General features: G+C 64.9%; 92 protein-coding genes, 1 tRNA gene and 2 pseudogenes (2 of these 95 cut by a window edge). 49 read left to right on the forward strand and 46 right to left on the reverse strand.

What is annotated here, in order from left to right; genetic code table 11:
- From QX126_RS06485 to QX126_RS06510, 6 genes are all read right to left on the reverse strand, one after another.
- On the reverse strand, window positions 1–265 hold the 5' portion of the coding sequence (locus QX126_RS06485) for a lipid-A-disaccharide synthase N-terminal domain-containing protein (RefSeq protein ID WP_172109779.1). 74 nt of this gene lie to the left of the window's left edge; the window shows 265 of its 339 coding nt (coding positions 1–265); it begins with the start codon at window positions 263–265; its stop codon lies off the left edge, out of view.
- Window positions 265–1002: a glycosyltransferase family 2 protein gene (locus QX126_RS06490; protein WP_315780016.1), complete on the reverse strand. Its 738-nt coding sequence runs from the start codon at window positions 1000–1002 to the stop codon at window positions 265–267. Before QX126_RS06490 ends, QX126_RS06485 begins: the two co-directional genes overlap by 1 nt.
- 97 nt (window positions 1003–1099) lie before the next feature.
- The gene (locus tag QX126_RS06495) at window positions 1100–1891 is read right to left on the reverse strand and encodes a phosphatase PAP2 family protein (RefSeq protein WP_315780017.1); all 792 of its coding nucleotides are present in this window, start codon (window positions 1889–1891) and stop codon (window positions 1100–1102) included.
- Entirely contained in the window at window positions 1892–3634 is a 1743-nt protein-coding gene (locus QX126_RS06500; protein ID WP_315757541.1) for a glycosyltransferase family 39 protein, read from the reverse strand.
- A 51-nt stretch (window positions 3635–3685) separates the two neighbouring features.
- Window positions 3686–5923: a penicillin-binding protein 1C gene (pbpC, locus tag QX126_RS06505; protein ID WP_315780019.1), complete on the reverse strand. Its 2238-nt coding sequence runs from the start codon at window positions 5921–5923 to the stop codon at window positions 3686–3688.
- Entirely contained in the window at window positions 5920–11139 is a 5220-nt protein-coding gene (locus tag QX126_RS06510) for an alpha-2-macroglobulin (RefSeq protein ID WP_315780021.1), read from the reverse strand. The genes pbpC and QX126_RS06510 overlap by 4 nt, the downstream gene beginning before the upstream one ends.
- 485 nt (window positions 11140–11624) lie before the next feature.
- Between QX126_RS06510 and QX126_RS06515 the strand changes: the two genes are divergently transcribed.
- The 3 genes from QX126_RS06515 to QX126_RS06525 all read left to right on the forward strand — a co-directional run bounded on the left by QX126_RS06515 (window position 11625) and on the right by QX126_RS06525 (window position 13204).
- Window positions 11625–11701: transfer RNA gene (locus tag QX126_RS06515), tRNA-Arg, on the forward strand.
- 131 nt (window positions 11702–11832) lie between these two features.
- On the forward strand, window positions 11833–12570 hold the full coding sequence (locus QX126_RS06520; protein ID WP_315780023.1) for an FkbM family methyltransferase: 738 nt from the start codon (window positions 11833–11835) through the stop codon (window positions 12568–12570).
- Window positions 12571–13042: 472 nt separating this feature from the next.
- Window positions 13043–13204: a hypothetical protein gene (locus QX126_RS06525; protein ID WP_315774898.1), complete on the forward strand. Its 162-nt coding sequence runs from the start codon at window positions 13043–13045 to the stop codon at window positions 13202–13204.
- Between the two features lie 82 nt (window positions 13205–13286).
- On the opposite strand, the gene QX126_RS06530 is transcribed toward QX126_RS06525, so the two are convergent.
- The 3 genes from QX126_RS06530 to QX126_RS06540 all read right to left on the reverse strand — a co-directional run bounded on the left by QX126_RS06530 (window position 13287) and on the right by QX126_RS06540 (window position 16281).
- Window positions 13287–13499 (reverse strand): hypothetical protein, encoded by a 213-nt coding sequence (locus tag QX126_RS06530; RefSeq protein WP_315738059.1) that lies wholly within the window; start codon window positions 13497–13499, stop codon window positions 13287–13289.
- Between the two features lie 122 nt (window positions 13500–13621).
- A complete protein-coding gene (locus QX126_RS06535) occupies window positions 13622–14095 on the reverse strand; it encodes a hypothetical protein (protein ID WP_315759349.1) in 474 nt (157 codons plus the stop codon).
- A gap of 149 nt (window positions 14096–14244) precedes the next feature.
- The gene (locus QX126_RS06540) at window positions 14245–16281 is read right to left on the reverse strand and encodes an acyltransferase family protein (RefSeq protein ID WP_315780025.1); all 2037 of its coding nucleotides are present in this window, start codon (window positions 16279–16281) and stop codon (window positions 14245–14247) included.
- Window positions 16282–17411: 1130 nt separating this feature from the next.
- Between QX126_RS06540 and QX126_RS06545 the strand changes: the two genes are divergently transcribed.
- Complete coding sequence (locus QX126_RS06545; protein WP_315738062.1) at window positions 17412–17567, forward strand: hypothetical protein; 156 nt, start codon at window positions 17412–17414, stop codon at window positions 17565–17567.
- Between the two features lie 265 nt (window positions 17568–17832).
- Window positions 17833–18108, forward strand: coding sequence for a hypothetical protein (locus QX126_RS06550; protein ID WP_315780027.1), 276 nt, complete (start codon window positions 17833–17835; stop codon window positions 18106–18108).
- Window positions 18109–18193: 85 nt separating this feature from the next.
- Here the strand turns inward: QX126_RS06550 and QX126_RS06555 are convergent, their stop codons facing one another.
- Window positions 18194–18562: a PRC-barrel domain-containing protein gene (locus QX126_RS06555; RefSeq protein ID WP_315738064.1), complete on the reverse strand. Its 369-nt coding sequence runs from the start codon at window positions 18560–18562 to the stop codon at window positions 18194–18196.
- A 72-nt stretch (window positions 18563–18634) separates the two neighbouring features.
- Entirely contained in the window at window positions 18635–18799 is a 165-nt protein-coding gene (locus tag QX126_RS06560) for a hypothetical protein (protein ID WP_315738065.1), read from the reverse strand.
- A 211-nt stretch (window positions 18800–19010) separates the two neighbouring features.
- Between QX126_RS06560 and QX126_RS06565 the strand changes: the two are divergent.
- Window positions 19011–19438, forward strand: a pseudogene (locus QX126_RS06565) (SDR family oxidoreductase); the annotation flags it as partial.
- A 98-nt stretch (window positions 19439–19536) separates the two neighbouring features.
- Here QX126_RS06565 and QX126_RS06570 read toward each other — a convergent pair.
- Complete coding sequence (locus tag QX126_RS06570) at window positions 19537–19743, reverse strand: hypothetical protein (RefSeq protein WP_315780030.1); 207 nt, start codon at window positions 19741–19743, stop codon at window positions 19537–19539.
- A gap of 650 nt (window positions 19744–20393) precedes the next feature.
- Between QX126_RS06570 and QX126_RS06575 the strand changes: the two genes are divergently transcribed.
- Together QX126_RS06575 and QX126_RS06580 are read left to right on the forward strand one after the other, a co-directional pair.
- A complete protein-coding gene (locus tag QX126_RS06575) occupies window positions 20394–26573 on the forward strand; it encodes a HAMP domain-containing protein (protein WP_315770875.1) in 6180 nt (2059 codons plus the stop codon).
- Window positions 26574–26586: 13 nt separating this feature from the next.
- Window positions 26587–28080, forward strand: coding sequence for an HWE histidine kinase domain-containing protein (locus QX126_RS06580; RefSeq protein ID WP_315780032.1), 1494 nt, complete (start codon window positions 26587–26589; stop codon window positions 28078–28080).
- A gap of 14 nt (window positions 28081–28094) precedes the next feature.
- On the opposite strand, the gene QX126_RS06585 is transcribed toward QX126_RS06580, so the two are convergent.
- On the reverse strand, window positions 28095–30383 hold the full coding sequence (locus QX126_RS06585) for an FdhF/YdeP family oxidoreductase (RefSeq protein WP_315780034.1): 2289 nt from the start codon (window positions 30381–30383) through the stop codon (window positions 28095–28097).
- Between the two features lie 303 nt (window positions 30384–30686).
- Window positions 30687–31247 (reverse strand): type 1 glutamine amidotransferase domain-containing protein, encoded by a 561-nt coding sequence (locus QX126_RS06590; RefSeq protein WP_315780036.1) that lies wholly within the window; start codon window positions 31245–31247, stop codon window positions 30687–30689.
- Between QX126_RS06590 and QX126_RS06595 the strand changes: the two genes are divergently transcribed.
- A complete protein-coding gene (locus tag QX126_RS06595) occupies window positions 31240–31824 on the forward strand; it encodes a hypothetical protein (protein ID WP_315780038.1) in 585 nt (194 codons plus the stop codon). The two genes, QX126_RS06590 and QX126_RS06595, sit on opposite strands and share 8 nt — an antisense overlap.
- Before the next feature lie 103 nt (window positions 31825–31927).
- Here QX126_RS06595 and QX126_RS06600 read toward each other — a convergent pair whose 3' ends face one another.
- Entirely contained in the window at window positions 31928–32122 is a 195-nt protein-coding gene (locus QX126_RS06600) for a hypothetical protein (RefSeq protein WP_315774906.1), read from the reverse strand.
- A 289-nt stretch (window positions 32123–32411) separates the two neighbouring features.
- Between QX126_RS06600 and QX126_RS06605 the strand changes: the two genes are divergently transcribed.
- Complete coding sequence (locus QX126_RS06605) at window positions 32412–32699, forward strand: hypothetical protein (RefSeq protein ID WP_315780040.1); 288 nt, start codon at window positions 32412–32414, stop codon at window positions 32697–32699.
- A 20-nt stretch (window positions 32700–32719) separates the two neighbouring features.
- Here the strand turns inward: QX126_RS06605 and QX126_RS06610 are convergent, their stop codons facing one another.
- Window positions 32720–34081 carry a glycoside hydrolase family 3 N-terminal domain-containing protein gene (locus QX126_RS06610; protein ID WP_315780042.1) on the reverse strand — a complete coding sequence of 454 codons (1362 nt, stop codon included), beginning with the start codon at window positions 34079–34081 and terminating at the stop codon, window positions 32720–32722.
- A 211-nt stretch (window positions 34082–34292) separates the two neighbouring features.
- On the opposite strand from QX126_RS06610, the gene QX126_RS06615 reads away from it, so the two are divergent.
- From QX126_RS06615 to QX126_RS06645, 7 genes are all read left to right on the forward strand, one after another.
- A complete protein-coding gene (locus tag QX126_RS06615; protein ID WP_315780043.1) occupies window positions 34293–35768 on the forward strand; it encodes a DUF4173 domain-containing protein in 1476 nt (491 codons plus the stop codon).
- Between the two features lie 23 nt (window positions 35769–35791).
- On the forward strand, window positions 35792–36493 hold the full coding sequence (locus QX126_RS06620; RefSeq protein ID WP_315738076.1) for a response regulator transcription factor: 702 nt from the start codon (window positions 35792–35794) through the stop codon (window positions 36491–36493).
- Window positions 36490–38100, forward strand: a complete 1611-nt coding sequence (locus tag QX126_RS06625) for an ATP-binding protein (protein WP_315780045.1) — start codon at window positions 36490–36492, stop codon at window positions 38098–38100. Before QX126_RS06620 ends, QX126_RS06625 begins: the two co-directional genes overlap by 4 nt.
- A gap of 276 nt (window positions 38101–38376) precedes the next feature.
- Window positions 38377–39993, forward strand: coding sequence for an ABC transporter substrate-binding protein (locus QX126_RS06630; RefSeq protein WP_315780048.1), 1617 nt, complete (start codon window positions 38377–38379; stop codon window positions 39991–39993).
- Window positions 39994–40017: 24 nt separating this feature from the next.
- Window positions 40018–40995 carry an ABC transporter permease gene (locus QX126_RS06635; RefSeq protein ID WP_315756600.1) on the forward strand — a complete coding sequence of 326 codons (978 nt, stop codon included), beginning with the start codon at window positions 40018–40020 and terminating at the stop codon, window positions 40993–40995.
- Window positions 40996–40997: 2 nt separating this feature from the next.
- Entirely contained in the window at window positions 40998–41828 is an 831-nt protein-coding gene (locus QX126_RS06640; protein ID WP_315780050.1) for an ABC transporter permease, read from the forward strand.
- Window positions 41825–43453 (forward strand): ABC transporter ATP-binding protein, encoded by a 1629-nt coding sequence (locus tag QX126_RS06645; RefSeq protein WP_315780052.1) that lies wholly within the window; start codon window positions 41825–41827, stop codon window positions 43451–43453. Before QX126_RS06640 ends, QX126_RS06645 begins: the two co-directional genes overlap by 4 nt.
- Here the strand turns inward: QX126_RS06645 and QX126_RS06650 are convergent.
- Window positions 43450–44760: an NAD(P)/FAD-dependent oxidoreductase gene (locus QX126_RS06650; protein ID WP_315780054.1), complete on the reverse strand. Its 1311-nt coding sequence runs from the start codon at window positions 44758–44760 to the stop codon at window positions 43450–43452. The two genes, QX126_RS06645 and QX126_RS06650, sit on opposite strands and share 4 nt — an antisense overlap.
- 150 nt (window positions 44761–44910) lie before the next feature.
- Between QX126_RS06650 and QX126_RS06655 the strand changes: the two genes are divergently transcribed.
- Entirely contained in the window at window positions 44911–45768 is an 858-nt protein-coding gene (locus QX126_RS06655) for a VOC family protein (protein ID WP_315738083.1), read from the forward strand.
- Window positions 45769–45808: 40 nt separating this feature from the next.
- On the opposite strand, the gene QX126_RS06660 is transcribed toward QX126_RS06655, so the two are convergent.
- The 3 genes from QX126_RS06660 to QX126_RS06670 are packed head-to-tail and all read right to left on the reverse strand — an operon-like array spanning window position 45809 to window position 48953.
- Window positions 45809–46843 carry a 2Fe-2S iron-sulfur cluster-binding protein gene (locus QX126_RS06660; RefSeq protein WP_315780056.1) on the reverse strand — a complete coding sequence of 345 codons (1035 nt, stop codon included), beginning with the start codon at window positions 46841–46843 and terminating at the stop codon, window positions 45809–45811.
- Complete coding sequence (locus QX126_RS06665; RefSeq protein ID WP_315738085.1) at window positions 46843–48774, reverse strand: ethylbenzene dehydrogenase-related protein; 1932 nt, start codon at window positions 48772–48774, stop codon at window positions 46843–46845. Before QX126_RS06665 ends, QX126_RS06660 begins: the two co-directional genes overlap by 1 nt.
- A complete protein-coding gene (locus QX126_RS06670; RefSeq protein WP_315738086.1) occupies window positions 48771–48953 on the reverse strand; it encodes a hypothetical protein in 183 nt (60 codons plus the stop codon). Before QX126_RS06670 ends, QX126_RS06665 begins: the two co-directional genes overlap by 4 nt.
- Window positions 48954–49730: 777 nt before the next feature.
- Here QX126_RS06670 and QX126_RS06675 point away from each other — a divergent pair.
- The 9 genes from QX126_RS06675 (at window position 49731) to QX126_RS06715 (ending at window position 68862) form a co-directional block, all read left to right on the forward strand.
- The gene (locus tag QX126_RS06675) at window positions 49731–51593 is read left to right on the forward strand and encodes a type I secretion system permease/ATPase (RefSeq protein WP_315738087.1); all 1863 of its coding nucleotides are present in this window, start codon (window positions 49731–49733) and stop codon (window positions 51591–51593) included.
- Window positions 51594–51596: 3 nt separating this feature from the next.
- A complete protein-coding gene (locus QX126_RS06680; protein ID WP_315738088.1) occupies window positions 51597–53552 on the forward strand; it encodes an HlyD family type I secretion periplasmic adaptor subunit in 1956 nt (651 codons plus the stop codon).
- Window positions 53553–53620: 68 nt separating this feature from the next.
- A complete protein-coding gene (locus QX126_RS06685) occupies window positions 53621–55753 on the forward strand; it encodes an autotransporter strand-loop-strand O-heptosyltransferase (RefSeq protein WP_315780058.1) in 2133 nt (710 codons plus the stop codon).
- A gap of 552 nt (window positions 55754–56305) precedes the next feature.
- Window positions 56306–59572 carry a hypothetical protein gene (locus tag QX126_RS06690; protein ID WP_315780060.1) on the forward strand — a complete coding sequence of 1089 codons (3267 nt, stop codon included), beginning with the start codon at window positions 56306–56308 and terminating at the stop codon, window positions 59570–59572.
- Window positions 59573–60138: 566 nt separating this feature from the next.
- A complete protein-coding gene (locus QX126_RS06695) occupies window positions 60139–61953 on the forward strand; it encodes a hypothetical protein (protein ID WP_315738091.1) in 1815 nt (604 codons plus the stop codon).
- A gap of 252 nt (window positions 61954–62205) precedes the next feature.
- Window positions 62206–66432: a sulfotransferase gene (locus QX126_RS06700; RefSeq protein WP_315780062.1), complete on the forward strand. Its 4227-nt coding sequence runs from the start codon at window positions 62206–62208 to the stop codon at window positions 66430–66432.
- A gap of 699 nt (window positions 66433–67131) precedes the next feature.
- Window positions 67132–67725, forward strand: coding sequence for a formyltransferase family protein (locus QX126_RS06705; protein WP_315756612.1), 594 nt, complete (start codon window positions 67132–67134; stop codon window positions 67723–67725).
- A 293-nt stretch (window positions 67726–68018) separates the two neighbouring features.
- Window positions 68019–68369 (forward strand): hypothetical protein, encoded by a 351-nt coding sequence (locus tag QX126_RS06710; protein ID WP_315738094.1) that lies wholly within the window; start codon window positions 68019–68021, stop codon window positions 68367–68369.
- Window positions 68370–68394: 25 nt separating this feature from the next.
- Entirely contained in the window at window positions 68395–68862 is a 468-nt protein-coding gene (locus QX126_RS06715; protein ID WP_315738095.1) for a hypothetical protein, read from the forward strand.
- Between the two features lie 6 nt (window positions 68863–68868).
- Here the strand turns inward: QX126_RS06715 and QX126_RS06720 are convergent, their stop codons facing one another.
- Window positions 68869–69099 carry a hypothetical protein gene (locus QX126_RS06720; protein WP_315738096.1) on the reverse strand — a complete coding sequence of 77 codons (231 nt, stop codon included), beginning with the start codon at window positions 69097–69099 and terminating at the stop codon, window positions 68869–68871.
- Between the two features lie 223 nt (window positions 69100–69322).
- On the opposite strand from QX126_RS06720, the gene QX126_RS06725 reads away from it, so the two are divergent.
- The gene (locus QX126_RS06725) at window positions 69323–70213 is read left to right on the forward strand and encodes a DMT family transporter (RefSeq protein ID WP_315770779.1); all 891 of its coding nucleotides are present in this window, start codon (window positions 69323–69325) and stop codon (window positions 70211–70213) included.
- Between the two features lie 208 nt (window positions 70214–70421).
- A complete protein-coding gene (locus QX126_RS06730) occupies window positions 70422–71882 on the forward strand; it encodes a caspase family protein (protein WP_315738098.1) in 1461 nt (486 codons plus the stop codon).
- Window positions 71883–71958: 76 nt separating this feature from the next.
- Here QX126_RS06730 and QX126_RS06735 read toward each other — a convergent pair whose 3' ends face one another.
- Together QX126_RS06735 and cysK are read right to left on the reverse strand one after the other, a co-directional pair.
- On the reverse strand, window positions 71959–72198 hold the full coding sequence (locus tag QX126_RS06735; protein WP_315711784.1) for a BrnA antitoxin family protein: 240 nt from the start codon (window positions 72196–72198) through the stop codon (window positions 71959–71961).
- A gap of 2 nt (window positions 72199–72200) precedes the next feature.
- Window positions 72201–73163, reverse strand: coding sequence for a cysteine synthase A (gene cysK / locus QX126_RS06740; RefSeq protein ID WP_315738099.1), 963 nt, complete (start codon window positions 73161–73163; stop codon window positions 72201–72203).
- Window positions 73164–73651: 488 nt separating this feature from the next.
- Between cysK and QX126_RS06745 the strand changes: the two genes are divergently transcribed.
- Window positions 73652–73870 (forward strand): hypothetical protein, encoded by a 219-nt coding sequence (locus tag QX126_RS06745; protein WP_315775303.1) that lies wholly within the window; start codon window positions 73652–73654, stop codon window positions 73868–73870.
- Window positions 73871–74044: 174 nt separating this feature from the next.
- Here the strand turns inward: QX126_RS06745 and tgt are convergent, their stop codons facing one another.
- The gene (tgt, locus tag QX126_RS06750; RefSeq protein WP_315774922.1) at window positions 74045–75199 is read right to left on the reverse strand and encodes a tRNA guanosine(34) transglycosylase Tgt; all 1155 of its coding nucleotides are present in this window, start codon (window positions 75197–75199) and stop codon (window positions 74045–74047) included.
- Between the two features lie 271 nt (window positions 75200–75470).
- Between tgt and QX126_RS06755 the strand changes: the two genes are divergently transcribed.
- A complete protein-coding gene (locus QX126_RS06755; RefSeq protein ID WP_315738101.1) occupies window positions 75471–76496 on the forward strand; it encodes an aspartate-semialdehyde dehydrogenase in 1026 nt (341 codons plus the stop codon).
- A gap of 39 nt (window positions 76497–76535) precedes the next feature.
- On the opposite strand, the gene queA is transcribed toward QX126_RS06755, so the two are convergent.
- The 4 genes from queA to coaD form a co-directional block, all read right to left on the reverse strand.
- Window positions 76536–77630 carry a tRNA preQ1(34) S-adenosylmethionine ribosyltransferase-isomerase QueA gene (queA, locus tag QX126_RS06760; RefSeq protein ID WP_315780064.1) on the reverse strand — a complete coding sequence of 365 codons (1095 nt, stop codon included), beginning with the start codon at window positions 77628–77630 and terminating at the stop codon, window positions 76536–76538.
- Between the two features lie 139 nt (window positions 77631–77769).
- The gene (locus QX126_RS06765) at window positions 77770–78234 is read right to left on the reverse strand and encodes a peptidylprolyl isomerase (protein WP_315770783.1); all 465 of its coding nucleotides are present in this window, start codon (window positions 78232–78234) and stop codon (window positions 77770–77772) included.
- Window positions 78235–78525: 291 nt separating this feature from the next.
- Window positions 78526–79089, reverse strand: coding sequence for a peptidylprolyl isomerase (locus tag QX126_RS06770; RefSeq protein WP_315711771.1), 564 nt, complete (start codon window positions 79087–79089; stop codon window positions 78526–78528).
- A gap of 68 nt (window positions 79090–79157) precedes the next feature.
- Window positions 79158–79652 carry a pantetheine-phosphate adenylyltransferase gene (gene coaD, locus QX126_RS06775; RefSeq protein WP_315738104.1) on the reverse strand — a complete coding sequence of 165 codons (495 nt, stop codon included), beginning with the start codon at window positions 79650–79652 and terminating at the stop codon, window positions 79158–79160.
- A gap of 290 nt (window positions 79653–79942) precedes the next feature.
- Between coaD and QX126_RS06780 the strand changes: the two genes are divergently transcribed.
- Window positions 79943–80200 carry a hypothetical protein gene (locus tag QX126_RS06780; RefSeq protein WP_315738105.1) on the forward strand — a complete coding sequence of 86 codons (258 nt, stop codon included), beginning with the start codon at window positions 79943–79945 and terminating at the stop codon, window positions 80198–80200.
- Between the two features lie 84 nt (window positions 80201–80284).
- On the opposite strand, the gene gyrA is transcribed toward QX126_RS06780, so the two are convergent.
- The 3 genes from gyrA to QX126_RS06795 all read right to left on the reverse strand — a co-directional run bounded on the left by gyrA (window position 80285) and on the right by QX126_RS06795 (window position 84163).
- The gene (gene gyrA, locus QX126_RS06785; protein WP_315780066.1) at window positions 80285–83035 is read right to left on the reverse strand and encodes a DNA gyrase subunit A; all 2751 of its coding nucleotides are present in this window, start codon (window positions 83033–83035) and stop codon (window positions 80285–80287) included.
- A 170-nt stretch (window positions 83036–83205) separates the two neighbouring features.
- Window positions 83206–83604 carry a DUF2306 domain-containing protein gene (locus QX126_RS06790; protein WP_315780068.1) on the reverse strand — a complete coding sequence of 133 codons (399 nt, stop codon included), beginning with the start codon at window positions 83602–83604 and terminating at the stop codon, window positions 83206–83208.
- Between the two features lie 58 nt (window positions 83605–83662).
- Complete coding sequence (locus tag QX126_RS06795) at window positions 83663–84163, reverse strand: single-stranded DNA-binding protein (RefSeq protein WP_315738108.1); 501 nt, start codon at window positions 84161–84163, stop codon at window positions 83663–83665.
- A 461-nt stretch (window positions 84164–84624) separates the two neighbouring features.
- Between QX126_RS06795 and QX126_RS06800 the strand changes: the two genes are divergently transcribed.
- The 6 genes from QX126_RS06800 (at window position 84625) to uvrA (ending at window position 92534) form a co-directional block, all read left to right on the forward strand.
- On the forward strand, window positions 84625–85380 hold the full coding sequence (locus QX126_RS06800) for an outer membrane protein (protein WP_315780069.1): 756 nt from the start codon (window positions 84625–84627) through the stop codon (window positions 85378–85380).
- Between the two features lie 192 nt (window positions 85381–85572).
- Window positions 85573–86328, forward strand: coding sequence for an outer membrane protein (locus tag QX126_RS06805; protein ID WP_315774929.1), 756 nt, complete (start codon window positions 85573–85575; stop codon window positions 86326–86328).
- 273 nt (window positions 86329–86601) lie between these two features.
- Entirely contained in the window at window positions 86602–87387 is a 786-nt protein-coding gene (locus QX126_RS06810) for an outer membrane protein (RefSeq protein WP_315780071.1), read from the forward strand.
- A 212-nt stretch (window positions 87388–87599) separates the two neighbouring features.
- Window positions 87600–88328 (forward strand): outer membrane protein, encoded by a 729-nt coding sequence (locus QX126_RS06815; RefSeq protein WP_315780073.1) that lies wholly within the window; start codon window positions 87600–87602, stop codon window positions 88326–88328.
- A gap of 288 nt (window positions 88329–88616) precedes the next feature.
- The gene (locus tag QX126_RS06820) at window positions 88617–89255 is read left to right on the forward strand and encodes a porin family protein (RefSeq protein WP_315774932.1); all 639 of its coding nucleotides are present in this window, start codon (window positions 88617–88619) and stop codon (window positions 89253–89255) included.
- A 291-nt stretch (window positions 89256–89546) separates the two neighbouring features.
- Entirely contained in the window at window positions 89547–92534 is a 2988-nt protein-coding gene (uvrA, locus tag QX126_RS06825; RefSeq protein WP_315780075.1) for an excinuclease ABC subunit UvrA, read from the forward strand.
- Window positions 92535–92720: 186 nt separating this feature from the next.
- On the opposite strand, the gene QX126_RS06830 is transcribed toward uvrA, so the two are convergent.
- From QX126_RS06830 to QX126_RS06840, 3 genes are all read right to left on the reverse strand, one after another.
- Window positions 92721–93050 (reverse strand): hypothetical protein, encoded by a 330-nt coding sequence (locus tag QX126_RS06830; protein WP_315774934.1) that lies wholly within the window; start codon window positions 93048–93050, stop codon window positions 92721–92723.
- Window positions 93051–93286: 236 nt separating this feature from the next.
- Window positions 93287–93604: a hypothetical protein gene (locus QX126_RS06835; protein ID WP_315780077.1), complete on the reverse strand. Its 318-nt coding sequence runs from the start codon at window positions 93602–93604 to the stop codon at window positions 93287–93289.
- Window positions 93605–93798: 194 nt separating this feature from the next.
- Window positions 93799–94791, reverse strand: coding sequence for a lipase family protein (locus QX126_RS06840; protein ID WP_315780079.1), 993 nt, complete (start codon window positions 94789–94791; stop codon window positions 93799–93801).
- Between the two features lie 274 nt (window positions 94792–95065).
- Here QX126_RS06840 and QX126_RS06845 point away from each other — a divergent pair, with 274 nt between their 5' ends.
- Window positions 95066–95710 carry an HAD hydrolase-like protein gene (locus QX126_RS06845; protein WP_315780081.1) on the forward strand — a complete coding sequence of 215 codons (645 nt, stop codon included), beginning with the start codon at window positions 95066–95068 and terminating at the stop codon, window positions 95708–95710.
- 128 nt (window positions 95711–95838) lie between these two features.
- Here QX126_RS06845 and QX126_RS06850 read toward each other — a convergent pair whose 3' ends face one another.
- The 6 genes from QX126_RS06850 to QX126_RS06875 all read right to left on the reverse strand — a co-directional run bounded on the left by QX126_RS06850 (window position 95839) and on the right by QX126_RS06875 (window position 102513).
- Window positions 95839–96771: a cytochrome D1 domain-containing protein gene (locus QX126_RS06850; protein WP_315780311.1), complete on the reverse strand. Its 933-nt coding sequence runs from the start codon at window positions 96769–96771 to the stop codon at window positions 95839–95841.
- Between the two features lie 276 nt (window positions 96772–97047).
- Window positions 97048–97602, reverse strand: a complete 555-nt coding sequence (locus QX126_RS06855) for an SRPBCC family protein (protein ID WP_315774936.1) — start codon at window positions 97600–97602, stop codon at window positions 97048–97050.
- A 114-nt stretch (window positions 97603–97716) separates the two neighbouring features.
- Window positions 97717–98508 carry a UPF0149 family protein gene (locus tag QX126_RS06860; RefSeq protein WP_315780083.1) on the reverse strand — a complete coding sequence of 264 codons (792 nt, stop codon included), beginning with the start codon at window positions 98506–98508 and terminating at the stop codon, window positions 97717–97719.
- 693 nt (window positions 98509–99201) lie between these two features.
- The gene (locus QX126_RS06865; protein ID WP_315780085.1) at window positions 99202–99972 is read right to left on the reverse strand and encodes an AAA family ATPase; all 771 of its coding nucleotides are present in this window, start codon (window positions 99970–99972) and stop codon (window positions 99202–99204) included.
- Window positions 99973–100047: 75 nt separating this feature from the next.
- The gene (locus QX126_RS06870; protein WP_315738122.1) at window positions 100048–100905 is read right to left on the reverse strand and encodes a PCC domain-containing protein; all 858 of its coding nucleotides are present in this window, start codon (window positions 100903–100905) and stop codon (window positions 100048–100050) included.
- Window positions 100906–100911: 6 nt separating this feature from the next.
- Window positions 100912–102513, reverse strand: coding sequence for an acyl-CoA synthetase (locus QX126_RS06875; protein ID WP_315780087.1), 1602 nt, complete (start codon window positions 102511–102513; stop codon window positions 100912–100914).
- Between the two features lie 255 nt (window positions 102514–102768).
- On the opposite strand from QX126_RS06875, the pseudogene QX126_RS06880 reads away from it, so the two are divergent.
- The 3 genes and pseudogenes from QX126_RS06880 to QX126_RS06890 all read left to right on the forward strand — a co-directional run bounded on the left by QX126_RS06880 (window position 102769) and on the right by QX126_RS06890 (window position 103871).
- Window positions 102769–103312: pseudogene (locus QX126_RS06880) on the forward strand (DUF3828 domain-containing protein).
- Window positions 103313–103318: 6 nt separating this feature from the next.
- A complete protein-coding gene (locus tag QX126_RS06885) occupies window positions 103319–103591 on the forward strand; it encodes a GNAT family N-acetyltransferase (RefSeq protein WP_315738125.1) in 273 nt (90 codons plus the stop codon).
- A 115-nt stretch (window positions 103592–103706) separates the two neighbouring features.
- Complete coding sequence (locus tag QX126_RS06890; RefSeq protein ID WP_315780089.1) at window positions 103707–103871, forward strand: DUF1127 domain-containing protein; 165 nt, start codon at window positions 103707–103709, stop codon at window positions 103869–103871.
- Between the two features lie 91 nt (window positions 103872–103962).
- On the opposite strand, the gene QX126_RS06895 is transcribed toward QX126_RS06890, so the two are convergent.
- The gene (locus tag QX126_RS06895) at window positions 103963–104367 is read right to left on the reverse strand and encodes a DUF3597 domain-containing protein (protein ID WP_315738127.1); all 405 of its coding nucleotides are present in this window, start codon (window positions 104365–104367) and stop codon (window positions 103963–103965) included.
- Window positions 104368–104760: 393 nt separating this feature from the next.
- On the opposite strand from QX126_RS06895, the gene QX126_RS06900 reads away from it, so the two are divergent.
- Together QX126_RS06900 and QX126_RS06905 are read left to right on the forward strand one after the other, a co-directional pair.
- Window positions 104761–105672, forward strand: a complete 912-nt coding sequence (locus tag QX126_RS06900) for a DUF2189 domain-containing protein (protein ID WP_315780091.1) — start codon at window positions 104761–104763, stop codon at window positions 105670–105672.
- Between the two features lie 193 nt (window positions 105673–105865).
- Window positions 105866–106687, forward strand: a complete 822-nt coding sequence (locus tag QX126_RS06905; protein ID WP_315780093.1) for a lytic murein transglycosylase — start codon at window positions 105866–105868, stop codon at window positions 106685–106687.
- A gap of 72 nt (window positions 106688–106759) precedes the next feature.
- Here the strand turns inward: QX126_RS06905 and QX126_RS06910 are convergent, their stop codons facing one another.
- Window positions 106760–107023, reverse strand: a complete 264-nt coding sequence (locus QX126_RS06910; RefSeq protein WP_315738130.1) for a hypothetical protein — start codon at window positions 107021–107023, stop codon at window positions 106760–106762.
- A gap of 474 nt (window positions 107024–107497) precedes the next feature.
- On the opposite strand from QX126_RS06910, the gene QX126_RS06915 reads away from it, so the two are divergent.
- The 5 genes from QX126_RS06915 to QX126_RS06935 all read left to right on the forward strand — a co-directional run bounded on the left by QX126_RS06915 (window position 107498) and on the right by QX126_RS06935 (window position 112243).
- Window positions 107498–107650, forward strand: a complete 153-nt coding sequence (locus QX126_RS06915) for a DUF1127 domain-containing protein (protein WP_006614327.1) — start codon at window positions 107498–107500, stop codon at window positions 107648–107650.
- 156 nt (window positions 107651–107806) lie between these two features.
- The gene (gene trmFO / locus QX126_RS06920; RefSeq protein WP_315774949.1) at window positions 107807–109240 is read left to right on the forward strand and encodes a methylenetetrahydrofolate--tRNA-(uracil(54)-C(5))-methyltransferase (FADH(2)-oxidizing) TrmFO; all 1434 of its coding nucleotides are present in this window, start codon (window positions 107807–107809) and stop codon (window positions 109238–109240) included.
- Window positions 109241–109247: 7 nt separating this feature from the next.
- On the forward strand, window positions 109248–110348 hold the full coding sequence (locus tag QX126_RS06925) for a serine/threonine protein kinase (RefSeq protein WP_315756645.1): 1101 nt from the start codon (window positions 109248–109250) through the stop codon (window positions 110346–110348).
- Between the two features lie 67 nt (window positions 110349–110415).
- Window positions 110416–111306 (forward strand): TauD/TfdA family dioxygenase, encoded by an 891-nt coding sequence (locus QX126_RS06930; protein WP_315774950.1) that lies wholly within the window; start codon window positions 110416–110418, stop codon window positions 111304–111306.
- Window positions 111307–111550: 244 nt separating this feature from the next.
- Window positions 111551–112243: a TauD/TfdA family dioxygenase gene (locus QX126_RS06935; protein WP_315774952.1), complete on the forward strand. Its 693-nt coding sequence runs from the start codon at window positions 111551–111553 to the stop codon at window positions 112241–112243.
- Between the two features lie 13 nt (window positions 112244–112256).
- Here QX126_RS06935 and QX126_RS06940 read toward each other — a convergent pair whose 3' ends face one another.
- The 4 genes in view from QX126_RS06940 to secD are tightly spaced (at most 50 nt apart) and all read right to left on the reverse strand, a layout consistent with a single transcriptional unit that may run on beyond the window.
- On the reverse strand, window positions 112257–113120 hold the full coding sequence (locus tag QX126_RS06940) for a phytoene/squalene synthase family protein (RefSeq protein ID WP_315780095.1): 864 nt from the start codon (window positions 113118–113120) through the stop codon (window positions 112257–112259).
- Window positions 113117–113494: an Mth938-like domain-containing protein gene (locus tag QX126_RS06945; protein ID WP_315738136.1), complete on the reverse strand. Its 378-nt coding sequence runs from the start codon at window positions 113492–113494 to the stop codon at window positions 113117–113119. The genes QX126_RS06940 and QX126_RS06945 overlap by 4 nt, the downstream gene beginning before the upstream one ends.
- Window positions 113495–113544: 50 nt before the next feature.
- On the reverse strand, window positions 113545–114552 hold the full coding sequence (gene secF, locus QX126_RS06950) for a protein translocase subunit SecF (protein ID WP_315738137.1): 1008 nt from the start codon (window positions 114550–114552) through the stop codon (window positions 113545–113547).
- A gap of 8 nt (window positions 114553–114560) precedes the next feature.
- A protein-coding gene (gene secD, locus QX126_RS06955; RefSeq protein ID WP_315738138.1) for a protein translocase subunit SecD crosses the window boundary here: on the reverse strand, window positions 114561–115343 show its 3' end. 819 nt of this gene lie beyond the right edge of the window; 783 of the gene's 1602 nt are visible here — the last part of the coding sequence; its start codon lies off the right edge, out of view; the stop codon is at window positions 114561–114563.

The raw sequence follows: 115343 nt of genomic DNA on the forward strand, positions 1-115343 counted from the left end.
TCGACAACAACTGGCCGAAGATGATGACCGGCTCGCGCTTCACGAGACCATAGATCAGCGTCATCAGCCCTCCCCCGATCGAGAAGAACCAGAATGCGAGCGGCACGACGCTCTTGCCCGCGCGCTCGCTGGCGATCCACTGCACCAGGAAGCGCGCAGCGAAGGCCAGTTGTGCCGCAAGGCCGAACACCAGCCAGAAATCGAACTTGGCGATGAAGATGTCGTAGAGATAGTTGCTGAACGCCTGCCCGAATTGAATCAGCATTACTTCACCTCGATCGCAACCGGCGTCGGCTTCTTGCGGCGGATCAGCCACCACACGCCGGCGAGATCCATGATCCCGATCCAGAGCCGGTCGAAGAACCCGTAGTTCGAGACACCGGAGTGCCGAGGCCGGTCGATCACGTCGACATAGGCGATGTCATAGCCCTCGCGCCGCACCAGCGCCGGCAGGAAGCGGTGCAGACCATCGAAATACGGCATCATCAGGAACACGTCGCGGCGAACCGCCTTGAGGCCGCAGCCGGTGTCACGCGTTCCATCGTGCAGCACCGCATTGCGGATCTTGTTGGCGAGCCGTGACTGCAGTTTCTTAAAGCCAGTATCCTTGCGGCCGACCCGCTGCCCGGCGACGAGGCCGACATGCGCACCGCCCTTTTCGAGCGCGGCGATGAGCTCGGGCAGAAAAGCAGGGTTGTTCTGCCCGTCCCCGTCGAGCGTCGCGACGACAGCGCCGTGGGCGGCGCGGATGCCGCTCCTGACAGCCGCCGATTGGCCGGAAGACGTCTCATGCCGCAGGACGCGCAGGTTCGGCCGCCGTGCCATTTCCTCGGCGAGCCGCTGCGCGGTCTCGTCGGTCGAGCCGTCATTGACGTAGATGATCTCGTACGGCCACAGACCATCGAGCGCGGTCGCGATCTCGCTGATCAGCGGCGTGATGTTGCCGGCCTCGTTGCGCACGGGAACGACGATGGAGACGGCAACGGGGGATTCGGTCGACAAGAGTTTGAGACTCGTAAGGGCGTGATCGGGCCGGTTCCTGCCCCGGGGCGCTCCGGCGGAGGCTTCTTATGGGGCTTGGGGCCCGCTATCAACCCCTTTAGCGCGGTACGATTTGGCCGTCCTTGCCGAGACGAAAGCCGAGCCGACGAGCTGCGAACCAGTAGCGGACGAGCATGGCGCAGGCCAATCCCACCACGGCGCCGGCGACCACGTCGCTCGGATGATGCGCCAGCAGCACCAGCCGACTCAAGGCGATCACGACGGCATAGATGAACATGGGAACGCGCAACCGCGGCCAGATGGCGGACATTGCAAAGGCCAGCGCGAATGCCGTCACCGCATGCGCGGACGGCATACTGAAATAGGCCGGCGTGCCGTTGAACGGGTCGAAATTGAAGGCATTCGCCTTGCCGCCGACGAAGGGGCGGCCGCGGCCGATGATGTATTTCAGCACTTGGGCAGCAAGTACCGCGCTCAGCACCGCGAAGAAGGCGTATTGAACGTGGGTCGCGAAATTGAGCAGACGGCTGCGGCTGGCTTCCGGCCACAGCGGCGCAATCAGGATCGTCGCGACGACGCTCACGGCCAACAGTCCCAGCACGTATTCATCCTGACCGAACTCGGTGATGATCCGCACCGGCCAAAGGCTCGGTGTTCCTCGCGCCGGCACCAGCCCGATCTCGTAAGCATCGAACGCGAACATCAGCATCAGGATCACACTCAGGCCGATGGCGCCGAGCAGGAGAAGCTCGCGCCCAAGGCGTTGCCGGCTCGCGGCCTCCGGCGCCGTTTGCGGCTGGCGGACCAGCCGGCCGAGCGAGAATTTGCCGACCAGCGCGAGCTGGGCGAAATAGCCTGACGATCGCGCGGGGCTGTCGGGCGCCGACATCTATTCGGTGCCCTCCGAGCGATAGATCGCGATCGAGACCGGACGGCCCTGCGAGATGTTGTAGCCGTCGATGCGCTTGGCGACGTTGTAGCGCAGCCCGATCGCTTCGGCCCGTTGCACGAAGGCGCGCTCGGTGCGCTGCTCGACCAAAGCAAAGCGGCAGGTGCCCTGGCTGAGGAAGTCGGCAGCGCCGGAGCCGTCGGTGAGCTGCGTCGACGACCCCGTCATGAAGACGAGGCTCGGCTCGTGGAAGCCTGCCGCCGCCGCCTTCGGCCCGACGCAGACCACGTTGCGGAGAGCGCGCGCAATCTCCGCGCTGGGAAACAGCGGCGTCAGCGCCGGCAGCACGGCGCCGTACACCACGAACGCCAGGAACATCGCCGCCACGCCGGCATTCAAGAGCGAGCGCTCGGCACGGCCGTCGTCATAGAGCCACCAGGCGAACAGGCCGAAGATCAGCGACGCCGCGACGAACGGCCAGGCCAGGAACACCGGCTGGTGCGTGACGATGATGGCGCCGATCACGGCCACCACCGAGGTGATGGCGGGAATCGCAAACCACCAGGCCGCGCCGCGCCGCAGCCAGTTGCGCGCCAGCACCCGCCGCTCCAGCGCGCCCACCGTGAGGATCGCGATCGCCGGATACAGCGGCAGCACATAATGCGGCAGCTTGGTCAGCACCGCCTCGAACACGATCCAGGACGGAAGCAGCCAGGCCAGCAAGAACTGCGCCCCCGGCTCGCGCCGCGCGCGCCACACCGCAGGCGCCGCCATCGCGGCCAGCGGCGCGCCGGGCCAGAAGGTGATGAACAACAGCAGCAGATAGAGGCCCGGCGGCGCGCCATGCGACTCCTGGGCGCCGATCTTGCTCAGCATGTCGCCGCCGACGGAGTCGGCGAAGAAGGTGTCGCCGGCGCGCAGGAAGATCAGCACGAACCAGGGCAGCACCAGCACCAGCATCCACATCAGTCCCCACAGAGGGCGCAGACGCGATAGCCAGCCGGCGCCGCGATCCATGATCGCCAGGGCCACGATCGTCAGTCCCGCGAACATCAGGATCAGCGGGCCCTTGATCAGGATGCCGCCGGCGAGCGCCGTCCAGAAGATCGCAGGCGGTCCCCAGGGCGGATGCACCGGATCCTCGCCGCGCTGCCACGACAGATAGACGCGCGCCAGCGCACCCATGGCAGCCACCACGGTGAACAGCAGCATCGCGTCGGTCTTGGCGAGCCGGGCTTCCACGCCGAGCAGCACCGAGCAGCACATCAGCAAGGCGGCGAACACGGCGCCGCGCCGTGTCACGAAGGAGAGCGCGGTCCAATAGGTCAGCAGCACCGCGCCGATCGCGCCGATCAGCGAGGGAATGCGGTAGACCCAGATGCGCAGTTGCGCACGCGGCAGACCGATCGCCGACGCCGTCTCGACCGCGGCCGATTGCAACCAGTAGATGCCGACCGGCTTCTTGTAGCGCACGTCGTCCTGGAAGCGGATGTCGACGTAATCGCCGCTCTCGACCATCTGCTTGGTCGCCTGGGCGAAGCGCGCCTCGTCGCGATCGATCGGCGGGATCGTGAAGAAGCCCGGCAGGAACAACAGCAGCCCGCAGACGAGCAGGAACGCCGCCGCCCTGGTGTGGCTCACGGTGACGGCATCGATCATCCGCACCAGCCGATTGCCTGGATTGACCAGGTTCTTCGGCTCGCGCGGCTCTCCAAAACGGGGGCGGGCATAGGTCTCGACCATGGGGTTCCGAATACGCTGAAACCGCCATGCCGACAACCGCTTAGCGAACCCTCACTGGATTCTGACCACAACTGTGTCCGCAGCGCCCGTGGCATCGATCACGGTGAGGCGGGCAAAGCCCGGCCCGGGCGGATCGATCAGGCGCTGGCGGCGGCTATCGATCTCGCCGACGGCCAGTCCATTGACCAGCATGGTCAGCGGCAGCACGCCGCCCGACACTTTCACCGGCATCACCGATGCCTCGCGTCCCGCGGATCGGTCGACATCGATGCGCGAGCCGTTCAGCGGGAACTGGATGTGCGGCGCCTGTTCGGCGCCGGTCCGCACCAATTCGCCGATCGGCCGGAACCGGCGCAGCGGCAGCGGCAACTTTGAATTGCTGGCGACCAGTGCCCCCTTGGGCGGCTTCGGCAATGTTGCTGGCAGCTTGCCGCTGCGGGCAAAAGCGTCGAACAGGATCGGCGCCGCGGCGACGCGACCGATCAGGCCGGGCACCGGCGCGCCATCAGGCCGGCCGACCCAGACGCCGATCGTGACGCGGCCGTCGAAGCCGACCGACCAAGCGTCGCGATAGCCGTAGCTGGTACCGGTCTTGAAGGCGATCCGGTTGCGGGCTGCGTTTTCCGGCGGCGGCGTCCCCAGCAGCACGTTGCCGACCTGCCAGGCGGCCGCCGAATCCATCAGCCGCATCGGCTCGCGCGCGTTATCCTGCGCGCCGTCAGTCGTCATGATCTCGCGTAACGGCTTGGTGGTGCCGAGCCGCGGAAAGCCCGTATAGAGCTGGGCGAGGTCCTGCAAGGTCACGCCGACGCCGCCGAGGCCCATGGCGAGGCCCGGCGCCTCGTCCTTCGGCAGCACCAGATTGCCGCCGGCCTGCTTCAGTCGCGACGACAGCCGGCTGGCGCCGACACGATCGAGCAGCACGATCGCGGGCACGTTCAGGGACAGTTGCAGCGCCTTGCGCACCGGCACCGTGCCCTGGAACGTCATGTCGAAATTCTCCGGCGCATAAGAGCCGAATCGCACCGGGCGATCCTCGATCAGGCTTTCCGGATGGACGAAGCCGTCCTCGAAGGCGAGCCCATAGATGAAGGGCTTCAGGGTCGAGCCGGGCGAGCGCACCGCGCGGGTCATGTCGACCTGCCCTGCCCGCTTCTCGTCGAAATAATCCGCCGAGCCGACATGGGCGAGCACGTCGCCGCTGTCATTGTCGACCACGATGATGCCGACCGAGATGTTCGGTCCCAATGCGATGGCGCGATCGCGCGCCAGCGGCTCCAGCACTTTCTGCAGCGACGCATCGAGCGTCAGGCGGATGATCGGCTGATCCTTGACGGCCGCCGAGGCCTGGTCGGCGGCATGCGGCGCCAGGATCGGCATCGGCTTGCGGAAGGCCGGAACGACTTGCGCCTTTGCCTGCGCCGCGTCCTCGGCGGAGATCACGTTCTCCGACACCACGCGGTCGAGCACGCGGTCGCGGCCGCGTCGAGCGGCCTCGGGTTGCCGGTCGAGCCGCCGCGTCTCCGGTGACTGCGGCAGCGCCACCAAGAGGGCCGCTTCCGCCAGTGACAGCCGCTTCGGCTCCTTGCCGAAATATGCAATCGAGGCGGCGCGAATGCCTTCGAGATTGCCGCCATAGGGCGCCAGCGTCAGGTAGAGATCGAGGATCTCGTCCTTGCTCAGCTTTCGCTCGAGCTCGAGCGCGCGCACGATCTGCCGGAGCTTGGCATGCAGCGAGCGCTGCCGCCTGGGCTCGAGCAGCCGCGCCAATTGCATCGTGATGGTCGAGCCGCCGGACACGATGTGGCCGTGCGAGCCGAGCTGAATCGCCGCGCGCGCCAGCGCGCGCGGATCGACGCCGTGATGGTCGAAGAAGCGCTGGTCCTCATAGGCCAGCAGCAGCTTCAGATAGGTTGGATCGACGTCCTTCTTCGCGCTGACCGGCAGCCGCCAGCGCCCATCCGCCATCGCATAGGCACGCAGCAGCTTGCCGTGGCGGTCGACCACGGTGGTGGAGACCGCCTTAGCTTCCTGCAGCGGCAGCGGGCCGAGGGAGATGGTCCAGGCGGTGATGGCGACGGAGACCGACGCGACCAATGCGAGCGCAATGGCGAACAGCCGTTTGACGCCCCGCCCTCTCCTGCCGTCATGGCCGGGCTTGTCCCGGCCATCCACGTCGTTCGGAGTGCGCGGAGAGAGCGTGGATGCCCGGGTCAAACCCGGGCATGACGGAGTGTGTAGGTCCGTCTTGCCACCCAACTCACGATCGCTCGTCCCCCCCTCGCTCATTTCGCCGCGCGGACCTCCACCGAGCCGGTGCCCGTCCGGCCATAGCGCGAGGGATTGTACATGTCCTCGACATAGGCCTGCGGCAGCACGTATTTGCCGGGCGACACCGCACGCACGACATAGGCGACCGTGAACACCGCCTTCGAATCCGCGGCGCGGTCGAGCGCGGCGGTAAAGCGGTCATCGCGAAACTCGGTGTTGACCGGTTCCTGGCCGTCCTCGATCCAGTCCAAGGTGCCGCTGTCACCCGACGACACCAGGTGCGGATTGTCGATCTCAAGCCCCGCCGGCAGATAGTCCGACACCATGATGTGGCCGTACTCCGGCTTGGCCTCGGTGACCTTCAGCACGACAGCGAAACGGTCGTTCTGCTTCGCGGTTCTGATATCGGTCGGCTTGCCGTCGAGCGTGTAGTAGACGCGCTCGATCTTGAAGCCGTTCGACGCGGCCGGCTCCGGCGTCAGCGGCGAGCCGGAGACCGAGACCACTGCCTGCACCGGCGCATCACCGGTGTTGGTGATCTTCAGCGGCTGACCTGAGAGCTCCGCCGCCTTGTAGCTGCGGTACATCGCCTGCTTTACGGCCTGGCCGTTGACGTCGATCGTCAACGTCTCCTTGGCGAGCGCGCGCGCCGCCAGCACCATCCACGCATTCTCCTGCGTCGAGGTGTACGGCGTCAGCCCGCGCGCGGCCTCGACGCGGGCCACCGCCTGCGTCAGCGTCGCGCGCGGCGCATTGCCCTCGCCCGCCAGCGACACCAGCGCTGCCGCATCGCGCAGATCGGAGCCGTAATCGGTGCGGCCGAACACCAAGACCGGCTTCGGCGCGAGGCTGTCGGCCGCGGCGGCATAGACCCGCTCGGCACGGGCGCGGTCGCCGACCAGCGCCAGCGCCGCGGCAAGCTGCGCCTTGGCGATCGGGGTGGCGAGATTGCCGAGCTTGGTGTCGGCGAGATAGCGCAGGTCGCCGATCGGCGCCGCGCCATTGCGCGCCAGCACGTAGAGGCCATAAGCGAGATCGCGGCCGCCCGTCTTCTCCGGCTCCTCGGCATTCACCACCGAGTTCCTGACGCGGTCGAGCGCGCTCTTGAACAGCACGTCCGGCACCGCAAAGCCCTTCTCGCGGGCGCGGGTCAGGAAGTCCGTCACATAGGCATCGAGCCAGGGATCATCGCCGCCTGCCGACCACAGCCCGAACGAGCCGTTGGATCCCTGCCGCGCCAGCAGCCGGTCGATCGAGTCGCGGATGCGCTGGTCGACCTCGGTGTCCATCGCGAGATGCGCGCCGGCCGCGAGTTCGTTGACATAGAGCAGCGGCATCGCGCGGCTCGTGATCTGCTCCGAGCAGCCATAGGGGTAGCGGTCGAGCGCCTTGAGGATGGTCGCCGCATCGAGCGCGGTCGAGAGCCCCGCCGACAGCGACACCGTGCCGGTGCCCGCCACGAGATCGGAGAACATGTCCGATGTCAGCGTCAGGCTTTCACCCTTCGCGAGTGTGCGGATCGAGCGACGCGCCAGCACCTGGGTCGCCGGCTTCACGTCGAACTGATAGTGCCGCGCCAGCGCCAGCCCATTGGGGCCCTTGATGTCGACATCCAGCTGCGCCTGCCCGGTGCCACTGGCGTCCAGCGACAGGGTCGCCGACGCCCGCTGCTTGGCCGCAAGCTTCATCGTGACGTTGGCATTGCCGGACACCTTGACCGGACCGCCCGCCTTCACGCTGACGACGTAGTCGCCGGGCGCACCTTCGACATTGTCGACATCGAACGACAGCGTGCCGCGATCGCCTGACAGGAGGAAGCGCGGCAGGGTCGCGGTCAGCACCACGGGATCGCGCACGGTGACGTCGACATTGGCGCGGCCAACTTTGGTGGCGCTCCACGCCACCGCCATCACCCGCGCTGTGCCGGCGAACTCCGGAATGTCGAAGCTGACCTCGGCAGTTCCGTCGGGCCCGACGGTGACGATGCCCGAATACAGCGCCAGCGGCTTCTGCGTCGGTGGCGAGCCCTGCAGCTCGGCGCCGCCAGAGTCACCGCCAGAGCGGATCTGGCCGCGCGTGCCCTGCATCCCGTCGATCAACTGGCCATAGAGATCGCGGATCTCGGCCGAGAGCTGGCGCTGGCCGAGATAATAGTCGTCCGGCGCCGGCGGCTTGTAGTTGGTGAGGTTGAGAATGCCGACATCGACTGCGGCGATCACGACCTTGGCGTCCTCGCCGGGATTGAGCCCGCCGATCTTGACCGGAATCTTCAAGGCCGAGCCCGGACGCACCAGCGCCGGGGGCGTCAGCGCGACATTGAGCGTGCGCGCCGACTTGTCGATACCGAACCAGGCGACGCCGAGCGCTCGGCCCGGCATGCGCTGCGCGGCCGTATCGAGCGGACGGCGCAGCGTCGTCACGACATAGGCGCCAGTGCCCCAGTCCTTGCCGACTGCAAGCTTGACCTGGTTGGTGCCCTCCTTGACCTCGGTGGTCTGCGTCGTCAGCAGCCGGTCGCCGAGCACATTGACCGTCAGCTTGCCGGCGGTGCGCGCATTGAGCGTCACGACCATGCTGTCGCCCGACTGGTATTGCGGCTTGTCGAGCGAGGTCTCCAAGAGATCCGGCGTATCGGCGCTGCCGTCGGTGTACCAGCCGACGTCGAACTGCAGCGACGTCACCGGACCGTCGGCATCCGCCGACTTGACGTCGAGGCGATAGCGCCCGGCCTCCGGCAGGAAGCTCAGCCGCGCCGGCTTGTTGGCGGCGATCGTGACGTCGCCATCGCCGATCCGGCGCGTCGACTTCACCGGCTCGTACTCCCAATAAGCGTTCTGCCGGTACCACTGATAGCGCGACTCGATCTTGAGCAGCTCATAACGCAGCCCATTGCGCGCCAGCGTCTTGCCCTCGGGCGAGACGAACACGACGTCGAACTCGGCCTTCTCGCCCTCGCCGACGCTCTTGCCGGAAAACGACGGCTTGATGCCGATCTGCGCGGCCTTGGGCGCCACGGGGAGCACCAGCTTGCGCTCGACGGCCCGGCCGCCGGTCTCAGCCATCCGCACATAGATCTGCGCCTCCTGCGGCCGGCTGGAGGACGGCGGCTTGGACAGGCTCACGGGGAACGTCGCCGCGCCCTTCTCATCCGTTTCCGGCATGCCTTCGATCGGGGTGCGCTCGTTGGAGGCGCTCTCCTCGTCGGCGACGCCGAACTGGTAGCCCGGGAAGCCCGGCCGCTCGGAGGCGGTCGTCACCAGCAGGTCGCCCTCGAGCTGCAGGCCGGAGGCCGGCGCGCCGTAGAGGAAATGGCCGTCGACCTTCACCTCCACAGGAGTCTCAGCCTTGATCTGCTTGTCCTTGGACGACAAGTCGAATTCCAGCCGCTCGGGGACGTAGTCCTCGACCATGAAGGTGGTCTCGCCGACGGACGCCCCCTTGGGATCGGTGAAGGCGCGCACGCGGTAGGTGCCGGTCGGCACCGCCGAATTCAGCGCCACACTGAACGACCGCCCGCCGGCACCCTGGTCAGGCAGCACGGCGCGGCGGAACTCGACTCCATCCGGGCGCTCGACCACCAGCGTCAGCGGCGTGCCGGTCATGGCGTTGCCCTTGCCGTCGCGCAGCAGCGCCGTGAGGTAGACGGTCTCGCTGGACCGGTAGACGCCGCGCTCGGAATACACGAAGGCGTCCGGCCCGGCCGGCGCCTCGCGGCCGGACACGCCACGGTCGGAGAGATCGAAGGCGGTCGTCTTCAGGCTGAGGAAGGCGTAGTCGGCTTTCTCGCCGACCACCGTGAGCATCGCCGGCGACAGCCCGCCCTCGCCCCGCGCCAGCCCCGTCTCGAAAAGCGCGTGCCCGGCCTCATCGGTCCTGCGGGTCGCCAGGATCTCGTTGTTGCGCGCCACCAGCCTCACCTCGGCGCGCGCCACCGGATCGGTGGACGCCAGCGAATTGACGAACACATGGATCCCGTCATTGCCGGAAAACGCGGCGACACCGAGATCGGACACGATGAACCATTGCGTGGCGAGCTGGCCGCCGCTGTCCTCGTCATTGCCGCTGGTCGGGCCCTTCGGCGCGGCCGTCATCACATAGACGCCCGGCTGCATGTCGCTGAGCGCCTGATCCACCGGAAAGGCGGTGGTGACGTCCTGGTTCAGGGTCATCGCGGTCGAGAGCTCGCCGCTCCACACCTTCATGCCGCGCTGGTCGCCGAGATCGGTGAGCTGGTAGCTCGACAGCGGCCGCTGGAAGTCGCTGTCGATGACGGTGTTGATCAGGTTGCGGTCGCCGATCCGGAAGACGTTGATGTTGACGGCGGGCGTGTTGACGCTGACCAGCGGAATGCCCTTCTGGCCGGTGCGCGGCAGCACATAGGCCTTGCCGGTGAAGCGCACGAACGGCTTGCGGTCGCGGACATAGATGTTGAACTCGGCCGATTTCGGCAGGCTTTCCTTCACGCCTGACGGCAACCCGGCACGCAGGTTGATGTTGTAGCGCTCGCCATGCTTGAGGCCCTCGACGCAGAGCTGCTTGTCCTCCGCGGTCAGCGCCGGCTTGTCGGTGCCGGCCTGGGCCACGAACGGCGAGAAGTCGGTGCGCTTGGCGAGATCCTCGGAGAACTGGAAGCAGGCCCGCGGGCTCGCCGAGTCCGAGTCAACGGTATAGTCGAGCAGCTTGAAGCCGTGCTCGTCGCGCATCCGCTCATACTGTCCTCGGACGTCGGCGATCTCGCGCAGCTCGAGCGACATCCTGAGTGTATCGAGCGCCGGCCGCCACAGCTTGCGCTCGGCCATGGTCTTGCCGAGCACGGCGAGCGCGTCCGCCTCCTCGCCGGCATTGCCGGCGCGCTGGTAGGCGATGTAGGCCGCCGTCGAGGCGCGCTCCAGCAGGAAGGTCTGCTCCGACGAGTTGATCGGCTTGATCTGGTTGAGCACGGTGCGCGCCAGCCGCAGCCAATTACCGGAATCATCCGGGGCCACTGTGGCGATCTGTCCGAGGATTTGCAGACCCGTTCGGAGGTCGTTGCGGCGCAGCGCAGCATCGGCGTCGGTGCGCAAGGTCGCGAGCGGCTTGTTGACCGCCCCCGCCTCGCTCTTGATCTGCGCCTCCAGCTTGATGGCGGCGTCGGCCAAGTCGTCGCGCTTGAACGCCTTGTCGGCGGCATGGGCGGACACGAGGCCGAGCGCCATGATGGCGCAGAGGGCGGCGGCGCGAACCAGACCGATCATGGGACAGCTCCTTGGACGGCTCTTTGAAAGTTCTCTGGAAAGATTTCCGGACAGGTCCTGGCGGTGCACGGATCGACGCCCGTGTTTGGCCGATTGGTGGCGAGAATGGACGCGAAATGGTGACGGACTGATGGCAAGAGTTGTAGGGGCCAAGATAGCGACCCGTGGCCTTGGCTGCCATCGGCAGGCGGCCGCGGCCGGGAAAATCTGTTCATCAACGGCAATTCAAAGGACATGTTCACAGGACATGGCATACCGGCAAAGACCGCGGCAGCCGTTTGACCAGCGCCGCTGACGCGCGAACGGCCCTTGATGACCCTCCTCCGCCTCCGCTTGGTCGCCGCCGGCCCGTATCCGGTTCGGACGGTCTTGGCGAAACGGAAGATTTTTCATATGACCCATGCTATGGGATGGCCGTACCGGCGGGGCTTCGCCTCGGGGAGTCATCCCGCGACGTCCGCCCGTGCCGTTCACGTCGCGACGACGGTCCCATAGCTCAACTGGATAGAGTAGCGGATTTCTACTCCGCGGGTTGCAGGTTCGAGTCCTGCTGGGATCGCCAATCGCCACGCCAGCGCCATCGTGGCGCCCCGCCGCTCGTCCATTTCGAAACATTGCCGTGAACGACAGGGCGTGCGCACCCAAGCTTGCCTTCGTTTGGCGGATGCGTAGCCATGGCATTGGGGGGCTCGGTTGGCGAAACATGAGGCATCCCGGTTTCTGGTGAGAATTTTGCGGTCCAGATTCCGCGACCACAAGACGGAGCTTTCCGAGCTGCGGCGTCACATCCGGCGCGGCGACGTCGTCTGCGACATCGGCGCCAACAAGGGCAGTTTTCTCTACTGGCTGGCGCGGTGGTCGGCGCCGGGGCGGGTCGTCGCCTTCGAGCCCCAGCCGGACCTGGCCGAAAGATTGGCGCGGCTCTGCAAGCGGTTCTCGCTCGACAACGTCGTGGTCGAACCACGCGCCGTCTATTCGTGCTCCAGCAAGAAGACCCTGTTCGTGCCCGAGGGGCACCAGCCCGGGGCCTCGCTGCTCCGCCCCGCCGAGACCTCGAAGGCCATCCAGGTGCAGACGACGTCGTTGGACGACTATCTCCCCGATACGGGAAACGTGTCTGCGATCAAGATCGACGTCGAGGGTGCCGAACTCGACGTGCTGCGCGGCGCCGAGCGCACCTTGCGCCGATGCCGGCCGTTGATCGTGGTCGAGTGCGACCACCGCCTGGCGACGCTCGACAGGGTGAAGGAGACGTTCTTGCTCCTGCGGGGTCTTGGCTATCGAGGCCAATTCCTGAGCCGCGGGAGATTGCTTCCGTTGTCCGCCTTCGACCCGGAGATCCACCAGCGCGCCGATGGCGAATGGTTCTGGAAGCGAAAGGACTACTGCAACAACTTCATCTTCAGGAGCTTGCACGCGCCCACGTCCTGAACTGCGGATGAGCCGGGCTGGTCGATGATGACGTCACAGTCGCTGATCAATCGCCCCTCCCCCGCGCAGGACGAAACATTCCTCGAGCCGATCGAAACCATTTCGCCGCGCCTACGAAGTCGTCGTGAAACAGACCCCCGGCATGTTGCCGAACATCAAATCGACCGTAGGGGTTACCGATGTCCGCGTTGCTGAGCTTCATTTTCGAATCCTATTGCCTGAGCTGCCGGGCGATGTTTCCAGAGCTCAATACCGATCAGTCGACCGTCGCGGAGTAGCTCGCGGCCGAGTGGCCGGAATTTCGATCCGAGATTGAGCCGCGCGGGCGCCGCCGACCCACTTTGGCTGTCTGCTTGCAGACTGCTCGTCCGGAAAACCAACGCGCATCAAGCTTTGCTCTTCAGCTTAATGGCGGCTTCCATTTGACGCCGACGCCCTTCATCCGCCACGTCTTGGGCGATGGAGTTGAACCATGTTTGAACTAGCCATGTTTGCCGCAATCTGTTTCATCGCCGCTGTCGCCCTCACGATCATTTACCAGCGGCGTCAGGACGTCCTCTACGGCCCCTATATCGCGGATGTCTCGTGGCCGACGGCGCTGCCCGACGACCGCATCGAAGCGTCGTCACCCTGAACCTGGATGTGCTCCCGGGAGGCACCGGGCAGGCCGTCGCGATCACGCCAGCGATGATTGCCGATCTGCATGACGCCCGGCTTCACAAGCCGATGCGCCCGCCGGAATCGTTGAGCAGCGCATCGAGCCGGTCTGGGCTCATCCTCTGTCCACCCGGCGTCTCTATGCTGACGCAGGCAGCGCCGAGACGCAGATAGGCGTTTGCCGTGAGCAGCGCATCCTGCGCGCTGCGGCACCTGATGGTGGCGATCGCGCTGGCGCTTTCGGCCCGGACGGTGAAGGACGCGGCGGCCATGAGGGGCGGGCTCGTCTGTAAGCGGCGGCTGAAATGAAGCCGAAGTTTATGCGACGGAGCCCGACGGTATCATTGAGGCGGATCAAAGCCGCCGGTCCCAGGCTTCGCTATGGGCGTCCCGCTCAGCTCCGATTCAGCGACAGGCTGATGCGGGTGACGATGCCGTCCCAATCGCGCTCCCAGGCCCGGGGGTAGTTGATCAGCACGCAGTGGACATAGCCCCCAACGAAGTTGCAGCGATTATACCAGACGTAGTCGCCCTTGTAGCTCGACACCGCGAAGAAGCGCGAGGTGATCCGCTTGTACTGGATGTTCGGCGGCGGGTTCTTCTGGGCGAGGAATCGCGCCGGCGACTCCCGGGTGTCATTGGGCATCGACTGCACGGTCAGATTGGCGCGACCGTCCGCGGTCTGGAAGCGCTGGCCATAGCCCCCGGGTTGGCCCGCCGTGTCGCTGAAGATCGAGACGGGAATGTCGACCGACGTGCCGGTCTCCGGGATCCTATAGGTGTTCCAGCGCACCGATTCGGCCGGCGCGGCGTTGCTCCAGCACGCGGCGCATGCAAGCACAGCCATGGCCTTGATGATCGGATTCATGTCTGTCGTCCCCAACGGCTTGAGAAAACATGACGTTGAACCACCTTCGCGGCTCAGCGAAGGCAGCGTCCGCCATCAGCGGCAGGCGAACGCGCGACCCCAGTCGAAGGTTCATGGCTCCCGCAGGTCCCGTGCTCGATCGCTCCTCATCATTGAACCTGGGATGGAGCGACGTTCCGGGTTGCCGTCGGGCCGTCACCCGCCATGAGTTCGTGCGTTCCGGTCTCGGCGGGCTGCTCAAGTCTCCGCAAGAACGCATCCAGTTGCGGCGCGAGTTGCGAAAGGACAAACCTCAACCCTTCCGGGGTGAAATGGATGGTGTCCCAAACAATCGGCGTTTCCGCGTCGATCGTCAGCGGGCAACGCCTCTTGCTGCAAATCGTGTCGAGAATGGAAACGTATTGAACGAGCGGATACGCGCTGGCGATCTCCTTCAAACGGTCGTCCGCCTTGAACGCCCCCTCTCTCGGCAAGAGCGAATTGCCGATTGGGACGTGCGTCTGCTCATGGTTGAACAACGTCGAAGCCAAGGGAGCGGGGAACTCGATCGAAGGACCGAGGAGCAGAACTGGAACGCCGGCTTCCTGAGCTGCCGCCAGCAGCGCGTTCAAATACCGATCGACGCGCCGTGCAGGAGGCTGGCCGTAGGTTTCGAGATAGGCGCGCCAATTGCCGGAAAGAACGACGCCGTCAAAGCCGTGGGCCCTGATCTGATCGCGTAGCAGCTGATTGACGTCGTTGCAGTTTCGCGAGGTGCTCAGCTTGAGCTCGACGAACGGGGGACAGGCCGCTGACGTAAGCTGCAGAAGATGATAGGCATCGGAGGATAGGTAGCTGCGCAATCCCCAGGCATAATGTGCGGCGAGACTGTCGCCGGCGAGCAGAATGTTGCGCTTGTTTGCGGCCGGCTTCAGGCACGCATCAAAGTCGTAGGCCGATGGCGGCTCATCGGGCTGCAAGAAGCAGCTGTGCGCACGATAGAACGGCTCCATCGTCCGGGAATCGTACCGGAGCATTCGTGCCTGGGATTGCGGGAAGCGATCGGCGTAGCCGTCATGAGCGATGCCGTGAACTCCGACCGCGATCAGGACGACGGCAATGCCCGCGATCACCGGGGAGCCACGCACGCCAACCCACTCCGTTCGCGCGCGTGCCGGCCGCTCGACGATGACGTAAGAGAGATAGGCCAGCAGCAGCGAGCACAGCAGGAGCCCGGCGGTAGCAAACGCCGAGGTCGCGACATCGAGCGGCAGCGCGGCCCTGCCGAGGACGAACACCGGCCAATGCCAAAGATAGAGCGAATAGGACAGACGGCCGAGGAAGGCTCCGGTCTCGCGGAACGGCAGCCGGGGCCTGCCCTGCTCCTGATTGAAGGCGACAATATAGAACGCAGTACCGAGACAGGGAATCAGCGCATGCAACCCGGGGAATCGTGTCTCCGCGCGGAAGATGACCACGGGAATCAGCATGGAGCCCATGCCGGCTGTCGCAAGGATGAGACGCGCCTCGCTTCTGACCGGTGACCATCGATGCAGAAAGAACGCGATGCTTCCGATCAAAAACTCCCAGGCCCGCAGCGGGGCGATGTAGAAGGCGGCAGAGGGCGATTGCTTGATCCAAAGCTCATCGAGAACACACAGCGCAACCGTTCCGGTGACGACCAGTCCGAGCGACAGCTTCGACGTTGGGTCGGGAAACAGCCTGCTCCAGAGCCAAGTCACAACCGGAAACAGGAAGTAGAACTGCTCCTCCACCGACAATGACCAGGTGTGGATGAGAACCTTCCCGATCGTTGGAAGATCGAAATAGCCGGTCTGCGACCAGAAGAAGATGTTCGACGAAAACAGAAGCGTCGAGACCGCGCTTCCGAAAAACATTCGGTAGTCGCCAGGAGGCGCAAAGAACCACGCGACTATCCCGGTGACGACAATCATCAGGTAGAGCGCCGGAAGCAGGCGCCGCGCCCTTCGTTCGTAGAAGGCGATGAACGAAAACGAATTGGATTGAATGCCGGTCCAGATGAGCCGGGAGATCACATAACCGGAGATGACGAAGAAGATATCGACGCCGACAAACCCGCCGCCAAAGCCTGGCAACTCGAAATGAAATCCAATGACCGAAATCACGGCTACGGCGCGCAGCCAATCGATGTCCGGCCGGTACTCCAAATCCTTTGTGCGCGTCATGCTGGTAGCCTGGGCGGGCCGTTCGCCCTAACGAGTTACCTGCTGACATGTCCGCAAATGGATTGCAACGTTCCGAAACACACGGAAATACCGTTCTTGGTTGGTGTATCCGAATTGCCGCACTATCCCACGGTCCCGCCGCGTGGGGACGCCGACGGATCGCAGGCCCAGCGGGAGGCCATTCGCCTGCGGGGGTGCATCCCGCGAGCATCAAGAGAACTCGCACTCGGTCCCGATCCCGGTGCTGACTTCGAGGCGGTGATTGGAAGCCCGACGCGCCAGAGAGAATGGCAGCACCGTCAAGGCCAACATGCCGGCAAGCCGGATCATTCACTGCGCCAGCGCGCCCCCGCCCGACGCAGCTTTCGACACAAGGACCGCTTGTGTGTCCGTGACTGACCAGCCCTCCGCCTTGATTGCCCCGGCCTAGCAACGCGCTGTCGTCACGCGGGCAGACGTGCCGCGCGTACTCCCGCGATCATCATCCACGAAACGCCTGCCACGCTGACGCCTCAACTAGGCTCGACGCGAGACGCACGCGGGATCCACGCTCGATGATTGTGCGGCTGTTGTTTGATGAGCACACCCACCCGCGAGATTTCAGCGACCGCCTTCCGTCGTCACCACTCACATGATACCAGTCATGCCAAAGAAGCCGGCGAGCGAGTGGCGACATCGCCATAGCCGTTAACACCTCGCCACAAATCGGCCGAGGTCGAGGTGGGCTGCCTCTATACTTCGAGTTGCTTTTGCAACCGCATTGGCGTCGTACCTCGGACAGTGCTTATCGGCACCGGCCCGCGCAGGCTGAGCGCGCCTAAACCGCTTCCCTGAAGGAATTTGGCTTAAAAACGTGCGACGCCGCGTCTCCGCAACCTGGCAGCTTCTTTCAACAGCCAAAACGTGCAACAATACTGCACGCAACTAATATCAACCTCAGATTTAATTTACTGATCATTTACTTTCCGCAACTTTGCCCCAAAAACTGCACGATGCTGGGTTCCTCTTTCACAATTAGAACTCTTCTGGGGCCCTACAAAAACCACCTCCCCAGAAACGGGATCTAACAACCTCGGATATACTTTTCAAAACTCACTCTCCGTCTTCGTTTCGCGTACAGAGGTCCCACAATGACAACACTCATCAAGGCTCTCCCGACCCATCTCGAAGAGACTCGTATCGACTCCGAGAAGCTGCGCACGATCCTGATGCTCTGCGGCGCCACTGCGTTTGGCTTCATTCTCCACGCCACCTACGGTCTCGATCTCAGCTACGCCTTCTTCTGATTTGATCAGTCTGCCGGTCGAGGCTGGCGGCTCTTCATTGCCGGACGCAATCGGCGTCGGTCCGGGCTCGCGGGGTTGTTGAACGGCCCCGCGCGTCGCCTTTTCGAAGTGATACGCGCCACGCGAAGAATATGGCAGATGCCGTCCATTGCAGGCTTGATCGTGCTTTTGCACAGCTTGGCCGCGCCGCTCCCACAATTCCGCCGCGACGACGCGACACGCTGAGGGTGTTGAGGATTGCGGTTGCTTGAGGACGAGTAGCGTCATGCGTTCACCAGTATATGATCTCTATCAGATGAAGCAGGATCGCTTGCCGAAAGGAGCTCGTTCGGCATGGCTGAGGACGAGGCCGAATGAGCCGCCGCCCGCCGCCGACGACTGGGTCTTCGTCGGCAAGGAACGGCATCCGAGCCGGTGGACGGTCGCGGAGATGAATGAAAAAGGCACCTGCTACCGCGAGATCCCGATCTGGCTGTCGAGCCGCCGCGGCATGATGGCTGGATCGGCGGCCGAAAGCGGCGCTCAGCCGCCGGCCGCCTGAGATTCATCGGAGATCGCTGACGATGGCCGCTACGCGCCACGTTCGTCAGCAATCCTCGCCAGGGCAATGAACGGGATCGGCGGTCCTACGCGAGTTGGACGCCGTAATAGTCGTCGACCTTGCGCCCCGCCCCGGCATCCCCCCAGTCCCACTCACGCTCGTCGGAATATTTCGGCGCGCCTCGCAGTTGGTTCTCGGTCACGCCGGTAACGTAGCCGCCGAGTCGCGTGTCGTACTTCAGGGATTGCCAGGGCAACGGGTAGTGATCATTCCCAAGCCCGAGGAAACCGCCGAAGCCCAGGACGGCATACGAGACCCGCCCGCTCAGCTTGTCGATCATCACGCGTTCGATGGTGCCGATCTTGGTGTCGTCGGCGCCATAAACGGCCGTGCCTTCGACCTTGTCGCTTCCAATCAGGTTGCCATATTCGCGTTCATCGAGCATCGACGTCATGTGGTCCTCCCGGTGCGAGTGGATCGATAACGTTCGGCCGTCACCGGCCGTTCCCAAGAGCCTGAAGCGCTCTCAGTCGGCCTCCGACGGGTTACCGTCCTGCTCGGGATGACGTGTCGCCTCGCGGGACGGAGCATCCGGAGATGTGGTCTTATGAACCTGCTGCGCACGCTCCTTGTCGGCGGGCTGATCCTCACCGCGTCCTGTCCTGACGATGCCTTGGCCTTGCTGCGCCATCGGATGGCTCTCCTTGGTTGGTGATCCACGAAGGGCGCCGGATTGGATAGCGCTGACGCCGCTGCGATTCGATCGAAACGACGCGGGCCGCGCCTGTTCGTTCCCTCCTTGAGCCAACAGGCCGCAGAGCCGACCGCGCATCTGGCGCAACACGGTGCTTTGAGCGATCCAAACGAAACGTTGGCGATCTCAGGCTGTTGACCACGTCCCTCGAGAGGAGACGTTCTGCCGGCGGCTGGTGCAACAGGCCGTCGAAGCACTCGGCGGACTCGACATTGTCGTCAATAACACCCGCGCGGCAGCAGACGCGTCAGTCGACCCTGGATGTCTCGTCCGAAGATTTCGACGCGACGATGAAAACCAATATCTATGCCCCGTTCTGGATCATCAAGGCCGCCCTGCCCCATCTGAAGCCGGGATCGGTCATCATCGGCACCTCGTCCGAGCAGGCCTATGATGGCTCTGCGGATCTCTACGACTATGCGCGAACAAAGGCGGCGACCCATGAACTATGTGAAGTCGTTGGCCAAGCAGCTCGGACCGAAGGCCATACGCGTGAACGCCGTCGCGCCCGGGCCGATCTGGACGCCGCTTCAGGTCTCCGGCGGGGCCACGATGGAGAAGATGGAGAAGTTCGGCTGCCGCTGGTTCAGATGTGGGTGATGGGCTGCGGCAGCGAATACGCTTCCGTATGCACCTGACGAATCGTCGTGAACGCGGCGACGGCCGAGGCCAGGCTAAAGGCCGTCAGCAGCGCAATGTAGCGCGGTCCGGTACTCGCCGAGCGGTGCGATTTCGCCATCGAGCCAATCCTGCTGGAGCGCGAGCGCTTTCCAACCTTGGGCCATGCGTCGATAGCGCCGGAACGCCGGCTCTCCGTCGGCGCGCTCCGCGAGCTGGAGACAGTTGTCTGCGTTCTCTCTGAAAAGATCCGATCGTTTCATCTCAATCAGCTGGGAGCCACGGCGGACCGCCGCAACTCTGTTACACGATATTAATGTTCGCTCTGCGCTGGTGGAACATGGCGCACGTTGCAGCGCGGGTCCTGCTCAGAAGCGACGCGACACTGCCAACGTGAAGGGCCTGCATTCTTAGGCGTCTCGGGATCTTCGGATCCGTCGGCATCTCGGCGCCATTGCTTCCGGCATCCCCGTCTCTGCCGTGGTTTCCATTGCTAGTCCCCTTCGGAGGCATCAAGACGGCAGCAATAGCGAACTTGAGGCAGGTTCTCCTCTTACTCGAATGAGACGCGCCCCCTTTCCCCGTTCCAATGGAAATCGCCTCCTTCGTCAGCGACGAATACATGGGAACCCTTTTCCTGGATTGGAGTTGAAGCACTCGCGCCAGTAAAGGCCGGTTCCATTAGCCTTGGAAATCGGCATCCTGGCTTGATTTGAGTAGTTGCGGCGGCTTCTATGGCCGCCGGCTATCCGAGTCTCGGATTTTTGCTGGTAGACGGTCTGCCACGGGGAACTTGATGAGCGATCTCGATTCTGCTGCCAGTCCGATGCCCGAGCGCCAAGGGTTTGGCCGCCAAGGCAACGGAGCCGAGGCGGCCGATGCCAGCCAGGACCTGCTCCGCGCTCTCCAGGCCATGCGTTCCGGAGATTTCTCCGTGCGTATGGGCGGCGACTATCTCGGCATCGACGGCAAGATCGCCGACACGTTCAACGAGATCATTGCGGCCAACGAGCGGATGGCGCAGCAGCTCGAGCGCGTCGGCCAGGTCGTGGGACGGGAGGGAAAGACGCGCCAGCGCGTGCGGTTCGGCATCGCAAGCGGCTCCTGGGCGGATATGGAGAGTTCGATCAACACGTTGATCGACGATCTTCTATGGCCCACCCGTGAGGTGACGCGCGCGGTTGCCGCCGTGGCCCAAGGCGACCTCCTGCAGACCGTGAAACTGGACGTCGATGGCCGGCCTCTGGGCGGCGAGTTCCTGCAGTCGGCGACCATCGTCAACACGATGATCAAACAGCTCAGCGTCTTCACGTCCGAAGTGACCCGCGTGGCGCGCGAGGTCGGCACCGAGGGCAAGCTCGGCGGCCAGGCCCAGGTTCCCGAAGTCACGGGCGTCTGGAAGGACCTGACCGAGAGCGTCAACTCCATGGCCAACAATCTCACCGGCCAGGTCCGCAACATCGCGGAGGTGACGATCGCAGTCGCCAATGGCGACCTATCGAAGAAGATCACGGTCGACGTTCGTGGCGAGATCCTGCAGCTGAAGGAAGCCATCAACACGATGGTCGATCAGCTCAGGTCGTTCGCGTCGGAGGTGACGCGTGTGGCGCGCGAGGTCGGCACCGACGGCAAGCTCGGAGGTCAGGCCATCGTTCCCGGCGTTGCCGGCACCTGGAAGGACCTCACCGACTCCGTCAACGCGATGTGCGGCAACCTCACCGCTCAGGTCCGCAATATCGCCAACGTCACCACTGCGGTCGCCCGCGGTGACCTGTCACGCAAGATCACGGTCGACGTGCGCGGCGAGATCCTGGAGCTGAAGGACACCATCAACACGATGGTCGACCAGCTCAACGCCTTCGCATCCGAGGTGACGCGCGTGGCGCGCGAGGTCGGCACCGAGGGCAAGCTCGGCGGCCAGGCGCAGGTGCCCGGCGTTGCCGGCACCTGGAAGGATTTGACCGACAACGTGAACTTCATGGCGTCGAACCTGACGGCACAGGTCCGCAACATCGCCGACGTCGCCACGGCCATCGCCAGCGGCGACCTGTCGAAAAAGATCACCGTCAACGTCTCCGGCGAGATCCTTCAGCTGAAGGAAACGCTGAACACAATGGTCGACCAGCTCAATGCGTTCGCCGGCGAGGTCACGCGCGTGGCGCGAGAGGTCGGCACCGACGGTCGGCTCGGCGGCCAGGCCAACGTGCTCGGCGTCGCCGGCACCTGGAAGGATCTCACCGAGAGCGTCAACTCGATGGCGTCGAACCTGACGGCGCAGGTCCGCAACATCGCCGAGGTGACGACCGCCGTCGCCAATGGCGACCTGTCGAAGAAGATCACCGTCGACGTGCGCGGCGAGATTCTGGAGCTGAAGGACACCATCAACACGATGGTCGACCAGCTCAACGCGTTCGCCGGCGAGGTGACCCGCGTCGCGCGCGAGGTCGGCACCGAGGGCAAGCTCGGCGGCCAGGCCATGGTGCGCGGAGTCGCGGGCACCTGGAAGGACCTGACCGACAGCGTCAACTCGATGGCCTCCAACCTGACAGGCCAGGTCCGCAACATCGCGGAGGTCGCCACCGCCGTCGCCAAGGGCGACCTGTCGAAGAAGATCACGGTCAACGTCTCCGGCGAGATCCTTCAGCTGAAGGAGACGTTGAACACGATGGTGGACCAGCTCAACGCCTTCGCCGGCGAAGTGACGCGCGTGGCGCGCGAGGTCGGCACCGACGGCAAGCTCGGCGGCCAGGCCGAGGTGCCCGGCGTCGCCGGCACCTGGAAGGATCTCACCGACAGCGTCAACTCTATGGCCGGCAATTTGACGGCGCAGGTGCGCAACATCGCCGAGGTGGCAACGGCCATCGCCGGAGGCGACCTGTCGCGCAAGATCACCGTCGACGTGCGCGGCGAGATCCTGAGCCTCAAAGAGACGCTGAACACGATGGTCGATCAGCTCAACCGCTTCGCGGGCGAGGTGACGCGCGTGGCGCGCGAGGTCGGCACCGAGGGCCGGCTCGGCGGCCAGGCCAACGTGCCCGGCGTCGCCGGCACCTGGAAGGATCTCACCGACAGCGTCAACTCGATGGCCGGCAATCTGACGGCTCAGGTCCGCAACATCGCCGAGGTGACCACGGCAGTGGCGCGCGGCGACCTGTCGCGCAAGATCACCGTCGACGTGAAGGGCGAGATCCTCGAGCTGAAGAACACCATCAACACCATGGTCGATCAGCTCAACGCCTTCGCCTCCGAAGTGACGCGCGTGGCGCGCGAGGTCGGCACCGAAGGCAAGTTGGGCGGCCAGGCCGAGGTGCCGGAAGTCGCGGGCACCTGGAAGGATTTGACCGACAGCGTCAACTTCATGGCCTCGAACCTGACGGCCCAGGTGCGCAACATCGCGGAGGTCGCGACCGCGATCGCCGGCGGCGACCTGTCGAAAAAGATCACCGTCGACGTGCGCGGCGAGATCCTGCTGCTCAAGGACACCCTGAACACGATGGTGGAGCAGTTGCGCTCGTTCGCGGCCGAAGTGACGCGCGTCGCGCGCGAGGTCGGCACCGAGGGCCGGTTGGGCGGCCAGGCCGTTGTGCCCGGCGTCGGCGGCACGTGGAAGGACCTGACCGACAACGTCAATCTGCTCGCCGCCAACCTGACCACGCAGGTCCGCAACATCGCCGAGGTGACCACGGCGGTGGCGCGCGGCGACCTGTCGCGCAAGATCACGGTCGACGTGAAGGGCGAGATCCTCGAGCTGAAGAACACCATCAACACCATGGTCGATCAGCTCAACGCCTTCGCCGGCGAGGTGACGCGCGTGGCACGCGAGGTCGGCACCGAGGGCAAGCTCGGCGGACAGGCGCAGGTGCCGGGCGTTGCCGGCACCTGGAAGGACCTCACTGATACCGTGAACTTCATGGCCGCGAATTTGACCGAACAGGTCCGCGGCATCGTCAAGGTCGTGACCGCCGTCGCCAATGGCGATCTCAAGCAGAACCTCACGGTCAAATCGAAGGGCGAGGTCGCAGCACTCGCCGAAACCATCAACAACATGACGGAGACGCTGGCGACCTTCGCCGACCAGGTGACGAGCGTTGCCCGCGAGGTCGGCGTCGAGGGCCGGCTCGGCGGCCAGGCCAACGTGCCCGGCGCGGCCGGCACATGGAAGGATCTGACCGGCAACGTCAACCTGCTTGCGGCCAACCTGACATCCCAAGTGCGCGCCATCGCCGAGGTCGCGACGGCCGTGACCAAGGGCGATCTCACCCGCTCCATCCAGGTCGATGCCCGCGGCGAGGTGTCCGAGCTCAAAGACAACATCAATACGATGATCACCAATCTGAGGCTCACCACCGACCTCAACACGGAGCAGGACTGGCTCAAGACCAACCTGGCCAAGTTCACCAACATGCTGCAGGGCCAGCGCGACCTGACCACCGTCGGCCGCCTGCTGCTGACCGAGCTGACGCCGCTGGTGAACGCCCACCGCGGTGTGATCTACCAGGTCGAGACCGAGTCCACGCCACAGCTGCGCCTGCTTGCCTCATACGCCGATGACGGCATCTATCCTCACCGGACGCACGTCCAGTTCGGCGAGGGGCTGATCGGACAATGCGCGATCGACAAGCGACAGCGGCTCGTCTCCGAGATTCCATCCGACGTCATCCCCGTGGGCTCCGCCCTGCTCCGCGCCGTCCCGAAGAACCTCGTGGTGCTGCCGGTGTTGTTCGAGAACCAGGTCAAGGCGGTGATCGAGCTGGCGTCGCTTAGTTTGTTCACGACGTCGCAGATGACGTTCCTCGAGCAGCTCACCGACTCCATCGGCATCGTGCTCAATTCGATCGAAGCCACGATGCAGACCGAAGGGCTGTTGAAGCAGTCGCAGCAGCTCGCCGCGGAGCTTCAGACCCAGCAGCGCGAGCTGCAACAGACCAACGAGCAGCTCGAGCAGAAGGCGCAACAGCTCGCCGAGCGCAATGTCGAGGTCGAGCGCAAGAACCAGGAGATCGAGCAGGCCCGCCGCGCGCTCGAGGAAAAGGCGACCGAGCTCGCGCTGACATCCAAGTACAAGTCCGAGTTCCTCGCCAACATGTCGCACGAGCTGCGCACGCCGCTCAACAGCATCCTGATCCTCGGCCAGCAGCTGACCGAGAATCCGGACGGCAATCTCACCCTCAAGCAGGTCGAGTTCGCCCGCACCATCCATGGCGCCGGCACCGATCTGCTCAATCTGATCAGCGACATCCTCGATCTCTCCAAGATCGAGTCCGGCACCGTGACGGTCGATGCCGAGGAGATCCTCACCACCAACCTCCTGGAAACCGTGGGACGTCCGTTCCGCCACGAGGCGGAAAATCGCCTGCTCGCCTTCAACATCGACGTGGACCCGAACCTTGCGCGTAGCATCGTCACGGATTCCAAGCGCCTGCAGCAGGTGTTGAAGAATCTGCTCTCGAACGCCTTCAAGTTCACCGCCGAAGGAGGGGTGCGCTTGAAGGTGTCTGCGGCGCTCGGCGGATGGAGCGCAGAACATCCGGTGCTCAACACTGCACCGGCCGTGATCGCGTTCGAAGTCTCGGACACAGGCATCGGCATTCCGCAAGACAAGCAGAAGCTGATCTTCGAGGCATTCCAGCAGGCGGATGCCGGCACGAGCCGCAAATATGGTGGCACCGGCCTCGGGCTCGCGATCAGCCGCGAGCTCGCCAACCTCCTGGGCGGCGAGATCCATCTCAAGAGCGCACCCGGCAAGGGCAGCACCTTCACGCTCTATCTGCCGCTCAAATATTCAGGTCCCGCAACGACGCCCCGCGTCAGTCCAGCATCGCCCGTTCCCTATGTTCAACCCCCAGCCCTACAGCAAGCGGCCGCGCCGGAGCGCGGGATCGAGCCCCCGCCGGACGATCGTCTCGATCTCGAACCCGGCGATACGATCCTGCTCGTGGTCGAGGACGATCCGCACTACGCGCGCGTCCTGATCGACCTCGCGCGCGACAAGGGCTTCAAGGTGCTGATCGCCGGCCGCGGCGCCGAGGCGCTGGACCTCGCCAAGCAGTATCAACCGGCCGCGATCTCTCTCGACGTCTTCCTGCCGGACATGCTCGGCTGGACCGTTCTGAGCCAGCTCAAGCATAATCCGCTGACGCGGCACATCCCGGTGCAGATCATCACGCTCGACGAAGACCGCCAGCACGCTTTGGCGCGTGGCGCGTTCTCCTTTGTCAGCAAGCCCACGACAACGGAAGGCGTCAGCGCGGCCCTGTCGCAGATCAAGGAATACGCCAAGCCGCGACGCAAGCGGCTGCTGATCGTCGAGGACAACGCGGCCGAGCAACTCAGCATCCGCCAGCTGTTGGATCACGACGACATCGAGATCATCGCGGCGGATACGGGAGCTTCGGCGCTCGAGACGCTGCGCAGCGCGCCGTGCGATTGCGTGGTTCTCGATCTGCGGCTGCCAGACATGAGCGGGTTCGACGTACTCGATCAATTGCGCTCCGACGATTTCTTATCGAGCGTTCCGGTGGTCGTCTTCACCGGGCGGGAATTGTCGGCCGAGGAGGATGCGGAACTGCATACGATGGCGCGCAGCATCGTCGTCAAGGGCGTCGAGTCGCCGGAGCGGCTGCTCGACGAGACGTCGTTGTTCCTACACCGTGTGATTACGGAACTGCCGCTCGAGAAGCAGCGCATGCTGGAGAAGCTGAACAGTTCCGACGAAGATCTGATCGGCAAGACGGTGCTGCTGGTCGACGACGACGCCCGCAACATCTTTGCTCTCTCCAGCGTGCTGGAACGCCGCGGCATGAAAGTGCTGACGGCGACCACCGGAAGCGAAGCGATCGACCTGGTGCAGAGCAATCCCGCGATCTCGATCGTCCTGATGGACATCATGATGCCGCAGATGGATGGTTACCAGACGATCGGCGTCATTAGGCAAAATCCCGCCTTCGTCCGGCTCCCCATCATCGCGTTGACCGCGAAAGCCATGAAGGGAGACCGCGAAAAGTGTCTCGAAGCTGGCGCCTCCGATTATCTGGCAAAACCCGTCAACACCGAGCAGCTGCTCCTTGCGATCCGCATGTGGCTGCACCGCTGAACGGTTCATCATGATGGAACATGCGAAGGTCAACATCCTCCTGGTCGACGATCAGCCGGCGAAGCTGCTGGCTTACGAGGTCATCCTGAAGGAACTCGGCGAGAAACTCGTAGTCGCCACCTCCGGGCGCGAGGCGCTCGAAATTCTGTTGAAGAACGAGATCGCGGTGATCCTCGTCGACGTCTGCATGCCCGAGCTCGACGGCTTCGAACTGGCGCAAATGATCCGTGAGCATCCGAGGTTCCAGAAGATTGCGATCATCTTCATCTCCGCCATCCAGGTGAGCGACTTCGATCGCCTTCGTGGCTATGAGATGGGCGCCGTCGACTACGTACCGGTTCCCGTCGTGCCGGAGGTACTGCGCGCCAAGATCAAGGTTTTTGCCGAGCTCTATCGCAAGACACGCGAGCTGGAACATCTCAACCTTGAGCTGGAGGACCGGGTACGGGCCCGCACGGCCGAGCTTGAGCGATCGACAGCAAAGCTCGTCGAGAGCGAGCAGCGTCGGAGCATGGCGATCGCGGCCGGCAAGATGGGCTCGTGGGACTGGGACGGTGTCAATGGCGATTGGATGTGGGACGAGGGCCAGTACCGTATCTTCGGCGTCTCGCCTCAGAGCTTCGAGCTGAACACCGTGAACATCATGGCGCTCCTGCACCGGGAGGATGCCGAGCGTGCCCGCCAGGTGGTCGCGGAATTTAGCCGAGGCACGACATCGTATGAGGCTGAGTTCCGGATCAACCGGCCAGATGGCGAAGAACGCTGGTGCGTCGGAACGGCCGCAGCGACAACCGACAGGACCGGTCGCGTGATCCGCGTCAGCGGGGTCACGATCGACATCACCGAGCGCAAACGCGCCGAGGAACGCCAGAACCTGCTGACCCGCGAGGTCGATCATCGCGCCAAGAATGCGCTGACCTTGGCCCAGTCGATCGTTCGCCTGACAAAAGCCGACAGCGTGAAGACCTATGTCGACGCGGTAGAGGGGCGCATCAGCGCGCTGGCCCGTGTACACACCATCCTCTCGCTATCAAGCTGGGAAGGTGCGAAGATAAGCAGGCTGGTGGCCGAAGAACTCGCGCCCTATGCAACCGGCGGCCAGGTCGCCTTCGACGGCGCCGAGCTGCAACTCGAGCCGGCGACCGCGCAGACGCTGGCGCTGGCGCTGCACGAGCTGGTGACAAACTCGGCCAAATACGGTGCGCTGTCGGTCCGCTCCGGGCATCTCTCAGTCAAATGGACCATCGAGAATGAGCGCCTGGATCTGATCTGGATTGAAACCGGCGGTCCCTTGGTGCGCGCGCCGACCTCGCGCGGCTTCGGCACGCGCAGCCTGATGGCCAGTGTGGAAAGCCAGCTCGGTGGGCGCGCCTCGTTCGACTGGCGTCCCGAGGGATTGGTGTGCCGGCTGGTCGTCCCGCTTCGCCCCGGCGCGACCCCGCCGGAGATCACAAGCCCTTGCGCAACGGTGGCGCCGGGCGACGCACGACAACGGGCTGCGGGCTGACCGCTCCGGACGGCTCAGGCGGCCATGTCGCGCGAGATCCGGACCGGGATCGACTTGGCGGCGGGCACCTTGCTCCCCTCCGCGTAGTGCCATAGCGGAATCAATCCGTTGCATTCGGGGTAGTAGGCCGCGACGCTGTAGCGCGGAATGTCGAACGCCACCGCCTGAAGCCCGCCCAGCGAGCGCGCCACGCCGTCATCGGCCTCGGTCGAAAGCCGAACCAGTTCGCCCTGCTTGATGCACAGATCAGCCATGTCGCTCGCGTTCATGAAAACGATCTGACGGCCACCCGTGACGCCGCGAAATCGGTCGTCCTCGTTGTAGATGGTGGTGTTGAACTGGCCGTCGGCGCGCAAGGTCATCAGCTGATACACGCCATTGCCTTCCTCCGGCGGATTGAGTGCCGCCTTGGGCACGGTGAAGTTCGCCTTGCCGGTCGATGTCTTCCATTTGCGTTCGCGGGCGCCAATGGGCCGCGGAAAGCCGCCGGGCTGAAACAGGCGCTTGTTGAAGTCCTTGAACTGGTCGGGATAGGTTCGCTCGATGGCATCTCTGACGCGCGCGTAGTCGCCGACCCAGGCATCCCAGTCGACTCGCGGATTTGGCTTCAGGGTGGCCTTGGCGAGACCGGCGACAATGGCTGGTTCGGACAACAGGGTCTCGGCGACTGGCTGGCGCTGGCCGCGCGAGCCGTGAATGCAGGTAGTGGAGTCCTCCATCGAGACCGCCTGCTCTCCGCCCGCCTGCCGGTCGATTTCGATGCGGCCGAGGCACGGCAACAGATAGGTCACCTCGCCCGGAACGAGGTGACTGCGATTGAGCTTGGTGGCGATCTGCACCGACAGCCGCAGCTTCGACCATGCCGGCTCCATCAGCGAACGTTCCGGAACGGCGCGCAGGAAATTGCCGCCGAGGCTGACGAAGCCCTTCACGTCGCCCTTGATGATGCCCTGGCAGGCATCGACCGTGCTGAGACCGTCCCAGCGCGGCGGCTCGAAGGAATAAAGCTCGGCCAGCTTGTCGAGCGGCACCAGCTTGGTCTTCTCCGAGATTCCCACGGTACGCTGCCCCTGCACGTTGGAATGGCCGCGGACAGGCGAGATACCCGCCCCGGGCTTCCCGATGTTGCCGCGCAATAGCAGCAGATTCACGATCATCTTGGCGGTCTCGACGCCATGGCGATGCTGGGTAATTCCCATCCCATAGTTGGCTATGACGGCGCGTGAGCCTGCGTAGACCTTGGCGGCCTCCAGAATAGCGCTGCGCGTGAGGCCGGAGGAGCGTTCGATATCGCTCCACGACGCCTGCAGGCAGCAGGTTGCGAAAGCTTCGAAGCCGGACGTGTGCTGCTCGATGAAGGCGACATCGAGCACGCGCGGGCTCTTGGTCGCGACCGCGGCATCATCCGCCTCGATCACGGCCTTGCACAATCCGAGTAGCGCCGCACCATCGCCGCCAATGCGCAGCTGATGATACTGCGTGCTGATCCGCGTTCCCCCGGTGAGCACCATTTGAATGGGATTTTGCGGATTGGTGAAGTGCTCCAGCCCACGCTCCCGCAGCGGATTGAACGTGATGATGGGCACGCCGCGTTGTGCCGCCTTCTGCAACGGATGCAGCATGCGCGGCGAGTTGGTCGTCGTGTTCTGGCCGAAGAAGAAGAAGAAGCAATCTGCCTTGTCGAAATCCTGAAGGAGCGCCGTACCGACGGGGACGCCAATCACCTCCGGCAGAGCCACTGATGTGGATTCGTGGCACATGTTGGAGCTGTCGGGAAAATTGTTGGTGCCGTACATGCGGCCGAACAACTGATACATGTAGCTGGTCTCGAGCGAAGCCCGGCCCGAGGTGTACATCACGACCGAATGCGGATCGAGATTGTTCAACTCCGCGCCGACGTCACGAAAGGCCTCCTCCCAGCTCACGGCGACATAGCGATCCGCCGCAGCATCGTAGCGCAGGGGATGAGCAAGACGCCCTTGCTCTTCCAGCTGATGATCCGACCAGGTCCGCAACTCAGCTAGCGTGTGCCGAGCAAAGAACTCCGGTCCGACCGTCTTGCCGGTGATTTCCCACGCGGTTGCCTTGGCGCCATTCTCGCAGAATTCGAACGGGTGCGGCTTTGCCGGCTTGGCCCAGGAGCAGCTGACGCACATGAAGCCGCCTGGCTTGTTCTGTTTGAGCAGGATCTCGCTGCCGAGCAGCGTGACCTCCTCCTGCGTCAGGATGCTCGCGACCGCGCGCACCGATCCCCAACCGCCGGCCGGAGCCTTGTAGTCCTCGATTTTTGCTTTCTCACTCACGACACATCTCCGGGGGCCCGTTCAAGAGCGGCAAACCCGGGATGAGCAGCGAAGTTCCGACGTCTCACTGAACGTTGCGAGACTGAACGTTGCGAGGCTATCGTCGAGATCCCGCGGGCGAAGGTCCGCGCATAGGAATTGGGAACGACCCAGCCCGCCGCGAGTCATTTCCGTGCCTCTGGCGGCGTTCCCCCATCGCGCTGGAGGCACTCCGTGTGGACTGCGGCCCAGCGTTCGACCCCTCGGGCGCTGGGCCCGTCCCACTGAGGTAGCCGGGTTTTCTCCCGGCTTCCGATCTCAGCATCAAGCCGCGCTGCGCTTGAGATGGCGGCCTTCCTTGACCTCTTCGATAATCTTGGCGCTGAAGGCTTCCAGATCGCTGGGATTGCGCGAGGTGATCACGCCCTGATCGACCACGACCTCCGCGTCCTGCCACTGCGCGCCGGCATTGGCGACGTCCGTCTTGATCGATTTGTAGGACGTCATCTTGCGCCCCTTGGCAATTCCCGTCTCGATCAGGAGCCACGGCGCATGACAGACCGCCGCAACGATCTTCTTGGCTTCGAAGATCTCCTTGATGAATCGCAGTGCCTTCGGCTCCAGACGCAGCAGATCCGGATTGATCTGGCCGCCCGGCAGCACGATGGCGTCGTAGTCCGCAGCAGAAGCCTGGTCCAAAGTCTTGTCGACCTTGACGGACCGTCCCCAATCCTTGTCATCCCAGCCTTTGATCTCGCCCGGCGCGAGCGAGATGATCTCGACGGTCGCGCCCGCCTGCTTGAGGCGATCGCGCGGCACTTCGAGCTCGGATTGCTCGAACCCGTTGGTCGCGAGGATCGCGATCCTCTTTCCCTTGATGTCCATTGAATTCTCCTGGAAATTCGACACCGCGGGCAACCTCGCGCTTGCGTCCATGTTCCGCCGGGCGGGCCGGACGGATCGTCACAACTGGTCGGTCGGATCGGCAATCTCCTGCGTGGAACCAGCCAGCACCTGCAGCAGTTTGTCTGGACGTGCCTGCCTCGAATGGACGGCCGGCTTTGAGCAGCGCGGCATCGCTGCCTCGATGGATCGCAATCTGGAGGCGCTCGTGCCCTACGCATTGTTTGAGAATGACGAACAGCTGACCCGTCCGTTTCGTACCGAGCGCGAGGTCTGGGAGGCTGCGGAACAGGCTGATCTCATCACGCTCGGCACGCACGGCGAAAAGATCCTGGACAACAATTTCGAGATCAAATCGTGCGAGGCTACCGCGGAAGAGCTCATGACCGTGCCGCCGGACATCGTCTTGCCCGAGGCTCGTACCTCCGAACCAGCGCCAACGACGGCAGCCAACAGGAAGTCGCAGGGCTCCGCACGCCCCAGCCAGGGTGCAACGGATCAGGATGAAGTCGGCTCGGGCGCGCCGAACAACGACCTGTCGCAAGCATCGAACCGCTGACGCACATCGGCCGGTCAGAGCCCTCGCGTCCGGAGGGTCCGTTTTTCGCTCTGGCTCCAGATGACTGGCATCGCTCCGCGATGCTCCCAACGCCGCCAGCATCTCATGCGTGCCGGGCGCCCCGCTGCTTGCGAGGCAGCAGGCTCGCCTGCTCCACCTTGAGCTGCTCGCGCTGCTGCCGCAGCCGCTCGAGAGTTTCCAGCATGCGCTGCAACAGCGCCTCGGCCGCGGCTGTCGCCACTCCGGCTCGCCGCAGTTGCAAGATTTCACGACGCTGCCGCCCGACCTGTAGACGCATTCGATCGATCTCGTCTCGGACCCAACACAGATCGCGCATGGAGCACCCATAGGCAAGCATCGCCGCAATCTAGAACAAATCATGAACTTACGCAAGCCACTCCACAGGCTGGGGCATCCGAACTGATCAATGAGATCGAGACGCTCGCGGGGGACTGGAGCGTTCGTGCCCCAAGTAATCAGGACAACAGATCGACAAATGGTATTCCCATGTTGCCGATGCTGGCCTGGAGCCGTCGCGAATCAAGACCTGGTTGTTTAGTCTTCGCGGCATTTCGCGGGAGTGCACCATGGTTGCGGACAGTGACAGCAAGGTTGCCTGGCATCGCGCCCAGCTCAAAAAGAATCGTACGGTCTTGAAGCAGATCGAGACGGCCCGGTTCACCGTCGGCGAGAGCGCCGACGGGAAAGCGCTGGAACTGACCAAGCGGCAAGTCGCTGAGCTCCAGCTCAAGATTCGTGAGTCCGAGCAGGTCATTGCCCAGCACGATAAGCAGACGCGACGCCCGCTGGCGACCGACCTGCGTAGTCTCTCCAACGTCGCCTGGCGCAACTGGACGGGCAACGGCCCGCGCTGACTGTGGGCTCCTGCTGCGAGTCAGTCGACGACATTCCGACGCACGCCTTCCACCCGAACCGTCGAGATGGTCGAAGGCTCGGACGGATTGTCCTCAGGCCTCCAGCGCCTCAGCCGCTCATCGCTCCCCCGGAGTGCATCGAGATCGATGCGTCCTTCCGCCCGAGCCTCCTTGGCGCAAGCAAGCACGCGATGGAACTGAGTCCCGTCATAGGCCACCAGCAAGAGATCGGCGCCGCCATTGAGCGCTTCCACGACGGCTTTGCACAGATCACGGCCATAGACCGCCCCCATCACCAGATCATCCGTCACGACCACGCCCTGATAGTTCCAGCGGCCGCGAATGAGGCCATCGAGCACGGCCTTGGAATGCGAGGCAGGCCGCTCTGGATCGATCGCATCGACCATCACGTGACCGACCATCATTGCCGCGTGCGAGCCCTGCAGCACTTGTCGGAACGGCCGCCAATCCGACTGTTCCAACACATCGACTGCCGTGTCGAGCTGTGCCGAGAAGTGATGCGTGTCCGCCGCGACGCGCCCCAGGCCAGGGAAGTGCTTCACCGCCGCGCGAACACCGCTTGCTTCCAGGCCGCGGACATAACCAAGCGCGATGTCGCCGACCACCGTGGGATCGTTGGAGATCGCGCGCCGGCCGATCAAGGTGTGGAAGTCCAGTCGGTTGCGCGTCCAGCTCGGGCGAAGGTCGACGACAGGAGCCAGATTGAAGGTGATGCCCGCAGCCGCGAGCGCCTCACCTTGGGTACGTCCCATCGCGAACGCATCCTGCGCGCGGCGAGAGGCCGGCAGATCGGCCAGCGTCGCGAGGCCGGGCATGTTCGGCAGGGTCGGAGACAGGTGTGCGACAGTGCCTCCCTCCTGATCCGCCGCAACCAGCAGGGGCGACAGCCCGGCGCTCCGGCGCTCGGCCTGCAATCGCGCGATCTCGGCGCGCAATTGAGGCTCGGTCCGGCCACGTACGTTGTGGTGTGTCACATAGACGCCCGCGATCAATCCCTGTCGCGCCAGCGCGGCGGCGTCGTCCACGGCCGTGTAGCCGACGATGAAATGCCGGCCGAGCAGATGCGCCACGTCCGGGGGCGTGCGGAACGTCTCGTACTTGCGCCAAGCAAACATGAACTGCGTCGACGTCAGCATGATCAGCGGAACACACCATGCCACGACGAGCGCGCGTCCGGCGGCATCCCGCCGCCACCGACCGCCGAGCATCAGTAGCAGCGGAACGGCAAGTCCTATGAGAAGCAGGGCTGCGTGGCCGCTGCCCCGCAGCCGAACCAGATAGGGCTCGTTGCTGTTCAGCGTGACGAAAATGAAGAGCAGAGCAAGAAGCCAGAGAACCGCGGTCCTGATACGTCCGAGCATGTGTGCAGCCGATCATCCCAGGGAAAGACGGCCATTGCGTAACAATCACGCTTCCCCTGCGCCAGATGTGGAATCGCGTCTGCACGAAATCTGCAAACAAATCCTGAAATGCTGCAGACCGTCTCCGGCACCGCTGCACGCGCGGGGGGGCATGCTCGCTTCATCGGCGGGCGCTGCCGACCGAGTCGTGATTCAACCAAGGACTACTTCAATGAAGGGCTCCGCCGAGCTGACGGCTTCCCCAGAGGCATCTGAGTCCATGTGGTACAAGTTCATCATCGCGATCGGCCTGCTCGGGCTCGCCGACATCCTGCTTTACGACCAGACGCTAGGCCTCTCCTTCCCGATCTTTGCGGCAGCGCTCTTCGCAGCCAGCCTCCTCGCCAATCACGACCGGATCCACCGCCCGCGCGCGATTCTTGCGAATATCGTCCTCGTTGCAGGCCTGTTGCCCGCGATCGAGGACCTGACGACGTTGTCGGTATTGATCGTCGTCCTCGGGACGATATCGGCCGTCGCCCTGTCGACCGATCCGGCCGCCGAAGGACTTCTCGTGCCGCTGAGCGCAGCACGGCAACTTCTTCTGATCGGACCGTTCCAACTGATCCCCGATACTTTGGCCACGCTTCGTGCCAACGATTTTACACGCATCGTGCTGACCTGGAGCATCCCCCTCGCCCTCAGCCTCGTCTTCATTCTCCTGTTCGCGGCAGCCAATCCCGTCATCGAGCAATGGCTCGACGAACTGCATCCTCAGCACATTGCGTCGAGCCTGAGCGTAGGCCGTCCCATCTTCTGGCTCCTGATGGTGTCCCTGATCTGGCCATTCATCAACTTGCGCTGGCGCCAACGAGGCAAGACGCAACGTCCTCCGATCGATCTCGATGGCGACGACCAGGCGCCGTCGGTCGTCAGCCCCCTCCTCAACCAGCAGACCGTCGTCCGCTCCTTGATTCTGTTCAACCTGCTGTTTGCGATCCAGACCGCCCTGGATGGCGTCTATCTGTGGGGACATGCGGCGCTTCCCAACGGAATGACTTACGCGACCTACGCCCACCGAGGCGCCTACCCGCTGATCGCTACGGCACTTCTGGCGGCCGCCTTTGTCATCGCCGCCGTCCGCTCGGGACAGGAGGGGTCGCGGCTCATCCGCCCGCTCGTCTATCTCTGGGTCGGACAGAACGTGATGCTGGTCGTATCCTCGATTCAGCGGGTCCACATCTATATCGAGAGCTATCTCCTGACGCAGTGGCGCATCGCGGCTCTGATATGGATGGCGCTGGTCGCCGTGGGACTGATCCTGATCATGGCGCGGATCATTCTGGAGAAGCCCAATGCATGGCTCGTGCGCATGAACCTGCTTGCGCTCGCGGCGACGCTCTACGGCTGCGCGCTGGTCAATTTCAACGGGCTGATCGCCGACTACAACGTGACCAGCAGCCGTGAGGCAGGACGCAGCCGCTCTGCCATCGATAGCGACTATCTCTCCAGCCTCGGTACCCAAGCCCTGCCGGCCGTGCGGCGCGCCATGTTGCTGTTGCCGCAGGACGCCGGTCTGCCCCGGATCCACGACCGGCTGCTGGACCGGCAGGTGGCCGAAATGGCGTCGTGGCGATCCTGGAGTTTTCGCGGCTGGCGCTTGCAGCGCTATCTCGATAGACATCCTCTAACGCAGAATCCCAGTTGATGCCTCGCCGCGGAGCCCTGGCCGTGTCCCCCCGAATCCTCATTGTCGACGATGACGCGCATATCCGCGAGGTCCTGCGTGTCGCCGTGAGCAAGGCCGGCATGGCGGTGACGGAGGCGGCCGACGGTCGGGCCGCGCTGGTCAGGTTCGCCGAGGACCGGCCCGACCTCATCGTGCTCGACGTCGGCATGCCGGAGTTCGACGGGCTCGAAGTCTGCCGGCGCATCCGCCGGACCTCGCAGGTGCCGATCCTGTTCCTGTCGGCGCGCGACGAGGAGATCGACCGCATTCTCGGGCTCGAGATCGGCGGCGACGACTACGTGACCAAGCCGTTCAGCCCGCGCGAGCTGGTTGCCCGCGTCAACGTCATTCTCCGTCGGGTCAACTCCGGTGCTGCGGATCGTACGCTCGAACCGGAGGAGCTGGCGCACGGCAGGCTTCGTCTCGACTCGCAGCAGCATCTGGCGCGCTTCGGCGATACGCCGCTGACGCTCACAGCGCTGGAGTTCAGCATCCTGCGCACGCTGATGACGCGTCCTGCAGTCGTTTTCAGTCGCGAGCAGATCATGACCGCTGCCTATCAGCTCAACATCCAGGTCTCCGACCGAACGATCGACAGCCACATCCGCAACATCAGAGCGAAGCTCGCAGCCGCGCATTGCGACGACGCGATCGAGACCGTCCATGGCGTGGGCTTCCGGCTCGGCCGCTGCGGCGCCTCATGATCGCGCCCAAGCCCAGGGCGAAATGGCGGCCGTCGCTGGGACAGATCGTCTTCGGCGTGCTGGCGCTGGTCGCCACCCTGCCCCTGGTCGGGCTGTTCTTCTTTCGCATCTACGACAACCAGCTGATCCGTCAGACACAGGCAGAGCTGATCGCGCAGAGCCGTGTGCTCGCGGCGGTCTTTGCCGAGGAGGTGTCCGCGCGCCTTGCCGCTGGCCTTCCGCTCGGCGCCGAAATCCCGCCCGAGGCACGCCCCGATTCCGCAGACGAGGTGACACCCATCCGTCCCCTGCTCGATCTGCTGGCCAACGATCTGTTCGTCCGCCGCCCGGACGCCCGCGACGCGATCCATCCTGCGGATCCCGCCTATGTCGCGATTGGCGCGCGGCTGCTTCCGATCGTCAGGGAGACGCAGAAGGTCACCTTGGCCGGATTCCGTGTGCTCGATCCGCAAGGCGTCGTGATCGCCGGCCGCGATGAAATGGGCAAGTCACTCGCCCATATCGACGAGGTGGCTGCCGCCCTGAAGGGACGCTACAGCGCCGCGCTCCGCATTCGCATTCCGGACAAGACGCCGCCACCGATCTATTCGATCAGCCGCGGCGTCGGTGTCCATGTGTTCTCGGCCATGCCGGTGGTCGTCAACGATCGCGTCGCCGGCGTCATCTACACCTCGCGGACGCCCCGCAACATCTTCGAGCATCTCTATCAAGAGCGCGGCAAGTTCGTTGCCGCAGGCTCCGCCATTGTCCTCACGACGCTGCTGGTCGGCCTCATCGTGGCACGGACGATCACACGGCCGATGCGCGAGCTGGTCGATCGCGCCGGCAGGATCGGACGCAACGATCCCGCCGGCTTCCGCCCGCTCGCCCATTACGGCACCCGCGACTTCGCCGAGCTCGCCGGGCACTTCTTCGCCATGGCCGAGCAACTGGCCCAACGCTCCAACTACATCCGGAGCTTTTCCGCGCATCTGACGCACGAGCTCAAATCGCCGCTGACCTCGATCAAGGGCGCAGCCGAGCTGCTGCTCGACTCTCTGGCCAGTCCTTCCGAGACCTTGACACGCGCCGAGCAGGAGAAATTCCTCACCAACATCCTTGGCGACGCCGACCGCCTCGCGGCGCTGGCCCAACGCTTGCGCGAGCTGGCACGGGCGGAGACGGTGTCGACGGTCGAGGCCGGTAGCATAGCCGAGGCCGTCAGCACGCTGCGAGCGCGTTTCCCGTCGACCGTCATCGAGACGTCCGGCCCTGTCGAGCGCAGCACCATGCTCCCGAACGAGATCGCGCTGATCGTGCTCACGCATCTCGTCGACAACGCCGTCCGGCACGGCGCCCGGCGCATCCGCCTCGAGGCCGAGGAGAGCAAGGAGATGCTGATCGTCATCGCCAGCAATGACGGCGATCCGATCTCGCCGGAGAACCGCGACCGCATCTTCGATGCCTTCTTCACGACCCGGCGCGACAGCGGCGGTACCGGTATGGGGCTGGCGATCGTGCGCGCCATCATGGCAAGCCATGGCGGCGAGATCTCGCTGCGGCCGGGCGACAACGGTGTTGCGTTCGAGCTGCGGCTGCCGATCGAAGGCCCTATGACGTCGACCTGAGATAGCGCAGTCTATTGGCGCCGCGTCAGAGTTGCCTCCGGTCGGTTCGTGGCAGCCGGCAATCCCCACCTCATTCAAGTCCCCGTCGGCGAAGATCTTCTCCCATTCGTTTGTATACGAGCAATGTATGCCACGGTGCCGCCGGCTGCATGGACCGGCCGAGAATGCCGCAGATCTGCATCGCAATTCGCAAATGACTTGGACCCGCGATCCGCGTAATCTTCGCCGCAATTGCACCATCGGCCAGCGTCCCCGCTTGGCCTTCGGGAGACCTTGATGAATTCGAGCCGTTTCGAGATCAGCCGCCGGACCGCCCTCCTGACCTCCGCCGCCATCGCCGCGAACGTGGTCAATCCATTCCGGGCCTTCGCCCAGGAGATCCCGCGCAAAGGCGGCGTATTCAACGTGCACTACGGCGCCGAGCAGCGCCAGCTCAACCCGAGCCTCCAGGCATCGACCGGCGTCTACATCATCGGAGGCAAGATCCAGGAGAACCTCGTCGACCTCGATGCCAACGGCCAGCCGGTCGGCGTGCTGGCCGAGAGCTGGGAGGCGACGCCGGATGGCAAGACCGTCACTTTCAAGCTGCGCAAGGGCATCACCTGGCATGACGGCAAGCCGTTCACGTCGGAGGACGTCGCCTTCACCGCGATGAACATGTGGAAGAAGATCCTCAACTACGGATCGACCTTGCAGCTGTTCCTGACAGCGGTCGACACGCCGGATCCGCAGACCGCGATCTTCCGCTACGAGCGGCCGATGCCGCTCAACCTGCTCCTGCGCGCGCTACCCGATCTCGGCTACGTCTCGGCCAAGCACATCTATGAGAGCGGCGACATCCGGCAGAACCCCGCCAACCTCGCCCCCGTCGGCACCGGTCCGTTCAAGTTCGTGAAGTACGAGCGCGGGCAATACATCATGGCCGAGCGCAACACCGATTATTGGAGGCCGAACGCGCCCTACCTCGATCGCATCGTGTGGAAAGTGATCACTGACCGCGCCGCCGCAGCCGCGCAGATGGAGGCCGGCGAGTTGCACTACAGCCCGTTCTCTGGCCTGACCATCTCCGACATGGCGCGGCTCAGCAAGGACAAGCGCTTCATCGTCTCGACGAAGGGCAACGAGGGCAACGCGCGCACCAACACGCTCGAGTTCAACGTCCGCCGCCAGGAGCTGGCGGACGTGAAGGTCCGCCGCGCCATCGCGCATGCGATCAACGTTCCTTTCTTCATCGAGAACTTCCTCGGCGATTTCGCCAAGCTGGGCACCGGCCCGATCCCGTCGACCTCGACCGACTTCTACCCCGGCGCCAATACGCCGCAATATCCCTACGACAAGGCCAAGGCGGCAGCGCTCTTGGACGAAGCCGGCTACAAGCCCGGCGCCGGCGGCACCCGCTTCTCGCTGCGGCTGCTGCCCGCGCCATGGGGCGAGGACATCTCGCTGTGGTCGACCTTCCTCCAGCAATCGCTGGGCGAGGTCGGCATCGCGATCGAGATCGTGCGCAACGATGGCGGCGGTTTCCTCAAGCAGGTCTATGACGAGCACGCCTTCGATCTCGCGACCGGCTGGCACCAGTATCGCAATGATCCGGCCGTCTCGACCACGGTCTGGTACCGCTCCGGGCAGCCCAAGGGCGCGCCGTGGACCAACCAGTGGGGGTGGGACAACGCCAAGATCGACAAGATCATCGATGACGCGGCGACCGAGGTCGATCCGGCCAAGCGCAAGGCGCTCTATGCCGATTTCGTGCGCGAGGCCAATACCGAGCTGCCGGTGTGGATGCCGATCGAGCAGATCTTCGTCACCGTGATCACGGCCAAGGCGCGCAACCACTCGAACACGCCGCGCTGGGGATCGTCGAGCTGGCACGATCTGTGGCTTTCCGCCTGAGCCGGAATCCGTCAGGATAAGGCCATGCGCATCTTGAGCCTTGCGGGGCGGCGGCTCGCCGCCTCGATCCCCACCCTGTTCCTGATCCTGATCGGCGTCTTTCTCCTGCTGCAACTCGCGCCGGGCGACACGGTCGACGCGATGATGGCCCAGATGGGCGGCGGCGATGCTGCGACTGCCCGCGAGTTGCGCCGCTTCTATGGGCTGGATCTGTCGGTCCCGATGCAGCTGGCCAATTACCTGTGGCGGCTGGTGCGCCTCGATCTCGGATTCTCCGCGATCTACGGCAAGCCCGTCGCCGCCGTGATCCTGGAGCGGCTGCCGCCGACCCTGCTGTTGATGACTTCGTCCCTGTCCTTTGCCTTTTTCTTCGGTCTTGTCTTCGGGGTGATCGCTGCGCGCGACGTCAACCGGTGGCCCGACACGCTGATCTCCACCGTGGGGTTGATCTTCTACGCGACCCCGTCGTTCTGGTTTGGTCTGATGGCCATCGTCGTGTTCTCGATCTACCTGCAGTGGCTGCCAGCCGGCGGCTTCGAGGATATCGGCGCGGTCACGAACGGCCTCTGGCGCGTGCTCGACATCGCCCGCCACCTGGTGTTGCCGTCCTTGACGCTCGGCCTGATCTTCCTGGCCATCTATCTGCGCATCATGCGCGCATCCATGCTCGAGGTCCAGAACCTCGATTTCGTCCGCACCGCACGTGCCAAGGGCCTCGACGAGACCCGCATCATCACCCGCCACGTTCTGCGCAACGCGCTGCTGCCGATGGTCACGCTGATCGGGCTGCAGGCGGGGACGATGCTCGGCGGCTCCGTCGTCGTCGAGACCGTGTTCTCGCTGCCTGGCCTCGGACGCCTTGCCTATGAATCGGTGGTCCAGCGCGATCTCAACACCCTGCTCGGCATCGTGTTCGTCTCCGCGCTCCTGGTGATTGCGGTCAACTTCATCACCGATCTGCTCTATGCGCGGCTCGACCCGCGCATCACGGCGGAGAACTGAGCATGGACGCCGTGAAACGCTATTTCCGCAGTCCCTCCGCGGTGTTCGGCCTGATCCTGCTTCTTGTGGTGGTGGGCATGGCGATCAGCGCCGGCTATCTCTATCCGCGCGATCCGCTCGCGCTCGCCGGGCGTCCGCTGATCTGGCCGTTCGCCAATCCGCGCTTCCTGCTCGGCACCGACAATTCCGGCCGCGACATTGCCGCCCAGATCTTTCACGGCGCCCGCATTTCGCTGCTGATCGGCGGCGTCGCCACGTTCATTGCCGTGGCGATCGGAATCATGGTCGGCGCACTCGCCGGCTACTACGGCGGGTGGGTCGACAACATCCTGATGCGCATCACCGAGGCCTTCCAGACACTGCCGAATTTCGTGCTGCTGCTGGTGCTGGTCGCGGTGTTCGGCTCGACCTTGACGACGGTCACGATCGCCGTCGGCATCGTCTCATGGCCGGCGCCGGCGCGGCTGACGCGGGCTGAGTTCCTCTCGCTGCGCGGCCGCGAATTCGTCCAGGCCGGACGCACCCTCGGCATGCGCGACACCCAGCTGATGCTGGGCGAGATCCTGCCCAACGCGCTGCCCCCGGTGATCGTCTATGCCGGCGTCGTGATGGCGGTCGCGATCCTCCTGGAGAGTGCACTCGCCTTCCTGCGGCTGTCCGACGCCAACGTCGCCTCCTGGGGCAACCTGATCGGTCTCGGGCGCGATGTGCTGCGCGTGCAGTGGTACGTGTCGGCAATCCCCGGCGTTGCCATCCTGATCACCGTGCTTGCGGTGTCGCTGGTCGGCCAGGGCCTCAACGATGCACTGAACCCGCGGCTGAAGCAGCGATGAGTCCAGCACAGCCCGTTCTGACCGTCGATCGCCTCAGCGTACGGCTGCCGAAAGGCGCCGACCGAACGCATGCCATCTCCGAGGTCTCGCTTGCGATCGCCGAAAACGAGATCGTCTGCATCGTCGGGGAGTCCGGCTCCGGCAAGTCGATGATGGCCAATGCCATCATGCGGCTGCTGCCCGACGGTGTAGGCACGGATGGCGGACACATCCTGTTTACCGGGCGCGATCTCTGCACCGCCACGGCGGCCGAGATGCGCAGCATTCGCGGCGCCGAGATCGCGATGGTGTTCCAGGAGCCGATGACCGCGCTCAATCCGTTGCGCACGATCGGCGACCAGATCGGCGAGGTCTTCGACATCCATACCGATCTCTCCAAGGCCGAGATCAGGTCGCGCGTGCTGTCCCTGTTGTCCGACGTCCATATTCCCGATCCGCCGCGCGCGGCGAAGGCGTATCCGCACGAGTTGTCCGGCGGCCAGCGCCAGCGCGCGATGATCGCCATGGCCTTGGCGCTCGATCCGAAGCTGCTGGTCGCCGACGAGCCGACCACGGCGCTCGATGTCACGACGCAGGCCCAGATCCTCAAGCTGATCCGCGAGCTGCAGCAGCGGCGCAGGACCGCGGTGCTGTTCATCACCCACGATTTCGGTGTCGTCGCCGAGATCGCCGACCGCGTCGTCGTGATGCAGCATGGGATCGTCGTCGAACAGGGCGCGGCGGCGGATATCCTGCAACGGCCGCAGCATGACTACACCAGGCAGTTGATTGCCGCGGTGCCGCCCGTGGCGGCGCCCCCGGCACGCGAGCTGTCGGACCGAATGATCCTCACCATCTCCGGCGTCTCGAAGACCTATCGCACCGGTGGCTTCCTCGGCCGCGGCGAGCGCGTCACCCATGCGGTCAGGGACGTCTCGCTCGCACTGCCAAAGGGCGCAACGCTCGGCATTGTCGGCGAGTCGGGCTCCGGAAAATCCACCCTCGCCCGCTGCATCATCCGCCTCATCGATCCCGATGCAGGAACGATCCTGCTCGACGGTCAGGACTGGGCTCGCCTCTCGCGCAGCGAGGTCCGAAGCCGGACCCGGCAGATGCAGATGGTGTTTCAGGACCCGTTCGCCTCGCTGAATCCCCGGCGCAAGGCGGTCGAGCTGGTGGCGCAGGGACCGATCGTGCATGGCACCGCGCGAGACCAGGCGCTGACCGAGGCGCGCGAGCTGTTCAGCCTGGTGGGGCTCGACCCGTCCGCCGCCGATCGCTTCCCGCATGAGTTCTCCGGAGGTCAGCGTCAGCGCATCGGGCTGGCGCGCGCGCTGGCACTGAGGCCCAAGGTGCTGGTCGCGGACGAACCGGTGTCCGCGCTCGACGTCTCCGTCCAGGCGCAGGTGTTGAAGCTGCTGACCAGCCTGCGCGAGCGGCTCGACCTGTCGATCATCTTCATCACGCATGACTTGCGCGTTGCAGCCCAGATCTGCGATCTGGTCGCGGTGATGAAGGACGGCGTCGTCGTCGAGCATGGACCCACGCACGACGTGTTCGGCAACCCGCAGCATCCGTATACGCAGGCTCTGCTCGAGGCCATTCCGGGCGGCGACTTCGCCCGGACCGAACATCCCACCTCTTAGCTGATCTCGCGCGCGTCACGGTATCGGTACAAGAGCAGCATCAGCGGCGCAAACGGACGCAGCAGGGCGTGCGCCGGAATAGTGACCGGCTCCGTGAATGGCAGCGCCAGCTCGTTCGCCGACACGCCGCGCACCGCTTTCGCAAGCTCCGCACCGAGGGGGATCGTGAGCGCGACCGCCCTGCCGTTGCAGCCGGTCCAGCCATAGGCATCAGGACCGAGGCGATGAATCCGCGGCATGTAGTCCGTGGTCATGCCGACATAGCCGTTCCAGACGTAGTCGAACCTGACCTCGCCGATCTGCGGCCACAGGCGCTGCAGGCGTTCGGCGACCCGCGCCTTCAGCCGCTCGGCCTTATTGCCGGGGCCGATCACGGCGCCGCCGGTGACCAGTCGGTTGCGGGCGTCGTACCGGGCGAAATAGAGCTCGCCATGGGTGTCGGACATCGCCTGCCGCGCCGGAATGATCGTCTTGCGCACGTTGTCGGATAACGGCTGCGTCGCCATCTGCCAGGACAGCACCGGCATCACCTCATGGGCAATGGCCGGCGCGAGAGCCTTGGAGAACTCGCCGCTATAGGCATTGCTCGCCAGCACCAACGCGCGCGCCGACACTTCGCCCTGCACGGTGCGCACGACCCAGCGATCCCCCCGCCGCTCGAAATCGATCACCGGAGAGCGCGCGTAGATGCGGCCCCCAAGGCTCAGCACCGTTCGGGCCAGCCCGCGCGCGAGCGCCAGCGGATTGATGTGGCCGCCGGTCCTGTTCCAGAAGCCGCCATGCCACGCGTCCGAGCCGAGCATGTCGCGCGTCTGGTCGCGTGAGAGCAGCTCGACATCGGCGCCGAACTTCGACCACTGCTTGAACCGGCGCTCGGCAATCTTGATCCGCCCGGGCGAATGCACCGGCTGCACCCACCCGGCCTGCTCGTGCTCCGCATCGATCCTGTAGCGCCTGACGGTCTCGAACAGCGCGGAGGCGCTGTCGCGCAGCATCGCAACGAAGCGCTCGCCGGCAGCGCCGTGACGGGCGATGAGATCCTCGGGATCCGGACGTGACAGCGTCGGAATGACCTGACCGTTGTTCCGGCCGGATGCGCCCCAGCCCGGCTCCATCGCCTCGACGATCGCGACATCGACGCCGGCCTCGCGCAGATGCAGCGCCGTCGACAAGCCGGTGAAGCCGCCGCCGATGATCACGACATCGGCCTGCAAGCTGCCCTGTAGCACGGGCAGATCAGGGCCAGGCGGGGTCTGTGCGGCCCACAAGGACGGCGGCCATTGAACGTTTTCTGCGGTCATGCTCATGGAGGACAGCTCATCCTTGCTGATCGACCAACATCCCGGAGGTCGATCTTGCCTTGCGCCCGGCGCCCGGCTGCGCCGGTTGCGGTGCATGGGTCGATTGGGCATAGTTCGGCCGCCAATATGCCAAGTTCGCTGCAAGGAGACAAACGCGTGGCCCTCAAGAATGTCATCGGTATCGATCACGCGGTCGTCGTGGTGAAGGATCTCGACGCGGCGGCGGATACCTGGAAGCGGTTGGGTTTTACGCTGTCTCCGCGCGGCACGCACAGCGCCAAGATGGGATCCGGCAATTACACCATCATGCTCGATCCGGACTACATCGAGCTGCTCGGCATCCTCGCCGAGACCGACCATAACGTTCCGACCCGCAACTTCCTCGCCCAGCGCGGCGAAGGCATCGAGCGCATCGCCTTCACGGCGATTGATTCCGCGGCCGGCGCCGAGGAAATTCGCGCGAAGGGCTTCGAGCCGATTGGTCCCATCGACTTCGAGCGTCCGGTGCCCCTGCCCGACGGCAGCATCTCGGCCGCGAAATTCCGCGTGTTTCAATGGCCGGTCGCGGAGGCTCCGGGCGGCCTGCGCATCTTCGCCTGCCAGCACAAGACGCGCGAAACGGTGTGGATCCCGGAACTGATGCGCCATGCCAACGCCGCCAGGCAACTGAAGCAGGCGCTGATCGTGACGCCGGACCCGGCCAAGGACGCGGCTCACCTGTCGCGCCTGATCGATCGCGACGGGCGAGACGAAGCCGACGGCGCCGTGACCGTCACCTCGGGCGGTGACCGCGCCGATTTCGTGTTCCTGACCAGGGACCAGCTCGCAGCGCGCTATCCGGGCGTGTCGCTTGCCGGTCTGCCGGAGCGGGGCGGCGCCGGCCTCGTGCTGGCCTCACATGATCTGACCACGACCGAAAAGGCTCTGGGGGCTGCAGCCGTGCGCAGCGGTGCGAGCCTGGTCGTGCCGCCCGCATCGGCCACGGGCACTCTGCTCGCTTTCGTGGCCGGCTGAGCGCCGGACTGCGGCCGCGCGCGTCGCGGCCGCCACGATCTCATTCCGCCGGCTGGAACATGGCCGGCCGGCCGCGCTGGCTGTCGAGCCACCCGACCAGCCGATTCATGAGTCCGCCGCTCGACTCGGAGGGCTGGGCCGATGAGACGAACGGATCGCAATGACACTTCGCTCCGGCCGCGCGCGACATCTTCGCGACCGCCTCCGTCATGGCCGGCGCGCCGCAGGTGTAGACGACGTCGTTCGGTGTGAGCTCCGGCATGTGTTCGGTCGGCCGGCCGCTGCGAATCGCCGGCGAGACGTTCTGCGGCTCCGACACGATCGGGATGATCTTCACGTTCGGGAAGCGCGCGAGCCGGCACAGCGCCTGATGCATGTAGAACGACTGCAAGGTGCGCGACACGACGATGAAGACGATCTCGCGCTTCGGATTTTCGGTGATGGCGGCGACCGCGATCGCCCACATCGGGGCAAAGCCCGTGCCGCTCGCGACCAGGATGATTCGACCGCGATGCTTCTGCCGGAAGAACGCAGTGCCCAGCGGCGCCGTCAGCCTGACGCGATGGCCGACCTGGATGTCGCGGCCAAGCGCCGACGACACCAAGCCATCCTTCAGGATGCGGATGTGCAGATACAGCAGATGGCTGTCAGGCGCGCCGACCATCGGATAGGTCGGGCTGTAGCAACGCGTCGGAAAACCGCGGTACTGGACCTTGGCGTATTGCCCGGGGAAGAATCGCAGCGGCTTCGGCATCTCGATGGTGACACCGACGACATCGGGCGCGAGCCGGACGAGATCACCCACCTCGCAATTCATCGTCACCGTGTCCGGCACGGGCTCCGTGATGATCTTCAGGTCGGACACCACACGCGCCTGGCACGCATGCGCCATGTCGCCTTCCATGCCGCCGAACAGCTTGCCGTCGACGACCGTCACTTTGCAGGATCCGCAGATTCCGCTGCGGCAGTCATGGGGCAGATCCACGCCGCTGTTGATGGCGCCGTCGAGCAGGATATCGCCCACATTCGCGTAGAACGTTTCCCTGTTGTACTGGATTTTGCAAATCTTACCCATCACTGCACCTCAAGTCGCATAGGCCGGATCTGCCTCGTATGTCTGATCTGGGTATGGTCGAACGCTGCGACACGCATGAACACGCCATTCTTGATCGGAACGTCGTACTTGCTTTTCGTGTCCATTTTGCGGGCAATTTCGAGCGTCCAATGGCCCGCGGCCCAACGCGCTGCGCAACGGATGTCCGCGCGATCACCGGTGAACTCGCCGCTGACGAGAACACCGGGCACGACGGTCCCGATCGGCGTCTGCGCATCCGCCTCGGCCGAATACGGCACGGATTCGGCCTCCGTCATGAACCAGCGTGCGCCTTCACTCTCGCCGATGTTCGGATCGAGATTGATCTCGCCCATCGCCGCGGTCATCGCGGCGACGTCCTTCGGAAGACGCTTCGGTCTCACACCCCGATTCCCTAGTCTTGCGGCCTCCCTGTCGATCACGAAATTGTCCGAATAGTTCGCGGTGCCCGGATCCGATGCGAACCCACCCTTGTAGGGCGTGAGTCCCTTGACCTGATCCGGTGTCGGCTCCGCAGGCGGACCGAAATGATCATCGTCCATCCATCCGGTCGGGCCGCCGCTCGTCGCCTTCCACAGCCAGGCGTCGGCATAGAGATTCGGCGCCGGCGTGTAGTGGATGCCGCGACCGGACAGGGTCGGCGGCTTGTCCGGCATCGGCTGCGAGCTCATGTGAAACGTTCGGTCCGCGGCCAAGGTGATCGGCAGCGTCGTGAACAACAGCGAGAACTTGTCCTCGTTGAAGTCGTTCTCGTCGCCCTTGTCGAATCCGTTCTGCAGGAGATGCCAGCCATCCGCCTTCTTGATCAGCGGCAGCTGCTTCAACGACCGCGTCGGATCCTCCCAGATGACGAGGAAGTAGACCCACGTGCCGTCATGCGCTGCCTTGATCCACACTCGCGATTCGCCGGTACCGTCGAAATTGTCGCCCTGGTTGGTCGTGACCATGTGCGGCTGGATGTTGCGCCAGACGCGATCCGACGAATCGCCGTCGAGGGTCGGCGCATCGGATGTGGCAATCCGGTACACCGTGACGGTGTCCTCGGCGTAGTAGTCGGCGGCGAACATCGCGGAACCGATCACGATGGCTGCGGCGATCGCGACCATGAACGGGTTGGATTGGAAGCTCGGATTGCGGCGGCGGGAATTGCCCTTGGCAGGTGCCGGCGGCGGACGCATGCGGCCTGGCGGCACACGCGGCTCGGAACGCGCCCGCATCGGCTCCTCCATGCGCCGCGGCGCCGGCATCGGCTCACGCGCTGCAGGCCGCGCAGCGGGCGCCGGCCTCTTCGGAGGCGCCTCCGCTTCCTCCAGCTTTTCCGACTGCTCGACCAGCATCGTGAGGAGCTCGACGGGATCGAGCTTCGGCGGCGGGGGCGGCAACGGCGCCGGCCGGAACACGCGATAGAGCTGCATCTTTCCGCCGATGCTGAAGTGAACCAGGACGTGCAGCACCACGAAGGCCGGGATCACCCAGGTCGCGTACCAGTGGATCATCATGGTGACGTAGCCGGAGGCCACGCCGAAGAAGAGCATGCCTCCGGTGACGATCAGGATCGCCATGGAGATGAAAAGCACCCAGTGCAGCATCACACTGATCGATCCCAGCCGCGCCGGCCGGCGGCCGAGCAAGCCCTTGAAGCGCATCTTGTCGATGGTGACGCGGCGACCGAGCCCTGACTTCGAGATATAGATCATGTAGGCGAGGGCCACGCTCGCGAGCACGACCCCAGCCGGCATGTGCCAGGTCCAGGTCCGGTGCCGGGGCAGCAGCCAGTCGAGATTGTTGGCGATCCACGCGTGTCCAGGCGCTTCGGTCGCCATGCGAAGCCCTGTCATGAAGGCGATCACAGTGGCCCCAACCAGGGTCCAGTGCAGGATGATCGTTCCATAGTCGGTCTTGCGGATCTTCATGCGTGCGCCTCCAGAGCTGCGCGCACGCGATCGGCGCGATTCACCGCCGACCCGGCGACCGTATTTCGTCTCAGCGGATCGATCCGGCGCGGGATGATTAGGTATTCAACCCTGCAGGCCGCCCCTCGACCCGAATCCATTCCCGCATCACGCGTCTCGATGGTGATGTCGTCCAGCAACTTTGTCGTCCCCCGGATACGCTTTACTAAGTGAGCAACTTCGTCCGACTTCGGCGTCACAGCGCCGTTCTGCACCCAATCGTTGCCCCGCTACGCTTGAACGTGATCGGTTGGATCACGCCTATGGTCGATCAGCTGCCGCGGCCCGAGCCGGTGACGAGTTGCTCGGATCACCCGCGGACTGATCTGCTTCGTCCTCCCTCGAGTTGATGTTGATCTCGTGCGCCCGATGCTGGACGGGTCACTGGTTCCACAGCGGCCGCACGTTCGATGATAGAACACATCGTCGGCCACCATGGCCGGCTGAGCTGATTGCACGTCTTGGATTGGTGCGCGGAGCCGCACGCCCTCGTGTTGCCGCCGCCATCATGATCGTTCTCAGCACCATCATCGAATACCGCATGATCGAGATGACAACGCCTGTGCGTTGCACCGCAGGAAGATTTATTCGCCTTCGTGGCGTCATTCGGCCCGGACCGCGACCAATGAGTACGGAACCAAGGTGATAGACGGACGAATGTGTGACGCGCGTCGCATGCCGATGGCTGTTATCACGCTGCAACTATCGACGATCGCGGACAGATTTCGCGCAGACCCGATCGCGCTGAGCGACGCCACAACTTTTCAGAGCCGGCCCGGCGCATTGTACCTCGCACCGGTCGTGTACCCCCGTCGCTGCGACGGAATTGCCCACTTGTCCAATTGTTGCCGGAAAATCGTCGGTATCGACTGTCAATAGCGCGGAGTGAAGCACTGTGTTTTGGGAGACGCGCCTGGATGAGTCTGGCTCAAGACCGCCCGAGAACGAAAGCCGCGGCTGCCCTCAACGACCTTCTCTCGGGAAGCGACGATCCGGTGACGCGCGGGTTGCGCCAGGCTGTCAAACGCATGGCCGGCATCGGCGTGTTCAGCGGCGTCATCAACATCCTGATGCTCTCGGGCTCGGTTTATATGATGCAGGTCAATGATCGCGTCGTTCCGAGCAAAAATCTCGCCACGCTCGTCGGCCTGTCGGTGATGATTCTGGTCGTCTATCTGATTCAAGGCTATTTCGACGCATTGCGCACCCGCATGCTGTGCCGGGTGGCGACCGTGTTCGACGCGAGCTTGCAGGACGCGATTCATCACGCTCTGGCCACCCTGCCCCTGCGCGGCACCAAGCCGATGCTGATGCAGCAGCCACTGCGCGATCTCGACCAGCTCCGCGCCTTCATGTCGAGCATGGGACCGACCGCCTTTCTCGACATGCCATGGATACCGATCTTCCTGATCGGCATGTTTCTGTTTCATCCGCTGATCGGCATCACGGCCGTCATCGGCACGGTCGGAATCATCTCGATGACGCTGGTGACCGACCGGTTGTCGCGTCAGGCGAGCAAATCCGCCAGCGATACGAGCGCCGCACGGCAGGTTCTCGCCGATGCTACCCAGCGCAATGCAGAGGTGATTCGCGCGCTCGGAATGCTGGATCGCTTCTCGGCACGCTGGAACGCCGTCAACGAGCGCTATCTGAAGGACAACATTCGCGCGAGCGATGTCTACGCCAATCTCGGGGCCGCCGCGAAAGTGCTGCGCTTCATCCTGCAGTCGGGCATGCTCGGCATCGGCGCGGCGCTCGTCGTCTCCGAGCAGGCCTCCGGCGGCGTGATGATGGCCTCGTCGATCCTGATGGGCCGCGCGCTCGCCCCGATCGAGATCGCACTTGGCAGCTGGAAACAGCTGGTCGCCGCGCGCCAGGGCATCGCGCGTCTGCGCGATATCTGCAAGGCCACCGCCAGGCCGGAAGCGCCGCCGGTCGCGTTGCCCCGCCCGTTCCGCGAGCTGACCGTACAGGAGCTGACGGTCACCGCGCCGGGCACCGACCGGCCGATTGTTCAAAACGTGTCGTTCTCGATCAAGGCAGGCACGGGTCTGGCACTGCTCGGCGCGAGTGCCTCCGGCAAGACCTCACTCTCGAAGGCGCTGGTCGGCATCTGGCCTGCACAGCATGGTTCCGTCCGCCTCGACGGCGCAGCGCTCGACCAATGGAGCAACGAGGATCTCGGCCGCCACATCGGCTACCTGCCGCAGGACGTTGCCCTGTTCGATGGCAGCATCGCCGACAACATCTGCCGCTTCGACGAGAATGCGAGCTCGGATGCGATTCTGAAGGCGGCGCAGATCGCCGGCGTGCACGACATCATCCTGCGGCTGCCGGAAGGCTATTCGACGCGAATCGGCCAAGGCGGCATGTCGCTGTCGGCCGGTCAGCGGCAGCGCGTGGGTCTGGCCCGCGCGGTGTATGGCGATCCGTTTCTCATCGTCCTCGACGAGCCAAATGCCAATCTGGACACCGACGGCGAGAACGCGCTCAGCCGCGCCATTCAGATCATGCGGCAACAGAATCAGAGCATCGTGATCGTGATCTCACACCGTCCCAGCGCGCTGAATGCGCTCAACGTGGCGCTGGTGCTGTACGAGGGCAAGGCGATCGCATTCGGGCCCTGCCAGGAGATCTTTGCCCGCGTCGCCGGGGCCAACAAGGCCGCGGGACCTGCCGTCGCGCATGCTCCTGCTCCGCCCAGGGTTGCAGCTCCGGCAGCGGCGCCAAATCCGAACGCCCGCTCGCTTCGTCGCGCCGCCCCAGCAGAAAGCGCTTGATCAATGAAACACATCAACGACTTCAGGCCCTTCGACGACGACGACTATGTGCGACCGAAGACCCGCGCCGTCGGTCCGCAGGGCGATGCATTGATTCTCGAACTGCAGCGGCTGCAGGGCGCATTCGACGACGGCTCGGACGAGGACCCGCGGCAGCGCCGCGGCGCACGTGACGGCGGCAAGAAGCGCCGGCGTCCGCCGCCGTCGCAAGTCAGGCCAAAGCCGCGCTCGAAGAAGAAGGGCAGCACCATGGGCCGCGCCCTCGGTGCGTCGCTGTCGCTGTTCGGTCTCGGCGCCCAGGCGCCCCGGGCACGCCGGGGTGAAGGCATCCGCGAGATGGACTGGCAGCAGCCCGCACCGATGCGTGGCTACGAGCCGGAGCTGTCGCCACCCCAGCGCAATCCGCCTGCACGCATGGCGGGCGGCAATTCGGCACCCCTGCTCGACCTGCAGGATGCGCGACGCGACGGCAATTTCGGCGTCGGTGCGCCGCGGCCGATGGGACAGCAGAACCTCCCTGCCCGCCTGGCGCATGCGCCTGTCGTTCCGCAAACCCGAGTCGGCCGCCTGGTCGGCACCGCCGGCACGGCCTTGACCACTGGCATGACCTTCATTGCGACGCAAGGAACGGCGGCCGATCTCGACGACGGCTCGGACGAATCGCTGGTGCCGCGCGTCAGCCGCATGTTCGAGAACGAGCTGCGTCTCGGCATGCGGGTGCTGCTTGTCGCCGGCGTTCTCGGCGGCGGTTGGCTGACCCTCGTGCCGCTCGCCGGCGCGATCGTGGTCCCCGGCAATCTCGTGGTGCAATCCAACGTGAAGGCGATTCAGCATCCGACCGGCGGCATTGTCGCGGAAATCAAGGTCGACAACGGCAAGCGCGTCGCAGCGGGCGATCTGCTCGTGCGGCTCGACGCCACGCAGAGCCAGGCCCAGCTCCAGGCGATCACCAAGCAATTGAACGAACAGCGCGCCAAGATTGCGCGGCTCTCGGCCGAGCGTGACGGTCTCGATCAGCCGGACTATCCGTCCACGCTGACCTCACGTCAGGACGATCCAAATGTCCGCACCGTCATCGCGTCGGAGAACGCGCTGTTCAAGGCCCGTGCCACGACCCGCAAGAGCCAGAAGGAGCTGCTGCAAGGCCGCATCGTCCAGCTGAACAACGAGATCAGCGGTATGGAGTCTCAGCTCGAATCCAAGAACAAGCAGATCGAGTTGATCAAGGGCGAGTTGGCCGGCGTGCAGGAGCTCTATGACAAACGGCTCGTTCCGCTGACGCGACTGACCACGCTGCAGCGGGAAGCCGCTCGGATCGACGGTGAACGCGGCCAGCTGGTGTCCAGCGTGGCGGAGACGAGGTCCAAGATCAGCGAAGCCGAGCTCCAGACCGTCAAGATCGATCAGGATTTCCGCAGCGAGGTGGTCAAGGACCTCAGCGAGTCCCAGGCCAAGGAAGGCGATCTGGTCGAGAAGGGCGTCGCCGCGCGCGACCAACTCGATCGCATCGAGATGCGCGCGCCGAACTCCGGCACCATTCACCAGCTGGCGATCCACACCATCGGCGGCGTCATCAAGCCGGGTGAGACCGTCATGGAGCTGGTCCCCGATTCGGACGAACTACAGGTCGAAGGGCACGTCCAGCCCAAGGATATCGATCACGTTCACACCGGGCAGGATGCGATGGTCCACTTCAACGCCTTCAACCAGCGCACCACGCCGAAATTGAGCGGCCAGGTCTCGTTCGTGTCGCCTGATATCACCAATGACCCGCGAACCGGCTCCACCTTCTACACGGTCAGGATCACGCTGTCCGACGAGGAGCGCAAGCGGCTTGGCAACGTCAACCTGATGCCCGGCATGCAGGCCGAAGTCTATGTTCAAACCGGCAGCCGGACGATGCTCAGCTATCTGATGAAGCCGGTTCTCGATCAGTGGCGCCGCGCCTTCGTGGAGTAACAAGGCCCGAACAGCCGCGGTCGGCGTCATCGCTCACGAATGAACGCAGACCGCGTCAGCACCTCAACATGAACGTTGCAAATTTTCCCCGCACCTCGGACCCGGCGATGGTGCCGACACGTGCGTTACCCGCCGACGCCCAGCCCGGCGCCCGCACCGAGGCGTCTGATCACGCACGCAAGCCGCGACTGCCGCCGCCAGCGGCCGTGCCGACCCAGGAGGGTCCCCAGGGGCTGCGCTTCGATTTCAACGACGGCTGCCGCGTGATGCTCCCCGACACCGGACACCCCTGGCGCGTCCGGCTGAGCGATCTCGAGACCACCAACGTCCTGTTCGACATCGACCTGCGTTCAGGGCACGTCAACAGCAGCAAGCGCTATTTCGTCCCGTTCAGGCTCGAAGTCTGGTCAGGGCCCGAGCTGCTGTTGTGCCACGACTATGATGCCACCGACCGAGACGTCCTGATCCAGTTCCCGGTCGGCACGATCGGCGACATCATCGGCTGGATGGGCTATGCGGTGAGGTTCAAGGACCTGCATCGGTGCCGCCTGAGCTGTGCTATGGGCGAGCCGCTGATCCCGCTGTTCCGCGCCGCCTACCCTGACATCACGTTCCTCAGCCACGAGACGGTCGAGCCGGAGCGATACTACGCAACCTACTCGGTCGGGCTGTTCTTCGACGATGCCGAGCTGGTCCATCAGCCCTATGATTTCCGGCAGGTCGGCCTGCATCGGACGGCCGCTCATATCCTCGGCGTCGATCCGGCCGAACAGCCGCCGCGCGTCGCACTGAGCGAAGACAGCCGTCCCATCGAGGAGCCCTATGTCTGCATCGCGGTGCAGGCGACGACCGCGTGCAAGCACTGGAACAATCCTGAGGGCTGGCAGAGCGTCGTCGATTTCCTGCGCGCGGCCGGCTATCGCGTGATCTGCATCGATCAGACCGCCGCGCGCAGCCACGGCGCCTACCAAACGCAAATTCCCGCCGCAGCCGAGGATCAGACCGGTGACCGGCCGTTGCCCGAGCGCGCCCGCTGGCTCAAGCACGCCGCGTTCTTCATCGGCCTTTCCTCGGGGCTGTCATGGCTGGCCTGGGCTGTCGGCACTCCGGTCGTGCTGATCAGCGGCTTCACTCATCCGACCAACGAGTTCGCGACCCCCTATCGGGTCATCAACCGTCACGCCTGCAACAGTTGCTGGAATGATGTCCGTCATCGCTTCGACCATGAGGACTTTCTGTGGTGCCCGCGATGGCAGGGCACGCCTCGACAGTTCGAATGCACGCGCCTGATTACGGCCGCGCAGGTCGAGGGCATGTTGCTTCGAATTCCCGGCTTCGGACAGGGATTGCGTCCGCAACCGCGCACCTCCCAGCAGCAGGCGTCGCCTGCGCCCTTTGATCGGCAGCGAACCTCCAGGGCAGAGTCTGCGCAGGACTCCGTAGAGAGCGACGAGCCGGTCGCGCTCGCCGCACTGCTGGCGCAGCCGCGCGGCGACGTTCCCCACGGGGGCCTTGCGGTCGGCGTCACGGTCGCCGCCGGCAGACTGCTGGATCAGGCCGCCGCCGGGATCGCGGAAGGCGATCGCGCGGCCACCGCCAGCGATCTGATGGAGGCCTTGCAGAACTACAAGCAGAGCATCGCCATCGTCAGACACCTGACCGGAGCCAATCCGGACGACGCCGGGTTTCAACGCAACCTCTCGGTCGCCTTGAACCGCATCGGCGCCGTGCTGTTCGTTCAGCGAAACCTCGAGGCCGCGCATGCCGCCTATTCCGCCAGCCTCGCCATCGTTCAGAAGCTGACCGCAGCACACCGCGGCAATCTCAGCTTCCAGCGCGATCTCGCCTGGTGTCACGCTCTGCTGGCGGACGTGCTCGCCGCCCAGGGCCGGCATGCCGAAGCCTTCGATCAGCGTCGCGCCAACACCGCGCTGATTACCCACCTCGCCAACAGCGCCTCCAACGATCCGTTGCTGCAGCAGACGCTTGCAAACTCCTACCAGAATCTGGGCGATGCCTTCGTTCCGCTCGGCAACATCGACGGCGCCCTCGCCGTCTACCGGATCAGCCTCGGCCTCACCAAGCAAGGGCTGGACGCGAACGGGCAGAATGATCCGGCCTGGAATCAGCTCTACACGACGCTGCTGCAGAAGATCAGGACTGCGCTCCTGGCGCAGCGCCAGGCTGCGCCGCCGTCCTGAACAGCGTTCGGCGCGGTTGGCCGGCCGCCACGCCTTCACCTTAAAGCTCACCCGGACGGATGATCCATCGTGGCATTTTTCCAGCGATGGCCCTGCGGCAAGGCCGCGCGCAAGTGTCGCCAGGCAGCCTTGACAACGTCTGACAGACCCTACGGCTGACTTCTGGAGACCGGCCACTCACCGGCGAGATGCAGGCAGCATCTTGACGACAACATGCAGCTCGCGCCTGATCGCGCCCCCTCGCATTTGCCGCTTGCCACCAAGAATCAATCACTTGGCACGCGATCGCGGCGCATCCGTCACAGATCCGCGATGTCTCGAGAACAACATAATTGCGGACTCCCCCACGCCTTTTTTGGCCCGATTGCTCCGAGCATATAGCGAGGTGCGACAAAGTAACGCGCGTCAGAAAAGCGCGCGGCACAGAAGCGCACGGGCGTGAGGCGCGGCGCGCAGCACGTCCGACGCAGGGCCGATGCGCTTCCGCATCGTCTGGCCAGTTTCGGTACGGGGCCCTGCCGGGCGTCGGATGAACTTGGGGAGAGATGATCTATGGCGAACAACACCTTCAACCCGACGGCGCTGGCCAACGGAACGTCGAACCTGCTGGTGCGCGCCTCAGCGCTCAACATGTCGACCGACCTCGTCCAGGCCGGCGTGGTGTTCAACGATGCAGTGCGCGCCTCGCTCGGCCTGTTCTCACAGGCCGGCAGCGGCAACTCGAACCCGTTCCTCGGCAGCTACACGACCGACCTCCACGCCGTACAGAACGACATCGCCGCGATGCTCGCCAATCCCGGCCAGGTGACGCTGGGCGGCCAGGCCTTCACGCTGAACGCGACCGACACCGCCGTTCTTACCAACGTGCAGGCGCAGATCTCGACGCTGCTCACGGCCGCACCGCAGACCACGAATGCTGCGACGATCACAGCCGCGGATCAGACGCTGCACGCGGTCCAACAGGAGATCCTGCAGGAGATCAACGGCGACGCGCATCTGTCCGGCGCGCTCAACAAGGTCAACTTCCTCGCCAACACCGGCGGCCAGGACGTCGGCTTCCAGAACACGCCGGCCGGTGCCGATGATGCGGCGACCTTGGCCGCAGCGACCGCAGGCAACACGCTGAAGGATGTCGGCCTCGTCTTCAACAAGGTCGTCGACCTCGCCTCCGGCGGCATCCACACCGGCAACCTTCAGGAGGTCACGACCGACCTCACCGCGATCTCGCAAGGTCTCACCAACATCCTCAACAACAAGACCCAGCTCGCGCAAATCGAGAAAGGCGAGACGGCGAATGCAGCCGCGCTGACGACCATCCATCTGCAGACGGTACTCGGACAGGTCAACCTCGAGCTCAACCAGTATGCCAAGGCGGAGACGACCGGCAATCAGGCCGCGTTGCGCGGCACCGCGGACAATCTGCTCGACAGCATCGACATCATCCAGAACGACGCCAATCTGAACACGGCGGCCGGCGGCAACGGAATGCCCGGCCATGCCGGCGGCTTCGCGGAGGATCCCGGCGGATTGACCGGCACGGTCACCAAGTTCCAGGACAACCAGGCGCAGACCAATTTCTGGGCCGCATTCCTGGCCGAAGCCAACACCATCAACGCAACCCTGCAGAAGATTTCGACCGGTGGCGCGCAAGCCAGCGCGGCATTGATCACGCAGATCCAGAACTACCAGCAGTTCGGCGCCAATTTCGACGCCGCCCAAGGCAACGTCTTCCGTGGCCGCTTCGACAACGAGCTGCTCAGCGGCACGCTGGAAGCCGACTCGGCGGCCGCCGTGAAAGGCTTGCAGGGCATTCTGAACGGCGACACCGGCGCGGCGCTGGCGGCCGACAAGGCGGCGCTCGCCGCTGCCGGCCAGGGCTTCGCTGCCGACGCCATGGACGTCTCCGGCAACAACATCGCCATCGGCGGCGCGACCTATGTCGGCTCGGCGACCACGGTCTCGACGGCCACGTCGGTGCACGGCTTGGCCCAAGGCACGATCCCGGTGACGGCAACCCCGAACATTGCCAACGGCACCGGCGGCTCATCGTCGACGCCGCCGGCTGGCGGCGCCACGCCGGTGAACTTCAGCCCGACCGCGCTTGCCAACGGCACGTCGAACCTCTTGACCCGTGCCACGGCGATCCAGCATTCGACCGATCTGGTGCAGGCTGGCGTCGTCTTCAACGACGCGGTGCGCGCCTCGCTCGGTCTCTTCAGTCTCGCCAACAGCGGCAACTCGCCGACCTTCCTGAGCAGCTACCAGGCCGACATCACCGCGGTGCAGACCGACATCGCCGCGATGCTCGCCAATCCGGGCCAGGTCACGCTCGGCGGGCATACCTTCGCGTTGAACGCCACCGATACGGCGGTTCTCACCAATGTCGAGGGCCAGTTGGGCACGCTGCTGCAGGCCGCGGGACAATTTGCGAACGCCACCACACAGGCCGCGGCCAGCCAGACCATTCATGCGCTGCAGCAGGAAATCCTCGGCGAAATCCACAACGACGCGCATCTGGCGAACGCGTTGAACAACGTCCCCTTCCTCGCCAATACCGGCGGCCAGGACGTCGCCTTCCAGACGTCGCCCGCGGGCGCGGACGATCCGGCGAGTCTTGCCGCCGCTACCGCCGGCAACAGCCTGAAGGACGTTGGTCTGGTCTTCAACAAGGCCGTCGAGGTCGCCTCGGGCGGCATCAACACCGGTAACCTTGCCGAGGTGGCCGCGGACTTCACCGCCGTCCAGCACGGACTGACCGCCATCCTCAACAACAAGACCCAGCTCGCGCAGATCGAGGCTGGCGAGACGGCCAACGCCGCGGCGCTGACGACGATCCATCTACAGACTGCGCTCGGCCAGATCAACCTGCAGCTGGGCAAGTATGATCAGGCTGCGACCACCGGCAATCAGGCCGCTCTCCGCGGCACTGCCGACAACCTGCTCGACATCATCGACATCATCCAGGGCGACACCAACCTCAACATGGCGGCAGGTGGCAACGGCAACGCCGGCCATGCGGGCGGCTTTGCCGAGGATCCGGGCGGGCTCAAGGGGACGGTCACCAAATTCCAGGACAACCAGGCACAGACGAATTTCTGGGCCGCATTCCTGGCCGAGGCCAACACCATCAACGCGACGCTGCAGAAAATCTCGACCGGCGGCGCGCAGGCGAGTGCGGCCCTGATCACGCAGATCCAGAACTACCAGCAGTTCGGCGCCAATTTCGACGCCGCCCAGGGCGCCGTGTTCCAGGGACGGTTCGACAACGAACTGCTCAGCGGCACGCTCGAAGCTGACACGGCCGGTGCCGTGAAGGGCCTGCAGGGCATCCTCAACGGCGACACCGGCGCAGCACTCGCGGCGGACAAGGCGATGATCGCCGCTGCCGGCCAGGGCTTTGCGGCGGACGCCATGGACGTCTCCGGCAACAACATTCCCGTCAATGGCGGCACCTATGTTGGGACGGCCACGACGGTCTCGGCGGCGACCTCAATTAAGGGTACCGCGCACGGCACCATTCCGGTCACCGCGACACCGAACCTGGCCAACGGCACCGGCGGCACCGCGGCGGCAGGAACCACCGCCGCTGGCGGCGCCGCGGCCGGCGGCACCGCGGCGACCGGAGGCACGTCGACCGGCGGAACAACGGCGGCTGGCGGAACGTCGGCGGGCACCACGGCCAACAACGGCAGCAACGCCACGCATCACAGCGATCATCACCATCATCACGATCACAGCCAGGGCGCGCATACGAGCCAGGCCGCGGCTGCCGGGCCCGACATGTCGCATCTCCACGCCATGCATCACATGTGGGGTTGACACGGCAGGACGAAGCAGCCGCAGCAACTGCGGCGGAATCAGATACCCGGGAGCAACCAGATCAGGTCAACGCTCCCGGGCGAACGAGAACGACGATTAGTTCAACGAGGAGAAGAGATGACGCGGCCTGAATGAAGGAGCTTCTCGAGATTCGCGAAGATGCATGTTCTCCGCGCCGAGCGCGCCCGTCACGCTGGAACTTTTCTAAGGAGAGATCGATGATAGGCCCCAAGATCGGGGCAACTTCTTGTCTGCACCGTGCGTCGAAGGGTCGCTGAGCGACGGTGTTACAGGGATGCCACGACGGAAATCAAGGAGTTAGTCCGCCTTCCGACGCGGCCGTAACCCGGCTGCGACAGTAGCCATTTGCCCGAACAACATCATATTTGAGGACTCGGCGGCGCTTCTTTTGGCCCCATTGGAGCAAATAATTCCCAGGTGCTCTGAGGCTGCGACATTTCGCCCGTTCCGCGAGGGGTGAACGAGACGTCGCAGCCCGATCAACGCCCGCGTGCTGCCGATACGCCAAGCAGCAGACGCCGGGTTGAAACTTGGGGAGATGATCAATGGCAGCCAATACCTTCAACCCGACGGCGCTGGCGAATGGCACGTCCAATCTGCTGGTTCGCGCCTCTGCGCTCAACCTGTCGACCGACCTCGTGCAGGCCGGCGTCGTATTCAACGACGCTACTCGCATCTCGATCGGGCTGTTCTCGACGCCGCAGAACAGCGGCAACTCCAACCCGTTCCTCGGCAGCTACACCACCGACCTGCATGCCGTGCAGAACGACATCAATGCGATGCTGGCCAATCCCGGCCAGGTCACGGTCGGCGGTCAGGCCTTCACGCTCAACGCGACCGACACCGCGGTGCTCACCCAGGTTTCGAACGAGCTCACGACGCTGATCAACGCCGCCCCGCTGACGGCCAATCCGGCGACGCTCGCAGAAGCCGACCAGACCATCCACAACGTGCAGATGCAGATCCTGGCGCAGATCCAGGGTGACGCGCATCTTTCGGCCGCGCTCAACAACGTTCCCTTCCTGGCCAACACGGGTGCCATGGACGTGGCGTTCCAGAGCCTTCCCGCCGGTAACGACAGCGCCACCAATCTTGCTGCAGCGGCAGCGGGCGACCTGACCGCCATCGGAACGGTGTTCAATGCCGTCGCTGACCTTTCGCTGGGCGGCATGAGCGCCAACAACATCAACCAGATCCAGACTGATTTCACGGCCGTGACGCAGGGCCTTCAAGCGATCCTGAATGACCCGGCGAAGCTCGCCGCGATTGAAGCAGGTCAGACCTCCGTTGCTGCCCAAACGACGACACTTCATCTGATGACGCTGCTCAGCCAAGCAAACCTTCAGCTGAACAAATACGATGTCGCCGAGACGATGGCCAGTCCGACGGCGCTGCGCGGTTCCGCCGACAACATCGTCGACATGATCGACGTGTTTCAGAACGACGCGGCGCTCAACGCGGCAGCGGGCGGCACCGGGGCGCCCGGTCACATTGGCGGGTTCTCCGAAATGGCCGGCGGCCTGACCGGGACCGTCACGAAGTTCCAGGACAACCAGGCGCAGACCAATTTCTGGGCCTCGTTCCTCGCCGAGGGCAATACGCTGGGAGCGAAGTTGGTTGCGGTCGCCAATGGCACAGGTGCGGCGTCGCAAGCCCTGATCGACCAGATCACGAACTACCAGAACTTTGGCGCGGCGTTCGATGCGGCGCAGGGAGCGGTGTTCAAGGGACGGTTCGACGACGAGCTCGCCGCCGGAGCTCTACAGTCTGACACCATCATGGCCACCAAGGCGCTGATGGGCATCATGAACGGCGACACGGGTGCAGCCCTGGCGACGGATCAGGCGATGTTGAAGGCTGCGGCCGCGAACTACATCGGCAATGCCGGAGACATTGCTGGCAACAACATCGCGATCGGCGGATCGGCCTACGTGACATCCGCGACGAGCTTCGTGACGGCGACCGCGGTCAATGGCATTGCCCAGGGCACCGGCATGCCGGCGGGCGCCAATCCGAACATCGCCAACGGCACGGGCGGCGCCCCGGCGAGCCCGACCACGCCCGGCGGCGGCATGGGCGGAGGTGGCACGACGGGAGGCGGCACCACCGGCGGAGGCACTACGGGCGGCGGCACCACGGGAGGCGGGACGACCGGTGGCGGCACGACGGGCGGTGGAACGGCCGGCGGTGGAACAACCGGCGGCAACAACAACACCACCACGACGCACCACTGCGGCGGCCACCATAGCCATCATGGCAGCCACCACACGGCGGCAGCGGCCACAGCCGCAACGGCGGCAGCAGCTTCGAGCGGTCCGGACATGTCGCACCACCACGCGATGCATCACATGTGGGGCTGACGCCTCCAACGACACGCCCGATCAAAGCCGGTGCAGACTCCTTGGTCTGCACCGGCTTCGTTGCATTCCGGCGAGAGCCGGCGATCGCGCGAAAGACATTGGCGAGACCGGGCAGCGAGATCGCGGAGCGCGCCGACCGCACCGGCTCGAAGGGTTCTAGACGATCAATCGGGATCGGCACCCGCCAAGCCTCCGTTTCGCTTCATTCCGCCACGACAACTGCTTCCGTCGAACAATCAGTCAGTTGTGATCATGAACGAGCCAGCACTCGCCTTCCGCCCCCGACTCGTGTCCGCATCGACCAACTCCAGCGCGCCACTCCCGTCCACGCTTGATGGTCGCGCTCTGCAGGTTGCCGAGGAGGCCTACCGGAAAGTGCTTGCTCTTCAGCCAAGGCATTTCCGGACCCTGTGCAGCCTTGCGACTGTCCGCCTGCAACTCGGCGACGCGCAGGAGGCACGAACTCTGCTCGACCGGGCCGCGGACGCGGCGGGCGACTCGGCAGACCTGCACTTGACAGTCGGAAAGGCGTTCGCAAGTTTGGGCGACCTCGCCAAGGCGACATCGCATTTCGCGCGCGCCGCCGCACTCGACGAATCCTCGATCGAGCCCCGCCTGCTGCTCGGCGGCGCGCTGTACGGCCTGGGGGATCCCGCAGCGGCCGTCCGGCACCTCGAACTGGCGCTTGCCATCGATGGCACGAACCCGGACCTCCACCAGGCGCTCGGACTCGCCCTGCAGCAGCTCGGCCAGTCCGAGCGAGCGATGTCGCATCATGAGGCAGCGCTTGCGGCGAGGCCGCAATTTGCGGCAGCAGCCAGCAGTCTCGGTGATGCCTGCCGGCAGCTCGGCCGGCATCCGGAAGCCATCGCTCACTATACCCGAGCGCTCGCCATCGAGCCCAAGATGCCGACGGTCCTGCTCAATCTCGGGGGCTGTCATCAAGCGATGGGCGAACTGGATGCCGCCATTCGCACCTTGCAGCAGGCGCTCGCGTTGAGCCCTCATCTCGCCGAGGCGCACTACAATCTTGGCAATATCCACCTCGACATGAAGAGCTGGCCGGGGGCGATTTTCCACTACGAGCGAGCCGTCACTGAGCGGCCGGACTTCCCCGAAGCGCACAACAATTTCGCCAATGCGCTGCAGTCGGCGGGCCGGCACGAGGAGGCCCTGTCCCACTATGACGAGGCACTGCGGCTGCGACCAGACTACGCCATTGCCCACCGCAATCGCGCCGACTCGCTGCGGAACGTGCAGCGCTACGACGAGGCCATCGCCGGATATCAGGCCGCTCTTGCGCACGATCCCCGCGACACCACGACCATGAACCACCTTGCGGGCGTCCTGACGATCGTGGGCCGGCTCGACGAGGCGGCGCGTGCCTACGAATCCGCACTGGCTGTCAACCCGCGCAGTATCGGCACGCACCTCAACTACGGCGTGGTCAAGCCGTTCGCGGTCGACGACGCGCGCTGGGCACCCTTGCAGGATCTGGCCGCGAGATCGGAGACGCTCACCGAGGATGCGCGCATCGCCCTGCACTTCACCCTCGGGCGGGCTTATGCCGACATCAAGGACGGCGAACGGTCGCTGGTCCACCTCAACGCCGGCAATGCCCTCGAGCGCCGCCGCATCAACTATGACGAGAACCAGACGCTGCGCCAGATCGAGCGCATCCGTGCGGTGTTCTCCAGGGACATGCTACAGGCGCGCGCAGGCCATGGCGATCCATCGCATGCGCCGGTGTTCGTCATCGGCATGCCCAGGTCCGGCACCAGCCTGATCGAGCAGATCCTGGCCAGCCATCCCGCCGTGCATGGCGCCGGCGAGGTCAACTACTTCGCGGCAGCCGCGGGGCTCTTCACCGACCGCGCCCGCGGCGACTATCCGGAGATGCTCGCCCAACTGTCCGATGCCGATGTCACCGCCCTCGCGCGCGCCTATCTCCAGCGTTTCACGAAGCTTCCGGCGAGTACCCAGCGCATCGTCGACAAGATGCCGTCGAACTTCCTGTTCGCAGGGCTCATCCATCTCGCGCTGCCGAATGCGCTCATCATTCACGTCCGGCGCAATCCGATCGACACGTGCCTGTCCTGCTACACGCAACTGTTTGCCGAGCCGCAGCCATTCGCCTACGACCTCGCCGAGCTCGGTCGCTACTACCGGGCCTACGAGGCGCTGATGAGCCATTGGCGTTCGGTCCTGCCGCAGGGCGTCATGCTCGAGCTGTCCTACGAGGACGTCGTGCGCGATTTCGAGCCGAATGCCCGCAAGATCGTCGCGCATTGCGGGCTGGACTGGGATGAGGCCTGCCTTTCCTTCCACGAGAACGAACGCCCGGTGAACACCGCGAGCGTGGTGCAGGTGCGCAAGCCGCTGTTCACCGGATCGGTCGGCCGCTGGCGCATGTATGGCGACCGGCTGAAGCCGCTGCTCGATGCGCTGGGCACCGAGGCCCTGCGACCGACGATCGCCGAGGCGATCGCGGGCATGACGCAGCCTCAGCCCGTCAACGTCGCCCCGCCGGTGGTCACGCCGACGACGGACTCGCGGCCATTTGACGCCACGCGGCTTGCGTCACTGCAGACGCTGGCAGACGGCGTGGTCGCCGTCGCCAAGAGGCTGCAGAGCCGCGGCGAAATCAGCGATGCCGAACAGATCTTCAAGCTGATCCTTGCCGGCCAGCCGGCCAATTTCGACGCCCTCATCGGCCTCGGGATGATCTCAACCACGGCCAACCGGCTCGACGAGGCCAAGGACTACTTCCAGCGCGCGGTGGCGGTAAACGACAAGTCCGCCGAAGCCCATGGCAGCATCGGCGCCGTCGAGGCCTCAGCGGGGCGCTACGACGTAGCGGTGCAGCATTACGAGACCGCATTGTCGCTGTCGCCGAGCCATCCCGGCATTCTCTACGCCTTCGCCATGGTCCGGCAGAACCAGGGCCTGATCGACGAGGCGATGGCTCTGCTCCGGCGGGCGATCGACAACAAGCCGCAGCACCTGGACGCGCATTTCGCGCTCGGCAACCTGCTGTATACGGCGGGCAAGGACATAGAGGCGGCGAAACACTACCTCAAGGTCCTCGACTTCAGCCCGGAGCACGCCGAGACCCACAACAACATCGCCAACGTGCTGCTGCGCCAGGGCCATCGCGAACGTGCCATCGAGCACTACAAGCGGGCGATCGCGAGCCGGCCCGACTATGCCGACGCCTATGGCAACCTCGGCAACGCCTTCCTCGAGCTCAACCGGCTCGAGGAGTCGATCGAGCAGAACCTGCTGGCAATCAGGATCAAGCCGGAGCGCTTCGGCTCCTACAACAATCTCGGCGTCGCCTATCAGGCGCTCGGGCGCTTCGAGGAGGCGACGGCGGCGTTCCAGAAGGCCTTGGAGCTGGCGCCGGACGACGCGCCGATCCACCTCAATCTCGCGAACATGTCGAAGTTCAAGCCGGACGACAGCCGGCTTCCGAGTCTGCGGCAGCTCCTCGAACGCGTCGACCAGCTCGATCAGGAGAAGCAGATCGCAGCGCATTTCGCGATGGGCAAGGCGTTGTCCGACCTGAAGGACTACGACCAGGCCTTCTCACATCTGCACAAGGCCAACACCCTCAAGCGCAAGACCTTCGACTACGACTCCGAGCAGCGGCTCGGCATGATGAAAAATGTCGCGGCGCGCTTCACCCCCGAGTTCTTTCGCACGGTTACCGGGCACGGCGACAACTCCTGGGCCCCGATCTTCATCGTCGGCATGCCGCGCTCCGGCACCACCCTGATGGAGCAGGTGCTGGCCAGCCATTCCAAGGTCTTCGGCGCGGGCGAGCTCGAGACCTTCAAGGAGCTCGTCGGCGAATGCGCCAACCGCCAGAAGGTCGTGCCGGCGTATCCCGATCTGATCACGCTTCTGCCACCCGAGGAGATGACGAAGATCGGGCAGGAATACACAGCCCGCGTTCGGACGCTGGCGCCGGACGCCGAGCGCATCGTCGACAAGATGCCGCTGAACTTCCTGTTCGTCGGGCTGATCCACGCAGCATTCCCGCGCGCCAGGATCATCAACACGCGGCGCGACCCGCTCGACAATTGCGTCTCCTGCTACTCGCTGCTGTTCACCGGAGCCCAGCCCTTCGCCTACGACCTGACCGAGCTCGGCCACTACTACCGGGGCTATGAGAGCGTGATGGACCACTGGCACCAGGTGCTGCCGCCCGGCATCTTGATGGACGTTCAATACGAGGATCTGGTCGACGACCTCGAGGGCGTGTCACGCCGCGTGCTCGCCCATTGCGGGCTCGACTGGGAGGATGCCTGCCTCGACTTCCATCGCACCGAGCGCATGGTGCGCACGGCGAGCTTGATGCAGGTGCGCGAGCCGATCTACCGCCGTTCGATCGGAAGCTGGCGCCGCTACGAGAAACATCTCGGACCACTGTGCGCCGCGCTCGGCATCGACCATCCGCCGCCGGAAGCCACATGACCGCCGGCAAATAACCGGGTGCTGTTGCCCAGGGATCGGTGACAGGCGCGGCACCCGGCTATCCGGCCGCGCGGCGGAGCGGCTTGAGCATTGTGCTGCAGGGCCTTTAAGAAATTATCTTCGTCATATGCAGAAGCGTCAATTTTACTACGCAGACGGCCAACTGATAATACAATCACAAGTTCATTGACCTCTTCAGCCATTGGCCGAGGGGAATTGCGTTCGAAGACCGACCAGATCGCGTCCATTGAGCCGGCAGGAGTAGCGTCTTCGGTTGTCCTCATCAGTTCGGCTGATAGTTCGACCCTTTTAGTTGAGGTGTGTCGACCGATATGCCGTGATGCAGCAACCGGCCTTGACACAACCTTTCGGCGAGCTGCCGGTACCTATCCTGACTCCCGGTCCATCTGAAGCTGCAGCCGGCACCAAAGAGGGCATGTCGTCCGCTCGGCCTGCATCTTGATGGCGGCCATGGCGATCGGCTCGCCGATAGGCGCGAAGGGCCCTACCCAACTCTGGCTCGGAGCGGCTTTCCCGCCGTTCCCGTTTGGGTCCCCAACGCCTCGGCCGGCCGGACGAAGCCAGACTGTGACGACGGCCCAGCAGGCGCTTGACCTGGAGGCCAAGGCTTGGTTTGACCCGTTTCATCCGGTCAGAGTCCGACCGGATCCAGCCCCCAACCGTGGAAGATCCCTGACCATGCGCATCACTCTCGTCGGCTCCCGCCATTTCGGTGTCGCCACACTGAACATGCTGCGCGAGAGAGGAATCGAGATCGCGCGGGTCGTCGTTCATGATGGCGAGGACCGGCTCGCCGCAGCGGCGCGGGCGGCCGGGATCGAGGTCGTAGTCCAGGCCAATCCGAAGGTCGTGCCGGCGGGCGAGATCGCCCCCGACACGGACCTGATCGTCACGGCGCATAGCCACGCCCGCGTCACCCATGAGGCGGTCGCAGCCGCCCGGCTCGGCGGCATCGGCTACCATCCGTCGCTGCTGCCGCGTCACCGGGGCATCGCTGCGGTGGAGTGGACCATCAATGAAGGCGATCCGATCGCCGGTGGCACCATCTATCACCTCGCGGACCGCATGGATGCGGGCGCCATCGCCGCTCAGGATTGGTGCTTCGTCAAGAAGGGCGAGACCGCCCGCGAGCTGTGGGAGCGCGCGCTGGCGCCGCTCGGCCTCAAGCTGCTCGGCGATGTCATCGAATCGGCCAAGGTGACCGGCACGATTCCGGCCAAGCCGCAGGACGAGCAGTTCGCGACCAAGGCGCCCAGCCTCACCCCACACTGAGCATCCGATCGCATCGCCCCGACAATTGCGTCGTCGCTCCAGCCGGCGCGCTCCTGTGCCCTGCGACGGCAGCATCACCTGCCATTGCAAGGCTGCGACGCTGGTCCGCTCGTGGGGTGCGCGAAGGCGCAGTTTGCCCATAATGCCGCCCGAATGGTTCAAGGCGGAGTTCCGCATTAATCGTTAATGAGCTGAAATTGCTCGATAAAATTCCGTTGCGGCGGTGCGGCAAATTTTCGTCACAATTCTTCCAAATAAGGTCCTGATCAAACGACATTGAGGGACAACGATTCATGCGTCTCGACCGCATTGGAATGGCTTTCGCCGCGTCGATCCTGGTGGGTAGCTCGGCCGCCCCCGCATTCGCCCAGTCGCCCTATGACGGCCAGTGGCAGGTGACGATCGTGACCAACAGTGGCACCTGCGAGCCCACAGCCAGCTCGACCTTGATCGTCGCAGACGGTAAGATTTCTGCGGCTGGCGCCAATGTGTCGGGTTCGATTGGACGCGAAGGCCTCGTCAAGGTCTCCATCAATGGCGCATATGCGAATGGGCAGCTCAACGGCAATTCTGGCTCGGGCAAGTGGAACGGCGCCTCGGCAGGTATCCCCTGCAGCGGCCGCTGGCAGGCTTCGCGCCTGTAACGGCGCGCAGCACGCGCTCCTGAAGATGGTGCGGCGGCTCGCAGCCGCCGCCGTCGTTTTGACGGCGGGTGTGACCGCTTCGCCGGGGCGCGCCGATCCCGGTCCCTTCACCGCCTTGGCCGGAACATGGGGCGGCAGCGGCACGGTTGCCCTCGAGGACGGCTCAACCGAGCGCATCCGGTGCCGGGCCCGTTATGGCGTCTCGGGACCGCGGATGACGCTCGTCCTGACCTGCGCCAGCGATGCCTACAAGTTCGCTCTGCAGGCCGAGGTGATCGCCGAGGGCTCCGCCATCTCGGGAACCTGGAGTGAGTCCAGCCGCGGCATCAGTGGCGTGCTGCAGGGACGCGGCGGCGGCGGCAACTTCCAGCTGGTTGCAACCACCGCCGGCTTCAATGCCAACATCGCGCTCGCCACCCGCGGTAACAGGCAGTCGGTATCGATCCGGGCCGACAGCCAGTTCCGCGCAGCCAACATTTCAATGTCGCGGTGATCCCGATCAGCCGCTGCGCTTGGCGCCGGGGACCGCACCTGCGGATGGCGCCGGAGCCAGCTGCGCGGCGGTGCGCTTGATGGTCTTGGCGACCAGCAGCGCCTGCTCCCGCGTCATGGCAAAGTCCTGCACACCTTTATGGGTGGTCAGCGACAGCACCATGAGATGAGGCTCCCGCTCCGGCCAGCCAGTGGCAAAGGCGGTCACGAAGTCGGCTGAAGCGGCGCGTTCGGTCATGTCTTGTCTCTGGCTGCCTTGGGCTGTTTCACGGGCTGTTTCGCGGCGGTCGCTTTAGGACGAAACACAGCCACACTCCACGTTTTTCTCGATGACACGCGTCCGTCGCGAGCAAAGCCTGTAGCGGCGTTGATGCACTGCACCGTTGATTTCATTTGCATTGCCCTGCACGCGAGGTGATACAGCGCGCCTTCGCCGCCCTCCTCCCTGTCTCCACCACCTCATGCATCGTCCCGCTTCGAAACTGATCGCCGCATTGTGGATGACGGGCTGGCTCAGCCTGATGCTGGTGATGGCGGTGGCCGGACGCGAAGCCATGCGCGAGCTCAACGTGTTCGAGCTGATGGAGCTGCGCTGCCTGATCGGCCTGGTGATGCTGTCGCCGGTCATCGCACTGAGCGGCGGCTTTGCCAGGCTGCGCACCTCGCGGCTCAAGCAGCACGCGGCGCGCAACCTCGTCCATTACGGCGCGCAGCTCGGCTGGTTCTTCGCGCTCACCTTGATCCCGATCGGCCAGGTGGTGGCGATCGAGTTCACGATGCCGATCTGGACGGCGCTGCTGGCAGCAGCCTTCCTCGGCGAGCGCATCACCCTGTTCAAGCTGGCGGCGATCGGGCTCGGCCTCGTCGGCGTCGTCGTGATCGTCCGCCCGGATACCGGGGCGGTCAATTCGGGACAGCTCATCGCGCTGGCCGCCGCGGTCGGCTTCGGCATCTCGATCGCTCTGGTCAAGCTGCTGACGCGCACTGAGCCCACCGTGTCGATCATCTTCTGGATGCTGGTGGTGCAATCCATCGCCGGCCTCATCCCTTCGCTCTTATTCTGGACGCCGCCATCGGCCACGACCTGGGGCTGGATCCTCCTCGTCGCCTTCTGTGGGACCTTCTCGCATTTCTGCATGGCGCGCGCGCTGCTCTACGCCGACGCCACCATCGTGGTGCCCATGGATTTTCTCCGCGTTCCGCTGACCGCCACCGTCGGCTGGCTGGTCTATGCGGAGCGTCTCGACGGATTGACCGTGCTCGGCGCTGCGTTGATTCTCGCCGGAAACTTGCTGAACCTGCGTCCGCCGCAACCTCGGCCCGTGCCGATCGGCGGTTCGGCAGGGACCTGAGGCGCCGGGGAGCCCCTGCCTCCCCTCGAGCGACGTGATTCGGATCACGAAACGGGCGCGCTACACGCGACCGTCGTGGATCTGGCGCAACACCCGCGAACTGGTTTGTGGCGGAAGCGTGATTTTTTGCTCGGGAACAAGACTTTTCGCGCCGATCCGCGACAAATGCTGCAGTGAACGCTTCGCTTGATCGTTGGGGGATCTCCTGATGCGCTATCTCACCGTCGCTCTGTCCCTGCTCTGCATGGTGCTGACCGCTGAAGCCGCCAAGGCCGACCGCCGCGTCGCCTTTGTCGTCGGAAACGGTGCCTATAAGAGCGTGGCTCAATTGCCGAACCCGCCGGTCGATGCCAAGGCCATGGCGGCAACCCTGCGCAACGTCGGCTTCGACGTCGTCGAGGGCACCAATCTCACGCGCGACAAGATGACCGAGAAGCTGCTCGATTTCGGTCGCAAGGCGCAGGGCGCCGATATTGCGGTGTTCTATTACGCCGGGCACGGCATCGCCATTGCCGGCACCAACTACCTGCTGCCGGTCGACGCCGACCTGAAGTCGGAAATGGACGTCAAGCTGGGCTCGGCCATCAACATCGACGTGACCCTCGACCAGACGATGGGCGACGCCAAGGTCAAGCTGGTGTTCCTCGATGCCTGCCGCGACAATCCGTTCGCCGCCAAGATCAAGTCGAACTCGCCGACCCGCAGCGTGTCGGTGCAGACCGGTCTGGCCGAGATGAAGTCCGGCGAGGGCACGCTGATCGCGTTCGCCACCGGCCCGGGCCAGACCGCCCTCGACGGCGAGGCCGGCGCCAACAGCCCGTTCACCCGCGCGCTGATCTCGCACATCGCCCAGCCCGGCATCGAGATCCAGCAGGCCATGACGGCGGTGCGCGCCCAGGTCAATGAGGAGACCAGCAAGGGCCAGTTGCCCTGGGGGCATACCAACCTGATCGGCGCGGTCTACCTCAACCCGGCGGCGGCCCCTGCTGCAACGGCCGCCACGGCCGGGACGACGCCGGCCGTCGCGACGGCCACCGTGACCGCGGGCGAGGCCGAGCTCGAATTCTGGCGCTCGGTGAAGGATTCCAACAAGCCGGAAGAGCTCAACGCCTATCTCGCGACCTACCCGAACGGGCAGTTCAAGTCGCTGGCGATGGCGCGCATCGCCGCGATCGAGAGCGGCGCCATCAACACCGCGACGCGCAATGTCGCCAAGGGCGTCGATCCCGCCACCTACACCGAGGAAGGCAGCCAGGTCAGCGAGGATCAGATCGGCCTCGACAAGACCAAGCGCCGCGACGTGCAGCGGCGGCTGACCGGCCTTGGCTTCGACACCAAGATGACAGGCGTGTTCGACGACCAGACCCGCGGCGTCATGAAGCGCTGGCAGGCGGCCCGCGGCTATCCGTCGACCGGATTCCTGACCAAGCTGCAGCACAAGGCGCTGCTGGCCGAGCCGCAGCCGGCGCCGGCGACCGCCGCAGTCGGTGACGAGGCCAAGCCGCGACGCGCCAAGCCGGCCGGCAACGTCGCTGCCGGTGGCCCGCCGCCGCAGGGCGCGCCCGTCTATCGCAATCCGCCGCCGCAGGACAACGCGGGCAACGCCGCCGGCGCCGCCTTCATCGGTGGCATGATGGGCGGTGTGCTCGGCAGCGCGCTGCGCCGGTAAACGTCGACGTCTCCCCCACGTCAAAAGCCCGGAGCACGAGCTCCGGGCTCTTTCGTTAGAATAATGGAGCCGGCCGTCAGAGCCCTGCCGCCTTGCGCAGCGCCGCGTTGATGCGGTCCTGCCAGCCCGGCCCTTCAGACTGAAAGTGCTCGAGCACGTCCTGGTCGATCCGCAACGTCACTTGCTCGCGCACGCCAGGGACCGCCGCCTTCTTCGGCGGCGCCTCCACCGGCTTGGTGGTCACCTTCTTGAACGCGGCCTCGGCCTCGGTACGGGCGTCAGCGAGGGTGCGGGGCCGCCGCGGCTGGTCGGCCATGATCAGATCCCCTCGAACAGCGCGGTGGACAGATAACGCTCGGAGAACGACGGCACGATCGCCAGGATTGTCTTGCCCGCGCTTTCCGGTCGCTTGCCGATCTCGATCGCGGCCGCAATCGCCGCGCCCGAGGAGATACCGCCGGGAATGCCCTCGTTGCGGGCCAGCGCACGCGATGTCTCGATCGCGGTCGTGCTGTTGATCTTGACGATCTCGTCGATCACGGACCGGTCGAGAATGTCGGGCACGAAGCCGGCACCGATGCCCTGGATCTTGTGCGGCGAGTGCTGGCCGCCCGACAGCACCGGGCTCTCCTCCGGCTCGACCGCGACGACCTTGAGGCCGGGCTTGCGCGACTTCAGCACCTGGCCGACGCCGGTGATGGTGCCACCGGTGCCGACGCCGGCGACGAAGACGTCGATATTGCCGGCCGTGTCGTTCCAGATCTCCTCGGCCGTGGTGCGACGATGAATGTCCGGATTGGCGAGGTTCTTAAACTGCTGCGGCATCACCGAGTTCGGCGTCGTCCGCAACAGCTCCTCGGCAGTGGCGATCGCGCCCTTCATGCCCTGCGACGCCGGCGTGAGCACGATCTCGGCGCCGAGGAAGGCGAGCATCTTGCGCCGCTCCACCGACATCGACTCCGGCATCACCAGCTTCAGCTTGTAGCCGCGCGCCGCCGCGACGAAGGCCAGCGCGATGCCGGTATTGCCCGAGGTCGGCTCGATCAGCACGGTGTCGGGCTTGATCACGCCGGCCTGCTCCATCGCCAGGATCATGCCGACGCCGATCCGATCCTTCACGCTCGCGGCGGGATTGAAGTATTCCAGCTTGGCGAGGATGGTCGCCTTGACGCCATGCTGCTCCGGCAGCTTTCGCAACCGCACAATCGGCGTATTGCCGAACGCGTCGACAATTGAATCAAATACGCGCCCGCGTCCGGGACGCTGTGCTGACGACTCCATGAAATCACTCCTCTGCGCGCCCCGCGCGACATCGACAACGCTTCTGACCATCTTCAGCGAGCCTGTTGCGCTGCGCAAGCACGTTTGCGCGATCTTAAGACGATCGCGGCGCACAACAAGTCGTGGCTAAATTGCGAAAAACCAACGCATTTGTGTTGCGACAAGGTCAATAAACCGGGTGTATGTTTGACTTCAGCCGGACGAAAATTCATGATGCAGGTCGACGGCAACCCGGGCGGACATCAGCAAGATGTCATCTTCGGAGTGATACAATCGGGGCGTTCGTGCCAAACGACACCGCCGTTGTAGAACAGACATAAGAACAGACCACCCAGACAAACTCTTTGTGTGACGGACTTGATATCCGCGAAAAGTTGGACTCGTCGGAAATAGACCCGTTCGAACGCGACTCGTTCGAAATCGACCCTTTCGAAATTGACGTCGTTCAAGCAGAGATCGCCCACAAAGAGATCGTACAGGAGGTCAATATGTCAGCACTCGCTGATCTCGTGTCGACCGCAACCGCCCGCCCGAATCCCCGCGGCTGCGATCTGCCGACATGCCCGGTCTGCGCCGACTCCATGATTGCCGCGGAGGCGTCGGCATACTTGGCCGACGATGCCATCAGCTATCTCTGGACCTGCGACACCTGCGGCTATGGCTTCGTCACCAAGCACTCCGTGAAAAGCCGTTTCGTCTGCAACTGAACGGCGCCAGGGCGAGAGAGTTCCGCGACGCGATATCACGGCCGTCCGTCGCTACGGATCGCACAACGGTCGGCCACCGGGCAGGTCGGCAATGCATCACCAGCACGATTTCATGTGGGCCGGCGCATAGGGGCGGGCTCACAACAAGCTGACGGCCTTCACCTGACGCGGCCGTCAGCCGGCGCGCGGGGCGATGTCGCCGCGGGCCCAATCCGCCTTGGTGCGCTCGTAGAATTCCGTGAAGCGCCCCTGTGCGATCGCCTCGCGCATCCCAGCCATCAATTGCTGGAAATAGGCAATGTTGATTTCCGACAGCAGCGTCGCGCCGAGCGCCTCGCCGGCCTTGATGAGATGATGCAGATAGGCGCGGGCATAGCTGCGCGCCGCCGGCCACGGGCTCTCTTCATCCAGCGGACGCGGGTCGTCGGCGTGACGCGCGTTGCGCAGGTTCACTGGCCCGAAGCGTGTGTAGGCGACGCCGTGGCGGCCGTTGCGGGTCGGCAGCACGCAGTCGAACATGTCGATGCCGCGCCTGACCGACTCCAGGAGATCGTCAGGCGTGCCGACGCCCATCAGGTAGCGTGGACGGTCGGCCGGCAGTGCCGGCGCGGTCGCCTCGATCATCTCGAGCATGACCGCCTGCGGCTCGCCGACGGCCAAGCCGCCGATCGCATAGCCGTGGAAGCCGATGTCGACCAGCGCCTGCGCGCTGGCGACGCGTAGCGCGGGCACGTCGCCGCCCTGCACGATGCCGAACAGCATGTAGCCTGCCGGCGCACTCTCGAAGGCGCGGCGGCAGCGTTCGGCCCAGCGCAGCGACAGCCGCATCGCGCGCTCGATGTCGTCGCGCTCGGCCGGCAACCGCACGCATTCGTCGAGCTGCATCGCGATGTCGGAGTTCAGCAGGCGCTGCACCTCGATGGCGCGCTCCGGCGACAGCTCGATTCTAGCGCCGTCGATATGCGAGCGGAACGTCACCGCCTGCTCCGTGACCTTGCGCAAGCCCGATAGCGACATCACCTGGAAGCCGCCGGAATCCGTCAGCATCGGACCGCCCCAGCCGGTGAAGCGCTGCAGGCCGCCGAGGGCGGCGATGCGCTCAGCCGTGGGCCGCAGCATCAGATGATAGGTGTTGCCGAGCACGATGTCGGCACCTGCCTCGCGCACGTCACGCCAGTGGATGCCCTTCATGGCGCCGGCGGTGCCGACAGGCATGAAGGCCGGCGTGCGGACCACGCCATGCGGCGTCGTCAGCCGGCCCGTGCGGGCCGCGCCGGAGGTCGCGAGCAATTCGAAGTGGTTGGGAAGGTCGCCAGCGGGAGAGCTCATGGCCGGCTTATTGCGTCAGGACGGCCCCCGATTCAACCGCGATGGCGCCGTTTCGCCCCTTTCGGCCGTTGACGGCGGTTCCGACCGCCCCTATGGTCCCGCGCCATGTCGACCTCGACCAAACGCACGACGAAAACCACCAAGCCCACGAGGGCCTCGGGAGGCGTGCGCGCGTAGTCGAACTCGATTGCGACCATCTTCGAACCGAAGCCCCGCCTGATGAAGGTCCGGGGCTTTTTTATTGCCCAAATTCCAACCGGAGACCTGAGACGTGCCCCACGATCCCACCATTGCCATCGTCGGCGTGACCGGCGCCGTCGGCGCCGAGTTCATCGCCACCCTGGACCGCCGCAACGTCCGCGTCGGCAAGCTCAAGGCGCTGGCGAGCGCCCGCTCGGCCGGCCAGACCGTGACCTTCCGCGGCCAGACCATCGTGATCGAGGAGCTGACCGAACGCTCCTTCGAGGGCGTCGACATCGCGCTGTTCTCGGCCGGCAGCGGCATTTCCAAGAAGTTCGCGCCGATCGCCGTGCGTTCCGGCGCCGTCGTGGTCGACAATTCCTCGGCCTTCCGCATGGACCCGAACGTGCCGCTGGTCATCCCCGAGATCAACGCCCGCCGAATCCGCGACCACAAGGGCATCATCGCCAATCCGAACTGCGCGGCGATCACGGCGCTGGTGCCGCTGTGGCCGATCCATCAGAAGAACCGCATCAAGCGCGTGATCATCTCGACCTATCAGGCCGCCAGCGGCGCCGGTGCGGCCGCGATGGACGAGCTGGTGCAGTCGACCCGCGCGAGCCTCAACGGCCAGGTCTACGCGCCCAAGGTGATGCCGCATCCGTTCGCCTTCAACCTGTTCAGCCACAACACCGCCATCGATCCCGAGACCGGCTACAACGACGAGGAGACCAAGGTCATCAACGAGACCCGCAAGATCTTCGAGGACGAGGGCATTGCGATCGGCGTCACCTGCGTGCGCGTGCCGGTGCTGCGCGCCCATTGCGAGTCGATCACCTTCGAATGCGAGAAGCCGATCACGGAAGATGAAGTCCGCCGCATCCTCGCCACCGCGCCGGGTGTGCGCGTCGTCGACGACCGCGCCAAGAACCACTTCCCCATGCCTGTCGACGCGTCGGGACAGGACGACGTGCTGGTCGGGCGCATCAGGAAGGATCTGTCCGATCCGTCAGGCCACTCGATCGCGATGTTCGTGGCCGCCGATCAGCTGCTCAAGGGCGCCGCGCTCAATGCGGTGCAGATCGCGGAGCTCTTGCCGGAGCGCGCGATGGCGTAGCTCTCAGGGCGAACTTGCAGGGTGGGCCTTTTGCCCACCCTACGGCTCGACGATGCGCTCGTCTGGCTGACGAAACAACAGACACGCATCGCCATAGGAATAGAAGCGATAGCCGCTGCGGATCGCATGCGCATAGGCCGCGTGCATCGTCTCCAAGCCGGCGAAGGCCGAGACCAGCATGAAGAGCGTCGAGCGTGGCAGATGGAAGTTGGTCATCAGGATATCGACCGCGCGGAAGCGATAGCCGGGCGTGATGAAGATCGACGTCTCCGCCTCGAACGGCGCGATCGTGCCGTCGGGCTGCGCCGCGCTCTCCACGAGCCGCAGCGACGTCGTGCCGACCGCAACGATGCGGCCGCCCTTGGCGCGCGCCTCGTTCAGCGCCGCGGCCGTCTCAGGCGTGAGGCTGCCCCACTCCGCATGCATGCGGTGGCCTTCGGTGTCATCGACCTTCACGGGCAGGAACGTGCCGGCGCCGACATGCAGGGTGACACGCTGCAGCCCGACGCCGCGCTCGCGCAGCCGCTGCTCCAGCGTCGGCGTGAAATGCAGCCCAGCCGTCGGCGCAGCCACCGCGCCCTCTTTGGCCGCGAACATGGTCTGATAATCTGTCGCGTCCTGCTCGTCTGCGGACCGCTTGCCGGCGATGTAGGGCGGCAGCGGCGGCCGGCCGAGATCGGCGATCGCTTGGTCGAGCGCGGGCCCATGGAACACAAAGGACAGCGTCAGCTCGCCCTCCTCGCCCTTGGCCTCGACGGTGGCGTCGAGATGGCCGAGCAGGCAGACCTTGCCCTCGTTGCCGAACCGGATCGTATCGCCTGGCGCGAGCTTCTTGGCGGGCCGCACCAGCGCCTGCCAGCGCGAGCCGTCGAGCCGCTTGATCAGGGTCGCCTCGATCTTCGCTTCGGTCTCGCGGCTGATGCGGCGACCGGACAGCTGCGCCGCGATCACCTTGGTGTCGTTGACGACGAGCTGATCACCCGGCTCCAGCCAGTCCGGCAGGTCGGCGACCGTGCGGTCGCGCAAGACACCGTCGCCCTGCACCACCAGCATGCGCGCGGACTCGCGCGGGCTCGCCGGGCGGAGCGCGATGTTTTCGGGGGGAAGATGGAAATCGAACAGGTCGGTGCGCATCGTCGTTCTGGGACGACCATCGGCCCTTCATTCCGGGGAGCGTGCGACAGCACGCGTCGCGAAGGATGAAGGCCCGACTGTCCGCCTCATGGTGCGAGACGCGTGCTGCGCACGCGCCTCACCGTGAGGATCGCAAAGTCTACGCCGCGTCGGCGGCCATGTAGGCCTTCACGATCTTGTCCGGGTTCTGCACCGGCTCGCCGCGCTTGATCTTGTCGACGTTCTCCATGCCCTCGGTGACCTTGCCCCAGACCGTGTACTGCTTGTCCAGGAAGCGGGCGTCGTCGAAGCAGATGAAGAACTGGCTGTCGCCTGAATCCGGATTGGCCGCACGCGCCATCGAGGCGGTGCCGCGCACATGCGGCTCGGCGTTGAACTCGGCCTTCAGCTTCTTGCCGGAGCCGCCCATGCCGCTGCCCTGCGGGCAGCCGGTCTGCGCCATGAAGCCGTCGATGACGCGGTGGAAGACGATGCCGTCGTAGAAGCCCTCGCGGACGAGCTCCTTGATGCGCGCGACATGGCCGGGCGCGAGATCGGGACGCATCTCGATGGTGACGGGGCCCTGGGTGGTTTCGAGGATCAAGGTATTTTCGGTCACAGCCATGCTGGTCTCTCGGTTTTTGTGGAATTGACGGGGGTCAGGACAAAGTAAATCCTGGGTCTGAAATGTCGCGGCGCCTTCCCATGTGCGGCCGTCACCCCTCCTGACGGCGATCCGAGCACGACGAGGCCCGCGATGCTGGTCGAGAATAGACCCAATGCGCTTAAAGCTGAAGCCACCGGCCCTGTCGATGTGACGGGGCGGCAGAATCGGCATGCCTCCGCGACGTGGCAAAAGGTTCCTTAATGCCTGAGGGAACCGGGCGCGAGACCCAGGTGCCCTGCTTTCTCGGACCTACTTGATGTCCGAGGCGACCTGCACCTTGACCATCTTGTCGGGATCGGTCACGGCGCCGCCCGACGAGCCCGGAGGCGCCTTCTTGAGCTTGTCGACGACGTCCATGCCCTGCACGACCTCGCCGATCACGGTGTATTGGCCGTTGAGGAAGGAGGCGTCGCCGAAGCAGATGAAGAACTGCGAGTTGGCAGAATCGACGCTATCGCCCCGGCGCGCCATGCCGACGGTGCCGCGCTTGAACGGCGTGCTCGAAAACTCCTGCTTCAGGTTCGGGTACTTCGAGCCGCCGGTGCCATTGAAGTTCTGGCCGTCACCGGTCTGCGCCATGAAGCCGTCCATGACGCGGTGGAACGGCACGTTGTTGTAGAAGCCTTCGCGCGCCAGCGTCTTCAGCCGCTCGGCATGCTGCGGCGCCAGATCGGTGCGCAGCTTGATGATGATGCGGCCCTTGGTGGTGTCGATGACCAGGGCATTCTGCTTGTCGAGCCCGGCAGGCAGCGACTGGGCCAACGCCGGCAATGCGAACACGAGAGCAAAGACGAAAGCGAGAGCGCGGATCATAGCAACTCCGATGGCATGAGACGATGAGGAGAGGAAGGCACCGCCGGAAGCGGCCGGTGCCTGAAGGATCAGTTGAACTTGGCCTTGAGACTTTCGGCCACCGACGGCGGCACGAAATGCGAGATCTCGCCGCCCATGGCGGCGATCTGGCGAACCAGCGTGGCGGCGATCGGGCGGACACTCACCGAGGCTGGAACGAACACCGTCTGGACCTGCGGTGCCATGGTCTGGTTCATGCCGGCCAACTGCATCTCGTAGTCGAAATCGGTGCCGTCGCGCAGGCCCCGGATCATCATGATCGCGCCGGCTTTTTCCGCGGCCGTGACGGTCAGATTGTCGTAGGTCGAAGCCTCGAAGCCGCAGCCCGCAGCGGCTGCGACGGGGCCGAAGATCTCATGCGCCATCGCCAGCCGCTCCTCGGTCGAGAACAGCGGCTTCTTGCCATGATGCACGCCGACCGCAACGATCAGGCGATCGCAGAGATGAACGGCCTGCCGGACCACATCGAGATGGCCGTTGGTGACGGGATCGAACGAGCCCGGATAGAGCGCAATGCGTTGCATGCGCCCGTCCTATACCGCCGGGAACAGGCCGGCAAGCCACCGCCAGGCCCGCTGGCGTGGCTGTGATGGGCAAAGAGTGGCCGAGACTGCACCGCAATGAAATGAGGTGCGACGCCGGGGGGCCGGAACTGTGGTCGGCTACCGCGATTGTTTCATCGGAACTTGGGACATGAAACACGCCGGGTCGAGAAGAAACCAATTCGCCCGTCCCGCGAAGACGTCTCGAAACCCGAGCTGATTATCAAATCCTTAACGAACAACGGGCCGAACGGCCCGGACAGGGGACCGTCATGATCAAAGCGCTATCTGCAGTCGCAGCTGCCGGCTTGGTGGCTGCCGGCATCACCGTCCTGCCCGGCTTCGCTCCTCAGGTTGAAGCCAGCGTGCCGCGTCCGCTCGCCAAGGCGGACCGCCTGGACATTCGCCCGATCGGCCGCGACTGCTCGCAGCAGGCTTGGCCGAACTTCGAAGCGGGCTGCCTGCGCAGCGCCGGCACCAGGGGAACGATCCGCGAGGCCAGGATGGTCTCCGTCGAGCGGACACAGTAAGGGCGAATAGCGAATAGCGAATAGCGAATAGCGGGAAGACTTGATTCCTCCTCTATTCGCTACTTCCTATTCGCCATTCGCAACTCACTCGCCATTCGTACCTTCAGTCCCGTTCCCACCGGTGCCGTTCTCGGTCTCCTCGCCGATATGCTCCACCGAAACGACGTGCTCATCATCGGCGGTGTCGAACACGATGACGCCCTGGGTCGAGCGTCCCGCGATGCGGATGCCGTCGACCGGGCAACGGATCAACTGCCCCTTGTCGGTCACCAGCATGATCTGATCGCCGTCCTCGACCGGGAATGAGGCGACGAGCTTGCCGTTGCGGTTGTTGACGGACATCGCGACGATGCCTTTGCCGCCGCGGCCGGTGGTGCGGTACTCGTAGGACGAGGTGCGCTTGCCGTAGCCGTTGACCGAGACGGTCAGCACCACCTGCTCCTGCGCGGACATCTCGACATAGCGTTCCTGCGACAGCTGGATCGCGCCAGCGGCCGCCTCCTCGCCCTCGGTCTCGACCGGCTCCTCGGTGGCAGCATCGCCCGACATCGCCCGGCGCATCTTCAAATAGGCCGTACGCTCGTCCGAGGTCGTCTCGACATGGCGCAGGATCGACAGCGAGATCACCTTGTCACCGCCGGCGAGCGCGATGCCGCGCACGCCCATCGAGGTCCGCCCGGTGAAGACGCGCACGTCGGTGACGGGGAATCGGATGCACTGCCCGCCCGACGCCGTGAGCAGCACGTCGTCACGCTCGGTGCAGATCTGCACGTTGACGATCTCCTCGCCCTCGTCGAGCTTCATCGCGATGATGCCGGAGCGGCGCACGTCGACGAAATCCGACAGCTTGTTGCGGCGGACGTTGCCGCCGGTGGTGGCGAACATCACGTCGAGATTGGCCCAGGAGGATTCATCCTCCGGCAGCGGCATGATCGTGGTAATGCGCTCGCCCTGCTCCAGCGGCAGGATGTTGATCAGCGCCTTGCCGCGCCCGTTGGGCGCCGCGATCGGCAGCCGCCAGACCTTCTCCTTGTAGACCTGGCCGCGCGACGAGAAGAACAGCACCGGCGTGTGCGTGGATGCCACGAACAGCCGGCTGACGAAATCCTCCTCGCGGGTCTGCATGCCCGAGCGGCCCTTGCCGCCGCGACGCTGCGCCCGATAGGCCGACAGCGGCACGCGCTTGGTGTAGCCCGCATGCGACACGGTCACGACCATGTCCTCGCGCTGGATCAGGTCCTCGTCCTCGACCTCGCCTTCCTGCTCGGCGATCACGGTGCGGCGCGGCGTGCCGAACTCCGCCTTCACGGCGGCGAGCTCGTCCTTGATGATGCCCTGAACCCGCGCCCGCGAGCGCAGGATGTCGAGATAGTCGTTGATCTCGACCTTGAGCTTGTCGAGCTCGTCGGAAATCTCCTCGCGGCCGAGCGCGGTCAGGCGCTGCAGACGCAGGTCGAGAATCGCCTTGGCCTGCTCGAACGACAACCGGATGGTGCCGTCCTCGGCCAGGCGATGGCGCGGATCGTCGATCAGCGTGATGATGGCCTCGACGTCGCGCGCCGGCCAGTCGCGCGACATCAACGCCTCGCGCGCCGTCGCAGGATCTGGCGAGGTCCTGATGACCCTGATGACCTCGTCGATATTGGCCACGGCCACGGCAAGGCCGACCAGGATATGAGCGCGGTCGCGCGCCTTGTTGAGCAGGAACTTGGTCCTGCGCGTGACGACACGCTCGCGGAACGCGACGAAGATCGTCAGCAGGTCCTTCAACGTCATCGTCTGCGGGCGGCCGCCGTCGAGCGCCAGCATATTGGCGGCAAAGCTCGTCTGCAGCGGCGTGAACTTGTAGAGCTGGTTGAGCACGACGTCCGGCACGGCGTCGCGCTTCAGCTCGACGACGACGCGGTAGCCGTCGCGGTCGCTTTCGTCGCGCAGGTCGGCGACGCCTTCGATCTTCTTCTCGCGCACCAGCTCGGCGATGCGCTCGACCATCGTGGCCTTGTTCACCTGGTAGGGGATCTCGGAGATGATGATCGCCTCGCGATCCTTGCGGATCGTATCGATCGTCACCTTGCCGCGCATCATGATCGAGCCGCGGCCCAGATGGTAGGCCGAGCGGGCGCCCGCGCGGCCAAGAATGATGCCGCCGGTCGGGAAATCCGGCCCCGGAATGATGTTGATGAGGTCATCGATCGTGAGCGCGGGATTGTCGATCAGCGCGATGCAGGCGTCGATCACCTCGCCGAGATTGTGCGGCGGGATGTTGGTGGCCATGCCGACCGCGATGCCGCCGGCGCCATTGACCAGCAGGTTCGGATATTTGGCCGGAAGAACCGACGGTTCCTTGTCCGAATTGTCGTAGTTCGGCTGGAAGTCGACGGTGTCCTTGTCGATGTCGTCGAGCAGCGGGATCGCCGACTTGGCGAGCTTGGCTTCGGTGTATCGATAGGCGGCCGGCGGATCGCCGTCGACGGAGCCGAAATTGCCCTGGCCGTCGATCAGCGGCACGCGCATCGAGAAGTCCTGCGCCATGCGCACCATGGCGTCGTAGATCGACTGGTCGCCATGCGGATGATATTTACCGATGACGTCGCCGACCACGCGCGCGGACTTGACGTATTTCTTGTCGGGCGTGTGCCCCTGCTCGTACATCGAATACAGGATGCGCCGGTGCACGGGCTTGAGGCCGTCGCGCGCATCGGGCAGCGCTCGCGACACGATCACGCTCATCGCGTAATCGAGGTAGGAGCGTTTCATCTCGTCGAGGATGGAAACGGGACGAATGTCGGAAGGTCCGCCCGGCTCGCCGGGCTTCTCATCTTCTTTATCGGACAAAGGGGATACCGGTCGGTTTTGACACGCGAAAATCGCTTGGAATCATATAGCGCAGGAGCGCGCCGCAGGCCACCCCCAAACCGAGGTGGGCCGCGCTTTTTCTGCTCGCCTTTCCAGGGACTTAACCACATGACACGGCTCCGCGAGGCTTGCTCGGGAACCGTCTCTGGCTAGGGCCCGAAGACCACCTTGTGCATGATCCGTCCGGGCAGCAGCGTGAACAGTCCGGCAATCACGAGGGCACCGGAAAACAGCGTGATCATGGCCCGGCGATGGGCCGCCACCCGATGGCGGTGCGCAGCCCACACCGCAAGCGGCAGCACGGCCAGCGTGTAGAGCGACAGCAGGTGGATCGGGCTCCATGGCCCGACCAGCCGGATGGTGTGGATCCAGAACGAGCTGGCTGCAACGGCCGCCATGAGCGCGACCCAGACCCAGCCGATCGTTCGATGCGGCAAGGTCCCCTTCGGGGCCGCGAACTGGACGAGTCCCAGCGCAAACGCCGACATCGCGGCGACGGCGTGCAGCAGGACGGCGGGTTCAGCGGCGAGCAGCGGTGCGAAGCTCATGCAACACCCCCGTGGTCAGATGGCAGCGGTCTGAACGTCGTGCCGCCGCCCCTGCGCCTCAGAACGGAATGTCGTCGTCCATGTCGCTGTTGCGTCCGCCACCGCCGGCCGAAGCGACCGCGCGGCGCGGCGGCGCCATCGACGGACCGCTGCTGCCGAAATCGCCGCCACCCATGTCATCGGAGAAGCTGCCGCCACCGCCGCCGCCCCGGCCATCGAGCATCGTCAAGGTCGAGTTGAAGCCCTGCAGAACGACCTCGGTCGAGTACTTCTCGACACCGCTCTGGTCGGTCCATTTGCGGGTCTGCAGCGCGCCCTCGATGTAAACCTTGGCGCCCTTCTTCAGATACTGCTCGGCGACCTTGCAAAGGCCCTCGTTGAAGATCACCACTCGGTGCCACTCGGTCTTTTCCTTGCGCTCGCCGGTCGCCTTGTCGCGCCACGTTTCCGACGTCGCAATGCTCAGATTGGCGATCGGCCGCCCATCCTGCGTACGCCGGATCTCGGGGTCCTTGCCAAGATTGCCGACCAGAATCACCTTGTTCACACTACCCGCCATCACCACTCTCCCGCGGTTCTCGATCATCGGACCGGCCGTCCACACCGGCCTCACGGCGTCCGGTGGCTAACCCTTCCTCTCGCGGCGGACCCTATACGGTTGCCGCGCGGTCCACCCGCCCTGTCCATTGCTTATCCACATATAGCAGGCGGAAGGCCATTGTTCCAGTTTTGTTCGCGCGCATATGTCCACAACCGTGCGTCGAGTTCCGCGAAACTCGATGGAACCGCAAGTCCTCGCAAATGGAACCCGGAAAAGTTCCATATTCACGAAAAAGGGATTAACTTTCATCAAGTTAGCTCGCCGCACTTCCTCCTCGGCTGTGGCTTTTGGGAGACGGTATCCAGGGTTGAATAGCGTATATTTCCGGACGGATTGGGGCCGCAAGCGTGGTCGCACCAACTTCACAGAAGTGCGTCTCCGGGGACCAATTTGGAGACGCCCAACGCGGGAGACTTGGGATGAAAAGAATTTTTCTCGGAGCTGTCAGCTTAATGGTTTTGGGGGCGCTGACGCCGGCGGGAGCCGCCGATCTCGCCGCCCGCCCGTACACGAAGGCCCCGGTGGTGGCGCCGGCGCCACTTCCGACCTGGGCCGGTTTCTATCTCGGTCTGCAGGGCGGCGGCGGCTGGGGCCGAAGCAACGAGACCTTCTTCGGAGCGCCCAATACGGCGATCTTTGCCGGCACTCAGAACTATAACACCAGCGGCGGCTTCATCGGCGGTGTGGTCGGCTACAACTGGCAGGTCGACAACATCGTGTTCGGTCTCGAGGGCGACTATCACTGGGCCGACATCAACGGCCGGTCGGGCGTCATCAACGCCGGTCTCGGCGATACCTACTTCACCAGGCTGCGCGGCTTCGGCGACATCAAGGGCCGCCTCGGCTGGGCTGCGGGTCCGGCGCTGTTCTTTGTCAGCGGCGGCGCTGCCGTCGGCGATCTCCAACACCGCTACGACGCAGCGCTCAATGGCGGCGCGGCGAATAGCTTCGCTCAGAACAACTGGCGCTGGGGTTGGACGATCGGTGCCGGCGCCGAGTACATGTTCGCGCCGAACTGGTCGGCCAAGGTCGAATACAACTATCTCGACTTCGGCAAGAGCTCGATTCAGTACAGCGCGGTTCCGGCCAATCGCTCCGAGTGGAGCGACACCGTGCACACCGTCAAGGCCGGCGTCTCCTATCACTTCAGCGGCCCGATCGTGTCGCGCTACTGATTGCACGCGCAAATCGAATGTGTCGAAAGGCCGGCTTCGCGCCGGCCTTTTTTGTGTGCCAGAACCGGTACTTGCTGGGCCGTTGTGTCATTTGGGTGACGGCTTTTTACGACGGAAGGGGCTATCAAGGTTCGGCGGGTGGGCGTTGGTGAGAGTGTGCGTGCGGGCGTCGGACTTGGTTTGGGGAATGCGATGAGAAGGCTGTTGCTGGGGGCGACAACTTCGCTGGCGCTGGGGATTGCGCCGGCCATCGCTGCCGACTTGCCCGCGCGCACCTTCACCAAAGCGCCTGCGATGATCACGACAATCTATGATTGGAGTGGCTTCTATATCGGCCTGAATGCCGGTGGCGCATCGGCCCGCACCTGCTGGACCAACAAGGTCAGCTTCGCCGGCGTGGCCGCAACCAACGCGGAAGGCTGCCATGATGCGACCGGCGCGCTGGCTGGCGGCCAGATCGGCTATCGCTGGCAGGCTGGCGGCTGGGTGTTCGGCGTCGAAGGCCAGGGAAACTGGGCCAACCTCAAGGGAAGCAACACCAGCCAGTTCGTCCCGCCCGTGACCAACCAGACCAAGATCAATGGGATCGGCTTGCTCACCGGCCAGATCGGCTATTCCTGGAACAACGTGCTCTGGTACGTGAAGGGCGGCGCCGCGGTTGCGGGTGAGAAGTACAACGGCCTGTCCACGGCAACCGGCGGTGTGCTCGACCAGTCCAGCGCCACGCGCTGGGGGGCGGCTGTCGGCACCGGCGTCGAGGTCGGCTTCGCCAAGAACTGGTCGGTCGCAGCCGAATACGAGCACCTGTTCATGGGCAACCGCACCCTCGGCTTCTCGGGCGTTCCCGGCGGAGCCGCCGGCCGGACCGATGCGGTCGGCCAGGACGTCGACATGGCGACGGTCCGCGTGAACTATCGCTGGGGCGGTCCCGTCGTATCCAAGCACTGACTTTTCCAAGCGCTGACCCTCGAGGACTGGCAGTCGAGGGTCTGACGCGCCAAGCGCTCACCCGCCCCTCGCGCCTCGGGACAGCTCTGCGATCTGCACGACCGGTCGCGATCTTTACCAGCCCTTAAGTACGTTCGGCACATCCCGCCCCGCGCCTGCTCCCGATCACGAGTTTAGAAAGCAGTCTCTCCTACAACCAGCAACAGGCCACCTTCGCGTGGGCCCGGATCGGAGGGATCCGGAGCGTGGTGTATTGGGACTGGGGAGAGACGAATGCAGAAGACGACCTTGATCTTGACCGCAAGCGCCGCGGCGCTGGGACTGACGCCGGCCTCAGCGGCCGACTTCGCGACGCGCCCTTACAGCAAGGCGCCGCCGCCGGCCTATGTCACGCCGCTGCCGAACTGGGCCGGGTTCTACCTCGGCGTCAATGGCGGCGCCGATTGGAGCCACAACTGCTGGACGCTCAATCGCGTCGGCGGCGTGCCGGTCGTGCCGACCCAGTCCGAAGGCTGCCACAATGCCTCGAGCGGCCTCATCGGCGGCCAGGTCGGCTATCGCTGGCAGGCGGCGAGCTGGGTGTTCGGCGTCGAGGCCCAGGGCAACTGGACCGACCTGAAGTCGTCCAATGCGAGCACGGCGGCGCTGGCTGCGGGCATCACCAACAACACCAAGACCGATGCGATCGGCCTGTTCACCGGCCAGGTCGGCTACGCCTGGGGCAACGTGCTCTGGTACGTGAAGGGCGGCGCCGCCGTCACCCACAACAAATACACCGGCACGGCGAATGCGGCTGCGCCCTTCCCGGTCGGCACGCTGCTGGATTCCGCCAGTGAGACCCGCTGGGGCGGCACCGTCGGCACGGGCGTCGAGTTCGGCTTCGCGCCGAACTGGTCGGTCGCCGTCGAGTACGACCACCTGTTCATGGGCTCGCGCGACATCAGCTTCCCGGCCACCGCAACCGTGCTGTCGCGCGTCGATACCATCAAGCAGGACATCGACATGGCGACAGTCCGGGTGAACTATCGATTCGGGGCGCCGATGGGCACGCGCTACTGAAAAAAGCCGCCGCTCGCACGCATTCGGAAAGGCCGGCCCTCGCGTCGGCCTTTTTCGTGTCAACAGCCCGGCAGCGTCGCGGCGTTTTTGTGCTAAATATATGATTTATAACGCTTTTTCGTTTCTGTGGCGGGCGCGTTACAGCCTCGCCGGGATGCCCTGTGTATGACTTGCCCATCGCTTGTCATTCCAACCTCCCGGGGGAGAATTTGATGAAGAAGTTGTTTGTGATCACGACGGCGCTCGTCGGCATCGCAACGGCCACGTCCGCTTCGGCGGCCGACATGGCGGCACGTCCCTATACGAAGGCGCCGCCGATGATGGTCGCCATCAACGACTGGGGCGGCTTCTACCTTGGCATCAACGGCGGCTATGGCACGAGCCGCAATTGCTGGACGCTCGTGAATGGCCCCGCCGAGGGCTGCCATAACGCCACCGGCGGCACGATCGGCGGTCAGTTCGGCTATCGCTGGCAGATGGGCTCGGTAGTGTTCGGCCTCGAGGCGCAGGGCAACTGGGCCGACCTCACCGGCAACAACGTCAGCCCGGTGTTCGCGCCCGATCGCAACCGCACCAAGCTCAGCGCCTTCGGCCTGTTCACTGGCCAGATCGGCTATTCCTTCGACAACGTCCTGCTCTACGCCAAGGGCGGCGCGGCCGTCACCGACACCAAGTACGAGATCTTTTCCGGCGTGATCAACACCGTGCTGGCCACCACGACCGTACACAAGTGGGGCGCGTCCGTCGGCGCTGGCGTCGAATACGCCTTCTCGCCGGGCTGGTCGGTCGGCTTCGAGTATGACCACCTGTTCATGGGCAACACGAACGTCCCGTTCCGTGGCGCGGTCTTCACCCAGACCGACACCATCAAGCAGGACGTCGACCTGTTCACGGCGCGCCTGAACTACCGCTTCGGCGGCCCGGTTGTCGCCAAATACTGATCGATCCGTTCGACAATCGAAAGTTCCAAAGGCCGGCGTAAGCCGGCCTTTTTGTTGCTCAGGAGCCGCCTTTGCCGCCCTGCAACACTCGGAACCAAGTAATTGAGTAACTTAGGCTTTCTGGAGCCGCCCGTAAAAACGCGGTTTGGCCGCGAGTGTGTCTTCGGGGTGACGGCAATCCGCACGGAACCGGGCTATAGGAACCGCGTCAACTTGAACGGGTGAGTCTGTTTCGTGCGTAAAGCTTTCGGTGCGATGCGGACTGCTAGGAATAAACTGGAGACTGGAATGAAGAAGATCCTGCTCGCGACCGTGGCTTTGGCCGCCCTGGCCGCTCCCGCTGCCGCCGCAGACCTCGCTGCGCGCCCGACCTACACCAAGGCGCCGGTTGCCGCGCCTGTGCTGACCTGGACCGGTTTCTACATCGGTGCCATGGGCGGCTACGCCACCGTTGAAGACAATGGTCCGGATGGCGGCCTCGCCGGCGGCACCATCGGCTACAACTGGCAGCAGGGCGCCATCGTGTTCGGTCTCGAAGCTGATGCGGCCTGGGCCAGCATCAAGAGCGGCGACGGCGTGATCCCCGGCTTCCTGGGCACGTTCAACACCAAGATCCAGGACACCGGCAGCGTTCGTGGCCGCATTGGTTATGCCTTCGGCCCGACCCTGGTGTACGCCACCGGCGGTTACGCTTGGGCTGAGAACAAGCTGACCAACACCTTCCTTGGCACTTCGGTCTCGGACACGAAGTTCCACAGCGGCTGGACGGTTGGCGCTGGCCTCGAATACATGTTCGCGCCGCAGTGGTCGCTGAAGGGCGAATACCTTTACAAGAGCCTCGGCAGCGAGAACTACTTCGCCAACAATATCGCTTCGGGCACTCTGAACCTGCACTCCGTCCAGGTCGGCGTGAACTACCACTTCTAAGAACGTCGCCCTCCGGGCCAACGCACAAGGCCTCCGCTCGACGAGAGCGGAGGTCTTTTCTTTTGGGCTCTCGACTCTTTGGGCTCTCGACGCGGCCGACGGAACCGGTCCGCCTCCTGCCATTCGCTGCCATTCCCTGAGCGCATTGTTGATGATTCTCTGACGGCACTGGAAATCCAGCCCCGTTCTTCCTACGTTCCGACGATACCTTTTCCCTCTGGCGTCCGATGGCCGGCTTCCGGCGAACGCGCCTGCAACGATGGCGCGACTCTGCGCCGTGGGACGATCGTCATGGATGAAGTGCTCAAGGCTAAGCAGCGCGCGCAAGCCAACCAGTCGAGCCTGCGGGCGATCACGATCCGCGGCGCCCGCGAGCACAACCTCAAGAACATCGACGTCGAGATCCCGCGCGACAGGCTCGTGGTGTTCACCGGCCTGTCCGGTTCCGGCAAATCCTCGCTCGCCTTCGATACGATCTATGCCGAGGGCCAGCGCCGCTACGTCGAATCGCTGTCGGCCTATGCCCGCCAGTTCCTGGAGATGATGCAGAAGCCTGATGTCGACCAGATCGACGGCCTGTCGCCGGCGATCTCGATCGAGCAGAAGACGACCTCGAAGAACCCGCGCTCCACCGTCGGCACGGTCACCGAGATCTACGACTACATGCGGCTGCTCTGGGCGCGCGTCGGCGTGCCCTATTCGCCGGCCACCGGCCTGCCGATCGAGAGCCAGACCGTGTCGCAGATGGTCGACCGCGTGCTGGCGCTGCCCGAGGGCACCCGCCTCTATCTGCTGGCCCCGGTCGTGCGCGGACGCAAGGGCGAGTACAAGAAGGAGCTCGCCGAATATCTCAAGAAGGGCTTTCAGCGCGTCAAGATCGACGGCACCTTCCATGAGCTCGCCGAGGTGCCCACGCTCGACAAGAAGTTCCCGCACGACATCGACGTCGTCGTCGACCGCATCGTGGTGCGCCCCGACATCGGCCAGCGCCTCGCGGAGAGTTTCGAGACCGCGCTGAAGCTCGCGGAGGGACTCGCCGTGATCGAGTTCGCCGACGCGCCCGCCTCCGCCGCCCCGGCCGAGGAGAAGAAGAAGACCGCCAAGATCCATGACAAGAGCGGGCCCGAGCGCATCCTGTTCTCGGAGAAGTTCGCCTGCCCAGTCTCCGGTTTCACCATTCCCGAGATCGAGCCGCGGCTGTTCTCGTTCAACAATCCCTACGGCGCCTGCCCGGAATGCGGCGGCCTCGGTGTCGAGCAGCACGTCGATGCTGATCTCGTCATTCCCGACAAGGACGTCACCCTGCGCAAGGGCGCGATCGCGCCCTGGGCCAAGTCGTCCTCGCCCTATTACCCGCAGACGCTGACAGCGCTCGGCAAGTTCTACAAGTTCACGCTCGACACCAAGTGGAAGGACCTGCCGAAGAAGACGCAGAACGCGCTGCTGCACGGCTCCGGCGACGACGAGATCAAGTTCACCTATGAGGACGGCGTCCGCGCCTACGACACCAAAAAGCCGTTCGAGGGCGTGATCACCAACATCGAGCGCCGCTTCCGCGAGACCGAGAGCGAATGGGCGCGCGAGGAGCTCGGCAAGTACTTCAACGACGTGCCCTGCGCCGGCTGCAACGGCTTCCGGCTGAAGCCCGAGGCGCTGTGCGTCAAGGTCGCCGGCAAGCACATCGGCGAGATCTCAGAGCTCAGCGTCAGGGCTGCCGGCGAATGGTTCGCCGAGGTGCCGAAGCAGCTCAACGCGCAGCAGACCGAGATCGCCACCCGCATCCTCAAGGAGATCCGCGACCGCCTCACCTTCCTGCTCGACGTCGGCTTGAACTATCTGACCCTGGCGCGCTCCTCCGGCACCTTGTCGGGCGGCGAGAGCCAGCGCATCCGCCTGGCGTCGCAGATCGGCTCGGGGCTGACCGGCGTGCTCTACGTGCTCGACGAGCCGTCGATCGGCCTGCACCAGCGCGACAACGCCCGCCTGCTCGACACGCTGAAGCGGCTGCGCGACCTCGGCAACACCGTGATCGTGGTCGAGCATGACGAGGATGCCATTCGCCTCGCCGACTACGTGCTCGACATCGGCCCCGGCGCCGGCACCCATGGCGGCAACATCGTCGCCGAGGGCACGCCGGCCGAGATCATGCGCAATCCGGCGTCGCTGACCGGCAAATATCTCACCGGCGAGCTCGAGGTCGAGGTGCCCGAGCGTCGGCCGCCGAACCATCGCCGCACCATCAAGGTCGTCAATGCCCGCGGCAACAATCTGAAGAACGTGTCGGCCGAGATCCCGCTCGGCCTGTTCACCGCCATCACCGGCGTCTCCGGCGGCGGCAAGTCGACGCTTCTCATCGACACGCTCTACAAGGCGATCGCGCGCAAGCTCAACGGCGCCAACGAGGCCGCCGCGCCGCACGATCGCATCGAGGGCCTGGAGCACATCGACAAGATCATCGATATCGACCAGTCGCCGATCGGCCGCACCCCGCGCTCCAATCCCGCGACCTATACCGGCGCATTCACCCCGATCCGCGAATGGTTCGCCGGCCTGCCGGAATCGAAGGCACGCGGCTACGAGCCGGGCCGCTTCTCCTTCAACGTCAAGGGCGGCCGCTGCGAGGCCTGCCAGGGCGACGGCGTCATCAAGATCGAGATGCACTTTTTGCCCGACGTCTACGTCACCTGCGACGTCTGCAAGGGCAAGCGCTACAACCGCGAGACCCTCGACGTGCTGTTCAAGGGCAAGTCGATCGCCGACGTGCTCGACATGACGGTCGAGGAGGCCGCCGAATTCTTCAAGGCGGTGCCGCGCGTGCGCGACACGTTCGAGACGCTGCGCCGCGTCGGCCTCGACTACATCCATGTCGGCCAGCAGGCCACCACGCTCTCCGGCGGCGAGGCGCAGCGCGTCAAGCTCGCCAAGGAGCTGTCCAAGCGCGCCACGGGCCGCACGCTCTACATCCTCGACGAGCCCACGACCGGCCTGCACTTCCACGACGTCAAGAAGCTGCTGGAGGTGCTGCACGAGCTCGTGGCACAGGGCAACACGGTGGTCGTGATCGAGCACAATCTCGAGGTCATCAAGACCGCCGACTGGGTCATCGATCTCGGCCCGGAGGGCGGCGACGGCGGCGGCGAGATCGTCGCCTGGGGCCCGCCTGAGGACATCGTCAAGGCGCCGCGCAGCTACACCGGGCAGTTCCTCAAGCCGGTGCTGGAGAAGTCAGCCAAGCCGAAGAAGCGCGGCCGCGGCGCCGCCAGCGAGGCGGCGGAGTAGTTGCCCTCAATTCCCTTGTATCGATCGTCGTTGCGAGCGAAGCGAAGCAATCCAGGGCCGCGTACGCGATTCTGGATTGCATCGCGCTCCTCGCAATGACGCACGTGATTGACACCGGTTCATCACAGCAAAGCCCGCCGCTCTCGGCAGAGCGGCGGGCTGGATGGTTTCTACAACGAACTCAGATTACCACTGGCGATAGTATCCGGTGCGCGTGCCGTTGTTGTTGCCGCCCGGGCCGACGTCGCCCTGGGTCGAGCTCGGGGTCGGATGGTTTGTGCCGTTGTAGCCGGTGCCCCAGCCAGGGCCGTCATACGGGCCCGGCGCGACCGCGACGTAGCCTTCCTGATAGACCGGCCCCGGCGCCCAGGCGAAGGAATCGCGGTAGGTGTAGGTGCTGGTGACCTGGCCACCATAGCCGTAGCCGCCCGGGCCGTATTCGCCGGCCGAGGCCGCAGCGGTGCCAGCCACGAGCGTGACGGCGGTCAGCGCGGCGAATCCAAACGTGCGCGTCATGAACTTGCTCCTTCGTTCCTAATTCTCGGAGAACAAACGATATCGATCCATCCAAGGTTCCGCCGGTCCCCACAACAATCGTGCGACACAACGCGACGCTCACCTTCGCGCGACCTCGTGATCCAATGGCTTCGTGACATCGCCCGACACGTGCAGCGAACCCGTCCGACACAACAAACCCGCTGCTCTTGTCGAGCGGCGGGTTTGATCGCCTAACGTCTAACGCGAGATGGCGGCTACCACTGCCGGTAGACACCGGTCAGCGTGCCGTTGTTGTTGCCGGACGGACCGACATCGCCCTGGGTCGAGCCAGGGGTCGGATGGTTGGTGCCGTTGTAGCCGTGGCCCCAGGCCGTTGTACCCCACGCCACCTCACCCGGCGCGTAGGCCGGCGCCGGCGCGGCGTCATACACCGGCTCGGAATCGTTGCCCTGTGTCGGCGGCACCCAGGCCATCGAGTCGCCGTAGCGGGCATAGCCCTGCGCGGCTGCGGCGGCGGTGCCGAGCACCAGCGTGGCGGCGGCCAGCGCGGCCATCTTGAGCGTGCGTTGCATGTGTCTCTCCTTGCTTCTGTGCGGGGGTCAACGACCGCACAGCGCCAGGCGTTCCTGCAGCGCCCACTCACAAAAATCGTGACGAAAGGTTGATCGGATGCGCGTCAAGACCCGCTTGCAGACCTGCGGGAGCAGGCTCGCAAGAGGGCAACGCGAGACGCGACCCGGACGGCGACGTCCCCCTGATCAGCAGCTCACGCCGCGACGGCGACCGCCCGCGGCCGCGCCACACCGGTCTTGGTGACACCCGGCAGCGGCGGCGCCTTCGTGCCGGTCGCATGCGGAAAATACTGCAACTGCATGGAATGCATGTAGCCGGCTTCTGCGGTCCAGGAATCGTTCGTCTCCACGATCGGCGTGATCGTGAACAGGTCCGGATTGCTCGGCACGATCGACGTATAGGTCGGGATCGTTGCGCTGAGGATCTCAAGCGGCTTGTAGATCGAGTAGTAGTTGGTGTCCTTCAGGACCGGCGCCGGCGGCGCATAGGTGACGAGAATCCCCTTCAGATTGGCCCATCCCATCGGCACGATGTCGTTGCTGTTGACCGCCGCATAGTAGGTATAGGCCTTCGCGAAGGTGGTCGCGAAGCCCGCGTTCCACATGGTCGGAGCCGCGAAGGTGTGCGGCCACAGCGTGAACTTCAGCGACGAGTTCAGCTTCGGCAGTTGATCCTTCAGCCACGCCGTCGCCACCACGGCGAGCGCGCCGCCCAGGCTGTGCCCGGTCACCATCAGTTGCAGATTCTGCTTGGCCGCAAGGCCGCGCAGATAGTCGAGCAGCGACAGGTCCGTCGCGGGATCGGTGAGCGCGATGACCAGCGCCAGCGCATCGTTGATCCCGGCACTGATCTGCAGCGGCGAGCCGGCCTGCTGCGGATACAGCCACGGCACCTGGAAGACTGCATCGACGTCGGCGAGCACGTTCTCGAAGGCGCCGCCGACCGAGCCGTCGACATCGGTGCCGCGGAACGCCAGCGCGTAGCTGCCGTCGCTGCCTTGCGCGACATAGGCGAGCACGCCGTTGTTGACCGCCGGGCCCCAGACGAGCGACCACGGACCGTTCGCTGCGCCCGACGGAACGGACTTCAGCATCGTCACGAAATCGCTCGGCTGAACCGTATCGAGCGCGTCGTCGATATAGGCGAAGTAGGACAGATACGCTGCAGCAACCTTGTTGAGGGCCATGTGAAATCTCTCTGGCTTGAATGATGAAAACAAATTCGATCAAATTGGGCAGGCAGACCCTGATCCGCCGGCGCATCGGGATCATAGACCGCGTTATTTCCAGGTGCACATCACAACATGTTCAACCCCTGATCGTCGAACGTCACCATGGAGCTGCGACACGCAAGGGTCGCATCTCATTGCGCGCCGCCCCTCCCATTGCTATGGCGCAGGGACTGTCGCAGGACGACACGCCTCGACGATCATCAGCCCCTCGCCGCGCTCACCCCACGCGATGCCATATTCCCTCGTCATCTTCGATCTCGACGGCACGCTCGCCGACAGCTTCCCGTGGTTTCGCACCCACGTGAATGCCGTCGCCGTGCGGTACCGCTTTCGTCAGGTCGAGGAGCAGGACATCGACGGGCTGCGCCATGCCTCGACCCGTGAGATCCTCGATTTCCTTCAGGTGCCGCGCTGGAAGCTGCCCTTGATCGCGCGCCACGTGCGCCGGCTGAAGACGGCGCATGCAGCAAGCATCCCGCTGTTTGCAGGCGTCGACATCATGCTCGACACGCTTGCCGCGAACGGCACCATGCTCGCATTGGTCTCGTCAGACAGCGAGGCCAACGCGCGGCAGAAGCTCGGATCGCGCGCCGGTCTGTTCGCCGATTTCGATTGCTCGGCCTCGGTGTTCGGCAAGGCACGGAAGTTTCGCCGGGTGCTGAAGCGGCTGCGCGTCGACCCGGCCCAGGCCATCGCGATCGGCGACGAGACCCGCGACATCGAGGCTGCGCGCGCCGCCGGCATCGCCTTCGGTGCGGTGACGTGGGGCTATGCCGCGGAGCAGGCGCTGCGCGACCACCAGCCGGAGATGCTGTTCACCCGGATGGACGAGATCGTGGAACGGTTGGTGGTGCCCGCCAGACGAGATTCGTAGCCTACATCAGCGCCAGCGACATGCAGGGATAACGACGAGCCTCGAAACCTCCCCGCGTCATTGCGAGCTGCGCTCGCAATGACGGAGGCTGCAGATGCAACTCCATTCCCGCCACCGGCGGACCTGCCTCACCGCCGCAGGAACGCGCCGAACGCGCGCGGGCCGTTGCCGACCTTGATCTCCCCTGTGACCTTCAGTGCGGCCACGTCGATGACGCTCAGGATGTTGCTCTCCCAATTGGCGACGATGACGCGCCGGCCGTCGGCCGTCGCCTCGATGCCCTCGGGATAGTCGCCGACATTGATGCGCTGGAGCGGCTGCAGGCTCGCCAGGTCGAACACGCTGACCGTGCCGTCATACTGGTCGGTTACGAAGCCCCTGCCCTGCGCCAGCGCCACCGCATAAGGCCGCAAGCCGGTCTTGACCCGGCCGATCTCGCGACGCTCGGCGAGGTCGATCACCGAGACGTCGTTGGAGGCGACATTTGCCGTGTAGGCGCGCTTGCCCTCGGCGTCGATGGTGACACCGAACGGCCGCGTGCCAACCTTGATGGTCGCAAGGCGCTGGCGCGTCGCCGTGTCGATCACCGAGACCATGTCGTCGTCGCGGTCGGCGGAGAGCAGCAGCTTGCCGTCTTGTGTCACCGCAAGCCCCGACGGCGAGGCGCCGACCGCGATGCTGCCGGTCACGGTCCGGGTCTTCGCATCGATCACGCGAATTGCGGCGTTGTACCAGTCTGCGACGTAGACCGTCGAACCGTCCGGCGTCACGGCAATGCCGAGCGGCCCGCCACCGACCTCGACCCGTCCAACAACCTTTCGCGCGACAGCGTCGACGACGCTGATGCTCTTGTCGTCCGGACTCGCCACATAGGCGAAGCGTCCGTCGGCAGCCACCGCAACGCCGGCCGGCTTGCCGCCGATCGGAATCGTCGCCACCGGCTTCGAGGTCGCGAGGTCGACGATGGTCAGATCATCGCTGAGCTGATTGGTGACGAAGGCTTCTTCGGCGTGGGCACTGGCGCAGCAGACGAGCAAGGCTGCGAGCAGAAAAGCTCGAATAGGATCTGAGAGACGATGAGTGGTACAGCGCCCTGCCTTGTACCCACCTCGTCCCGCTCTTGTCCTCCGTAGCTCGCAGAGCGAAGGCGGATGCGGGGCCGCGACGAGCTTCGCTCGCGCTGAGAGGTCGGATTGCATCGCCAGATGCAATCCGGGTGAGGCGGCACAGGTCTCACCGCCCACACCCCCCGTTCGGCTGCCCCTCACCCCAACCCTCCCCCCGTAAGAACGGGGAGAGGGAGCGCAGCGCTGACTTGGCGACATGGTCGTATCCAATCAGCTCCCGCTCTCCACCTTCTTCTTCAGTCCCTCGAGCCCGCCCTTGTAGAGCCCGGTCACCGCATTGACCGCGGCCTCGTCGCTCAGCTCCGGCGGCGGATCGTTGTTGGGGAAGCCCCGGTAGAACGCGCCGGTCCATTCGACCACGCTGCCTTTGCCGTCCGCACTCGGCGTCACCGCGATGGTCGACGAGTAGTTTGTCACCGGCAGCACCTTCACATCGACCGCCGTGATCCGGTACGAATAGCTCATCTTCTCGGCGTCGTATTTGTAGAGCTCCTCGTCGACCGTGGCGCCGCCCTTCAGGGTCAGCTTGCGGGTGGCGCCGATCTCGTTGCCCTTGTCGCCCGCGGTCTTGTCGACGACGCCGAGCCAGCTCATGTCCTGGAAGTTGCCGATCACGGCCCACACCTTGGCGGGTGCGGCGTTGATCTCGACGTGCTCCTGCACCTTGCGCCGGGTGGGACCATGCGCATCCGCCGTGCTCAAAGCCGTCGTTGCGATCGCGAGCGCCGCCGTTACGGCCAGCGCCTTGCCGAACACCATCCTCATCTCGTTTCCTCAACCATTTTCGTTTGGCCGGCGCATCTGGCGCGGCGGACCCATCTTTGCACCGCTCCCGATTGTTGCAACAAAAAAGACCGTGTCGTGGCGCTCGAAAGCGGGTCAATTGGCGCCACAGCAGCGCTTGTATTTCTGGCCGGAACCGCACGGACAGGGATCGTTGCGGCCGACCTTGCCGAAGGAGGCGAACGGATTGGGTTGCTCAATGAAGGCGGGCGCGCCGGGCACGGGCGCCCCGCTCCGCCGATGACGGTTGAGGGTCAGCACCGCATGGCGGATGTCAGCAGCCGCCTCTCGGTCGAACCCGGTATTCTCGACGCGATCGGCATTCTCGTCGCGCGCCAGCTCGATCGCCACCATCAGGCTCAACGCCGCCTCGCCCACGTCGCCGTCGACGTTCCGGTAGGCCTTGAACCGCTCTTGACGCAGGTCCACCGCCGCAGCGAAGCCGTCGATCCACAACTCCCAGATCACACTGCCGTCGATCGGATCGACCGGATAGCGCGGCTGATACAGCTCCGGCGTTTGCGTGAGCGTCCGGGCGATCTCGTCATGATACGCCATCACCAGGTCGAGCACCGCGTTGGCATGGGCGATGCTCGCAAACACCGAGTGGCGGCCTTTGCCGAACCCGAACGCCGCGGCGAACCATTCGCCGGGCGGGACCTGCTCCGGCAGGACCAGCAGGCCGGCGATGAAGCCGTCGAGCTCCTCCAGCACCATGGCGCGGTCGTCGAGGGCGAGCAGCGCCTGGTCGAGCTCGTCGTGACGGTTGGCCTGCTCCGACATCTGAAACCCTGCTTCCCTCACCCGCGTCGCGACCTGATTTGCCCGACGCGCACGCCGCGAAGGCGTGACGCGACCGTTTTGACACCAAAACGGCCATGCGCGCAAAATCTATATTTCGACGCGGGATCAGCGCCATCACCCCTGTCCAGTCGTGTCGCGAAAAATATTCTTATTTCGTTTTTTCTGAATTTGCGTTCTTCTGGGTGCGTCCTGCACTCACGAGAGGGGCGCTTCGCGGTCGTCACGGGCGTTGAGTGCGGGATGCGATGGACGTCACGGGCCCGGCGCAAATGCGCAGACGACGGGTCCGGCGGCGGACGGCGAAATCGTGTGGTCCTGACCTCCCGACGCTGAGGTCAAGCTGGTGGTGATGCTCACGCATCGCGCCGGTGACGGTGGCCAGAAAGCCCGGTGCACCGAGGAGATCACGTATAAGCTGTAACACCATCGCGCAGGGAAGGCCGGGTCATCTCGGCTGAGCCTGTGGTTCCTGCCCCGTGCATTTTTCCCGCACGGGGGCCGCGGGCATCAGCGGATGCCCGGCCTTCCCTGCGCCCTCTCACTTCGAGGAGGGCAGAATATGATGCAAAGCCCGGACGCCATTCGCACGCGGGAACACGGACTCATGTCTCTCCGTCATCGCGAGGAGCAAAGCGACGAAGCGATCCAGAGTCTTTACGCAGCCCTGGATTGCTTCCGCCTGCGCCCGATGGGCTTCGGCGGACACGTCGCTTCGCTCGCAATGACGGCGGAGCAAGTTGGTCGACCTCGCCAACTCTCATGCACCACGCCCGGCCCTCACTCCGCAAGCACCGCCTGCACGAAGCCATCGGGATCGGCGCAGAACTCGCGCAGGGCCTTGAAGTGATCGGTGTCCTGCACAGCGACCTTCTCGAGACCGTATTTGGTCAGGCGCAGCAGGGTCGCGCCGGGATAGGCCATCAGCACCGGCGCATGCGTCGCCATCAGCACCTGGCAATGACCAGACTCGTCCATCCGCCGCATCAGCTTGAGAAACTCGATCTGGCGCGCCGGCGACAGCGCCGATTCCGGCTCGTCGAAGATGTAGATGCCCTGGCGCTGGCAGCGCTCCTCGAAGAAGCGCAGGAAGCCCTCGCCGTGGGAATGCGACAGGAAGTCGGGCGGCGGCCCTCCGAATGGATCGTCCAACGCGGCCTCGTCGAGATAGCGCGCCACCGAGAAGAAGCTCTCGGCGCGAAAGAACCAGCCCTGCGTGATCTTCGGCAGCCAGCTCGCACGGAACGCGGCACCGAGCGTGCCCCCCATGCGCTCGATCGCACGACCATGATCCACCGGCCTGTAGCCCTTGCCGCCACCGGCCTCGTCATAGCCGGCCAGCGCCGCGATGCCTTCGAGCAGGGTCGATTTGCCGGTGCCGTTCTCGCCGACGATGATGGTGATGGCGCTCGTGAAGCTCAGCTCGAACTCGTCCTGCAGGAACGGCAGGCAGAACGGATATTCAGCGCGGTCGGCGATCTTGGCCGGATCGAGCCACAGCCGCTTCAGATAGGGGGCGCGCAGCCGGATCTCGCGTTGCTTCCTCGCCATGACGCCTTCACAAATTCGGTGACATCGCGGGCAATCTCGCACAAGGCGGCGGGACCGGCTACCGTCCCACGCGGGCTACGCCGCGACCTCCAGCACCAGCTCCATCGTCATCAGCACCGGGTTGTCGCCGCGAACCAGCCGCCCCTGCGCCAACGCGCCGGTGTAGTCCACCAGCGCGACGTCGAGCGTGGCTTCGAGACCGACAGCGCCGGGCGCGATCGCGCCCGAGGCGATGGTCAGCTCGGTCGCAAACGGCTCGACCACAGCACCGCTCTCGAAGCGCGCGCCGATGGTCGAGCCGACACCGCCGCGGATCCGCGCCCTGCTGATGCCTTGCGCGCGGCAGAACTCCTCCAGACAGCCGGCAAAATCCTGGTTCGGCCGCAGCCGCAGCGCGAAGGCACGGCGATCCGTTGGGGCGCTGCTCGGTGCGGCCGCCACCGGGCCGAACAGCTTGAAGCCGGTTTCGGGATCAGGCGCGGCGGTGAAGATCGCGCCATCGAGCCCGAACGCCTCGACCTCGAACGGCTCGGCGACCACAGTCTCCTCGGGCAGGATGTGGCCACCACCGGCCCGGCCGCCCTCTTCGGTCCACAGCGCGTGACAATGGAAGAACGGCGCGCCGTCGCGCACGCCCAGCGTCATGGTCGCGGTCGAGAGCTGGGTGACACCGGCGGGCCGATAGGTCTCGCTGTAGAACGCGGCATGATCCGGCGCCTTCGACAGCGCCGGCATGACATAGGCGAACGGTCCGAGCGCACCTCCTTTGATGTCGAGCACGCCGCCGGCAAAGCCTTCACGCGCAAAGCCGCGATGGGCCGCTTCCAGCAGCGGCAACCCCTGCTCCATGGTGAAGGTGAAGGCGCGGCCGCGCGCCTCGACCCACTGGACGCGGTCGGCCACCGGCGCGCCGGGCTGTTTGATGAATCGCATCAGTGCTCAGCCCTGCCTGGTGAGATCGAGCAAGCCGCGCGCCTCGAGCTCGTCGCGCACGAGACGCTTGGGGATCTTGCCGTAGCCAGACTTCGGCAGCGCGTCCCAGAAGAAGAAGCGCTTCGGCATCTTGTAGCGCGGCAGCTTGGTGGCGAGATAGCCGGCGATCGCGCTCTCGCTCGGCACGGCCGCGCCCTCGCGCGCCACGCAGACGGCGACGCCGACCTCGCCCCACACGGGATCAGGCACGCCGAGCACGGCGACCTCGCCGATGTCGGGATGGGTCAGGATCTTCTCCTCCACCTCGCGCGGATAGATGTTGGAGCCGCCGGAGATGTACATGTCCGACGCGCGGCCGGTGATGTAGACGAAGCCTTGCGCATCCATGTGGCCGAGATCGCCGGTGCGAAACCAGCCGTCGCGAAACGCCTTGGCATTGGCGTCGGGATTGTCGTAGTAGCCCGCGAACACGGCCGGACCGATGACGCAGATCTCGCCGGTCTCGCCCGGCTTCAGCTCGCGCCCCTGATCGTCCTGGATCGAGACCTGCATGCCCGTGCGCTCATAGCCGCAGGTGCCGATCCGCGCCTCCGGTCCATCCTCTTCCTCGTGCGCCGCGGCCGGCAGCACCGTGATGTTGCCGGTGACCTCGCCGAGGCCGAAATACTGGACGATGACCTTGCCGAGCCGCGCCAGCGCGCGCTTCTGGTCCTCGCGATACATCGGCGCGCCGGCATAGATCACATGGCGCAGCGAGGAATGATCGAACTGGTCGGCGGCGGGATGCTCGACCATCATCTTCAGGATGGTCGGTACCGTGAACAGGTTGCTGACGCGATGCACCTCGATCAGGCGGAAGGCTTCGGTGATGTCGAACTTCTCGCTCGGCAGCAGCACGGTCGTGGCACCGCGCGCGCTCTGCATCAGCTGGTGCACGCCGGCGCCGTGCGACAGCGGCGCCACGACGAGAGACGCGTCGTGCTCGGTCGTGCCCGGCGTCAGGTCCGCGAGATGGTTGGTGATGACGAACGCCATCTGGCCATGCGTCAGCACCGCCGCCTTGGAGCGGCCGGTCGTGCCCGAGGTGAAGAAGAACCAGCAGGGATCGTCGTGCTCGACGGCAGCGTTCGCGACGTGTGCGCCGACATGCGCCTTCATTGCGTCGGCCACGGCCCCCGTGCCGAAGCTGCCGCCGTCACCGATGCGCCAGGTGAAGTCAGCAGTCGTCACTGCGGCAGCGTGCTCCGGAAAGTCGCCGTGGCAGAGAAACGCCTTCGCGCCCGAGGCGGTCGCGAGGTAGGCGACCTCGTCCGGCATCAGGCGGAAATTGGTGGGCACCCAGACCGCGCCGAGCCGGAACGCGGCAAACATCGAGACGAACATCTCCTCGCAGTTCTTGGAGTGCACCAGGATGCGATCGCCCTTGGCGATGCCCTGCTCGGCCAGCGCCGCCGCGAGCGCCGAGACCATCGCGTCGATCTCGCGCCAGGACCACGACCTCTCGCCCCAGACGAAGCCGACGCGGTCGCCGAGCCGGCGGCCGTTCTGCGTCACGATATGCGCGAGATTCATCACCCGCCGCGACATCCGCAGCTGTGTGCCACTCATCGACGAGCCCTCGCATCCCGGCAGCAAATGAACAGACCCATGACAGCGTCCCCTCGATCGATTCTCGGGCGGTCTCGGCCACCCGTTACCTTCCCGCTTGTTTATCGCGGTCCCGCGCGACCTCGCAAGCGCGGCCTGCCCATCGCTCCCATGCGACGGTGTCATTCGAACGAATGCAGATGCCGTGCGACAAACCCGAGGCCGGCCGCGCATTCCTTCATTTCACCACGCACCGAATCTGATTTGAGGACACCCATGATCAATCGTCGTTTCCTGCTTCTCGGCCTCGCTGGCGTGCTCGCCGTATCCCCGCTTCGCGCGCAGGCCCCCGCCGCCAATGAGCCTACCGGCATCATGACCGCGATCTACGCCCGCGTCGCCAAGGGCAAGGGCGAGGATGGCGGCAACTTCGTCATCGAGAACAAGGCGGCACGCGCGTACTATCTGTCAAAGTCGCTGGCCGCCCAATGGGCAAAGATGGACGCCCGCACGCCGAAGGGCGAGGTCGGCGCGGTCGATTTCGATCCCGTCACCAATTCGCAGGATCCGGATGTCGCCTCGTTCAAGGTGAGTCCGGAGAAGCAGGAGGCCGACAAGGCGACGGTCGCCGTCACCATCGCCGGCCATCGCAACGAATCGCACGGAACAGGCCGACAACGTCATCCGTTACGACTTCGTGCGCGATGCCGGCCAATGGAAGATCGACGACATCCGCGGCGCCGTCGACGGCAAGCCCTGGTCGATCCGCGAAATGCTGGCGGAGTTCATCAAGCAGACCGACAAACCGAAACGAAGGTAGAGGAGCATGACCGTCGTCCGCGACAACAAGGCCCAGAGCCGCTTCGAGCTCGACGTCGAAGGCAGCATCGCTTTTGCAAACTACCGAGCGACGCCGCAGGCGGTCGTCATCACCCACACGGAGACCCCGGCGGCCCTGCGCGGCCGGGGCATCGGGTCCGAGCTGGTCAAGGGCGCACTGGAGTTGATCCGCGCCGAGGGCCGCAAGGTGATCGCGGGCTGCAGCTTCGTCGCCGACTACCTCCGTGACCACCCGGAGAACCGGGACATCATGGCGTGACGTTCCGTAGAATTACCGAGCAAGACGATTGGACCGTGTGCTTTAACGCAATGGCTACCCGGATGGACCAGCAATCCCCCGCCGAACAAGCAACCAGACCGATGGGGAGAGGCTCATGTTCATCACTGCCATTTTCGACGTTCTCGAGCGCTACGTCCACTACCGCACCCAGCTCGCTTATCTTGACCAGCTCGACGAGCGCACGCTGCGCGACATCGGCTTCAACCGCGACCAGTTGCACGCCGAGGCCTGGCAACGCACCGGCTTCGTGCACGTCTGAGCCGTTCGAGCAGCCTCCCGCGACACGATATCGACGACAAAGGCCCGCGCGATGGCGGGCCTTTCGCTTTTGGGCCGTCGGCGGCCGACGCTCAGTGCTTGATCTCCGGCGGCAGCTTGCCGCCATTGGCGGCGAGCTTGCTCATCACCTGCTTGTGCAGCCACACATTCATGCTGGCCGAGTCGTTGGTGTCGCCGCTGTAGCCGAGCTCCTTGGCAAGCTCCTTGCGCGCGGCGAGGCTCGAATCGATGTCGAGCGCCTTCATCAGGTCGACGATCGAGGTCCGCCACTCCAGCTTCTCGTGTTTGGCAGCCGCGGCCTTGTCGACGATCGCCGCCACATCGACGTTTTGCGCCGCAGCAGCCGGGCCCCCGGTCGGAGCTGCCGTGCCGCCTGCCGGCGCGGTGCCGCCCGCGGCGGGCGTGCTGCCGCCGGCCGGCGCAGCCTCGGCATGATGACCGAAAATAGCGCCCATGATCTTTCCGAAAATGCTCATCAATGGCTCCCAATGGGTGGTGATCGTGAGAAGAACTCGGCCGGCGTTGTTCCGTTGCAAAGACGGCCGTAGAGCCGCTCCGCCACCCGCCAAGGCGACCACGGCGACGAATGTGAAGCTTACCCAAGGCGGAATGACGGCGGAATGACTTTGTCCGTGGATGGCTCGGCTTCTTCGGTCGCGGGCACCGTTCTAATGCACTGCGACATTCACAGCACTCACCGAGGCGTGAGTAGGCGCGGCCTGTTTTGCCACTATCCTGATGACTTCCGTTCGCGAATGGCCGCCCCGAGGTTCGTCGCGTCTGGCCATCCGCGAATTTGTTCCAACGAGAAGCGCAGCCCGCCTGCGTGGTTGGGTAGCGCCCTACGCAAGTTGAGGGAGCACACGACGATGGCCACCTACCACAGCAATGCCGCCTCCCACGTTCGGGCGGCAGACGAGGTCGCGGCTGAGCTGACGATTCGTACGATCGACATGTCGAGCCTGATGCGCGCGCTGCGGCTCGGCTGGGACGATTTCAAGGCCGTCCCGAGTCACGCCGTGATGCTATGTGCGATCTATCCCGTTCTCGGCCTGGTGATCGCGCGCGCGGTGTTCGGCTATGCGGTGCTGCCGCTGTTGTTTCCACTGGCGGCGGGCTTCGCCCTGCTCGGCCCATTCGCCGCGCTCGGTCTCTATGAGCTCAGCAGCCGCCGGGACCGCGGCGAGGACACCAGTGCCTGGGATGCTCTGGAGGTGCTGCGGTCGCCGTCGTTCGGCTCGATGCTCGGACTAGGCACGCTGCTGCTCGCGCTGTTCGTCACCTGGGTCGCGACCGCGCAGGCGATCTACGTCGCAGTGTTCGGCTATGGCGGCGCGACGGGCGCGGGCGATTTCCTGCAGCGAGTGTTCACGACGCCGCAAGGCTGGTGGCTGATCGCGGTCGGCTGCGGCGTCGGCTTCCTGTTCGCGCTGCTGGCGCTGTGCCTGAGCGTCGTCTCCTTCCCGCTGATGCTCGACCGACACGCCGGCGCGCTCGAAGCAGTCGTCACCTCGCTGCGCGTGGTGGCCAAGAATCCCGCTCCGGTTGCGGCCTGGGGCCTCATCGTCGCGGTGCTTCTGGTCGCCGGCACGATTCCGTTCTTCCTGGGGCTCGCCGTTGTGATCCCGGTGCTCGGCCACGCCACTTGGCATCTCTACCGCGAAGCCATCGCGATCAATCCCGACGCAGCCCGGATCGTGCCGCCGGCCCCGCGCGGCTCCAAACCCGCGGCCGACTTCCCGGCGAACCTGTTCCCATGGCGCTCGCGCGACGGGATGTGAGGACGCAGCGACGGAGTTTGTCACGACCGCCGGCCTCGGGGCCGGCGGTCGCCTCGAGAGGCCGCCAGCGTGTGGCAGCGCTCACGAAATCCGACGCCAATGTGATCGAAAGGCCTTGTTGCTGCCGCGGTTACGCCCGACATGGAGCGCGCCCAGCAACGCTTTTTGAATCCATTGCCGTCCAGGTGTTTCGATGATTGCTCGCGTTCTCGCCGTTTCCGCTCTTGCCTGCCTCGCTGCCCTCACCACCCTGTCAGCGCCAGCGCACGCCGCGGTGCCTTGCGGCAGCGGCAACTTCGACGGCTGGCTCGCCGAGTTCAAGACCGAAGCTGCGGCCAAGGGCATCTCACAAAACACGATCAATGCGGCGCTGACCGGCGTGACGCCCGACCAAAGCGTGCTGAACCGCGACCGCGGTCAGAAGGTGTTCAGCCAGACCTTCGAGGAATTCTCCGGGCGCATGATCCCGCCGCGCATGACCCGCGGCTCCAACATGCTGAAGCAATACGGCTCGGTGCTGTCGCGGATCGAGCAGAGCTACGGCGTGCCGGGCGAGGTGCTGGTCGCGATCTGGGGGCTCGAGACCGATTTCGGCGTCAATGTCGGAAAATTTCCGACCATCCGTGCGCTCGCGACCTTGGCCTATGACTGCCGCCGCGCCGAGCAGTTTCGCGGCGAGTTGCTGGATGCGCTGCGGATCGTCGACCGCGGCGACCTTCAGCCGGCCGAGATGCGCGGCGCCTGGGCCGGCGAGATCGGTCAGACGCAGTTCATGCCGTCGTCCTGGATCAAATACGCCGTCGATTTCGACGGCAATGGCCGGCGCGATCTGATCCGCAGCGCGCCCGACGTTCTCGCCTCCACCGCGAACTATTTGAAGGGCTATGGCTGGCAGAAGGGCAAGGATTGGGAGCCCGGCGGCCCGAATTTTGCGGTCATCCAGCAGTGGAACAAGAGCGAGGTCTACGCGCGGACGGTCGCGACCTTCGCGACCCAGCTGGCGCGGGCGCCGTAGCCCGGGTCAGGAATGAGGCCGATCGCGGCATCGCGACCGGCCGTTCGTTCGATGATGCGAAAGATGCGCCTGCTACTTGATCATCCCGGCCTGCATCGCCTTGGTCAGGTGCACGCTGCAGGCGCCCATCTTGCCGCTCAGCAGCGCGTCCTGCGCTGCCGCAATCTCCTTCTGCGCAGTATATCTGGCGTCGCCGTCGGCCATCGCCTCGATCGCCGTCTCGGTCTTTTCCAGATTGGCCCCGCTACAGCCGGCGCCATGCATCCGCGCCGCCTGAGCCGGACCGACCGCCACAATTGCCGCAGTGATGAGCGCGGCCCCAAAAAGTTTGTTCATTGTTTTTCCTCGCTGGTGCGACGGCGCCGGCATCATTGCCCAGCACCGCGACACTTTGTCGCACCTTTCGTTATATGCCGCGAAGTGAAATCCGCGCGAGCGGTCCGTGATGGCGATCATCGATTTGAGAGGCGCAGCGTACATAATGAATTTATGTTCATTATATGAACCCATGCGTTTCGTGGGGTGTATGTCGGGCAATAGCTTCGTGCCTGGACCGGCCTTTAAGCCGGCATTGCTCGATCCGGCAATTCGAACGGGCGATCGAAAATCCGCATGAATACGGAGCCTTGCGCGGGTCGCTGAGCTGCCGGGCGCCTGCCCGATTCTTACTTGAGGGTTACGCAAGCTATGCGCCCGGGGTTTAGCTGCATCGCAACATTCACGCTTCCGCATCGCAACAAGCTCTTCTATGTTCATTTCAACGATGAGGTTCCGATGAAGAACTGAATCGCGAACTAAAGGAGATTTCTCATGTTGCTCTCGCTCATCCGCATGGTGCAGGCGTTCCGTGAGTATCAGCGCAACGTTGCCGAGCTGTCGCAGCTCAGCGATCGCGAGCTCGCCGACATCGGTCTCGATCGTTCGGACATCCCGCGCGTTGCTGCCGGTCACTACAACGGCTGATCAGCCTTCTTCCGATATCTACCGGACATCGCCCGCCTCGCTGCGGGCGTTGCCGCGTCTAGGCCCTGGCGCAACGAAACACACGCGCCCGGTTTCTCACGCTGAACCCCACTGGCGCATTTGCAGCGCTCGGGAAAAGCGCTACCTGTCCCGCGCATGACAGGGACCAAATCACCTTCGAATACCGTCCACGTGATCGGTGCCGGCCTCGCCGGATCCGAAGCCGCCTGGCAGCTGGCCGAGGCCGGCGTCGACGTGGTGCTGCACGAGATGCGGCCGGACCGCATGACCGAGGCGCACCGGACCGCCACGCCTGCCGAGTTGGTCTGCTCGAATTCGTTCCGCTCCGACGATGCCGCCAACAACGCCGTCGGCCTCCTGCATGCCGAGATGCGCCGGCTGGGCTCGCTGATCATGCGGGCCGCTGACGCCAACCAGGTCCCGGCCGGTGGCGCATTGGCCGTCGACCGCGACGGCTTCTCGGCGGCCGTCGCAAGCGCGTTGGAAGGCCATCCACGCATCGCGCTGCGCCGCGGCGAGATCGCGGGCCTGCCGCCCGCGGAGTGGGAGAAGGTGATCATCGCCACCGGTCCCCTCACCTCACAGCTGCTCGCCGAGGCCATCCGTGACCTGACCGACGAGACGGCGCTCGCGTTCTTCGACGCCATCGCGCCCATCGTGCACAAGGACACGATCGACATGTCGGTCGCTTGGTTCCAGTCGCGTTACGACAAGGTCGGTCCGGGCGGCACCGGTGCCGACTACATCAACTGTCCGATGACGAAAGAGCAGTACGACGCCTTCGTCGCGGCGTTGCTCGCCGGCGAGAAGATCGACTTCAAGGAGTGGGAGACCAACACGCCCTATTTCGACGGCTGCCTGCCGGTCGAAGTGATGGCGGAGCGCGGCCACGAGACGCTGCGTCACGGCCCGATGAAGCCGGTCGGCCTGACCAATCCGCACAATCCGACGGTCAAGCCCTACGCGATCGTGCAACTGCGCCAGGACAACAAGCTCGGCACGCTCTACAACATGGTCGGGTTCCAGACGAAGCTGAAATACGGCCCGCAGCAGCAAATCTTCCGCACGATCCCAGGCCTCGAGAACGCGGAATTCGCGCGGCTCGGCGGCCTGCATCGCAACACCTTCCTCAACTCGCCGAAACTGCTGGATTCGCAGCTCCGCCTGCGGGCCCAGCCGCGGCTGCGCTTTGCCGGCCAGATGACGGGATGCGAGGGCTATGTGGAGTCGGCGAGCATCGGCCTGATCGCCGGCCTCTACGCCGCCGCGGAGACACGTGGCGCAAATCTGCTGCCGCCGCCTCCGACCACTGCGCTCGGTGCCCTGCTCAGCCACATCACTGGCGGCCATATCGAAACGATCGATGGAGCGACGCGCTCGTTCCAGCCCATGAACATCAATTTCGGCCTGTTCCCGCCGCTGGCGACGGCCCCGACCCGCAAGCCGGACGGCACGCGGCTGAAGGGCAATGAGAAGACGGTGGCGAAGAAGCAGGCGATGAGCGCCCGCGCGCTGGCCGATCTCGACCGCTGGATCGCCGAGCACCTGCCCGTCGCGGCCGCTGCGTGAGAGTACGATGAGCCTGCCGAAGACCGATTCTGCCTTGCTGGCGGCCCGCTGGAGCGAAGGTGTGCTGCTCAAGCGCGACGTGTTCTCGACCGTCGAGCGCGGCCGCTTCAAGAGCGAGGCCGGCGATGTCGACGCCGTGCTGCGCCGGCTCGACGAGGTGCCGTGGTGGTCGTTCATGCTGGCGCGGCATTTGTTCGCGCGCGAGCGCAAGGCGCTGATGCGCGCCAAGGGGCTCAACGCCGGCCCTGATCTGCTATGGGCTGGGGATCGCGCGCTGGTCCGCGGCTTCATCAATGGCGTGGCGCTGCATCTGGCCAAGCCGCACGGCAACGTCGCCTATTTCCGCTCGGCCAAACAGATGATGCGCCGGCTGCATCGCGCCGGGATCACGCACAACGATCTCGCCAAGGAGCAGAACTGGCTCGTCGGTCACGACGGCCATTGCTACGTGACCGATTTCCAGTTGGCCGCCTGCTTCGAGAGCCGCAGCCGGCTGTTCCGGATCGCGGCCTATGAGGACCTGCGTCATCTGCTCAAGCATAAGCGGAGTTACGCGCCCGAGGCGCTGACGCCGAAGGAGCGCAAAATCCTGGCGCGCAAATCGCTGTTCGCGCGCATCTGGCTGATGACCGGCAAAAAGGTGTATCGCGCCATCACGCGCGGCATCTTCAATTTCACCGACCGCGAGGGTGGCGGACGACGCCTGGTCAACGATGCGCCGGTGCTGATGGACATGATCCGGAAGAACCCGGCCGTGCGCGACGCCGCGATCGTTGCCTTCGCCGATCGCCGGACTGGCGTCGGGCTCTATGCGTTCGTCGAGGGAGAGCAGCCGACGCTTGAAACTCAGCTGCAAAACGAGCTTGCTTCAGCCAAGGGCCCGAAGCCGCCGGAGCATATCCAGGTCGTGCATGCCCTGCCGCGCGACGCCAGCGGCAGGCCACGCACTGAACTGTTGCAGCTGGTCGCGATGAACCAGATCGACCTGATCGAGCCGATGCTCACGAGCGACAGCGATCGCGCTTTCCTCAAGGACATCCTGGACTCGCGCAAGAACCTGCGCGACCGGTTCAATTTCGAGGCGGACCTGAAACTGCCTTCGGCCTGAGCGGACGAGACTTCGCGGTCCGACCATTGTATCCTGCGAATGCAATGTCCTTTGGGAGGATCTGGCAATGAACGTCGAGAGCCGCGCAGCCACCACGTCTCGGTCGTCGAACATCGAGATCATCCCGACCGGCCGGCAACTGGGTGCCGAGATTCGACATGTCGATCTCAAGCATCTGGACAACGCGGGCTTCAGCGCCCTGCTCCGTGCCTTTCACACGCACTCCGTTTTGCTGGTGCGCGGCCAGGGTCTGACGGACCAGTATCTGATCGCCTTCAGCCGCCGCTTCGGCGATCTCGACTGGGCGCCGGTGCAGGAGAACGGCCGGCGCTTTGTCGACGGTCTGCCGGAGATCTACATCGTGTCGAACGTGAAGGTGAACGGCGAGGCGATCGGCAGCCTCGGCGCCGGCGAAGCGGTGTGGCACACGGACATGTCATATCTCGACACGCCGCCGATCGCGAGCGCGCTCTACGCGCTGGAAATTCCCCCCGTCGGCGGCAACACGTCGTTCTGCAGCATGTATGCCGTGTACGACGCGCTTCCTCCTGAACTGAAGCGCCGCGTCGCGGATCTGAAGATCAAGCATGACGGCACCTACAACAGCGGCGGCTTCGTCCGGCAGGGCGTGACGCCGACCGATGATCCGCGCACGTCGCCGGGCGCGATCCATCCGCTGGTCTGCACGCATCCCGATTCCGGCCGGCAGATGCTCTATCTCGGCCGCCGGCGCAACGCCTATCTGGTCGGCCTCGGGCTCGCCGAGTCGGAAGCATTGCTCGACGAGTTGTGGACCTATGTTGCTCGTCCGGAATTCGCCTGGGAGCACGTCTGGAAGGTCGGCGACCTCGTCATCTGGGACAATCGCTGCACCATGCATCGGCGCGATCCGTTCGATGATCATGCGCGGCGAATCATGCATCGAACCCAGATCAAGGGAACAGATCGCCCGCACTGATTCGCTTGCGCGCGGGCATCCGCACGATCAAGCGCCAGAATGCCTGCGAATGAGTTGCAGGTTGCTGGATATTTCCTCGCGCGTCGCCTTGAAGCGTCCAATTTCCGACTCAGAGCGGCAGAGTGTGCCGACAATCGCCAGATCGTGCCGCGATCCTTCCGCGAATTGCCTCCGAGCCGAAACACCCCCGACAAATTACGATGGTTGATTTGCAGGCGCTGGTGAAACTTGGGAGATGACGCAAGTGAGTCTCAGAAGCAACGTTGCTCGAAGCGCCGAAAGCAGCCTCATCCAGGTCATCCCGACGGGAAAGACACTCGGTGCCGAGGTCTGCAATGTCGATCTCAGATCCTTCGACGATTGGGCGTTCGCCTCGTTCATGCGCGCGCTGCTCAAGCACCAGGTCCTGCTCGTGCGCGGCCAGCGTCTTGGTGAGTGTGACATCGCGGCCTTCAGTCGTCGCTTCGGTCACGCGGATCTATTTTACACCTCCCCCGGCAGCTTGCTGGGCGGCAGACTGTCGTTCTGCAGCCTCTACGCCGCTTATGACGCGCTCTCGCCAGCGCTGCGCAGCCGCGTCGCTCATCTGAAGGTCCGTCATGTCGCGAGCGACACCGCCGATGATGGCCGTCGCACCATCGTCGCAGGCCCCGTGCATCCGCTGGTCGGCAATCACTCCGATACGGGCCGAGCGATGCTCGCGCTTGGGCAGCGCCGCCATTCCTGTGTCGTCGGACTCGAGCAGGACGAATCGGATGCGCTGCTCGACGATCTCTGGCAGCTTGCCGAGCGGCCCGAGTTCAGCTGGGCCCACACCTGCCGGCCCGGTGATCTCGTCGTCTGGGACACCCGCTGCACGATCCACCGGCACGAGCCGACGGACATGCCGAGACTCCTTCACAGCCCGCCACTCTGGAATACGATGCCCTCGGCTTGAGCCCGCGAGAGCGTCAGCGCGCGCCAAAACTCGCCGTCCTCGCAGCGCGCCACAGCGTCCACAACGTCGCAAGGCGCGAGCGGGGTTGCAGCTGAAACGGATCGTCGGTGCGGCGATCGGCCCGCGCGAGGTCGCGCCGGACTAGCGCCAGCGGCAACAGAACCGGCCGCACCGCCGGCTGCGCCTGACGCGCCAGCTCGAGGGTGTGATCGAGATGCTGCCGGGCCTGCCCGCGCAGGTCCATGATCACATCCTGGATCGCCGATGACGCCTTGCCTGCGAACATCTCCTCCTGGCTGACGCCATGGCGCGCGAGGAGATCGAGCGGAACATAGAGCTGCCGGTGGGCGGCATCGCGCGGCAGCGATGCGATCACCTGGAGCAACCCTTGCGCGATGCCGGCATGGTGCGCGAGGTGATCCGCCTCCGCAAACGGCGGCGCAATGATCTGTGCCGCCAGCGCGAACAGCGCGCCGCGCGTGTCGCCGAGATAGCCGTCCAGCGCCGCCATCGTCGGCATCGGATCGTTGTAGAGATCGAACTGATGCTCATCGATCAGGCGCGTCAGCCGCTCGACCGGAAGCGCGAAGCGCTGCACGGTGAGCAGCAATTCGGCTGCAACGGGATTTCCCTCCGCGCCGCCATGTTCATGACCCGTCAGCGTGTCGTGCCACCACTGCAGGCGGACCTCGCCCGGCAGCGGCTGCGACACGAGATCTCGAATGCGGCTGACCTCGACGTTGAATGCGTATAGCGACAACAGCGCACGCCGGTGCTCGGGCGCCATGAACAGCGTCGAGGCGTAGCGGTCGAAATCATGCTCCCGAACGAGGCTCGCACAGAACGCGGCGTCGCTGTTGGCGCTGGCCTCGCTCATGGGACGGCGATGAGCGCTGCCGCCACCCGCCGCCGCTCGCCGATCATGACGTTGTAGGTGCGAATCGCGGGACCGGTCTGCATCGCATCGAGCACGACGTTCACGCCCCGCAAGGCCGCGCGCAGCGGTGCCGGCGGGATCCAGACATCGTTTCCGGTCCCCACGATCAGTGTGTCGATCTTGTTGGCTGCGTCGAAAACGCGCTGCAACGCGTAGCGGTCGATCTGGCTCGGCTGGGTGACGTCCCAGGCCCAGATCGAATCCGGCAGACACAGCAGCGAGCCGCGATGCGACATGCCGGCAAAGGCGAAGCCGCCTTTGCCATAACCGTCGATCGGCGCGGACCGCGGGAAATGCGGAGCGTCAGTTGCCATGCGAGACCAACCTCTCAGCCCCGATTCGGGTCCAACGGCTCAAGTCCCGATCAAGGCCTCTTCTTCGGCTCGTCGGCCTGATCACCCCGAACGGCTCCGACGCCGAGATAGATCAAGATCGGCGCGGCGATGAAGATCGAGGTGTAGGTGCCGACCAGCACCACGCCGAACATCATCACCGCGGTAAAGCTGTGGATCGCAGGGCCGCCGAACAAAAGCAGCGCCAGCAGCGCCAGGGTCACCGTGACGTGCGTGATGATCGAGCGCGACAAGGTCGAGTTGATCGATTCGTTGAGCAGCTGCGGCATCGGCATCTTCTTATAGCGCCGCAACATCTCGCGGATACGGTCGTAGATGACGACGGTGTCGTTGAGCGAATAGCCGAGAATGGTCAGCAGCGCCGCGATGCTGGTGAGGTCGAAATCGACCTGGCTGATCGACATGAAGCCGATCGTCAGCACGATGTCGTGGACGTTGGCGATCATGGCACCGAGCGCGAACTGCCACTCGAACCGGAACCAGAGATAGATCAGAATCGAGACGATCGCGAGCATCAGGCCGAGCATGCCGACGGCTAGGAACTCGCCGGAAACGCGCGGACCCACCACCTCGACCCGGCGATACTCGACGGAATCGCCGATCGCCGCCTTGACCTTGTTGGCCGCCTCCTGCTGGGCGGCGTCGCCACCCGGCTGCTCGGCAACACGGATCAGAACCCCCGCCGGCCCGCCGAACTGCTGCAGCTGCACCTCGCCCAGACCGAGGGTCGCCAGCGTCGCGCGCATCGCCGCGATGTCGGCGGTGCCGGACTTGGCGCGCACCTCAAGCAAGGTGCCGCCGCGGAAATCGATGCCAAGGTTCAAGCCATGGGTGAAGAACAGCACGATCGCGAGGATCGACAGCGCCGCCGAGATCGGGAAGCTGATGCGGCGGAACTGCGTGAAATCGAAATGCGTGTCGTCGGGAACGATGCGCAGCGACGGCAGCAGGCCGAGCGCGCTGACCACCGTCAGCACCGCGATCAGGATGCCAAGCCCGATGAGAACCCAGTATGTCACAGTAGCTCCTAGATTGGCACGCTTTGCGGCCGCTTCCACCGCACCCAGGCCGCCACAATCAGGCGGGTGAGCGTGAAGGCGGTGAAGACCGTGGTGAGAATGCCGATGCCCAGCGTCACGGCAAAGCCGCGCACCGGGCCGGTGCCGATGTAGAACAGCACGGCTGCGGCGATGAATGTGGTGATATTGGAGTCCAGGATCGTCGCCAATGCGCGCTTGAAGCCCGCGTCGATTGCCGAAATGGCATTGCGGCCGCCGCGCAGCTCCTCGCGGATGCGCTCATAGATCAGCACGTTGGAGTCCACCGCGATGCCGACCGTCAGCACGATGCCGGCGATGCCCGGGAGCGTCAGCGTCGCATTCAACAGCGACAGCACGCCGAAGATCATCGCGACGTTCACCACCACGGCGATGTTGGCGAACACGCCGAACAGCCGGTAGGTCACCAGCATGAACACGATGACGAGGATCGAGCCGACATAGGATGCGAGCTCGCCCTTGGCGATCGAATCGGCGCCGAGGCCCGGACCGACGGTACGCTCCTCGATGACCGTGAGCGGCGCCGGCAGCGCGCCGGCGCGCAGCAGGATCGCGAGCTCGTTGGCGGACTGCACGGTGAAATTGCCGGAGATCTGGCCGGAGCCGCCGGTGATCGGCTCGCGGATGACCGGCGCCGAGATCACCTTGTTGTCGAGGACGATGGCGAACGGCTGCCCGACATTTTCGGTCGTGGCCTGCGCGAACTTGCGCGAGCCGGCCGAGTTGAAGCGGAAGGTGACGATCGGCTCGTT

Origin of the sequence: Bradyrhizobium sp. SZCCHNPS1003 (genome assembly GCF_032381555.1) — a bacterium.
Classification (GTDB): Bacteria; Pseudomonadota; Alphaproteobacteria; order Rhizobiales; family Xanthobacteraceae; genus Bradyrhizobium.

Excerpts from the sequence above, each read along its gene's own strand:
- QX126_RS06495 (WP_315780017.1), bottom strand. The coding sequence starts at position 1,891 with ATGTCGGCGCCCGACAGCCCCGCGCGATCGTCAGGCTATTTCGCCCAG.
- QX126_RS06500 (WP_315757541.1), bottom strand. The coding sequence starts at position 3,634 with ATGGTCGAGACCTATGCCCGCCCCCGTTTTGGAGAGCCGCGCGAGCCG.
- pbpC (WP_315780019.1), bottom strand. The coding sequence starts at position 5,923 with ATGAGCGAGGGGGGGACGAGCGATCGTGAGTTGGGTGGCAAGACGGAC.
- QX126_RS06510 (WP_315780021.1), bottom strand. The coding sequence starts at position 11,139 with ATGATCGGTCTGGTTCGCGCCGCCGCCCTCTGCGCCATCATGGCGCTC.
- QX126_RS06525 (WP_315774898.1), top strand. The coding sequence starts at position 13,043 with ATGTTTGAACTAGCCATGTTTGCCGCAATCTGTTTCATCGCCGCTGTC.
- QX126_RS06530 (WP_315738059.1), bottom strand. The coding sequence starts at position 13,499 with ATGGCCGCCGCGTCCTTCACCGTCCGGGCCGAAAGCGCCAGCGCGATC.
- QX126_RS06535 (WP_315759349.1), bottom strand. The coding sequence starts at position 14,095 with ATGAATCCGATCATCAAGGCCATGGCTGTGCTTGCATGCGCCGCGTGC.
- QX126_RS06540 (WP_315780025.1), bottom strand. The coding sequence starts at position 16,281 with ATGACGCGCACAAAGGATTTGGAGTACCGGCCGGACATCGATTGGCTG.
- QX126_RS06545 (WP_315738062.1), top strand. The coding sequence starts at position 17,412 with ATGACAACACTCATCAAGGCTCTCCCGACCCATCTCGAAGAGACTCGT.
- QX126_RS06550 (WP_315780027.1), top strand. The coding sequence starts at position 17,833 with ATGCGTTCACCAGTATATGATCTCTATCAGATGAAGCAGGATCGCTTG.
- QX126_RS06555 (WP_315738064.1), bottom strand. The coding sequence starts at position 18,562 with ATGACGTCGATGCTCGATGAACGCGAATATGGCAACCTGATTGGAAGC.
- QX126_RS06560 (WP_315738065.1), bottom strand. The coding sequence starts at position 18,799 with ATGGCGCAGCAAGGCCAAGGCATCGTCAGGACAGGACGCGGTGAGGAT.
- QX126_RS06570 (WP_315780030.1), bottom strand. The coding sequence starts at position 19,743 with ATGAAACGATCGGATCTTTTCAGAGAGAACGCAGACAACTGTCTCCAG.
- QX126_RS06575 (WP_315770875.1), top strand. The coding sequence starts at position 20,394 with ATGCGTTCCGGAGATTTCTCCGTGCGTATGGGCGGCGACTATCTCGGC.
- QX126_RS06580 (WP_315780032.1), top strand. The coding sequence starts at position 26,587 with ATGGAACATGCGAAGGTCAACATCCTCCTGGTCGACGATCAGCCGGCG.
- QX126_RS06595 (WP_315780038.1), top strand. The coding sequence starts at position 31,240 with ATGTCCATTGAATTCTCCTGGAAATTCGACACCGCGGGCAACCTCGCG.
- QX126_RS06590 (WP_315780036.1), bottom strand. The coding sequence starts at position 31,247 with ATGGACATCAAGGGAAAGAGGATCGCGATCCTCGCGACCAACGGGTTC.
- QX126_RS06600 (WP_315774906.1), bottom strand. The coding sequence starts at position 32,122 with ATGCGTCTACAGGTCGGGCGGCAGCGTCGTGAAATCTTGCAACTGCGG.
- QX126_RS06605 (WP_315780040.1), top strand. The coding sequence starts at position 32,412 with ATGGTTGCGGACAGTGACAGCAAGGTTGCCTGGCATCGCGCCCAGCTC.
- QX126_RS06610 (WP_315780042.1), bottom strand. The coding sequence starts at position 34,081 with ATGCTCGGACGTATCAGGACCGCGGTTCTCTGGCTTCTTGCTCTGCTC.
- QX126_RS06615 (WP_315780043.1), top strand. The coding sequence starts at position 34,293 with ATGAAGGGCTCCGCCGAGCTGACGGCTTCCCCAGAGGCATCTGAGTCC.
- QX126_RS06625 (WP_315780045.1), top strand. The coding sequence starts at position 36,490 with ATGATCGCGCCCAAGCCCAGGGCGAAATGGCGGCCGTCGCTGGGACAG.
- QX126_RS06630 (WP_315780048.1), top strand. The coding sequence starts at position 38,377 with ATGAATTCGAGCCGTTTCGAGATCAGCCGCCGGACCGCCCTCCTGACC.
- QX126_RS06635 (WP_315756600.1), top strand. The coding sequence starts at position 40,018 with ATGCGCATCTTGAGCCTTGCGGGGCGGCGGCTCGCCGCCTCGATCCCC.
- QX126_RS06640 (WP_315780050.1), top strand. The coding sequence starts at position 40,998 with ATGGACGCCGTGAAACGCTATTTCCGCAGTCCCTCCGCGGTGTTCGGC.
- QX126_RS06645 (WP_315780052.1), top strand. The coding sequence starts at position 41,825 with ATGAGTCCAGCACAGCCCGTTCTGACCGTCGATCGCCTCAGCGTACGG.
- QX126_RS06650 (WP_315780054.1), bottom strand. The coding sequence starts at position 44,760 with ATGAGCATGACCGCAGAAAACGTTCAATGGCCGCCGTCCTTGTGGGCC.
- QX126_RS06660 (WP_315780056.1), bottom strand. The coding sequence starts at position 46,843 with ATGGGTAAGATTTGCAAAATCCAGTACAACAGGGAAACGTTCTACGCG.
- QX126_RS06665 (WP_315738085.1), bottom strand. The coding sequence starts at position 48,774 with ATGAAGATCCGCAAGACCGACTATGGAACGATCATCCTGCACTGGACC.
- QX126_RS06675 (WP_315738087.1), top strand. The coding sequence starts at position 49,731 with ATGAGTCTGGCTCAAGACCGCCCGAGAACGAAAGCCGCGGCTGCCCTC.
- QX126_RS06680 (WP_315738088.1), top strand. The coding sequence starts at position 51,597 with ATGAAACACATCAACGACTTCAGGCCCTTCGACGACGACGACTATGTG.
- QX126_RS06685 (WP_315780058.1), top strand. The coding sequence starts at position 53,621 with ATGAACGTTGCAAATTTTCCCCGCACCTCGGACCCGGCGATGGTGCCG.
- QX126_RS06690 (WP_315780060.1), top strand. The coding sequence starts at position 56,306 with ATGGCGAACAACACCTTCAACCCGACGGCGCTGGCCAACGGAACGTCG.
- QX126_RS06695 (WP_315738091.1), top strand. The coding sequence starts at position 60,139 with ATGGCAGCCAATACCTTCAACCCGACGGCGCTGGCGAATGGCACGTCC.
- QX126_RS06700 (WP_315780062.1), top strand. The coding sequence starts at position 62,206 with ATGAACGAGCCAGCACTCGCCTTCCGCCCCCGACTCGTGTCCGCATCG.
- QX126_RS06705 (WP_315756612.1), top strand. The coding sequence starts at position 67,132 with ATGCGCATCACTCTCGTCGGCTCCCGCCATTTCGGTGTCGCCACACTG.
- QX126_RS06710 (WP_315738094.1), top strand. The coding sequence starts at position 68,019 with ATGCGTCTCGACCGCATTGGAATGGCTTTCGCCGCGTCGATCCTGGTG.
- QX126_RS06715 (WP_315738095.1), top strand. The coding sequence starts at position 68,395 with ATGGTGCGGCGGCTCGCAGCCGCCGCCGTCGTTTTGACGGCGGGTGTG.
- QX126_RS06720 (WP_315738096.1), bottom strand. The coding sequence starts at position 69,099 with ATGACCGAACGCGCCGCTTCAGCCGACTTCGTGACCGCCTTTGCCACT.
- QX126_RS06725 (WP_315770779.1), top strand. The coding sequence starts at position 69,323 with ATGCATCGTCCCGCTTCGAAACTGATCGCCGCATTGTGGATGACGGGC.
- QX126_RS06730 (WP_315738098.1), top strand. The coding sequence starts at position 70,422 with ATGCGCTATCTCACCGTCGCTCTGTCCCTGCTCTGCATGGTGCTGACC.
- QX126_RS06735 (WP_315711784.1), bottom strand. The coding sequence starts at position 72,198 with ATGGCCGACCAGCCGCGGCGGCCCCGCACCCTCGCTGACGCCCGTACC.
- cysK (WP_315738099.1), bottom strand. The coding sequence starts at position 73,163 with ATGGAGTCGTCAGCACAGCGTCCCGGACGCGGGCGCGTATTTGATTCA.
- QX126_RS06745 (WP_315775303.1), top strand. The coding sequence starts at position 73,652 with ATGTCAGCACTCGCTGATCTCGTGTCGACCGCAACCGCCCGCCCGAAT.
- tgt (WP_315774922.1), bottom strand. The coding sequence starts at position 75,199 with ATGAGCTCTCCCGCTGGCGACCTTCCCAACCACTTCGAATTGCTCGCG.
- queA (WP_315780064.1), bottom strand. The coding sequence starts at position 77,630 with ATGCGCACCGACCTGTTCGATTTCCATCTTCCCCCCGAAAACATCGCG.
- QX126_RS06765 (WP_315770783.1), bottom strand. The coding sequence starts at position 78,234 with ATGGCTGTGACCGAAAATACCTTGATCCTCGAAACCACCCAGGGCCCC.
- QX126_RS06770 (WP_315711771.1), bottom strand. The coding sequence starts at position 79,089 with ATGATCCGCGCTCTCGCTTTCGTCTTTGCTCTCGTGTTCGCATTGCCG.
- coaD (WP_315738104.1), bottom strand. The coding sequence starts at position 79,652 with ATGCAACGCATTGCGCTCTATCCGGGCTCGTTCGATCCCGTCACCAAC.
- QX126_RS06780 (WP_315738105.1), top strand. The coding sequence starts at position 79,943 with ATGATCAAAGCGCTATCTGCAGTCGCAGCTGCCGGCTTGGTGGCTGCC.
- QX126_RS06790 (WP_315780068.1), bottom strand. The coding sequence starts at position 83,604 with ATGAGCTTCGCACCGCTGCTCGCCGCTGAACCCGCCGTCCTGCTGCAC.
- QX126_RS06795 (WP_315738108.1), bottom strand. The coding sequence starts at position 84,163 with ATGGCGGGTAGTGTGAACAAGGTGATTCTGGTCGGCAATCTTGGCAAG.
- QX126_RS06800 (WP_315780069.1), top strand. The coding sequence starts at position 84,625 with ATGAAAAGAATTTTTCTCGGAGCTGTCAGCTTAATGGTTTTGGGGGCG.
- QX126_RS06805 (WP_315774929.1), top strand. The coding sequence starts at position 85,573 with ATGAGAAGGCTGTTGCTGGGGGCGACAACTTCGCTGGCGCTGGGGATT.
- QX126_RS06810 (WP_315780071.1), top strand. The coding sequence starts at position 86,602 with ATGCAGAAGACGACCTTGATCTTGACCGCAAGCGCCGCGGCGCTGGGA.
- QX126_RS06815 (WP_315780073.1), top strand. The coding sequence starts at position 87,600 with ATGAAGAAGTTGTTTGTGATCACGACGGCGCTCGTCGGCATCGCAACG.
- QX126_RS06820 (WP_315774932.1), top strand. The coding sequence starts at position 88,617 with ATGAAGAAGATCCTGCTCGCGACCGTGGCTTTGGCCGCCCTGGCCGCT.
- uvrA (WP_315780075.1), top strand. The coding sequence starts at position 89,547 with ATGGATGAAGTGCTCAAGGCTAAGCAGCGCGCGCAAGCCAACCAGTCG.
- QX126_RS06830 (WP_315774934.1), bottom strand. The coding sequence starts at position 93,050 with ATGACGCGCACGTTTGGATTCGCCGCGCTGACCGCCGTCACGCTCGTG.
- QX126_RS06835 (WP_315780077.1), bottom strand. The coding sequence starts at position 93,604 with ATGCAACGCACGCTCAAGATGGCCGCGCTGGCCGCCGCCACGCTGGTG.
- QX126_RS06840 (WP_315780079.1), bottom strand. The coding sequence starts at position 94,791 with ATGGCCCTCAACAAGGTTGCTGCAGCGTATCTGTCCTACTTCGCCTAT.
- QX126_RS06845 (WP_315780081.1), top strand. The coding sequence starts at position 95,066 with ATGCCATATTCCCTCGTCATCTTCGATCTCGACGGCACGCTCGCCGAC.
- QX126_RS06855 (WP_315774936.1), bottom strand. The coding sequence starts at position 97,602 with ATGAGGATGGTGTTCGGCAAGGCGCTGGCCGTAACGGCGGCGCTCGCG.
- QX126_RS06865 (WP_315780085.1), bottom strand. The coding sequence starts at position 99,972 with ATGGCGAGGAAGCAACGCGAGATCCGGCTGCGCGCCCCCTATCTGAAG.
- QX126_RS06870 (WP_315738122.1), bottom strand. The coding sequence starts at position 100,905 with ATGCGATTCATCAAACAGCCCGGCGCGCCGGTGGCCGACCGCGTCCAG.
- QX126_RS06875 (WP_315780087.1), bottom strand. The coding sequence starts at position 102,513 with ATGAGTGGCACACAGCTGCGGATGTCGCGGCGGGTGATGAATCTCGCG.
- QX126_RS06885 (WP_315738125.1), top strand. The coding sequence starts at position 103,319 with ATGACCGTCGTCCGCGACAACAAGGCCCAGAGCCGCTTCGAGCTCGAC.
- QX126_RS06890 (WP_315780089.1), top strand. The coding sequence starts at position 103,707 with ATGTTCATCACTGCCATTTTCGACGTTCTCGAGCGCTACGTCCACTAC.
- QX126_RS06895 (WP_315738127.1), bottom strand. The coding sequence starts at position 104,367 with ATGAGCATTTTCGGAAAGATCATGGGCGCTATTTTCGGTCATCATGCC.
- QX126_RS06900 (WP_315780091.1), top strand. The coding sequence starts at position 104,761 with ATGGCCACCTACCACAGCAATGCCGCCTCCCACGTTCGGGCGGCAGAC.
- QX126_RS06905 (WP_315780093.1), top strand. The coding sequence starts at position 105,866 with ATGATTGCTCGCGTTCTCGCCGTTTCCGCTCTTGCCTGCCTCGCTGCC.
- QX126_RS06910 (WP_315738130.1), bottom strand. The coding sequence starts at position 107,023 with ATGAACAAACTTTTTGGGGCCGCGCTCATCACTGCGGCAATTGTGGCG.
- QX126_RS06915 (WP_006614327.1), top strand. The coding sequence starts at position 107,498 with ATGTTGCTCTCGCTCATCCGCATGGTGCAGGCGTTCCGTGAGTATCAG.
- trmFO (WP_315774949.1), top strand. The coding sequence starts at position 107,807 with ATGACAGGGACCAAATCACCTTCGAATACCGTCCACGTGATCGGTGCC.
- QX126_RS06925 (WP_315756645.1), top strand. The coding sequence starts at position 109,248 with ATGAGCCTGCCGAAGACCGATTCTGCCTTGCTGGCGGCCCGCTGGAGC.
- QX126_RS06930 (WP_315774950.1), top strand. The coding sequence starts at position 110,416 with ATGAACGTCGAGAGCCGCGCAGCCACCACGTCTCGGTCGTCGAACATC.
- QX126_RS06940 (WP_315780095.1), bottom strand. The coding sequence starts at position 113,120 with ATGAGCGAGGCCAGCGCCAACAGCGACGCCGCGTTCTGTGCGAGCCTC.
- QX126_RS06945 (WP_315738136.1), bottom strand. The coding sequence starts at position 113,494 with ATGGCAACTGACGCTCCGCATTTCCCGCGGTCCGCGCCGATCGACGGT.